A 115,343-nucleotide genomic window follows, 5' to 3' on the forward strand; every position below is an offset into this window, starting at 1 on the left:
GCGGCCGCACCCACACCCGCACTCGGCCCCACCCCGACGCCAAGACCCGCACCACCCGGCCCGGCACCCACACCCACGCCCGCACCCGGAACCCGCGCGCCGGCACCCGTGCCGCCCGGCCCGGCGGCCGCACCCACCCCGGCGCTGGCCTCGGCCCGCAGGGCCTTCGCGCAGAAGGCGCCGACCTGGTCACTGCCGCCAGCGGCAGTGACCAGCGCGTTCAGGTCCGGGGAACTGAGAGCCGCGCCGGCGTCGGCCGTGTAGGTATGGCACAGCGCGAGCAGGGACGCCGAGACGGACGCACCGGCGCTCGGCACTGAGACCCGCGGCGCGGTCACCTCGGCGGAGGGCGTAGCCACCGGGGACACAGCGGCGCTGCCACCTACACCGGGGACGGGCAGTACTCCTGTGCCGGCGGCGGCGGCGACGCCTCCGACGGCCGTGGCCGCGACCGCCACGGCGGCGACCTTCGCGGTCAGGAACTTCGCGAGCAACAACTTGGACATGGGCTCTCTCCGCGGCTGGGTGACGTGAGCGAGACGCGCCTCCCGGAAAGCGGCCACAGCCRCTTCCTCACCGTCGAGCTCGCCCTCGCGGGCCGGAGCGGCCACGGCGGCGAGCAGATCGGCAAGGGGATCCGCACCGGCCCCCGCATTGACCGGGCCGCCGCGAAGCATCCGCTCCGCGGCGCCCCGGCCGATCCGACGGGGTCGGTGTGTGCTCATCTCACGTCCTTCAGCGTCGAAGCCCTCACCGGTGTTACACCTGGCCGTGTTACACCTGGCCGTGTTGCACTTGGCCGGAGCCCATGGTCATCGCCGCGCGCCGCCACCCCGACCATGTTCACCTGGTTCACCTGCCTCCGGTCGACCAACCCCGGTGCCCCCACCATCACCGAGCTGTTCGGCAAGCCTGCGTAGCCCCCGGTGCGCCGCGGTGCGGACCGCGCCGGCGCGCTTGCCCAGAACCCGCCCCGCGGTCTTCGCGTCCAGCCCCATGACCACCCGCAGGAGCACCGCCTCCGCCTGGTCCAACGGCAGGCCCGCGATCAGGCGCATGGCGGCCTCGGTGGACATCGCCTCCAACGCCTCGCCGGCGGTGTCATCGGGCGCGGCCATCTCCGTCATCACCGTCTCGACCGGTACGTCACCGCGCGGGCGGCGAGATCGCCGGCGCAGCTGGTCGAGCGCGCGATGACGCGCGATCGTGGCTACCCAGCCGCGAAACCCGTCGAAGTCCCCACGGAACGACGGCAGGTCCCGGGCTATCTGCAGCCATGCCTCGGACGCGACATCCTCGGCCTCGTCACCGACGAGTACCCGCAGGTACCGCAACAGACCCGGCTGGATCGTCCGGTAGAGCAGCCTGAAGGCCGCCTCGTCACCGCGGCGTGCCCCGCTCACCGCCGAGGAAAGATCCGACTCCTCGACGGACGGTTCCTTGACGGACGGCTCCTTGGGGGACGGCTCCCCAACGGACGGCCTGCCGMCCCCGGCGCGGGTTTGGTGGCCGGCCGCCGGCGCCGGCACCAGMGCCGCCGGGCCGCCAGGCGCGGAGGCCGGCCCCGCCGAGGCCGGCCTCACCGAGGAAGATGATCGTCGCGGGATGCCCTCAGTGGCGACCGCATCTGCGCTCAGCTCCGCGCTCTCGCTCACCGCGCAGATGATGCGACCTCGCCCGGAACGGCCGGACATGGGGGGCTTGCTCATAGCACAGCGACAACGCACTGGCACGGTCAGACTCAGCCGCGCCCCGAGGATAACGTTCGGGTTCCGCGGCATTCCGCCCGGGCGCCGTCGGATTGATCTATGGTTGATGCGCCAGCTGGATGACCTGGTCGGGGGCATCTGGCCGCTTATGTCGGGCACGGGGGGCAGGGCGAGAGCTGTGGCTCGTTCATCGACGTCGCGGACGTCGCGGTTGGTTCTGGGATCCGCCGGTGCGCGGGTTCTCGTCGTCGGCACGGGCGGGCTCGGTGGGCCCGGCGTCGACCGGGCGGGCGAGGTCGGCGCCGTGGTAGCGCGGGCCGTGGCCGCGGTCGGCGGCGTGTTCGTGGAGCGCTGCGGGCTGGCCGAGGAAAGCCTGCGCACGGTCGTCGACCCGGCGACCCCGCTCGATCTCGGCGAGGCTCTCGCGGCGGCCGTCGAGCAGGCCACCGAGGCTCTCCTCGTCTACTACGCCGGCATCGTCCTCGTCGACGCCGACGGGATGATCCATCTGGCGACGGCCGTGTCGGACAGCCGTCCCCATCGCCTGGCCTACACGGCCCTGCCGTTGTCGTCGGTCCTGGCGACGATGGCGACGAGCCGGGCCGCCACCCGGCTCATCGCCGTCGACGGTCTGTGGGTGCGGACCACGGTCGCCAACTCCACCGTCCCGCCGGTGCCACCTCGCGTTCCCGGTCTTCGCGAGGATGTTCCCGGTCCTCGTGAAGATGCGGGGGGCGGCGTCAACGCGGCCGGCGACGGCGTGGAGCTGCTCGTGCTGACCTCGCCGCTGGCCGCGCACACCGGGCCGGCCGCGGATGACGGACCGCCGCTGTCCGCCGGCCTGGTCCGGCTCCTCGTCAACGGCGACCCGGACGGCCCGGTCGAGCTGAGCGTCGGGCAGGTGACCCGGCGGCTCGCCCAACGTCTCACCGCGGCCGGGAACGCAGTGCTGCATTCCGCCGCCGCCTGGTCGGATGGGGTGATCCTCGCCGGCAACGCCGCGCACACCCCGCCGATCGCCGACCTGGAGCCGGCGCCGACCACCGTGCTCACCGACGGCCCCGGCCCGGTGGTGACTCCAACCCCGCGACAGCCGGCGGGGCTTCCCAGCGCACCGGACGGCGGGGGGACCACCGGTGAGGCCGCCTGCCCCTATCCCGGTCTCGCCTCGTTCGACGCCGGCACGCAGCGCTGGTTCTTCGGGCGGGAGCGAGCGACGGCCGAGGCGCTGTCGCGGCTGGAGGAACGGCTGGACGGCGCGGGTCCGCTGGTGCTCGTCGGTGCCTCCGGCTCGGGAAAGTCGTCGCTGCTGGGCGCCGGGCTGCTCCCGGCGCTCGCCCGGGGCGCAGTGGCGGGCGCCCGCGGTTGGCCGCAGGTCCTGATGACACCCACGGATCACCCGGCCCGCGAGCTGGCCCGCACGGTGGCGCAGGCGGCCGGGCTGTCCGTGCTCGCGGCGGCACGGCTCGACGTCGTCTCGCAACCCGCCCGTTTCGTCGGGGCGCTGTCGGATCTGCTCGCCCTGGGTCCGGCCGCCGCCGGCGGCGGGACCACCCCGCCGACCCGGCGGGTGGTGATCGTCGTCGACCAGTTCGAGGAGACGTTCACCCTGTGCGCGGATGAGGAGGAGCGCGGCGCGTTCATCCGCGCGCTGGTCGCCGCGTGCCGCGGGGACGGGGCCACCCGTCCACCGGCGGTCGTCGTCATCGGCGTCCGCGCCGACTTCTATGGCTGGTGCGCGGCCTATCCGGAGCTGGTGGACGCGCTCCAGACGGGGCAGGTCGTGGTCGGGCCGATGACCGCGGCGGAGGTGCGCGACGCCATCGTGAAGCCGGCCGAGGCGGTAGGGCTCACGGTGGAGCCGGGCCTGGTCGATCTGATGCTGCACGACATCGGCGCCGACGAGCACGGCGTCGTCGCCGACCCCGGATCGTTGCCCCTGCTCGCGCACGCGCTGCGCGCCACCTGGCGGGAACGCGAGAACGGCACTCTGACGGTGGCCGGTTACCTGCGGGCCGGGGGTCTACGGGGGGCCATCGCCCGGACGGCGGAGGAGACCTTCGGCACGCTGGACGCGGCCGGCCAGGATGCGGCCTGGCAGATCCTGCTACAGATGATCCAGTTCGGGGATGGGACGGACGACACCCGCCGCCGCGTCTCACGCACCGAGCTGCTGTCCACGTCGGCGTCAGCCCAGAACTCGGCGTCAGCCCAGAACGTCTCCGCCGTCCTCGACGCGCTGGTCGCCGCCCGACTCGTCACCGTGGACGCCGACACCGTCGAGATCTCCCACGAGGCGCTGCTGCGCTCGTGGCCGCGGCTGCGCGAGTGGATCGAGGTCGATCGTGCCGCGGCGGTGACCCGACAGCGGCTCACCGACGCCGCGGCCACCTGGGACGACGGCGGGCGGGACCCGTCCTACCTGTTCGCCGGCAGTCGGCTGGCGACCGTCCGGGAGTGGGCGCAGGCCGGGCAGCGGCAGACGGCACTGAGCCCGGTCGCGCGGGACTTTCTGGCGGCCTCCCTCGCGGCCGAGCAGGCGGCGCGGCGGGCCGAGGTCCGGCGGACCAGGCGGCTGCACCAGCTCGTCGCCGCTCTCACGGTGCTGACCCTGATCGCCGGTGGAGCGATGGCGTTCGCCTTCCGGCAACGGGCCCAGATCGCCGGCGAGCGGGACCGGGCGCTGTCGGTGGCGATCGGCCGGCAGGCCGACCAGCTACGCAGGTCCGACCCGCTGGCCGCCGCCCAGCTCGGCGCCGTCGCCTACCGCCTGGCGCCGACGGCGGAGGCGCGCAGCGCCGTGCTGTCGACGTTCGCGAGCGACTACGGCTTCGCCACCCGTCACCTCGGCACGCAGACCCGTCCGATCGGCGCGGTCGCCTACAGCCGGGACGGCAGGCTGGTGGCGACGGCGAGCGACGACTGGACKGTCGCCCTGTGGTCCGCGTCAGACCCCACCCGCCGCACCCCGCTCAGCACGATCAGGGGCCACCGGCTGGCGGTGAAATCCGTGGCGTTCAGCCCGGACGGCCGGTTCGTCGCCACCGGGAGCGACGACCGGACGGTCCGGCTGTGGACCATCACCGATCCCACTCACCCGGTGCTCGCGGCGACGTTACCCGGCGCCTCCGACTCGATCCACGGGCTGGCCTTCCGCTCCGACAGCCGGGTCCTTGCCACCGGCGGGTACGGATCACAGGTGCGGCTGTGGGACGTCTCCGACGTGAGCGCGATCCGGCCGGCCGGCGCGATCACCGCCCACACCGCGAACGTCCGTGCCGTCGCGTTCAGTCCCGACGGCACCGAGCTGCTGACCGGTGGCGACGACGGCCGGGCCCTGCTGTGGGACGTGCGGGACCTCGCCGCCCCGGCGGAGCTGAGCGAGCTGAAGGGCGAGGCGGGCCCGAATGTCGTGCTCAGCGCGAACACGGCCGTCCGTGCGGTCGCCATCAGCCCGGACGGGAAGACGGCGGTGACCGGCAGCGACGACACCACCGCGCGGGTCTTCGATCTCACCGACCCGCGACGGCCGACCACCCTCCAGGTCATCGACGAGGTGCGATCGGTCGAGGCGGTGGCGGTCAACGTGGACGGCCTCGTGGCCGTGGGGGTGAACAGCGCGGTCGAGATCTACGATCCGTCCCGCCATTTCGACGCCATCGCGGTCCTGCCGCACGCGTCGAAGCCGTGGGCGTTGGCCTTCAGCCCGGACGGGCGAACCCTCGCCTCCGGTGCCGACGACCGCACCCTGCGCCTGTGGGACGTGCCGGGGCCGGTGCTGGTCGGGCACCACCGCTTCCTGTGGTCGACGGCGGTCCATCCGAACGGGCGGGTCCTAGCCACCGGGGACTACGGGCAGACCGTCCGGCTGTGGGATGCGCATGACCCCGATCGGCCGCTACCGGCCGCCACGTTGACCGGATTCAACGCCGCGGTCGGCAGCGTCCGGTTCACCCCGAACGGCAGGGTCCTCATCGCCGGCAGCCTCGACTACGCCACCGACTTCGACGGCATGGTCACGCTGTGGGACGTCGCCGACATCCACCGTCCCAGGCTGCTGTCCACCATCCATCCCGGCATCGGCGGGATCAAGGACCTGGAGGTCAGCCCGGACGGCCGGACCCTCGCGCTGGCCGGCACGAGCGCCCGGCTGGCCCTGGTGGACATCTCCGCCCCGGCCACGCCCCGGGGGCGGTCCGTCCTCGCAGGGCACCGCTACGACGTCGCCACCGTCAGTTTCAGCCCGGACGGGCGCACCCTGGCGTCCGGAAGCAGCGACCGGACCATCCGGTTGTGGGACATCACGAYACCGGACCGACCGGCGGGCATCAGCACGATCACGGGCTTCACCAGCGCCCTGATCACCATCGCCTTCAGCCGGGACGGAAGGACCCTCGCCGTCGGCAGCTTCGACACGAAGGTCGCCCTGTGGGACGTCACGGACCGCCGGGCCCCCYGCGCGCTGCCCTCGATCATCGGGTTGGGGGCCGGCGTCAACTCCATCGAATTCAGCTCCGACGGCCGGCTCATGGCGGCGGGCGTCGGCGGCGCGAACGGCGTGGTGCGGCTGTGGGACATGTCCGATCCGGCCGACCCGGTGCCGTACGCCACCTTCAGCGGCCGCTACAACGGCTTCGCTGCGGTCGCCTTCGCCCCGGACACCGCCTTCATCGTCGGAGCGCCCTACCAGGTGATCGGATTCGTCTGGGACCTCGACCCGGCGAGCGTCGTCACGCGGCTGTGCGCGCGGGCCGGCGACCCGCTCACCCGCGAGGAATGGAAACAGTACCTGCCGGGCCTCGACTACGATCCGCCGTGCGGCTGACCGGACCGGAGCCGGAACGGTTCATCACCGACCGGGTGGCCGAGGCGCTCCCCGCCTATGAGGTGACCGCCATGCTCGGGCACGGCGGTCACGCCGTCGTCCTCGCGGGTCGCCACCGCCGGCTCGGTCGAACCGTTGCGATCAAGGTCCTGTCGACCAGCGCGGCGGACGGCGGCGCCCACGGTCGGTTCCTGGCGGAGGCGCGCCTGCTGGCCGGACTCGACCATCCCCACGTAGTCCGCATCTACGACTACGTCGAATCCGGGGACCTGTGCCTGCTCGTCATGGAACGACTGGCGGGCGRCACCGTGCGGGCCCGCGCGGCGAACGGGCTGACCGTCGACGTCGTCTGCGCGATCGGGTTGGCGACCGCCGCCGCGCTGGAATGCGCGCACGCGGGCGGGATCCTGCACCGCGACATCAAACCGGACAACATTCTCTTCAGCGCCGACGGCCTGCTGAAGGTCACCGACTTCGGGATCGCCAAGCTCATCGGCGCTTCCGGCGCGGCCCCGAGCACGCTCGTCGGTACCCCCGTCTACATGGCGCCGGAACAGTTCGACGGCCGGCCGCCGGGACCGGCGTGCGACCTGTACGCACTCGGGATCGTCCTCTACGAACTGCTCAGCGGCCGCCCACCGTTCGTCCGGGCGCTATCGATGGCGCAGCTGATGGACCATCATCTGCGCGTCGCGCCGCAACCACTGGACGCCGCGCCGCCGGCAATCGCCGCGGTGGTGGACCGGGCGCTGCGCAAGGAGCCCGGTGCACGCCCGCCGTCGGCCCGCGCGTTCGCCCTGGATCTCGCCGCCGCGACGGCCCATGCGCTCGGTGCGGGCTGGCTCACCCGCTGCCCGCTGCCGCTGCGGCTCGACGACGATGTGCGCGACGCGGCGCGCGGCAGTCCACCAGCCCGCACACCACCAGCCCGCACACCACCAGCCCGCACACCGCCGGACACTCCGCCGTCAGCCGTCCCGCCACCAGCCACCGCCTCACCACGCCGATGGTCAGCCGGCGTGATCCGGCGCCGGTCCCTGAACCGGACCGCGCGGCGCGACCTCCGCCCGGCCGACATCACGTCCGCGCCGTTGCGGGTGGACTACCCGTACAGCGTGGTCGCCGCGCCGGATGGTGCGGTATACGTGTCCCAACGGCTACGCCACCGGGTGCTCCGGATCGAACGCGACGGCCGGACGGTTCACGTGGCCGGCTCCGGCAAGAGCGGCCCGCACGGTGACGGGGGGCCGGCCGTCAACGCCGAGCTGGACAACCCGTGCGGGCTGGCCCTGGGCCCCGACGGTTCCCTGTTCATCGCGGACAGCTTCAATAATCGGATCCGCCGGGTCGCGCCGGACGGTCGGATCGTCACCGTCGCCGGCTCCGGCCGTCACGGCCCGCCGGCCGGCCCCGCCGCCCGGCACGCCGCCTCGCTCAACCTGGCGCATCCGCACGGCGTCTACGTCGACGCGGCGGGCCTGGTGTACGTCGCGAACACCGGCGGCCACCAGGTGATCCGGATCGACCCGGATCTGCGGGCGGCACCGCTGGCGGGGGCGGGTGTCCCCGGCCTGTCCGGAGATCACRGACCCGCCCAGTTCGCCCAGCTCCGGCGCCCGCACGACGTCACGGCCCCGCCCGGACGGAATGTCTACCTCGCCGACACCGACAATCACCTGCTGCGGGCTGTCGACGCCGACGGGATCATCTCCACGGCCGCCGGGATGTTCTACGGCGCGTCCCCCGACGACGGAGCCCCGGCCCGGATCGCGGACGTCGGTCGACCCCACTCGCTGGCGCCCACCCCCTCGGGCGGTCTGCTGGTCACCGACCCCGATCGGGGACGGGTCCGCCTCGTCACCCACGATCGACTCGTCCGCATCTTCGCGGATGCCCGAACAGGTCTGCGGCGGCCGCTCGGTGTCACCGTCCACAGCGACGGCACCGCCTTCGTCGTCGACACCGCCCAGCACCTCATCCACCGTCTCCCGGTCGCATAGACCGGTCACCCGGCAAAGCATGGAAGACCCGGACGATGGTCAGTCCCCGGCACCATCAGCGGCGTCGGCACCATCAGCGGGGTCGGCACCATCAGCGGGGTCGGCACCATCAGCGGGGTCGGCACCATCAGCGGGGTCGGCACCATCAGCGGCGTCGGCATTCGTGCGTCCGGCGGCCCGGTGGGCGTTGGCGAGGTTTCCCTGCGAGGTCAGGGTGTCGCGGTGATCCGGTCCGAGGACACGCCGCTGGTCGGCCAGTACCCGCTCGTACAGGTCGATCGCCTCCGCGAGGCGCCCCGCGGCCGCAACGGCGCAGGCCAGGTTGTTCCAGGTGATCAGGATGTGTGGATGGTCGGCGCCGAGAACACCGCGGGCATCGGAGAGAACCCGCTCGTACAGATCGATCGCCTCGGGCAGACGTCCGAGCGCCTGGTAGGCGTCGGCGAGATTGCTGCGGGAGAGCAGGGTGTCGGGATGGTTGTCGCCGAGAACGCCTTCCCGGCCGGTCAGTACCTGCTCGTACAGGTCGAGGGCCTCAGTCGTCCGTCCGCTGGCCTGATAGGAGCTGGCGAGATTGTTGCGCACGAGGAAGGTCGTGAGATGCTCCTGGCCGAGAACCCGGACGACGTCGACGAGAACCTCTTCGTGCAGCCTGATCGCCTCCGCCAAGCGCCCCGCCGTCTGGTATGCGTTGGCCAGGTTGCTCCGGGCCAGCAGGGTGTCGCGATGGTCCGGGCCACGGATCCGTCCAGCGTCGTCGACAACCTGCTCGAGCAGTTCGACGGCCTCCGCGATGCGTCCGGCGGCCCAATAGGMGCTGGCGAGATTGTTACGGCTGATCCCCAGATTGGGATCATCGGATTCGAGGATGCGGCTGGCCCGCGCCAGGATCCGCTCGTACAACCCGATGGCCTCGGAAATGCGTCCGGCCTTCTGYAGGGCGAGGGCGAGGTTGTTCCGGAGAACCAGGGTGTTGGGGTGGTCGGTTCCCACGACCTGCTCGGTTCGAGCCAGCACCCAGGTGTGCAGGTCCACGGCRGCGGCGAGCTGTCCGGTTTCCTGGAGATAGAGCGCCGCCAGATTGCCCAGCCCCAGCATGCCCGCCGCGTTCGCGTCCGCCGGGGACGGCTCGGCTTCGATCTGGGCCTGAAGGTGTGGGAGCAGCGCGGCCCAGCGCGGCCAGGCCGCCGGATTACCCTGGATCGCGGTGGGCAGGGCCCTGATCATCAACCAGCCGACGGTGGCCCGGAACTCCAGGTGCCGCGACGTCGGAACCCGGTCCCGCAGCACCGCCTGCACCAGCCGATGCAAGGTGATGGTTYCCTGTTCGACCTTGCCCAGCCCGAGAGCACGGAGGCGGGCGACCAYGTCCCCCCAGCGCAGCGGGGAGGAACAGGCCGCGCTCAGCGCCGACCAGAGCGTCCCCTCCCCGTTGCTCTCCCCCAGCTCCCCGTTGCTCTCCCCCAGCTCCCCGTTGCTCTCCCCCAGCACCACCAGCGCGGGAAACAGGTCGAGCGGGATGGGCTCCGGACCGAAGAATCCGGCCAGCTGCAGCAGCTCGACGACGGYCGGTTCGTCCGGTCCGATCTCGTCCAGGGCCAGGTTCCACGCCGCGGCGACAATGAACGGATAGCGGTCCGGTTTTCCGCGGGTAAGGAGTTCCCGAGTCTCCACGCGCAACGCAGCCAGGTAGTCCGAAACGGTCATGCCGCTGGCGGCGAGCCAGGCTCCGGCCTGTTCCGCCGCCAGCGGCAGGTCCCCGACCGCGGCCGCGAGCCGCTCAGCCTCGGCGTCCTCCAGCGCGGCTCGGTGCCTCCTCAGCAGATCGATCGTGTCCCTCCGGGGCAGCACCGCGACCTCGGTTGCGGTAGCCCGACCGGCCCAGTCGGGGTTGCGCGAGGTAATCACGAGATGTCCGAACTCGGCGGTCTCCGCGGCCTGCAGAAGCCTGGACAGGTAGGGGTTGGTGGCGGTAGCACCGGCGTTGTTGCCCATGACGGCATTGCCAATAACGGCATTGCCAATAACGGCATTGTCGACGACCAACAGCCACCGGCGATGAGGTCGACCGGCGCGCAACGCCTCGGCCGCCGCGGCGGCCGCTGCCTCGTCCCCCTCCACGTGGGCGAGTCCCAGCTGGGCCGCGAGGGCGGCGAGGCCGGCGACGACCTCCGTCATCTTGTCGCCGCGGATCCACCAGACCAGGTCGTAGGCGTGGCTGTACCGGTAGGCGAACTCCACGACGAGCTCCGTCTTGCCGACCCCGCCCAGGCCATGCACCACCTGGGCCCGCACCCCCGGCACAGGGGAACCGGGGCCGGGCACGGCCCGGTCGAAGCCCGTCAGTCGCGCGCGCAGCTCGGCGAGTTCGGATGCACGCCCGACAAAGCGGGGGTTACGCACCAGTTCCGGCGGCAGCCCCCACACGAGCGGGGKCCGACCCGGATACCGCGCTGCCCGTTCGGACTCGTCCGCCGCCGCGGGCACGTCGCGGGTGTCACGGGTGTCGCGGGTGGGGAGCGGCGTGGGATTGACCGACCGCACCTGCCCTGTCACGGCGGCACGTATCCCGTCCAGCAGCCGGGCGCGAGCGGCTGCGGCGGCGCCCGGCCCGGCCAGGTCGGTCAGGTCGGTCAGGTCGATCCAGGTGAGGCTGCCGAGCAGGCCGAGCGTGCCGGGCTCGCACGGCTCGACCTGCACCGGAATCAGCCGGCGTCCCCGCCCGCCCATGTCCGCCGCCCAGATCGCCTGCCACTGCGCCGCCGCGCCGACCGAGGCGAGATAGGCCGGGGTCAGCACCGCCAGGAGCCGGCCTGCGGTGGTCAGTCCCGCCTGGACGAGCGCAGGCCAGTTCGACCCGGGGACGAAGTCCCATGCCTCGAGCAGCACGCGGCGGCCAGCCCTCTCCAGGGTGTCCGCGATCCACTCCGCCCACGCCTGGTCGACGCCGGCGTAGGAGACGAAGAAGTCCACCGTCTTCCCGGCGTCGTGGGTGGTATCCGTGCCAGCCGGGTTCATCGGCTGGCCACCCGGACGCCCCGCCAGTCGAGAGGTGAAGGCCGGGATCAGGCGTTGGGCGGCAGGTCGGTGCCGGCACCGCGCTGACGTAGCGCGACCCGCTCCAGGCCCGCGCCCATGGCCAGCGCCGCCTCGGCGTCGGTGTTGAGGCCTTCCACCGTGAATCCCGCCTCGGCGATCATCTTCAGGTCCTGGTGGCCCTCCTGACCCTCACTGGTCAGGTAGTCACCAAGGAAGATKGAGTTCACCACCGAGAGGGCGAGGGGCTGCATCGAGCCGAGATGAATCTCCCGGCCGCCCGAGAGCCGCACCTCGGCCGTGGGGTTGACGAACCGGACCATGGCGAGAATGCGCAGGCACTGCCGGGGGTTGAGGTTCCACTCCGCCCCCAGGGGCGTGCCCTCGAATGGCATGAGGAAGTTGACCGGGATGGAGTCCGGGGCGARCTCGCGCAGCGCGAAGGCGACGTCGACGAGGTCCTCGTCGCTCTCCCCCATGCCGGCGATGATACCCGAGCAGGGTGAGAGGCCGGCGTGCCTGGCTTCCTGCACCGTGTCGACCCGGTCGTTGTAGGTGTGCGTCGTGCAGATGTCTGCGTACTTCTCACCGGCCGTGTTCAGGTTGTGGTTGTAGGCGTCCGCACCGGCCGCCCGCAGCTGTGCGGCCTGCCCGTCGGACAGCAGGCCGAGGCACGCGCACACCTCCACGTCCGGATGCGCGGTCTTGATCGCGCCGATCGTGTCCGCCACGCGGTCGACGTCCCGGTCCGTCGGCCCGCGGCCGCTCGCGACCAGGCACACCCGGCGGGCACCGCCCGAGATGCCGGCGCCGGCCGTCGCGGCGGCCTCCTCGGGCTTGAGCCAGGTGTACTTCAGGATTCCCGTGTTCGAACCGAGCCGCTGCGAGCAATAGGAACAGTCCTCCGGACAGAGTCCGCTCTTGAGGTTCACCAGAAAGTTCAGCTTGACACGCCTGCCGAAGTACCTCCGCCGGAGCCGGTAGGCGGCGGCGACGACGTCCAAGAGATCGTCGTCGTCACTGCGCAGGACGGCCAGGGCCTCGTCCCGGGTCGGAGCCTGACCACTCACCCCCTTGCTGACAAGGCTGTTCAGAGTGGCTGACAGGTCCATGTCCGTCATCCTCGATCCTCTGCTGGCACGGCGGGCACTGGCGGGCGGCGGAAACCTGCGGGTGATCGTCCTTCCRCCGCGTCCACACTCTCATCGTTGCCTTGATCGGAACCAGCGATCGCCCACGTCGGGGCGGGGGTACGGCCGGGGTTGCCCGGACGTGGAYGTGGCCAACCGGCGCCGGCGGGSAGGAAGGGGAGGATGGGTATGTGGCGACTGGATCCCGGGTGGAGGAGAACGACGCGTGCGTGTCGGGCGACAGCGTCGCCGGCGCCCACCCCACACCGACCGAACCAGCGACTGGACCTTCGAGTGGAAACTGGACCTTCGACCGGAAAGTGAGGCCCACGAGTGAGCCCGCAAGGATCCGACTCCGACGTCGTGACGGTGCCGCGTGACGCGGCGTCACCACAGACGGTGTCGCGTGACACCGCGTCGGTCCCGCCCRCCGACGAGGTCGTGCTCCTCGACGCCGAACGCCGCCCCTGCGGGACGGCGCCGCGGATCGCCGTGCACGGCCTCGACACCCCCCTGCACCTGGCGTTCTCGTCCTACCTTTTCGACCCGTCCGGCAGGCTGCTCGTCACCCGCCGGGCGCTCGACAAGCGGACCTGGCCGGGGGTGTGGACGAACAGCTGCTGTGGGCATCCCCGCCCAGGCGAGGATCTGGCGCGGGCCGTCGAGCGCCGGGTAGGCCAGGAACTCCGCCTGGAGTTGACCGACCTGCACTGCGCGCTGCCGGACTTCGCCTACCGCGCCACCGCCGCCGACGGTCTCGTGGAGAACGAGGTCTGCCCGGTCTACGTGGCGCGGGCGCTCGGGGACCCGGATCCGGACCCGGCCGAGGTGGTCGAGTGGCGCTGGGTCGAGTGGGACGACTACCGCCGGGTGGCCGCCGCCGCGCCCTGGGCGCTAAGCCCCTGGTCGGTCGACCAGATGGCGGCGTTCAGCGCGGCGGCCCATCCGCTGACCGCCGCGCTCTCCCTCGTCTCCGGCGGAACCCACRCCTGAGCCGGCCATCCGGCGAGCCGACCCTCCGTCCTGTTCCGGAGGGCATCCTGTTCCGGAGGGGTTGCCGTGCCGGCGCTGACGCCCGGGGCCACCGAACCGCGGATGGTCCCGGACGCCGCGCGACCGTCCGCCGCCGGCCCCGACCCGGGGGTCCGTGGCGACGACGACACCGCGACGCGGGTGGCAGGAGCACGGCGTCAGTCCACGGCACCCCGCCGCGTCACGGCATCCCGGACATGGTCGATGACCGAGGCGATCGGACCTACCGTCCACTGCTTGGCGGTCGAACCGGCGGCTGACGGGTGCGGATGGGTGGGAGCGAACTTCTCCGCCGTCCGAAGCCGACGGCCCATGCTTTCCAGCTGCCTGGCGTCGCGGGCCGCGTGCACCCGGGGGAACTCCTCGTTTTCCTCATGCTCGGCATGGTCGACAACGGCCCGTTCGAAGTCCGCCAGCTTCGCATCGAACTCGGCGCTACCGACATCCATCTTCTCCAGCGCCAGCAGCACGCGGGTGGCCTCGTCCTCCTCGTGGTTGCGCGCCTCGGCCACCCGGCTGTCGATCTTCTTCGTAACCGGCCGCACGACCATCTCCTCGGCGGTCTCGTGCGCGGCGAGCAACGCCCGCAGCTCGTCGAACGCCCGGCGCTTGTGCTCGCCCGCCGCCGACTTCACGTCCGCGAACAGCTCGCGGATGCGGGCGTGCTGTTCGAGCAGGACTCCCACGACGTCGTCGTGGGAGAACTGCGCCGCTCGGCCGCCGTCGAACCCAGCGTCATTGATCGGCATGATGTCCTCCTCATCACGGTCCGCCCATCGAGACCTCGATGTCGGCGTGCCCCGAGACGGCACTCGAAATCGCGCGGCATCGAGGACGCCCGACCGGCGGGGCCCAACCGGCACGTTGGGCTCGTCAACCTGCCCCGGCCGGATCGGGGTACCGAGAGTGCCCCGATCCGGCCGGGGCAGCTCGCCGCCTACCGACGTCCCCAATCAGGGCCAGTACGAAGTAGCCACCTAAACGGCCCCATGAGTAGCTCATAATTCCTAGTAACCCGTCGGCGCGATGACGGTGAGTTGATGCCTGGGAGCACCTGCGCCGTCCGGTCACGCCGCACCGGTCACGCCGACCGGCGCGTACGACGGAATAACGCCGATACCCTCCCAAAGACACGTATAGTGATAATTCCTGGCGTCCAGGCTTGAGTCGAAGCTTGAACCGAAGGCGACCGGCCGAGGCATGCCCCTCGCATCGCGGGATTCGGCCGGCGCCGTTGCCGGGAGGCAATGGCTCCCTCGGTCGGCAGGACCGGCTCGATACGATGCGCCTCGGGTCGATCATCCGACCAGCCGTGCCGGGCGGACGGATACCCCTTTTCGGCCATAGCCACAGGTCCCGCAATGGCCACAGGTCCCGCAATCTCCAGGCCTTTGGCCCCGCCGGGGCCGCTGGGCCKCTGGGCCGCTGGGCCGCCGCATCCGGCGGATGATCGGACCAGGCCGCGGTTGCGGGCCCGGGACGGGCACTCGGGCCGAGGCCCTGACCAGGAGAAGCGGTCAGCGTCTACGGCGTGTCGTGAGAAGTCCGCAACCGGTCCGGATCTGCCGCGGACGGGCCGGCGCGGCAGGTCTGGACCGGGTGGGACGCCACGCGCCGTCTCCGTCCCCGTCGCCGTGACGTTTCCGGCCCACCGCAGGGGGTGAAGAAATACCCGCACGCCGCACTCGAGGGAGACGACGGCGCTCCCACCCGGGTTCCCCGGAAATTGGCTATGTTCCGCGGCGCGAACGAATATCACCGAAGGAATTTTGCGCGCGGACTCCGCGAACGCTCCGACCGCCAGCCGGACCAGATTTCGACCCGATATCACCACGGTCGGGACACGGGCGCCGATCGGCGCTTGATCCACCGGCGGACTGGATCAACCAGCGGAAAAGGAGGACGGTACTCCTGTCCGCCGCGTACCGACAGTTCGTCCGGGACACCGGGAAAACGATCGAGAAAACGCCTGGCCGCCCTTTACAGTGCGTGGTCGCCGGGCYRGGCCGAGGACTAGAGSAGGCCGGTCTGCCCGGACCAGATCTGATTGGTTCCGCAAAGTGCTTGCCGCCCGTGGGATCGATGCGGGAGGCTTCCCATGCGCGGCGAGACGACGCGCGTTCCGTTCGAGACAAGCGCAGGTCTCCTGTTGACTCGACGCCATGGGGGGGGTTACACCAACGGAGCGCCCATAGATGTCATCGCTACTCAGGGAAGGCGGGACTCACCCAGCGCAGCATCGGAACTTCGACGTCCCGCATTTCGTGTCGGTTCGATGTACCTGCGGTCGGCGGCCAGCCGCCGGGATCCGTCACGCCCGCACATTCCTATGACCGTGCACAGGCCGCGCCTTCTACATGTGCGTCGGGTCAATAGAAACCGCACTCCGGGAAAACCCCCATACCCCCAGTGTAAACCCCCACTCCCAGTGGGAAAACTGCCCCTGCGAAAACCAGAGATAGGTGGAGTCTGTCATGACCGAACCCGTGCAGGCCGGTACGGATGCCGGCGGCGAAGAGCCCCGGCTGAGTCTGAGCACGGCGGCCGCGCGCAATCTCGCGRCGACCACCAAGTCCGTTCCGCAGATGCAGGAGATCACCTCCCGGTGGCTGCTGCGGATACTGCCATGGGTCCAGGCGTCCGGCGGCGTGTACCGGGTCAACCGCCGTCTGACCTACGTACTCGGGGACGGACTCCTCACGTTCACCACCACCGGATCCGAGGTCCGGGTCGTTCCGCGCGAACTCGGCGAGCTGCCCGCCCTGCGGGGCTTCGACGGCGAGGTGCTCGATGCGCTCGCGGACCGCTTCGCCCAACGGGAATTCGCTGCCGGAGACGTGCTGGTGGAGAGCGGTCAGGCCGCCGACCAGGTGTTCCTGATCGCGCACGGTAAGGTCGGCAGGTTCGGCCTCGGAGAGTACGGCGACGAGCGGGAACTCGGCGTACTCGCCGACGGCGAGTACTTCGGTGACGAGGCGCTGGTCGAGGAGGACCTGACCTGGGAGTTCACGGCCCGCGCACTCACCGGTACGACGGCCCTCGTCCTGTCGCGCCAGCAGTTCTCCGAACTCGCCGACTCCTCCGACGAGCTGCGGCGTCACCTCGACGAGTACCGGACCCGGCTCCAGCCCCCGAGCAACCGCCTGGGCGAAGCGGAGATCGCGATCGCCGCCGGGCACACCGGGGAACCGGACCTGCCGGGGACGTTCGTCGACTACGAACTGGCCCCCCGCGAGTACGAGCTCAGCGTCGCCCAGACCGTGCTACGCATCCACAGCCGGGTGGCGGACCTCTACAACGAACCGCACAACCAGCTGGAGCACCAGATCCGGCTCACCGTCGAGGCCCTGCGCGAACGCCAGGAGCACGAACTGGTGAACAACCCCGACTTCGGGCTGCTGCACAACGCCGACCTCCGTCAGCGTATTCACACCCGGAGCGGTCCGCCTACCCCGGATGATCTCGACGACCTGCTGAGCCGCCGACGCAGCACACATTTCCTGCTCGCCCACCCGCGGACCATCGCCGCGTTCGGCCGGGAATGCACCGCCCGTGGCATCTACCCGGCCACCGTCCTCCTCCACGACCAGCACGTGCCGGCCTGGCGTGGCGTTCCCCTGCTCCCGTTGAACAAGATTCCGATCAGCGGGACCGGTACCACGTCCATCCTCGCGCTGCGCACCGGTGAGGAGAACCAGGGGGTGATCGGCCTGCACCACGCCGGCCTGCCGGACGAATACGAGCCCGGCCTGTCCGTGAGATTCGCGGGTATCAGCGACAAGGCCATCATCTCGTACCTGGTGACCACGTACTACTCCGCGGCGGTGCTCGTCCCCGACGCGCTCGGTATCCTGGAGAACGTCGAGATCGGTCGGTGACACCCGGCCGCGCGAGCCGCTGGGACCACCCGGAACCCGCGGAATTACGCGGAATTACGCGGAATTACGCGAGATCACATGAGATCACGCTGGGTTCCGGAAGGGTTCCGCGGGGCTCCGCGGCATCCCGGCCCGATCTCTCCCGGCCGCCCCGAACGTTCACTTCTCCGCTGCCACCTCGGCAGACCCGGTGCACCTTCCCCGGGGCCGGTTCCCCGGGGAAGGTGCACCGGTGCCGGATACGGATAAGGATCCGTATCCGGCCGACTTTCGGGGTCGGCCGTCCAGCCCGTGACCGAGAAGGGTTCACCAGCGGGTCATGCAGCCTTTCACGCTACCGGAGTTCTACGTGCCCTATCCGGCACGGCTCAATCCGAACCTGGAACAGGCCCGCGTGCACAGCAGGGCTTGGGCCGACGAGATGGAGATGATCGACTCTCCGCAGCACGGAACCGCGATCTGGACCGAGGCCGACTTCGACGCACACGACTACGCCCTGCTCTGTGCATACACCCATCCGGACTCCGTCAGCCGAAAACTCGATCTGGTCACCGACTGGTATGTCTGGGTTTTCTACTTCGACGACCACTTCCTGGAGCTGTACAAGCGGTCCCACGACATGGCCGGCGCCCGGGCCTACCTCGACCGCCTGCCCGCCTTCATGCCCGTCGACGGTGAGATCACCGAGACGCCGACCAACCCGGTGGAACGCGGACTCGCCGACCTGTGGACCCGGACCGTCCCGGAGCGTTCCGCCGACTGGCGGCGGCGGTTCGCGGTCAGCACCAAGAACCTGCTGGACGAGTCCCTGTGGGAACTAGCCAACATCAACGCCGGCAGGCTCGCCAACCCGATCGAATACGTCGAGATGCGGCGCAAGGTCGGCGGCGCGCCCTGGTCGGCGAACCTCGTCGAGCACGCCGCCGACGCCGAGGTGCCRGCCCAGGTCGCGGCGACCCGGCCGCTGCAGGTACTGCGGGACACCTTCGCCGACGCCGTGCATCTGCGCAACGACCTGTTCTCCTACCAGCGCGAGGTCGAAGAGGAGGGCGAGCTCAGCAACGGCGTGCTCGTCATCGAACGTTTCCTCGGCTGTGGAACCCAGGAGGCCGCCGACACGGTCAACGACCTGCTCACCTCGCGGCTGCACCAGTTCGAGCACACCGCGGTCACCGAACTGCCGGCGGTCCTCGAGGAGCACGGTGTCGACCCGGGGARCCGGCTGGAGGTCCTGGCGTACGTGAAGGGTCTGCAGGACTGGCAGTCAGGGGGCCACGAATGGCACCTGCRCTCGAGCCGGTACATGAACCGGGCCGTGGCGCCTGAGAGCGGCGAGCTCAGCGGACTCCTCGGACTCACCGGTCTCGGTACCTCGGCGGCCCGGATTGTGCCGTCCCTCGTCAYCACCACACCGCGCCGGATCCGCTCCTTCACGCACATCCCGCACCAGATCGTCGGGCCGCTGCGCCATCCCGACTTCTGCATGCCCTTCTCGACCGGGCAGAGCCCACATCTGGACGCCTCCCGCCGGGAAAACATCATCTGGGCCCGGGCGGTAGGGATGCTGGACCCGATTCCGGGCATCTGGGACGAACACAAACTGCGGGCGTTCGACTTCGCGCTGTGCTCGGCCGGAATCCATCCGGACGCGACCCTGCCGGAACTGARTCTGACGACGGACTGGCTCACCTGGGGGACCTACGCCGACGACTACTACCCGGTAATCTTCGGCCGCACCCGGGACATCCTCGGGGCCAAGGTGTGCAACGCCCGGCTGTCGGAGTTCATGCCGCTGGACTCCCCCGTCACCGCGGTGCCGGCCAACGCGTTGGAACGCGGTCTGGCCGACCTGTGGACGCGCACCACCGAGACCATGGCGCCAGGCGCGCGCGAGACGTTCCGCGGCACCGTCGAGGTTATGATCGACAGCTGGCTGTGGGAGCTGGCAAACCAGGCCCAGAATCGCATTCCCGACCCGATCGACTACATTGAGATGCGCCGGGCGACCTTCGGTTCGGATCTGACGATGAGCCTGGCCCGGCTGGCCCGGCTGGCCCAGGAACAGACCGTGCCACCCGAGATCTACCGCACCCGGCCGATCCAGGCCTTGGAGAACGCGGCCGCGGACTACGCCTGTCTCCTCAACGACGTCTTCTCCTATCAGAAGGAGATCCAGTTCGAGGGTGAGATCCACAACTGTGTCCTCGTCGTCGAGAACTTCCTCGACTGCGACCGGGAGCGTGCCCTCGCGGTGGTCAACGATCTGATGACCTCCCGGATACGCCAGTTCGAGCACATCGTGGCGCACGAGCTTCCGGCGCTGTTCGACAGCTTCGCCCTGGACGCGTCGGCGCGGCAGGCGCTGCTGGGCTACGCGCGGGAACTCCAGAACTGGCTGGCCGGGATCCTCCGCTGGCATGAGGGCACGCATCGGTACGAGGAGTCCGAACTGCGGTACCACCCAGCGGCGGGAGTACGGCCCTTCGGCGGCCCCACGGGCCTGGGCACCTCGTCCGCCCACGTCCGCCCACGTCCGGCCGCGGCGGCCGGCGCGGCCGGCGATAGTGAAATGTAGTCAGCTCGCATGCCTGGTTGGCGGTCGGACCGGCTGGCGGCCGACGGGGAACACGACGGTCGGGAACATCGTGTCGGGCAGACGCAGCAACTCGGCGAGGGCCTGGTCGTCGAAGGCCGTCACGGCGCATCCGGCCAGCCCGAGTGCGGCCGCGACCAGGTAGAGGTTCTGCACGGCGATTCCCGCGTCGAGGTGCAGGGTGCGGTAATGGCGTGCCGGGTACTTCACGAGAGTCGTGTCGAGCCGGGCGACTACGACGACCGCCATGGGCGCCCGTTCGGCGAACTCGGGTTGGACCAGCACCGAACGCAACGCCGCCGTCGGCTCGCCGGACCGCAACGTCTGCAGGCAGTGGTCCTCGGCGTCGTACCGGAACACGCCGCCGGGCAGCTGCGCACCGCGCGCAATGACGAGATAGATGGACAGTGAATGCAGGCCACCTGCCGACGGCGCCATCCACATCCGGTGCTGACTGCCGTCGGGCAGTCGGACATCCCGCTGCGGACCCACCGCCCAGCGTAGGAGCGAGGAGACATTCTCGGCGGTCGGCGCCTCGGCATCGAACCGGTACCAGGACCTGCGTGCCGCGAGCACCTGGCCGAACTCGACCGGCAGGTCCGCGCGCGGTGCCGGCAGCGGAATCCGGCAGGTGGCGGCGCGCAGTCCGTCGAGCATCACCTGCCGGGTCGGCGGACCATTGAGGACCTGTTGGACCCGCCGGATACGCTCCAGCGCGGTGACGTCCTCGGCCACACTCGTCCCTTCGGTTACGTCGCTAATGCGCTAATGCGGCAGCGGGAGGTCGCGCCGGGTGGTGCCCGCCGCGGCGAGTTGCCTGGYCAGCCGGGCGCCGCCGAGGAACGGAAGGCCGACAGAGGTGTTCGAGYACAGGCCGGGGGCCAAGGTGTGCACGACCCGCATGCCGGTGGGGCGCACGTCTTCGGTGGTGACGTCGACCGATGTCACCGGGTGGCCGGCGTCGGCGAGCGTGCGCGCGAGCACCGTCGGGTCGTCGACTCCGGCGTGCCGGGCGTCCCGGTCGAGGGTCTCCCAGCCGATCGTGCCGGTGAGGGCCTCGGCGAGTTCGGCCTCCAGCCGGTCCTGCAGGCGAGAGTCGAGGAAGAGCTGGAGGTGGGTGCAGTACTCGACGACGTCCGCCAGGTCGTCTCGGCAGTCGTCGAGGTACCGTCGGTMAGCTCGCCACGGCTTGAGGGGGCTGTGCGGGTTGCGTGCGGCGCGCATGTAGGGGCCGTCGGGGTCGTCGAGGTCGGCGACGAACATCTGCAGCTGGAAGGCTTCGGCAAGGGCCTTGCGCAGCGCCGGCGTGGTGGTGGTCCGGCACGCTGCTCCCATGGTCAGGTAGCCGGTCGCCGTGTCGTGCACCAGGGCGCCGACGACGACGAGGCCGAACTMGTTCGGGAATTCGACGAACCGGGTCGTCATGCTTCCGTACGCGCCCATGGCAAGCTGCGCGATCCAGGGGGGCGGGGTGATGGCCCGCAGCGGCCGGCGGCCGTGCCAGGCCATGGTCAGCGTGTCACGTTCGATCATCTGGCAGATCGCCGACCATTGCGCCGAGYGCTGGTCCATACCGGCGGCCAGGCCGGCGCTGAGGACCGGGCTGAGGTAGGGGAACCCGCGGGCCTGGGCCTGGTGGGCGTAGGACACCCAGACGAGCTGCGCGGGTACCCAGACGGGGGTGCCAGCAAGCAGGTCGGTGCCGGACGTCCATTCCAGCTCGAGATCCTCGCGGTACTCGGTGAACGGGAAGTAGGGCCCGGCGTACTGGGCGGGTGAGTACAGCACTACCGAGCGCGGGTCAAGCACGGTGGCGCGGTCCGCCGTGAGCTCTTTGTGGGTGGCGCGGCGCAGTCCGGCGGGGACGAGGTTCCCGCAGTAGCGTTCGAYGGCCTCGCCGACGGCGGGCCCGAGGGCGGCGTCGTCGTCGAGCAGGGCGTAGCCGGCTCCGGCGAAGTCACTGGCCCAGGCGGAGAACCTGGTGGTGTCGGAGAGAACGGCGGTGTACATGGTGAATTCGGGCGGCAGGGTGGCGGGAATGGCGTTGCGTTCGATCCGGCGGATGATCCCGGTTCGGGGGGCGAGGATCGCGGCGAGGTCCATGGGTGCTCCTCAGACGTGCGGGATCGGGTACGGATAAAGGGCGTCTTCGGTGATCTTTCCGGCAGCCAGGCCCAGCTGGGCGGGTACGTCGTAGAGCCRCTCGCCGCCGAGGAACGGGAAGGCCGCGGGCGGGTTGCCGTAGAGCCCGGGGACGATGACCCGCACGACGGTGAGGCCGGCCGCCCGCACGTCCGGGGTGGTGACGTCCACTGACACGGCGGACAGGCCCTGCGTCGCGAGCATGTCGAGGTAGCGTCGATGGGCTGTGCCCCCGTTGGCGTCCCCGTCGGCCCGGGGGATGTCGGCGAGCCGGGTGGTGCGGGTGTCGTCGCGGAGCCGGTCGAGGGGCCGGCCCTGCATTCGTGGATCCAGATAGAGCTGGGCGACCGCGGGCAGATCGACGAGGTCGCGGAAATCCGGCCGGATGTCATCCGCGTACCGCCGGTCGGCGCGGTAGGGCAGGTACGTGTGCGGGGGTATCTCGCCGCGGGCGACGGCTCGCCAGTGCGCGCTGTCACCGTCCGCGAGCTCGGCGGTCAGTTCCAGCATGGCGAAGGCTTCGACGAGCGCCTTCGTCGCCGCTTCCCGCGGGTCCGCCCGGCATGCCGTGCCGTACGCGATCAGCCCCCGTCCCGGTTCTTCAAGGAAGGCGGCGAGCACCGGAACCGGGAACTGGCTTGGCACCTGGAACAACCGGATGGTGCGACCGGTGCCCTCTCCGTGGGCGATGTCGTGCCGGTCGAGGAGCTCAGCCGCATCGGCGACGGCCCAGCCGGCGGCGCCGCTGGCCCACCAGATGGTGTTCGCGTCGCGTTCGAAGAGCTCTTCCAACGCAAAACGCTCGGCGTGCTCACGGTTCTCGCCAGTGGCGATGCCGGCGTACAGCATGGCGTGGGTGGCCACCTCGTCGGCGTGCGCGCCGCGGAAGTAGTTCAGGTAGGCCATCGACGCGGGCACCAGCACCGGACCCCCGGCGTACAGGTCGCGGCCGGGCACCCAGGCCACCGGTGTCTGGCGGGTGAAGGGCCGGAAGGGGAACCCGCGGGCGCGGTACTGCCGGTCGGAATAGAGCGCCAGGGTCGCCGGGTCGAGAGCCGGCCGCCCGGCCCTGGCGAGATCGTCGTAGCAGGCGATCTCCAGGGCGTCGGGAACGGCGTTGCCGCAGTACCGTTCCACGGCCTCCCCGACCGCGGCACGGCGCGCCCGGTCGTGATCGCCCAGGGCGGCACCGAAGCCAAACCGCTCGGCCGACCAGGTGGCGAACGCACGGGTGTCGGCGGCACGGGCGCTCCAGCCGACCCAGCAACGCGGCATGGCGGGGCTCGGCTGGTAGGGAACGATCTGGGTGAGGACGCCGAGTCGGCGGTCGACGAGACGCCGTTCGGCCGGCGCGGGGGTGGTTGATCTCACGGGTGCTCCAGCACGGGCAGGTCGACCCGGCAGCCGCGGGTTGGACCGGTGTGGATGGTCTGGGTGGCGATCCGGGTGGCGCTGGTGGTGTACCGGTCCTGGCCGGTGTTGGGGGTGCGGGCCAGCCGCGGGAAGTCGCTGCTGGTGACCTGCAGCTCCAGYCGGCTGCCGGGGTGGAGCAGCAGGGCCGTGGCGCCGAGCGGGATCGACACCGTGGCCGCGCCGGGCCCGACGGCAGCGGCGCCGCTGGTGACCTCCAAGGCCCGGCCGTCACCGAGCCGCTCCACCAGCCGGACTATCCAGTCGGTGCCGGGGCCCGTGGTGTCTGCGGCCATCGTGACGGTGGGTGCGCCGACGATGGCAGTCGGCGTCGTCAGTGGCGGGGTCCGGAATGCCACGGCGTCGGCGCGGGCGTCCAGGGGGGCACGGTCGCAGTCCCGCGGGAGGCTGGGGAAGGGGTCGAGCGGGTCGTAGGTGAACCGGTGCTCGGCGGGCCGCTCGGGCGGGTTCGGCAGGAGTGACCCGTCAGCGCTGGCCTGCAGGCCCAGGGTGGCGGTGGACGCCGGCCACCGATCCAGCCAGCGTCCGCCCTCGACGAGGAACACCTTGGTGATCGACGCATCCCGGCCGGCCAGCACGTCAAAGATCCACGCGACCTGGAGGCGTCCCAGCGGCAGTTGCGAGGCGGGCCCGTGCTCCCGCCCACCCGCCGAGCTGGAAGCGGGGGTCGACAGCTCGTGCCCCCACGGCCCGATCACCAGGCCCCGGGCGGGCCTGTTCGGAGCGCGGTCGCGGCCCGCGGTTTCCCACTGCCACAGCGTCTGTGGCAGGAAGAGATCGTACCAGCCGCCGATGTGCAGGGACGGCAGCGAGCAGCGGGCCAGTTCCTGCGTGCTGATGCCCTCCCCGAGGTCGTCGCCAGTACGGTCATGCGGTGCCGGGCTGTCGCCGGTCGTCAACGGAGCCGGGGCTGACAGAGCCGGGGCTGACAGAGCCGGGGCTATGGCGCTCCACCAGCGTGGCACCCGTGCCCAGAGGTGCCGRCCGAGGTCAGCTACCGGCAGGTGCCGCAGCAGGTCCGGCTCACAGCCCAGCATCTGCGCGGACAGCCCGTTCCTGCTGGTGCGGCTCTCGGCGTGCTCGGCCCACCAGCCGGCGTACTCGGCCAGCCGCAGGATYCCCGACGGGTCCACGTTGGCGGGCCGCAGACCCGCGGCGGGTACCTCGCTGATCACTGCGCGCACGAGCTCGGGAACGGTGACGGCGGCTGCCCACGCGGTGAACGAGCCGTAGGAGGCTCCGGCGAGGATCACGTTCCCATCGCACCAGGGCTGGCGGTGGACCCATTCGACCAACGCCCGGCCATCGGCGCGCTCCCCTTGATACGGGGTCCAGGTTCCGCCCGACCCATAGCGCCCCCGCACGTCCTGGGCAACGTAGGCCAGTCCGTTCCGCGCCCACCCGACGCCGTTTGCCAGCAGCGAACCGCGACCGTACGGGGTGCGAGTGACCACCGCCGGGGCGGGTAGCCGGTCGGGACGGTAGACGTCGGTCGCCAGCAGGACGCCGTCCGCCGCCGGTACGGCCTGGTTCGCGTCGATGGCGTGCATGCCCCGGCGCCTAGACCGGGTTGACCGCGAGGTTGGGAAGAGGAAGCACCGGATGCCGGCTGATCGACGCCGTGGTCGGATCGACGACGAGCTGGTGCCCCTCGCTGGGCACGGTGCTTCCCGCCRCCAGCGCCCGCAGGTCGGCGGCGAGCAGCCCCGCCAGCACCGCGGTGGCTGCCGGGGTGAACGGTGCCGGCGGCTTGACCGCGTCGGAATCGAGGTAAGCCCAGTGGGCGATCAGCTCGTCGGGGAGAGCGGCCGCGGCGAGCCGACGTCCTCTGGTGTCCCGGTAGCACGCCGTACGGCCCGGCATCGACAGGGGTCCCACGACGAACGTGTCGCCCTCGGCGTAGCAGCCGTGCCATGGCGTGTGGTGCGCCGCGCACCACTGATCGAGCCGGCACCAGTGCGAGTCCGGCAGCCACCGGGCGCAGCTGACGACGGCGTCCGAGCCGGCTACCGCGGCCTCGTCCGCCGGGCCCACGGTGCACTCGACGTCATCGATGATGTCGCCCAGGAGTTCGGTGAGCTTCCCGACGACCGGACTGTCGCCGTCGAGGTGCACCTTCCAGCCAGCCGGAACGGTCCCCGCACGCCCCGGGCCGACGAACACGCCGCGATCGGTGAGCGCGGCGGTCATGCGCTCGACGGCGGGTCGGTCCGCATCGGGCAGGGGCAGCTGGGTGGCCCCGGCCGCGACGTTCCGCACGAGGGCGAGCAGGCGGTCCTCGCCGCCAATTCGGACGAAGACGTCCCCGGGGGCGCTGTAACGCCAACTCCCGTCGGCGGCCCGGTAGAGATGGTGGCCAGGAGAGAACACGTCGGCTTTCCTCATCGGGTGTGTCGCGGTCGTGATGGGCTGGTCGTGATGGGCTGGTCGTGATGGGCTGGTTGCGGCCGGCAGGGGTCATGGCCGGCACGGGTCGCGCGCGGGCCGGGATGAACCCGGTAGAGACCGTGACCRTCGAGGACGTCCGAGAAACTGACGGCACCGACGGTCACGGCTTGCACTGGCTCACCAAGGTGCGCTCGGCGCCTTCAGTGAACCGGCGGCACTACTCCTCGTCGTCCCACGCGAACGGGCTCTGGACGAGCGCGTGCGTGGTCGGGTCCTGCGGGGCAGCGAGGACCGGCGCCTCGGCCAGCTCCTCGAACGAGATCTCCGCCATGCTTCACCTCCTTCGCAATAAAACGGTTTTCGTTTTCAAAAGGAACGCTAGCACGAGCGACGTGGGGATGGGCTGATATCCACACATCCGCCGGGCGGCTCGTTCGGGGGCTCATTCGGCGGCTGTCACCGCCCGGACCGCGGCGTCCGGCCCACCGGGCCCGGCCTGCGGCGGGTTGGCCGGTGCCTCGTCGGCCCTGATCAGGTCCTGAAGCCTGCCGGTGTGGCCGAGGCCTGCCATCAGGCCCGCTACCAGCGCCAGGCCGACGCCGGCCGAGGCGGTCAGCAGAGCGGCCCGGGTGCCCCAGGCATCGGCGAGGATGCCGGCGAGCACGGCACCCAGCGGCGTTCCGCCCCAGGCGATCATCCTCGCGGTGGTGTTGACCCGGGCCTGCAGGCGTAGGGGGGTGACGGCTTGCCGGACGACGATGCCGTTTAGGATGACCAGGGAGGTGCTGGCCTGCCAGAGCAGCAGGATGCCCATCCCTGGCAGCCACGCCGTGTTCAGAGACCAGCCGATCAGGGCGAGCGTGCTGGCTCCGAGCGCACCGAGTGTGATCGTTCCGGTGGGGACGTGTCGGTGCACGCGGCTGAGCAGCTGGCTGACGATCAGCGTTCCGAGCGCGGCGGCGACGTAGAGGAGACCGATCCGCGGGTCGTCGTCGGGAAGGCCGAACTGCCGTACCGCGACGACGACGACCAGGCCGGTGACCGCGCCCCCGGACAGGCTGCTGCCGGCCCCGAGCAGGGTCAGAGTCCGGATGAGGCGATGCCCCCGGATGTAACCCAGGCCCTCGGCGATGTCGCGACGGGTCCGGCTCACCCGGCTGCCAGCCGGCCCGCTCCGGTCGGCCCTGCTCCGGTCGGCTGCGGCCGGCACGGCCCAGCGCGCCCGGGAGAGCAGGATGGCACCGACCAGGTAGCTGAGCGCATCGAGGGCGAGCACACTGGCTGCGCCCACCGTGGCCGCGGCCACCCCGCCGACGGCCGGCCCGACCAGGTTGACAACGGTGCTCACCGACACCATCGCCCCGGTCGCCGCGGCCACCGCGTCCCGTCCCACGATCGCCGGGACTGCGCCGAAGCTGGCCGCATCGAAGAACACGAAGACCGATGCGACAAGCACCGCGGAGATCAGCAGATGGGGTGTGGTGAGGACACCCGCCCAGTTGGCCACGGGGATGCTGGCCATCGTCAGGCCGCTGAGGCAACTGGTGACCACCATCGTGCGCCGGTGATCCCAGCGGTCGACCAGGGCACCAGCGGGCAGTCCGAGCACGAGGTAGGGCACCGCTTCGAGACCGACCAGCACGCCCGCGAGCGTGCCGCTCCCGGTGCGCTGGAAAAGCAGCACCGGGAGCGCGACGAGCGTCATCGCCGAACCCGCCCAGGAGACAGCCCGGCTCGCCAGGAAAAGCCGGAAGGCGGGTACCGTACTCATCTCAGGTTGTTACTCATCTCAGGTCGTCCCACATTCCACATTTTTGGGTCTGCGGCTCAGGCKTGCAGCGCGGCGGCCAGCTTTGTCACGCCTTCCACGCCGGCGAGGTTGGCCGAGTCCGACTGCGGGAGGAAGAACACACGGTTGTTGCGGACTGCCGCCACGGTCGGGAGCCGGGAGGTGAGGAACTTGCGGGCCTCGGCCTCGGTTTCGCTGCCGCTGAGCAGATAGACGAGGGTGCCGGGATTCTTGCTGATGAGGTCCTCCACCGACAGCTCACTGAAGTATTTGCCCTTGGGCAGGGTGCCCGCGTAGATGTTCCGCGCCCCGGCGAGCCGCGCGATGTCGGTGTAGACGCCGTCGTAGGTGTAGACGGTTCCCTGGTAGGTGGCGACCACCGCGACCGGGACGGGGTCCCTGCCCTGGATCTTCGTCGCGACCTGGCGGAGCCGTTCGTTGATGTCGGCCTGGACCTGCCTGGCCCGGCCCGGAATGCCGAAGATCATGCCGAGCGCGGTCAGGTCGGTATCRACGTCACGGACCGTCGCCTTGGTGGCGTCGTCGGTGCAGAACCCGCTGAGAATCATCACCTGGGTGCCCTGGGCGGCCAGCTCGGCGATCGTGGGGAGCTGCCGGCCGTCAAACAGATAGCTGCCATCCGCCCAGATCAGGTCGGGCCGGGCGGCGAGCAGCRCCTCCCGGGTCGGTGCGCCGGTACCGAGGGCGGGTAGCTTCGCCTCCACACTGGCGTACTTCGCCGCCGGTGTGCCGCTGCTGGTGTTGTACTGGCCAACAATCCGGTCCRTCAGGCCCAGTTCGATGAGGAGCTCGGTACTGGTGGTCCACCCGGAGACGACCCGCGCCGGGGCCTCGTCGAAGTGCAGGGTCCGGCCGCAGTTCGCCACCTCAACGGGATAGCGGGTACCGGCCGGGGCCGACCGGGCATCGGCCGCGCTCGCACTGCCCGCGCCGGTGGTCGAACCGGACCCGCAGCCGGTGAGACCGGCGGTAACAACGAGCAGGGCAGCGACCRCGACGCCGGCGCCGAGTTTCTTCATCGGGTTCTGTCTCCTTCCATTGCTTCATCGGGTCATTGCTTTATCGGGATTTCCGCGCCAGCTACCACCGGGGCCGGCTCGTCTGTTCCGGGCAGGCTGGAAGAAGGCAGGCTGGGGAAGGGAAGACTGGAGAAAGCGAGCTGGAGGCGGCCGGTCACCGGGTGGACGCTCCGGTCGGCGCGCACCCCGAACACGCGGCCGATGAGGTCGGCGGTCAGGACGTCCTCCGGTTTGCCCGAACAGATCACCGCGCCGTCGTGCAGGACATAGAGCCGGTCACAGAAGGCCGTCGCGAGGTTGAGGTCATGTAACGCGGCGAGCACGGTGATCCCGAGTGAGCGCACCAACTCCAGCAGGCTCAGCTGGGTGCTGATATCCAGATGGTTGGTCGGCTCGTCCAGGATCAGCACCGACGGTGCCTGCACGAGGGCGCGCGCCAGCAGGACCCGCTGCTTCTCGCCGCCGGACAGCGACGCGAACGCCCGCCCGGCGTGCGCGGCCATGCCCACGGTGTCGAGCGCGGCCGAGATGATCTCATGATCCCCGGTCGAGGTCGGGCTCCACGCGCTCTGGTGGGGGGTCCGCCCGGTCGCGACCACCTCAAGGACGGTGAAGTCAAAGCCATCGGGGCTTTCCTGCGCCAGGGCCGCGACCCGCCGCGCCGACTGGCGCGGGGTGAGGTCCCTGACCAGGTCAGTTCCGTCGAGCAGCACCGCGCCGGACGTCGGCCGCACCACCCGGTAGACCGTCTTCAGCACGGTCGACTTCCCGCTGCCGTTCGGACCGACCAGGCCGACGAAGGCGCCGGGGGGACAGCCGACCGTCAGGTCGCGCACGATCTGTACCCCGTCGGCGACGACACCCAGACCTTCCAGGCGAAGGCCCGTCACGAGGCACCACTCGCCCGTCCCGACCGGCGCAGCAGCACGAGGAAGAAGGGCACCCCGGCGACCGCGGTGATAATGCTCAACGGCAGCTCCAACGGCCGGGCCACGACCCGGCCGAGGAGATCGGCCAGCACGAGGAACGTTCCGCCCAGCAGCGCCGTTACCGGGAGCAGCCGCCGGTGGTCCGACCCGATAAGCATCCGCACGCAGTGCGGCGCAATGAGGCCGACGAACGCGACACCGCCGGCGACGGAGATGACGGACGCTGTCAGAGCGGCGGTGACGATCAGCAGCTGGGTCCGCAGCCGGCTGACCGGGATCCCCAGCGAGGCGGCGGCCTCATCACCGAGCAGCAAGGCATTCAACGACCGGGCCTGCGCCAGCAGCCACAGCGTCGCGGCCACGACGATGCACGCGGGCAGCCCCAGTGTGTCCCACTCGGCCCCCGACACCGTTCCCAGCAGCCAGAACAGCACCGCGGCGAGTTGGTTCGAGCCGACCCGCAACTGCAGGTAGCTGGTGCCAGCCTGGAACAGATAGGTCAGCGCCACCCCCGCGAGCAGCAGCCGTTGCGGGTCCAGGTAACCGCGCCTACGCCCTAACGCGATCACGAGAGCCAGGGTGAGAACGGCACCGATGAACGCCGCCCCCGACACCCCCACHGCCGCGGCAAGCCCCGACGACKAGACCCCTCCCAGGGTGAGGACAGCGACCGCGGCGACGGAGGCACCCGAGGACACGCCCAGCACATACGGATCGGCGAGGGGGTTACGCACCACCGCCTGCAGCACGGCTCCGGCCACGGCCAGGCCCGCACCCACCACGAACGCCAGCAACACCCGCGGMGTCCGCACCTGCCAGATAATCTGATCGTTGATCATCGAGGACTGAGCACCGTTGCCGGTCAGATGAGCCACGACGCTGGACCACACCTCACCGGGAGGCACCGATACCGAACCCACGCCGATCGCTGCCCCAACAACGATCGGTGTCGCCAGCACCAGGGCGAGCAGAGTGATCAAGAATCTGCCGCGCGCGCCGCGCGCCGTGCGCGGCAGCACGGCGCAGGCAGTGACCGCGGGCATCCCGCGGGCGGGTCGAAGCGCCGCCACCGCCCGCAGCCGTACCGCGTCCGCGGCACCCACGGATGGCGTCGGCGTGGCACGTACCGACGTAGGTTGATCGATGGACAGCGGATGCCCCCGTTGACTCAAACGAAACGAAAACGATTTTCGTTTCGTTTGGGCAAGCTAACAGCCCTGCGCGGGCTCCGTCAACGGTTCTGTAGGGGGCAGGAGAGGATACCCGCTCGTCGTGGTCGGGTGGTCACCATCATCCGGCGACTACTCGACCGGGATCATTCCTCCGCTCTGCCGCTGCCACAGCCGGTGGTAGCGCCCCCGCCGCTCGAGCAGCTCGCGATGGGACCCCTGCTCCACGACGCGGCCGTCGTCGAGGACGACGATGCGGTCCATGTGCAGCAGGGTCGACAGYCGGTGCGCGACGGCGATCACCGTCTTGTCTCGCCACAGGTTCTCGAGTGYGTTCTGGACGAGTACCTCGCTCTCGCTGTCCAGCGCGCTCGTCGCCTCGTCCAGAATGAGGATGGGTTTGTCGTCCAGGAAGGCGCGGGCAATGGCGATCCGCTGCCGTTGCCCGGTCGAGAGTTTGATGCCACGTTCCCCGACGACGGTGTCGTAACCGTCGGGCGCCCGCGAGATGAAGCTGTGCGCGTGGGCCCGCAGCGCCGCCGCCTCCACCTGCGCCTGGGTCACCGGGCCCGYGGTCCCGTAGACGATGTTGTCCYGGATGGACCGGTGGAAGAGGGTGGTGTCCTGCGGAACGTAGGAGATACCCCGAGCGAGCTGGCGGTTGGACACCGGAACACCGTCCACGGCGACCATGCCCGGTGGGAGCGGGTAGTAGCCTAGCAACAGCTTGATGAACGTCGTCTTGCCGCTTCCGCTGCGACCCACGATGCCGATCTTTTCGCCCCGCTCKATGGCCAGGTCGATGCCCGCGAGCACGAGGTTCCGGTCGTTCTCGGGATAGGCGAACGACAGGCCCTGGAACTGCAGCCGACCGGAAACCGCGGGAAGAACCGCAGGACGGCCTGAACCGGCTGAATTATCCGGACTGGCCGAATTATCCGGACCGGCTGACAGGATGTTCCGACCGGCGAAGAGGTAGTGGTAGGCCTCCTCGATGCGGGCGAGTCGGAGATTGAGCTGCGCAATCTCCCACACCGTCCCCCAGATAAAGTCGGAGAAGAGGACCAGCGCGGAGAGAAAGGTCGTGAACTGGGCCAGGCTCATCTCACCGTGGAGGAATAGATACAGGTTGAGGACGATCGACACCGGCCAGACGAGGTACCGGACCACGAGGCTCATCGAGGTCCAGAACACAATGCTCCAGAAGGACGAGCGATACGCGGCGGCGATGACCTGGCGACGACGCCGGCGGACCCGCTCGTACTCGGCCTCCTCCTGGAGGAACGACTTCACGCTCACGAAGTTCGAGATGACGTCGATCACGTAACCGTCCATCTCCGAGACCTCGTCCGCGAGCCGCTTCTCCGCGCGGGCCGAACGACGGACGGTGTGCCTGCCAACAAGAAGCATGATCGCGACGGAACCCAGGAAGGTCAGGCCCGAGTAAAGGTTAACCGAAAACATGATCATTAGGATCGCCGGAACCTTGACCAGCTGTTCGACGTACGTGAAGCACGCCGTCTCGAGGATCTCTCGGAACTCGCGGCCGAGCGTRCTCACATAGCTGCTGATCTTTCCGGTGAACTTGCCGACGAAGTATGGATATCGCTCGTTTATGACATTTCCAAAGAGAATGTTCTCGTATTCGTAGCCCCGGTGGTTGAGTAGCCGGAGATACAGCACCTCGGCACCACGCCAGGTCAGGTCATGGCCGATGTTGCACGCGAGAAGGACGCCGGCGTACAGGTACGCGTCGTGGGTCTGTACCGGGGCGCTGGCGAGAGCCTGCACGAGAAGGCCGATGAGGACCGGTATCACGGCGAGCAGGCTGTTGGACAGGACGAAGACACCGACGACCAGGAGAGCCGGCCCCTTGAAGGTCGCGACGAAACGCAGATAGGAACGCAGGGCGGCATGCCGCTCCACCCGGCGGGAAACGAGGTTGTCCACGGCGGTGCCGACATCGTCCAGGCCGGTGCCGTTTTGACCGGCGCCACGGGAACCGATGCCAGGCGACCGTATCTCCTGATGCGGAACCCCGCCGGCCACGCTGTCCATGCCGAGATGATGACAGGCRACCGGCCGGGCCCGCACCTTGTTTTTGACCAGGGGAACGGCCGCGTCCGCACCGAAGCTCACGAGGGCCTGGCCGTCACATGCGCCGGCCCGATGTACTGTGCTCTGGCACGAGACGTGTCGGACGCGCAGAACGTCCGATCCAGTGGTGCGCCGCTACCGAGGTGTAACCGACAGGAGAAATGCTGACGGTGGCCCGGTGCGTGGCCGTCGGATATCCCGAGGGAAAGGGACGTCGAGTGGCTCGCCGCCGTTACTTCCACCTGCTGAGCGCGCTTGCCATCGCCGGACTGGCGGTCGCCTGTTCCGGCGCTGGTGGCACGGAGTCCGGCGCGGGACGCTCCCCGGCGCTCGCGCGGGAGCTGGCGGAGGCCGCGGTCGCCGCCCCGGACGCCTCTCGCCTCCCGATCCTGTTCGTGCACGGCAGCCTTGGGTCGGGCAGCCTCTTCGAGACACCGGCGCAACGATTCACCGCAAACGGCTATCCCGTCGACTACGTCGAGGCCTTCGACTACGATGCGTCGTCCTCGGCCAACTCCGTCGAGGAGGTCCTTCCGGACCTCGATGCGAAGATCGCTAGTATCCTCAAGGCAACCGGGGCGAAGAAGCTCGATCTGGTGGCACATCTCGAGGGCGCCGCGCTAAGCGAGCGGTACCTGACCAGCTCATCCGACCGGGCGAACCGGGTCGCGCACTACGTCACCGTCGGAGGCTCGCTCGCGGGTAGACCCCCGGCCGGAGTGCCCACCCTGGCGGTCTGGGGCGAGAACGATCCGACCCGGCGCGTCGAGGGGGCCGTCAACGTGCGGTTCGTCGACCAGGACCGCGCCCAGCTCCTGACCTCGACGGCCACCTTCAGGGAGATGTACCGGTTTCTCACCGGAACCACTCCGCACACGACCGACGTGGTGCCGAAGCAGGGCCCGATCGAGATCTCCGGCCGGGCCCTGCGCTATCCGATGAATGTCGGTGTGCGGGACGCCAGGCTGGAGGTTCACCGGGTCGACCCACGGACGGGTCGGCGGGGGGCGAACAGCCTCAAAGGTTATTTCCACCTCTCCGGCGACGGATCCTGGGGTCCGTTCCGAGGTGACGGYGCCTCCACCTACGAGTTCGTGATCGTACGCGGCGGGGAACCCGACCACCACTTCTACTACCAGCCGTTCCGCCGCGACGATCACCTCGTACGTCTGCTGACGAGCCAGYCGGGCCAGGAGATCGGCGGCGGGATGGAGACCGGTCCCGGGCACACCGATCTGGTCGTCGAACGCCCGCTCGAATGGTGGGGGGACCAGGGGAACGCCGACGACGTCCTCAGCATCGACGGGAAGAACGTGCTGAACGCCGCCGACGCGCCCCGGTCCAAACTGGCCCTGGGCGTCTACCTGTTCGACCGGAATTCCGACGGCGTCACCCACCTCACAATGCCGATTCCGGCGTATTTCGGGATCGGCTTCATCACCGGCGTAGATGTGTTCATCCCGGCGGGTGAGCGCTCRGTCGAAGTCGCGATGACGCCGCGGGGAAAGACAGCCCACCGGAGCGTTCTCCAGGTGCCCGCCTGGCCGTCGGACCGGCATCGCGTCACTCTGCACTTCACCGGCGAGGGCTGAACGGAGGCCGAGGGTGGCCCTGCTTGGGCAGGGCAGGGCCACCTGTCCATAGCCCCCCGACGGAGGTCTTGGGCGTCGCGCCCGGCCGCGGCTCGGCATCACRCCGGCCCCGCCCGGCGGAGGTCGCGGCTCGACGCGGGGCGGGACCGGCCTGCCACCAAGACTGACGCAGGCGACCGGGATCCGGAAACGTCAGTCAGGCATGCCTTTCTCGTATGGGCCACGAGTCTCGGAAACTTGACCCCCCACATCTGGTTGATCAGTTGTGGTTGGGTCGCTCCCTGACTACCGCTGGACCCCGTTGACCGAACTACCCGGCCGTCTCGGCGGTCGCATCCGCACGGCCTTGGCCGAGGATGTCCCGGCGCGAAACGCCGAAGATCGCGAATAGATGGCCGAAAGCGAAGATATTGGGAGGCGAACCGGTTTACGGCCGCCAAACCGTGCCTAACCCTCCACAGTTGTCCGCCGCGACGGGCCGTCGGACATCGAGGAGCGAGGCGGCATCGGTGGGCATCAGGCCCGGATCGCGCCGCTAGGGCAGCCCGGATCGCCACGGGACGAAGACCTAGTTCCTTGGGTGGAACGAGCTCYTTCCAGGCGGCGGGTGCGCCTCCTGTCACCCCGGCCGGCGGCGACAGCACGCCACCAGCAGCCGTCGCTGTCCGCAAGGAGTCAGACACGACATCCGCCTTACCACAAAAACCCGGAAAGATCGKGGAAACCGCCGATCCCGCGCTGTCGGATACCCGACAGTCGAGCATTCAGCCGGACATCTGTGCCCGTTTGACATGGCGTCGTTATCCTGATGTGTCGACTGACGGAGGACTGATCGCCCGATTTCACTCCGGCCTTCACCGACCGTACCGACATGGAAGGCCGTTTCGATGTCGTACGAATCTGGACCTTACCGGGTATCGCCCAGGCTGCTGGCCCGGGAGGACTTCCGGGCGGCGTGCGCGACGCGGGACTTCCGCACGGTGTTCCGGCTGATGAAGAAGTACGACGGTGCCAGCCAGAATCGCATCGCATCTCCGGTGGAAGGGCTCAGCCAGAGCAGGGTCAGCCGGATCATGCAGGGCGAGGACCACATCGCCCGGCTCTCCCTGATCGAACGCATCACCGACGCGCTGCGCATCCCGGGCAGTTATTTCCACCTGGCCGCACGGCCGTGGGAGGCGGCACGGGACGTGCGCGAGCCGCCCGGGCCGCCAACGGTTCCGGCCGGATCCGGCCCGACGCCGGTAGCCCACGTCGCGACCCCCTCCGTCGACCCGGCCCCGGCCCCCGGCCCCGTCGTCGCCGAGAGCCCGGGCCGGCTCCCCCCCGGACCGGGGGGCCTGGTCGTCGAGGAGGACCGGGCCGAACTCCGCTACGACGACAGCATGTACGTCGCCCACCAGCGAAGACGTCTTCTCAACGCCGGCAGCGAACCGGTAACCCGGTATCTGATGCGGATATCGGTCGACCGGTTCCCGGGAGATCCGGAACGCTCCGCGCGGTTGTACCGATCCGATCCGCTGCGCTGGGAGGACCTCCAGCTCAGCGCGCACTGTGGCGGCGAGCAGATGGCCTGGCAGGTCAAGACCGACTGGGACGCGCTCAAGGAGGTCTGGCTGCTCTTCGAGAACAGCCGAGGACGATTTCCGCTCTATCCCGGCGAATCGGCGTGGATCAACTACAGCTACCAGGTAAGCAGGGAGAAGTGGGGGCCGTGGTTCCAGCGTGCCGTGCGGGTACCGACGAGTTTCCTCTCGGTGCGGCTGGACTTTCCGGCCGAGCTGGATCCCGTGGTCTGGGGCATGGAGACGTCGATGACCGCCGATGCCTTCCCGTTGCGGACCGCAGTCGCCCGCACCGACTCCGGCGACCGGCGGATCTTCACCTGGTCGACCACCGAGCCGCCGCTGCACGCCCGCTACCGRCTGGAATGGAACTTCCGGGCCACCGTGCCGGAACGTGATCCGGCCACGGAGACCGGAACACGTCCCAGCGATCAGATGGCGGCCGTCGGCATCGTGCAGGAGGGTGAGGCGATCCTGCGGCAGCCGGCCCGCCCGTTCGCTCTGCCCAACGAGGCCGAAGACGCGCGCCGGGTCGTCGCCGAACTGTCCTCCGCCCTCGAACGGGTGTCCGCCCTGCACACCTTCGGCAAGGGCCTGGGCATCGCCGCGCCGCAGGTCGGCATCAACCGCGCCGCGGCGATCGTGCGTACCGCGGGCGGCGACACGCTCACGCTGCTCAACCCCAGCGTCATCGAGACCTCCCGAGAGACCGACGAGCAGTACGAGGGCTGCCTGAGCTTCTTCGACGTCCGTGGCCTCGTCCCCCGGCCGCTGGAGCTGCACGTCGAACACACCGATATCGATGGCAACCGGCACATCACCGTCTATCGGCAGGGGCTGGCGCGGCTCGTCGCTCACGAGATCGATCACCTGCACGGTCAGCTCTACACGGATCGGATGCGGGCCGGAACCACACCGATCCCGGTGGAGCAGTACCGGGGTACCGGCTMGGCCTGGTCCTACAACCGCTGACCAACCCGAACGCACCCGCCCCGCGGGCGGCACGTCGGCATGCCGACGTGCCCACGTGCCGACGTGCCGACGGCGCAGCGCCGGGACCGGGTGTCCGACACGGACTGTTAGATCCGACATATGACATGGTTCCCTCGTGCCGTATAGTCCGGAAAGCAGGCGATAGGTGCGGGTCCGCCGGAACGTCGACACAGATTTTTTCGGAACCTGGTTAGAGACTGCCGGCAGCGGGTAGTGGAGGCTCGATCGCCACGCGGCGGAACAGATTCCCCACGCATCGCKTATTGTTTACCGTCAGCGTGACGACCCAGCCACGAACTGGGGATTTTCAGCCCACTGAACAACCTCTAGGATCGGGCGCGCACGCGGGCGCGAAACACCATTAAAAAGATCGGGACAAGTAAGTGGGGTGCACTGTGTGCATCCTCACGTACTCTTGTTTTTCCCGGGTCACTCTCAGCTATGTTCGTTGCCGTGCCGTCACCTGATGGCATGCGTCGGGCGGCACGCCGAATCCTGCCCCCGCTCGACGAGAATCAAACCTTTGGCAGGAGCGGGGGAACCAATTCCGGGCGCCGATAAAAGACGTCCTCGGGGTGAAGCCGCGATGCGCGGCCGGGCATTCCCAGCCCGAACCCGACAGCTCACCTCGCAKGCGTGGGGAAGGGCAACTCAATGTCCAACGCTCGTTCGCTCGCTCGTGGTCTCAACCGCATCAGGCTCGGTTCCCGGGCCTTGATCGCCGCCACCACTCTCGCGGCCTCGATCGGCGGTGGCCTCGCGCTGTCCCAACCGGCCAGCGCGTCGACGAACGCCGACCACTTCCTCTCCAAGGTGATCCCTTGTGAGTCCGGGGGGAACCCCCGCGCGGTCAACTCCATCGGCGCCGGCGGGTTGTTCCAGTTTCTGCCCAGCACCTGGCACGGGGTCGGCGGCAAGGGTCTGCCGCAGCACGCCAGCGTCGCCGAGCAGTGGCAGCGCGCCCGCATCCTGTACGCCCAGCAGGGGACGAGCCCCTGGTACGCCTCGAAGCCGTGCTGGGGTCACAAGATCTGAGCTGCCCGACTTCCCGCGCCAGCCTTCACCGTCCGCGCCCGGCCGGTACTGATCGGCGCGCGGTCAGCAGCCCCGTGTCCCGTCCGGGACACGGGGCTGCGCGCTACGTTTCCCGGTCACGGTTTCCCGGTCACGGCGACGTCGGCCAGCTCAACTTCCGCGGCCCCGCCCGGCGGAGACCCGGCGGACCCACCGATCGGCCGGCTCAGCCGATCCGACGGCGGCGGGCGATCTCGGCCAGCGTGATCCCGGCGGCCAMCCCCGCGTTGAGGGACTCCACCGCACCCGCCATGGGGATCCGGACCCTCACGTCGCAGCGCTGCTCGACCAGCCTGGACAACCCGCGTCCCTCGGAACCGATCACCAGGACGAGGGGGTYGGTCGCCATCGTGAGCTCGTCGATGCTCACTTCACTGTCCGCGGCCAGACCGACAACGAACTGGCCGCCCGCCGCGTAGGAGACGAGCGTGCGGGCGAGGTTGGTGGCGCGCGCCACCGGCAGCCGGGCGGCAGCCCCCGCCGAGGTCTTCCAGGCCGCGGCGGTCACGCCGGCGGCCCTACGCTCCGGAACGACGACGCCGTGGGCACCGAAGGCGGCGGCCGAGCGCACCACGGCCCCGAGGTTGCGAGGATCGGTGACCCCGTCCAACGCCACCAGCAGACCCGGAGGGGACGAGCGCGCGCGGGCGAGGAGATCATCCGGATGGGCATACCGGAACGGCGGTACCACGAGGGCGAGACCCTGATGCGGAGCGGTGCCACACATCCGGTCGAGATCCGTGCGGCCGACGTCGGCCACGGCGATCCCGGCCCGCCCGGCGAGCCGGCGGGCGTCGGCGAGCCGCTCGTCGAAGTCCAGCCCGCCGGCGATGAAAAGGGTCGACGACGGTACCCCGGCCCGCAGCGCCTCGACCACCGCGTTGCGCCCGACCACCAGCTCGTCGCCCTCGGTCCGCCGTGGGCGCCCGGCCCCCGCGGAACCCCCCACGGCGCTCGGCCCGGTGGTGGCCGCAGCTGCGACGGCGCGGCCACCATCCCCGCGCCGGCCGGCGGCCGCTCGACCCCGCTCGGCTCCGGCCGAGGCGGAACGGGCCGCCGCAGCCGCCGCCGCACGACGCTGGGCGGGATGGCCGGGGCGCAGCTGCGCGGGCGGAGTGGCCCCACGGCCCTCCAGCGCCTTGCGGCCGTGACCGCCGCTGCCCGTGGAGGCCCCCTTGCGGTGGGAACCGGCCTTGGCGGCCCGACCGCCCTGACCGCCGCGGGCGATCCCGCTGTCCCGGCGAGCGGCGCCGGCCATCAGGACCACCGACCAGTACACGCCCGGGGAATGACCATGTGACCACGGTATACGGCGGACGACACCGGCGTGTCGGGGCGCGCTCGGCGAGAGCTCGGCGGGARCTCGGCGGAGGAGCTCTGCCATGGGCATACCTCGACATGGCCGTTTCCGGGGACCCGGCGCCCTATCCTGAGGGCCGGCAGGCCCACGGCCCGACCTGATGTGGTCCGGCCGCTCCTCACCGGCGTCAGGAGGGTCAGGTGCGCATCGTTCTTCCACCCGCCGCCGGGTGGTCGCGGGCCGAAGACCGSTGGTKCCCCATGGCGAAGGCGGGGAGCCACCTGATCAACATCGACGATCTCGATGCCAGTCTCACCATGCTCGGCGGAGTGGAGGCCTACGGTACCGCGCTCGTCACGGCTGCCGGGCCGCGCGGCACGCCGTCGCGGGCGTTCGGCGGGTGTGCTCCCCGACCTGGCGGTGTCACCGCCGCGGCGGTGACATTCCTGGAGAATGCCCGGCATAGAACGTTGAGCGCCACCTCCCGGCCCGGCGGCCCAGGCGGACCCGGGGAGACGACGTGACGACGCGAGCGGAGGTGCGGGTCATGAGCGGCGGCCGCGTGACCACGCCGATCGGCAGGCCCGGGGTTCCCCGGGATGCGGGGGCCCTGCCACCATCCACCCCCGGCCTTTACGCTCTTTTAGGGTCGCCCGCCGACGATGGCGGGCGCGTCGGATCAGGTCGCCGGCACGGCGATTTACACCCTCGACGTGCCGTGGGGGAAGCTGGGAGAATACATCTCCATGAATGTGTGATGACCAGCTCGACGAGTGCGACCACTTCGGTCGATCATCGGGCGCGCGCCGTCGGTGTCCCGAGACGGCCACGGCGAGCATCGACGACCCGATCGTCAGGGGCAGGAGGCACCCAGCACATGGCTCTGCGCACACCGCCCGCATGYGTTCTCCCGGCTGTTTCCGGCCGCGTCCGATTTCTCCCGGCGGCATGACGGTGGACCTCAACCCGCATGACGACGCCCCCACGGTCGCCTACCAGATCACCGGGAGCGGGCCGTTCGAACTCGACGACGACCTGGGTCGCTGCCCGGTGTGCGCGGCACCGGTGTATGCCGACGACCGGTACTGCGAGGTCTGTGGTCACGGGCTGGAGGGTCCGCACCCCGGCCACGGCGACGCCGACCACAGCGAGGTCGACCTCGGCCAGCTCGCCGGCGTGTGCGACCGCGGCGTCCGGCACACCACCAACGAGGACGCCATGGGCCTGGCCGTCGTGTACGGCACGCTGATCGCGGTGGTGTGTGACGGCGTATCGACCACTCCGGGCTCCGGGCAGGCCTCGGCCGCCGCGGCGGCCGCGGCCATGGCCGTCCTCGCGGATGCGGTGCGTGCCCACGGCCCGGGGCGCCCCGTCCACCACGGCACCCGCCCGTCGCGCGGCGTCAGCCGGGCCGAGGAGATGCTCGACATCCTCGAACCGTCGTATGCCGACTACAAGAAGCCGCGAACATCGCCCCGCGCGGTTGTCGGCGGGTTCTCCCCGGAGGACGCCGAGGCCGCGCTGCACGCCGCCGTCGACGCGGCCCAGGCGACCATCGCCCAACTCAGCGCGGCCGAGGGGCGGATGGCGCCGTCGTGCACGTTCGCCGCGGCCATCGTCACCCCGCCGACCCCGGACGGGCCGGGCATGGTCACAGTCGGCTGGGTCGGCGACAGCCGGGTCTACCTGCTCGGTCCGCGCTGGTGCGAGCGGCTGACCGCCGACGACACCTGGGCGGCCGAGGCCGCGCGCGCGGGGCTCATCCCGGCCAACGAGGCCGAGACGCACCGGCGGGCGCACACCCTCACCCGCTGGCTGGGCGGCGACGTCGAGGACGTCGCGCCGCACACCGAGATGTTCCCGATCGAGGCGCCGGCCACGGTACTGGTTTGCAGCGACGGGCTGTGGAACTACGCGTCCCGGCCAGACGTGATGGCCGCGCTCGTCAACCAGCTCCCACCCCACTGCGAGGCCATCGACGTCGCCCGCCACCTCGTCGACTTCGCCATCAACTCCGGGGGACACGACAACATCACGGTGGTGGCCGCCCGGGTGGAGGACTGATGAGCGCCTTCGCCGCGGAGGTCTACCAGAACGAGTACCTTCCGGTACCGTACCGGCGCGTGGGGAATCGAGTCGCGCGACTACCATTTGAATGTCCAGGTGCCCGCCCGCGCGCTGGGAACCGAGGCGCTGGCGGCGCGGGTCAGCCTCGTCGTCGACGGCCGGGTGACGTCAAAGGCGCTGGTCCGAGCGGTTTGGACGGACGATGAGACCCAGTGGAGCCGGATCAACGACCCGGTCGCCCACTACACCGACCAGGCGGAACTCGCGGCCGCGGTGCYACGGGGTCTGGAGGCGCGTCGGGCCGACGACGAGGCGACTGCGACACTGTTGCTCGGACGCGGCGCTCAGCTGGCGCTCGCCTCCGGCAACGGAGACACCTACCGCCTCCTACAGAAGGTGGTTCACGTCGACAATGCCACAACAGGTACGGTTCGGTTGAAGAAGAACGTCAAGAAGATCGATGAGATCGATGAGATGGTCCTTGACACACGGTCGACGAGGACCCTCCGGGTGAACCGGTGATCAGGTGAGGGCACGATGCCCTACGGGGCACCTGTCTCACGACCCGACTACTGCGATCGGTGCGGAATTGGGATCATGAGTGGTCAGGAGAGGTACGAATACCGTCCGGAGGACGGCGGGCGAGCTCCCTACGGAGCAGATGCCCCCGGCCGCTCGGCTGACGGGAACCGCCGGCGTGGGCCAGCCGAGCAGACCGGCCCGGATGCGGACGGTCCAGATGGCTACGACCCGTTGGGCATCCGCCGTTCGCCAGCCGACCTGCCCGGGGTGACGGACCCGCCGCGCGGCGGCGACCCGCGCGGCGGCGACGCGTATGGCGGGTATGGCCGCGACGGCTACCCCGACCAGTCCCGGGGGGGCCGCGGTTATCAGGAGGACCCCTACGGCCCGCCCGGTGGCTATGATCGTGCCCCCTACCCACGCGGGCGTGACGAGCGGCCGGCCCCCGACGACCGGATCGACCACGGGCGCGATCCCTACGGCCGGGACTGGGGCACGCCGGAGAACCGTGGCGGTTACCCCGTCGGCCGCGACAGCCGCGAGGAGCGCGTCCCGGGCGGCTACCCCGACCTCGATCCCCGCGATCCCCGCGATCCCTACGACCGCGACCCCTACAGCCGCGGCCATGACGACCGGGCCGACCGCGGCGGCTACCCCACCGGCCGCGACAGCCGCGAGGAGCGCGTCCCGGGCGGCTACCCCGACCTCGATCCCCGCGATCCCCGCGATCCCTACGACCGCGACCCCTACAGCCGCGGCCATGACGACCGGGCCGACCGCGGCGGCTACCCCACCGGCCGCGACAGCCGGACGCCGGGTGGATATCCGGATCCGCGGGGCGACCTTGATCGCGAGTCGGACACGCACCGCCGGAGCCGGCGCGACGCCGAGTACGGCTACGGTGCGGACCCGCTGGGCATGGACGCCTCCGCCCCGCCCGCGCCAGCCGGCGACCGGGTCACCCAGAGCCGGGGCGGCAACCCGCGGCACACAACCGACCCGCGGCACACGACCGACCCGCGGCACGCTCGGCCCGGCGCCGACCCGCGGCTGAGTGATCCGCGACTGAGTGATCCGCGGCTGAGTGATCCGCGGCTGGGCGATCCGCGACTGGGCGATCCGCGACTGGGCGATCCGCGACTGGGCGATCCGGAACTCGGCGGCACCCGCGGCGGCCACGTCGACCCCCGTGACGCGGTCCTCGACGACCCGCGGGCCGGCGCCGGGCGTGGTGCCGGATGGGACCGGGACCGCGCGTCGGCGGGCAGCACCGTCTGGGAGGCCATCGTCGAGGCGGAGCGCGAGTACTACGACAGCGGCGACGACCACCGGGTCCCGTTCCCGACCTTCTACCCTCGTCGGGTCTTCGCCCTGGCCGGCTCTCAGATGCTCGTGGGACGGCGCAGCGAGTCCCGTGGCATCCATCCCGACATCGACCTGTCCGGAGCGCCGGAGGACCCAGGGATCTCCCGCAGCCACGCCCTGTTCGAACTGCTGCCCGACGGCGGTTACGCGGTCCGCGACCCGGGCTCCACCAACGGCACCCGACTGAACGACGAACCGGACCCCATCGAGCCCGGCCAGCCCGTTCCGCTTCGTGACGGGGACCGGGTCTACCTGGGCGCCTGGACGCGCATCACATTGCGCGCCCGCTGATCTACCAGGTCGCCTGCCGCTGTCCGGGGCGGCAGGCGACCCGCCGATCGGATCAGGCCAGATGCCAGCGCTGGCCCTCTGGAGTGTCCTCCACGATCAGGCCGGCGGCTGCCAGTCTCGACCGGATGGCGTCGGCTTCCGCGTAGTCCCGTCGGGCCCGGGCCGCGGACCTCAGATCCAGCACGACCTGCATCGCGCCGTCCAGCGCCGGCCTGAACTCGGCACCTGCGGTGGGCCACTGCTCATGCGGGTCGAGACCGAAGATGTTCAGCATCCGGCGGGTCACGTCCACCCACCCGGCCAGCTCCCGGCTGTGGGCCTTCGACAGCACCTGGTTTCCCTGACTCACCGCGCCGAACAGGGCCGCCAGCGCACGCCCGACGGCGAGATCATCGTCCATGGYGATGGTGAAATCGGACCAGGCCCGCCGCGGAGTGAGCCTCGACTCACCACCCGGCCCGGGAACCGGCACCGGCCGGGCTCCGGCCACCGTCGGCTGCGCCCCTGCCACCGACGAGACGACCTCGTCGGCCGYCAGTGCCGCCGCCTCCCCGGGCCCGCCGAGGATGTCCAACGCGTTGCGGACAAAGGTCTCCACCCGGTCGTGGGCCGCGGTGGATTCCGCCAGTGCCTCGGCGCTGTACTCGAGCGTGGACCGGTAGTGCGCGGAAAGCAGGTGATAACGCAGAACCTGCGGACGGACCGCGTCGAGGGCGTCGGCCACCAGGACGGAATTTCCCAACGACTTCGACATCTTCGTCCCGCCGGTCGTCAGCAGGCCGACGTGCATCCAGTAGCGCGCCATCTCGCCGCTACTGGGCTCGCCACCACCGGGCTCGCCACCACCGGGGCCGGGYGAATCGGCCGAAGCCGCGTTCGACGCCGGGCGGGCCGTGGCGGCGCAGACCGTCTGGGCCCGTTCGTTCTCGTGGTGCGGGAAAACCAGGTCGAGTCCGCCGCCGTGGATGTCGAAGACCGGGCCGAGGTATTTTCCGGCCATCGCAGAGCATTCCAGATGCCAGCCCGGCCGGCCGTCACCCCAGGGGGACGACCAGAACGGTTCACCGGGCCTGGCTGCCTTCCACAACGCGAAGTCGCGGGGGTCGGCCTTGCCGGGCTCGGCTTCCACGGACGGTTGCATCGCGTCGGGTCGCTGGTGGGACAGTGCTCCGTAGTCGGCGAACGCACCCACCCGGAACCAGACCGAACCGCCGCTGGCGTACGCGTAGCCCCCCTCCACGAGGGCCGACACCAGCGCGATCATCTCGGGGATGTGACCGGTGGCGCGCGGCTGGATCGTCGGGGGCAGGATCCCGAGAATGCGGTAGGCGTCGTCGAACGCGCGGGTCTGCCGGGTGGCGAGCTCCCAGACCGAGGTGCCGTCCCGATCCGCGTTGATGATGATTTTGTCGTCGATGTCGGTGACGTTCTGCACGAAGGTCACCGAACGGCCGGACTGCACCAGCCACCGGCGCAGCAGGTCGAAGGGCAGCGCCGTGCGGATGTGGCCCACGTGCGGGGCCGCCTGCACGGTGGGCCCACACACGTAGACGCCCACGTGACCGGGGCGTAGCGGCTCGAATGGMCGCACACGCCGCCTGCGCGTGTCGTAGAGGTGGAGACCCATCTGTCAAGGGTACGGYCCCCGCTCGATCGACGGGACCCAAGGGGAGGGTCAGCCGACCGTCAGTACCCGGTCCGCCACGACCCGGACGACCACCCTGACCTCATCCGGATCATCCCACCGGTACACGTCTCCGGTGTACTTCACCGACAGCCGGTCGATCAGTTCCCGGCCGCCCTCCTCGGTCAGGGTCGCGGTCCCGCGGACCTCGACGTAACCGTAGGGATCGCCCTGGTCGAGGAACATCAGTCCGACCCGCGGATCCCTTGCGATGTCGCGTTCCTTCGCACGTCCCCGCACCGTGGACAGCAGCAGTTCGTCCTCGTCGCGGTCCACCCACAGCACGGTCATCCGCGGCGAGCCGTCGGGCTGGATCGTCGCCAGAACGACGTAGGTCCGGGCGTCGGCAAGGGCCCTCACCGGCTCGGGAAGGCGGTCAGCCATCAGACTCCTCGGGGAGGGGCCAGGGTCGGCCCACCCTCTCATCTCCGCGCCGGCACGCAGTCAGTCGATGACAAAACGGCATATCACCGCCTGACGGGCCCGCCGTCAGGCGCGGATGACGAGCGCGGTCGCGATGGCGGCCAAGCCTTCGCCCCGCCCGGTGAGGCCGAGTCCGTCGGTGGTGGTGGCCGACAGGCTCACCGATGCGCCCAAGGCCACGGACATCGCCTTCTGCGCATCCTCGCGACGCCCGGCCATCCTGGGCCGGTTCCCGATGACCTGGACCGAGACGTTGCCGATCGCCCAACCGGCGGCACCGAGAAGCCGAGCCGTCTCAGCCAGCAGGACCGCGCCCGACGCACCCGCGTACTCCGGTCGGTCCGTGCCGAACACCCGACCCAGATCACCGAGGCACGAGGCGGTGAGAAGTGCGTCACAGGCCGCGTGTGCGGCGACGTCCCCGTCGGAGTGTCCGGCGAGCCCGGTCTCCCCCGGCCATTCCAGGCAGGCCACCCAGCACGGCCGGCCGGCGGCGAACGGATGCACATCGACCCCGACRCCGACCCGGGGCAGGATCACCGTGTTCACCAAGCTGGACGCGGGGGCCTGCCGGCTGATGGGCGCGGCGTCCACGACAGGCTCGTCCCACCGCGGGCCGCCGGTCATCCGCCACTCCGGGCGTCCGTGGACCGGGCACCCGCGAACTGAGGCTCCTCGGACCGGGCGTCCGCGGACCGGGCACCCGCGAACTGAGGCTCCGCGGACCGGGCCTCCGCGGACCGGGCGTCGTCCGCGRGGTCGCAGCGGGCGAGTAGCGCCTCGGCGAGCACGAGATCCGCCGGTCGAGTCACCTTGAATGCCTCCTGCGCGCCGGGAATGGTCGTCACCGGCACTCCCAGAGYCTCCACCAGGCCCGCATCGTCGGTCACAGCGATGTCCTCGAGCGCATACGCGGCGCTCAGCACGTCGCGGCGGAATCCCTGCGGGGTCTGCACGGCTCGCAAACCGTCCCGCGGCGGGGTACGCACCACCCGCCCGTCGGCGTCCACCTCCTTGACCGTGTCGGCCAGCGGCACGACGGGAATCACCGCGGGATGTCCGTCGAGCACCGCAGCCGCCACCGCGTCGACCAGCTCGGGGGGCGTCAGCGGCCGGGCGGCGTCGTGGACCAGTACCACGGAGACGTCGTCGTCCACGGCTCGCAGGGCGCGGCGGACCGAATCCACCCGCTCGGCGCCTCCGGCGATCACATACACGTCCCCGCCAAGCAACTGGGCCACGGCATCGACCAGCGTCGGTGGCGCCGCGACGACAATCTGCGTCACCAGCCTGGAGCGACGCAACGATTCCACCGTGCGCACCAGCATGGGCCTGCCCCCGAGGGCTCGCAGCGCCTTGGGAGTACCYCCCCCCAGCCGCTCACCCCGGCCGGCAGCCGGCACGATCGCCGCCACCCGGGGGCTCGCCACCGGCAACCGGTGACCTTCGCCCACCACAGGACCTCCCGTGTGCCATCCGCCACGAGGGCCTGGCCGATCCAGCCGGCTCGGCGCGAGCCGCCGGTGGGCGCAACACCGCCCACCACCGTCTCGACGCCCACTCAGCCGGAACCTGAGTCGRCAACGCGCTCGGGACGGCGGTCTCCCGGAAAGAGAATGCCTTTCCGGATTATCATGCCGTGCCGAATAGATCGCCTGTCGGCCGGACGAATTACGCCTGCGCCAACGAGCCTACGATCATCCGGCGAGAACCTCGTCGAGCATGGCCTCCGCCTTGTCCTCGTTGGTGCCCTCGGCGAGCGCAAGCTCGCTGACGAGGATTTGCCGGGCCTTGCTCAACATTCGCTTCTCGCCCGCGGAAAGACCGCGTTCGCGATCGCGTCGCCACAGGTCACGGACGACTTCAGCCACCTTGTTCACATCGCCGGAGGCGAGCTTCTCAAGATTTGCCTTGTACCGTCGTGACCAGTTGGTGGGCTCCTCGGTGTGCGGGGCGCGGAGCACCTCGAACACCCGTTCCAGCCCGTCCTGCCCGACGACGTCACGCACCCCGACCATGCCGACGTTGTCGGCCGGAACTCGGACAGTCAGATCGCCCTGAGCGACCTTCAGCACGAGATAGAGTTTTTCCTCGCCCTTGATGACGCGAGTTTCAATCGCGTCAATCAGAGCAGCACCATGATGYGGGTAAACAACGGTCTCGCCGACTTGGAACGCCATKTGTCACGTGCCCCTTCCGCCTCTACMAGCGTAACACGCACGCATCGCCGCAGGTCAGACGCACGCTGCAGGTACTCAAGACCAGCAACGCCAGGGTGAGGGACCCGGCGCCGCCTTCCGGCCACCCGCTCCGGAGGACGGACACCCAGGGACTACAGATCCGCCCAGCCACCCGTCAGATCGCCGCGCACCGACATCGAAGATGTCCTACCAGGTAAAATGGGTGACGATCCGGCGGATGTTGGCTGTACGTTGAGCGCGGGCCGCATGGCGAACCCCCGGCGCGGGCCGGCACGGGGTCCCGCCCGGGCCCCGGCCCACCCGATCCACCCGACCGGTCCCGCCGCGGCACACCGGACACATCGCGACACATCGCTATGTAACGGTCATCTCGTCATGAAAATGGGCTATCGCCACGGAACGGACGGCGCTCGCCGGGTCGCCCGACAGGTCGTGACTCCCCCCACGCCGTGATGCTGCCCACGTCCGGGGTCGCTCGGACCGATCGCCCAGGCCAGCCGGCCCGGATAGGGCGCCGAAATCCGGCCCGAGCGTGCTCCTGGGCCGGATCCGCGGGTCTCGTACCGCCCACAGCCGCCGCACGTGATGCCGGGGGATGGCTAGTGTTAGCCCCGCACGGGTGAGTCGGGAGACGGACCGTCTTAGACCGAATCATCCGGGCACCGGGGGTGACCCCTCCGCACCGGTTACGACGGCCGGCGGTGGAGGCGGCGCCACCGGTGGTCGCTCCCCGGGGCGACCGTCAACCAGCACCGGTGCGCACCCGAGGCACCGGTCTCGCGCAGGAGGAGCCACCGAGCTGTGAGCCGCCGTCTGGGTGCCCGTTTCACGTCAGCCACACCCGCCGTCGGCGGGGCGTCCGCCGCCCCGGAGTCGGGCCACGACGCCGGCCGACAGTCCACCTTCAGGCGGCGCATCGCCTCCCACCGGATCGGTGTCGCGCTCCTGGCCTCGGTGGTCGGGTCCGCTGGCCTGGCAAGCTGCGCTTCCGGCAACGACGCGGTGACAAACCTCGCCCGGACCACGACCAACAGCGTCTCGAGCGCCGTCGGCAGCATCACGCTACGCAATGTCTATGTGGCAGGCCCGCTGTCCCGGGGAGACTCCGCACAGATCGTCTCGGCGTTCTTCAACGCGGGCACCGAGCCTGACACCATCATCGGTGTGTCCTCCCCCCTGGCGGCGGGCGGCAGGGTCCCGAGCCCCGCCGAGCTGCCACCCGGTTCCGGAAAGATCTTCATTGCCGACGGCTCCGCGCCGACCCTGCAGAACGTCCAGCAGAACCTGTTGATCGGGTCCCAGGTGCCCGTCACCATCACCTTCGCCAAGGCCGGCAGCATCACCCTGGACGTCCCGGTAGAGCAGCCCGCGCCCGGCGCCTCGGCGGCTCCGGGCGCGGTCACCGGGACGCCGCGGGCAGGGCAGTCCGCCTCGCCGTCGGCCGGCGCCACGCCGGCCTCGACGGTCGGCACGACCTCGTCGACTGCCGCTTCCCGGGTCACGTCGGCCCCCGCCGCGAGCCCTGCGGCCGGCGCCACCACCGCGGGCTGACCCGCCGCTGGGCTGACCCGCCCAGCGGGATCCGGCCGGGGTATCCCCATTCGCGGGTACCCGACGCCCGGGAACCCATTCCGCGCGCCGCTGTCGCCGACATGTCGGACCAGCGGACTAACGTTGCGTCCATGGCATCCACTCGCCCGTCGGCCGGCGGTCGCCCGTCGAGTCGTGCGGCCTCAGGCGGGTTCCGGTGTAACAGCTGCGGCTCGGAGTCCGTGCGGTGGGCGGGACGATGCTCGCGCTGCCAGGAGTGGGGCACGCTGGAGGCCCAGGCCCCCGCCCCACGCCGGGGGGCCGGCCTGGTCGCGGGGGGTCGTTCCGCCTCGTCCGCCGCAGTGACGGCACCGGCTCTGCCGGTCATGTCCGTTGACGTGACCGCGACGCGGCGTCGTCCGACCGGGATCGACGAACTCGACCGCGTGCTGGGCGGCGGCCTCGTTCCCGGCGCCGTGATCCTGCTCGCCGGGGAACCGGGGGTCGGCAAGTCCACCCTATTACTGGAGGTCGCGGCCCGCAGCGCCGCCGCYGGTGCCCGCGCCCTGGTCGTCACCGGGGAGGAATCCGCGGCGCAGGTCAGGCTGCGGGCGGGTCGGACGGGTGCGCTGCACGAGGACCTGTGGATCGCCGCCGAGACGGACCTCGGCGCCGTCCTGCGTCACGTCGAGGAGGTCTCACCGGCCCTGCTGGTGGTCGATTCGGTGCAGACCATCTCCGCGGCCGGGGTGGACGGAGCCGCGGGCGGGGTCACCCAGGTCCGTGAGGTCACCGCGGCCCTRATCCGGACGGCCAAGGCGCTGGRACTCGTGACGGTGCTTGTCGGCCATGTCACGAAGGATGGCCTGGTCGCCGGACCACGCCTCCTGGAACATCTGGTCGACGTGGTGCTGCACTTCGAGGGCGAGCGGCACTCCGCACTGCGCCTGGTCCGCGCGGGCAAGAATCGGTACGGACCAGCCGACGAGGTCGGCTGTTTCGAGATGGACGATTCCGGTATCCATGGCATCGCCGACCCGAGCGGGCTGTTCCTGTCCCGGTCCAGCGGCGCGGGGCTGGAGGCGGTGCCGGGAACCTGTKTCACCGTAACGGTTGAGGGCCGACGGCCACTCGTCGCCGAGGTTCAGGCCCTGGTGGCGGAAACCTCGGCGCAGATCCCCCGGCGCGCCGTGTCCGGGCTCGATCCGGCCCGGGTGGCGATGATTCTCGCCGTGGTCGAGCGCCGGGCGAAGGTGCGCTTCGGCCGGGCCGACGTGTACGCCGCGACCGTCGGCGGGGTTCGGTTGGCCGAGCCCGCGGCGGACCTCGCGACGGCCTTGGCGATCGTCAGCGCGGCCAGGGACCGTCCGTTGCCGGCCGATCTCGTCGCCATCGGCGAGGTCGGCCTGGCCGGGGAGGTCCGCGCGGTGGGCTCGGTACGCCAACGGCTCGCCGCCGCGGCCCGGCTCGGCTTTCGCCGGGCGCTCGTTCCGGCGGACCCCGGCCCGGCTCCGGACGGCATGAAAGTCACCGAGGTACCCGACCTGATCGGCGCGATCAGCAAAATGCATGAAACATAGAAAGTGTGTATTTTTCTAACCATATCGGTACTTCACGATGAGGTGGACCCCACCGGCTCCCGTCGCCCCGATAGCATCACGACAGTGGTAATGGGAGACGGTGGGGGAAGCCAAGGAGCTGAGGGAGCCTGATGGCAGGACCACCCGGAGACGACATCTTCCGGGCGACACTGGCCGCGGTCGCGCCCGGAACCCCCTTTCGCGACGGCCTGGAACGCATCCTGCGCGGGCACACCGGCGCACTGATCGTCCTCGGCCACGACAAGGTCGTCGAGGGTCTGTGCACCGGCGGCTTCGAGCTCGACGTGGAGTTCTCGGCGACCCGGCTGCGCGAGCTGGCCAAGATGGACGGCGCGATCGTGCTGTCGTCCGACCTGCAGCGCATCGTCCGCGCGGCGGTGCATCTGGTGCCGGATCCGACGGTGCCGACAGAGGAGTCCGGCACGCGGCACCGAACCGCCGAGCGGGTCGCCAAGCAGGCCGAGTTCCCCGTCATCTCGGTCAGCCAGTCGATGCACATCATCGCGCTGTACGTCGCCGGGCGGCGGTACGTGCTGGACGACTCGGCCGCCATCCTGTCCCGGGCGAACCAGGCCCTGGCTACCCTCGAGCGTTACAAGCTGCGGCTAGACGAGGTCGCGGGCACCCTGTCCGCGCTGGAGATCGAGGACCTCGTCACGGTCCGCGACGCGATCTCGGTGAGCCAGCGGCTKGAGATGGTGCGCCGCATAGCCGACGAGATCGAAGGCTACGTCGTCGAACTCGGCACCGACGGCCGGCTGCTGTCCCTGCAGCTCGAGGAGCTGATGGCCGGGGTCGAGACCGAGCGTGAACTCACCGTCCGCGACTATCTGCCGATCGGGTCGAAGGCGGGGACGCCCGCGCAGGTCCTGGGTGAGCTGTCCGCGATGTCTCCGACCGACCTGCTCGATCTCACCGTCCTCGCCCGGGTGATCGGATTCTCCGGCGGGGCGGACATCCTGGACCGGCAGATCAGTCCACGCGGCTACCGCATGCTGGCGAAGGTGCCCCGGCTGCCACGGATGGTGGTCGACCGGCTCGTCGACCATTTCGGCACCCTGCAGAAACTGCTCGCCGCCGGGGTCGACGATCTGCAGGCCGTTGACGGCGTCGGGGAGACCCGCGCCCGAGCGGTCCGCGAGGGCCTCTCCCGGCTCGCCGAGTCAAGYATTCTCGAACGCTACGTATAGTAACGCTACACACGGTAATGCTACGTGTGGTAGCCGAAGGCGACGGGAGGCCGCCTGCCGCCTCCGGCCGGCCTGGTCGCCTGGCACGATGGCGGGAATGACCAGCCCAGCCAGCACAGCCAGCACAGCCGGCCCAGCCAGCCCAGCCGGAATCAGCAGCGCGTCCGGACCACTGGCCGATCTCGTCCTGGACTGGTTCGCCGTCTGTGGCCGAGACCTACCGTGGCGCCGTCCCCTGACGAGCCCCTGGGCAATCATGGTCAGCGAGGTGATGCTGCAGCAGACCCCGGTCAGCCGGGTGCTGCCGGTCTGGGAGGCGTGGCTGGACCGGTGGCCGACGCCCGCCGCGCTCGCCGCCGAGCCGGCCGGGGAGGCCGTCCGGGCGTGGGGCCGGTTGGGCTACCCCCGGCGCGCCCTGCGGCTGCACCAGGCGGCGACCGTCGTCGTCGAACGGCACGATGGCGAGATCCCCCAACACCTCGACGATCTCCTCGCGCTRCCCGGCATCGGGACGTACACCGCGCGGGCGGTTGCCGCCTTCGCCTTCCGCCAGCGTCATCCGGTCGTAGACGTCAACGTGCGCCGGCTGTTCGCCCGGGCCGTCGAGGGAAGAGCCGACCCGCCGGCCACGGTCAGCCGCCGCGACCTGGTCGAGATCGCGGAGCTGCTGCCGCCGGACACCGAGACGGCCGCCCGGGCCAGCGCCGCGTTCATGGAGCTCGGCGCGCTGGTCTGCGTTGCCCGGGCGCCTCGCTGCGCCGCCTGCCCCCTGCTGGGACGGTGTGCGTGGGTGTCCGCGGGCAGCCCGCCGAGCGCGGGACCCGCACGCCGGCCCCAGGGGTACGCCGGCACCGACCGCCAGGTCCGCGGCCGGCTGCTCGCCGTCCTGCGTGACGCCAGTCCGGCGGTGGGTCAGGAGATCCTTGACCAGGTCTGGGACGATCCGGTGCAGCGGACCCGCGCCCTCGCCGGGCTGATCGACGACGGTCTCGTGGTACGGGTGGCGCCGGGCGTCTACGCGCTGCCCAGCTGACGTCCCTGCGGAAGGGCTCAACCCGGATCGGGAACGGCGCGGAAGCGGTAGCCGACCCCGCGGATGCTCTCGATGACCGTCGGCTGGCCGGYCGTCTCGCCCAGCCGCCGCCRCAGCCGCCGCACGTGCACGGCGAGCGTGTTCGTCTCCGTCTGCGCCGAACCCCAGACCTCCCGCAGCAGCGTCTCGCGCGGGACGACCCGGCCCGCCTGTTCCAGGAGCAGCGCGAGCAGCCGGAACTCCCGCGGCGGGACCGGTACCACGGCCCCGTCGAGGCGGACCTCGTGTGCCGCGCGGTCCAGCTGCACCCGTCCGCCGCGCAGCACCTCCGGCTCGCGCATCCGAGGCGGATACGTTCCGGCCCGTCCGATTCCGATGAACCCCACCATCGCGAGGACCTYGGGAACCCGGTACGGCTTGCCGACGCAGGCGCTGGCCCCCGCGTCGAGTCCGGCGGCGGCTCGCGGCCGGTCATCGGGGCCGACCGCGAGGAGAATCGGCACGTCGTCGTGACCGGGCACGCTACGCAMCGTCCGCACGACGGTCACCCCGTCCACCACGGGCAGCCGGGCACTGATCAGCAGCGCGGCCGGATGTCGCAGACCGATCTCCAACAGGGCCAGCGCCCCGTCGGCCACCACGCTGACCTCGACACCGTTCTCGACGAAGGCGTCGAGCATGCCGTCGTCGACGTCCTCGTCCGCGATCAACAGCGCCGGGCAGCTCCCCGGCCCGGTGCCCGTCGTCCGTCTCCGCGGCCCACCGGACGGGCCGCGGTACCGACGTCCGTCGGCTGACGGGTCTACCGCCGCGACCGCCGGGCCTACCGAAACCGCCGGGTCCTCGTCTGCCGAGCCACGGTCTTGCCCCCCCGGTTGACCGGCCCCACGCGGTACCGGGAGCATCCGCGCGTCCTGTCCGCCAATCCCGCCGGCCGTCAGCCGAACCGTCCGGAGATGTAGTCCTCGGTCCGCTTTTCCTTGGGGTTGCTGAAGATCTGCGAGGTCTTGTCGTACTCGACGAGGCGGCCGGGGTCGCCGGTCTTCTCCAACGAGAAGAAGGCGGTCGAGTCGCTGACCCGCGACGCCTGCTGCATGTTGTGGGTGACGATGACGATGGTGAAGCTCGACTTCAACTTCGCGATCAGATCCTCGATCGCAAGAGTGGAGATCGGGTCGAGCGCGGAGCACGGCTCGTCCATCAGCAGGACCTGCGGCTCCACCGCGATCGCCCGGGCAATGCAGAGCCGCTGCTGCTGCCCGCCGGACAGGCCCGCGCCCGGCCGGCCCAGCCGGTCCTTGACCTCCTCCCAGAGGTTCGCGCCCCGCAGTGACTCCTCGACCCGCTCGTCGAGGAGCGCCTTCTTGCGGACCCCGTTCAGCTTGAGCCCGGCGATGACGTTCTCGTAGATGGACATGGTCGGGAACGGGTTCGGTCGCTGGAAGACCATCCCGACGGTGCGGCGGACGGCCACCGGGTCCATCCCGGGCCCGTACAGATCCTCACCGTCGAGGAGTACCTGCCCCTCGACCCGGGCCCCCGGAAGCACCTCGTGCATCCGGTTGAGCGTGCGCAGCACCGTCGACTTTCCGCATCCGGACGGCCCGATGAATGCGGTGACGTTCTTCGGCTCGATGGTCAGGTTCACGTCGGCTACGGCTTTGAACTTCCCATAGTACGCYGTCAGCCCGGAAACGTCGATGCGGGTGGCCATGGCTACCTCGACTCACGATCTTCCTGGATGCTGTTTCAGATGATCGGATCAGATGGGATGGGATGGGATGGGATGGGATAGGACGTGAGAATGGAATAGGGCGTGATCTGTGCCATGCCGCCGTCCCGAGCCAGGGTCATCACAGCCGCGAGCGTCCGGCGATCAGACGAGCGATGAAGTTGAGCAGCATGATGATGACGATGAGTACCAGGGCGGCGGCCCAGGCCCGGTCCACCGCCGCCTGCTGCGGCTGGCCGGCCTGCGAGTAGATGTACAGCGGCAGTGCGGACTGCTCCCCGGAGAACGGGTTGGCGTTGATGAGGTTCGTGCCGAAGACGGTCAGCAGCAGCGGCGCGGTCTCGCCGGCAACGCGGGCGACCGCGAGCATGACGCCGGTCACGATCCCGGGCAACGCGGTGGGGACGACCACCTTGAGGATGGTCCGCCAACGCGCCACCCCGAGGGCGTAGCTGGCCTCCCGCAGCTCGTCCGGAACGAGCTTCAGCATTTCCTCGGCGGAGCGCACCACGATCGGAATCATGAGCACCGTGAGGGCCAGGGCACCCGCGAATCCGGAGAAGCCCTGGTGAAGGGCGAGGATCCAGAACGCCAGGATGAACAGACCCGCGATGATCGAGGGAAGACCGGTGAGCACGTCGACAAAGAAACTGATCACCCGGCTGACCCGGCCGCGGCCATATTCCACCAGGTAGATGGCCACCAGCAGACCGAACGGCACGGCCAGCAGGCTCRCCAACGCGACCTGCTCCACTGTGCCGATGATCGCGTGGTAGATGCCACCGCCGACGTCACGGGCACCGATGCCGTTCATCGAGTGAGTGAAGAATCCGGGGCGCAGCCGCCTCGCACCCTTCTCGATCACATTCACGAGCACCGCGAGCAGGGGGATGACCGCTAGCAGGAAGGCGGCGTAGACCAGGTTCGTCGCGAACCGGTCCCGGGCCCGGCGGGCGCCCTCGACCAGCGTCGAGGCCACGGTCATCGCGAGGATGAAGAAGACGGCGACCAGCAGGAGGAACTGGATCCTGCTGGAGATCGAGGTCACCAGATAGATCAGGACCGTCAGGACGACGGCACCGGCAGCGGCGGCGAGCGGTACCCAGCGGGGCAGGACCCGGCCCCGCAGCTGCAGCCGGTCCTCACCGCCCGCGACGGCGCTGCCGGGAACGGTCGCGGTTTTCATGCGGCACTCCCCAAGAACTCACGCCGCCGCGCGATGATGGCGCGAGCGATGATGTTGACCAGCATGGTGACGATGAAGAGCACGAGACCGGACGCGATAAGCGCACCGCGGCCGATGTCGTTGGCCTCGCCCCATCCGTTCGCCACGTTCGCGGCGATGGTGTTACCGGCCGGCGCGAGGATCTGCCAGGAGATGTTGAAYGACGCCGGCAGGACCAGGGCAACCGCGATGGTCTCGCCCATCGCCCGCCCGAGGCCCAGCATCGAGGCGCTGATGACGCCCGGCTTGCCGTAGGGCAGGACGGCGGTTCTGATCATCTCCCAGCGGGTCGCGCCCAGCRCCATCGCCGCCTCCCGATGCGCACTGGGCACCTGCAGGAACACCTCGCGGGACAGCGCGGCGACGATCGGCAGAATCATGATCGCGAGGACGACACTGGCAACGAAGATCGACCGACCGACCCCGCGATCGGTCTCGAACAGCGGAATCCACCCGAAGTAGTCGGTCAGCCAGCTCTGGATGCCCTTCATGTGCGGCGCGAGCACGAGCAGTCCCCACAGGCCGTAGACGACGCTCGGCACGGCCGCCAGCAGATCGACGATGTAGCCGAGGGCGGAGGCCATCCGGCGCGGCGCGTACACCGTGATGAACAGAGCGATACCCACCGCGACCGGAACAGCGATAATCATTGCGATGGCAGCGGTGATCATCGTGCCGAACAGCAGTGCGGCGATGCCGAAAACCGGCGGCGTGGCGTTGGGGAACCACTCCTCCGTGGTGAAGAAGTTCCCGGTATTGGCGCCGAGGGCATCGGTGGCGCGCAATACCAGGAAGGCCGCGATCGCGGCGATCAGTACCAGCAGCCCGACCCCGGCCGTGCGGGTGGCATTCTTGAAGATCAGGTCAGCGACGCCGACCTTGGCCTTGCCTGTCGAGGTGTCCRCCAGCCCGCCGGCCGGCCGGTCACCTCCCGATGGGGCCGTCGCCGAAGCGGCACCCCGAGACTCGGCGTCCGCCGAGCTGTCCGGCTCCGTCGTCATGGGTCCTCTTCCCCTGGTGCTCCGAACTCGACTTCCCGCTCGTGAAATGCCCTGGCCGTCACCGTCTTGGCTGGTCTGGTGCTGCTGGTCTGGTGCTGCTGGTCTGGTCTGAATGCGCTGGCCGTTCCCGGCTGCTCTCACCGTCGTCGTCAACGAACGACGGGCCCGCGATGGRGCTGTTCACCCCACCGCGGGCACCGGCTAGTCCGATCGGAGCTGCGTCAGATCGACGTCAGGACAGCTTGTCAACCACCGYGCGGACCCGAGTCGCTACCGAGTCCGGCAGCGGCGCGTAACCAAGGTCGGCGATCGAGGACTGGCCCGCGTCCGACGCGGTGTAAGTCAGGAAGGACTTGACCAGCTTGGCCTGGTCGGCCGGGAGACCCGTGGTGCAGGCGATCTCGTAGGTGACCAAGTAGATCGGGTAGGCCCCMTTGGTCGCCGCGGTGTAGTCGAAGGTGAGCTTCAGATCGTCACCGCTGGCAACCTTCGCGGTGCTCAGGCCGAGGGAGGCACCATCCGTGCTCGCCTTGACGTACTCTCCGGCACCGTTCTTGACCGCGACCGTGGACAGCCCGGCGTTCTCCGCGTAGGAGAGCTCCGTATAACCGATCGAGTTCTCGGTGGACTTCACGGTCGCAGTCACCCCGTCGCTGCCCTTGGCACCCTGGCCGCCCGGGGCCTTCCAGTCCGAGCCGGAGTCGAAGGTCCAAGCGGCGCCGGCCGCGCCCTTCAGGAACTTGGTGAAGTTGTCGGTGGTGCCGGAACCGTCGGACCGGTGMACCGAGGCAATCGGCGCGTCAGGCAGAGTAACCCCGCTGTTCTCCGCGGTGATCGCCGGGTCGTTCCACTTGGTGATGGCGCCGGAGAAGATCTTSGCTATCGTCGGGGCAGACAGCTGGAGCTTGTCGACACCCGAGAGGTGGTATATAAGCGCCACCGGGCCGACCACCATCGGCAGGTCGACAGCCGTACCGGGGGTACAGCGCTTGTCCGCGTCGGTCTTCTGCTGGTCCTTCAGCGCCGAGTCGGAACCGGCGAAGGAAACCTGCTTGGCGACGAACTGCTGCCGACCGGTCGAGGACCCCGTCGACTGATAGTTGATCTTTGCTCCGTCGCAGGCGTTCTGGTACGCCTTGACCCATTCGTCCATCGCGTTCTTCTGCGCGGAGGAACCCGATCCGGTAATGGAGCCCTTCTCGCAGGCGATCGCGCTCGCCCCGTTCGACGGCTTCGCCGCGGTGCCGCCGGAGTCACTGTTGTCGTCGGTGCCACACGCCGCCACAGTGAGCAGTGCCACCATTGCAGCCCCGATGGCGGCCTGACGCTTGCCTCGGTTCACGAGCAGCCCTTCGTTCTCGCGCGCTACGGCGCCGAATCGTCCGCCCCCTGGACTGGGGCGCCGACGAGAATCGAAGCCACCTCGAATGAACGCAAGGTGAACGTCCGCGAACGCGGACCCATCACCAACCGGAACACATCCATATCACCGGCTTCGCGGTTGGTTAGCCAGCCAATGGCCAATCCGATCATGACTGTGCGCATCAAATGATCGGCAGATAGTCACTCTCGCCCATCGTCCCGAACATCACGCCACGCCCGGAACACCGTGGACAAGTGACCCTCGGTCACGGACGGGAGCGTTACGAGAACGGATGGAAGCGGACAAGAACGGACGGGAGCCTAATGAGAACGGACAGGAACAGGCGAGAGTCCGACAGGAAGAACGCCGAGCCGCCCGGAACTTGATCATTCACGGTCATCGAGCGGCATCGTCGCTGTCAACCTTCCGACGCAGCAAGCATCGAAAGTTCACCGACGCGCGTCATGTCCGGCCCGGGGGGCCGCGCCCTGCGACGCAGTGGGACGGAGCCGGCGAAGCGGCCAACCCGCGCGCCGCGCTACGCAGCTGATCAGGACCTTCGTCCTCTGTTACCAGACGTCCACTCTGAGCACAGATCGCCGGTAGCCAACCCCGCGTTCTCGTGCTTTGCTGTAAAGCAACATCGATGTGGCTGACAGCATCAACGGCGTAGCCGAAGCAACGGCGTAGCCGAAGAGCACCACGACCCGTCCGTTCCACCCGACCAGTCCACCCGACCAGCGCATCCGCCTGCGCCCGCCCACCGGGAGCCGTCCCGCCCGGCGATGAAGCGCGCCACGGCCAGCCACCGCCGCGTGGCGGGACGACGATGTCCCGTCACGCGGCGGATCGGCGGGGTCCGGCAAGCCGCAGACCGCATGGCGCGGGGCCCGCGGGTACCGCCGCGTCCGGTTGGCCGGACGACCCGGGGCCGGCGCTGCGCACCCCGTGCCGGCGGCACCAACCAGACGCGGCACGACATGCGACACGACAACGGAGGACGACCAGAACATGAACACCGTCGATAACGACGATCTTCTACCAGAACCCCGTCCGGTCATCGGGGGACGGCCACGGTCACTGGCCGAGGTGGTCACCGTCAACGATGGCTTACTCGTCCAACACGAGCTGCTCCTCGCCCCGGGAGCCACCGCTGCCGACCTGACCACCGCGATGATCCTCGTCCCCCCCACGGCCGCGCTGGTCAGCCATCACGGCGACGTGGACGTCTCACTGGTATTCCAGGAGGTTTCGCGGGATGCTCGGCGCGGGGTCGACGGGCAGCCAGTCGGACGCGGCGGCGATCCGGGCCGGACCTGAACCGTCCACTCTGGCGACCGTCCCCTCAGCGACCGTCCACTCTGGCGACGGGCCGTCAGCCGAGACGACCGCGACCGGCGCGAGGCGCCCGCCGGGGCGGCGGACCCAACAGGTGCCGGTCCCCGGGGCCACGAGCCGTGGTCGAGGCAATATCGTGGCGGGGTGGCTGTACTCACCTCCCGCTCGACCGACTTTCCGCGCTGGTATCAGGACGTGCTCGCCAAGGCCGAGCTGGCCGACAACGGCCCCGTCCGCGGGACGATGGTCATCCGACCGTACGGCTACGCGATCTGGGAACGCATGCAGGCCGAGGTGGACTCCCGAATCAAGGCCGCCGGGGCCGTCAATGCCTACTTCCCCCTGTTCATCCCCGAAAGCTACCTGCGCCGGGAGGCCGAGCACGTCGAGGGCTTCAGCCCGGAGCTGGCGGTGGTCACCATCGGTGGCGGCAAGGAGCTGGAGGAGCCMGTAGTCGTCCGGCCCACCAGCGAGACCGTGATCGGCGAATACCTGGCGAAGTGGACCCAGAGCTACCGTGACCTGCCCCTGCTGCTCAACCAGTGGGCGAACGTGGTCCGGTGGGAGCTGCGTCCCCGGCTGTTCCTGCGCAGCAGCGAGTTCCTCTGGCAGGAGGGCCACACCGCGCACGCCGACGAGGCCGATRCCGCGGCCTACGCCCGTCGGATCGCGCTCGAGGTCTACCGCGACTTTATGACGCAGGTGCTGGCGGTCCCGGTGTTCGTCGGAGTGAAGACGCGCCGGGAACGGTTCGCCGGCGCGACCAACACCATGACCTGCGAGGGCATGATGGGCGACGGCAAGGCTCTGCAGATGGCGACCAGTCACGAGCTCGGCCAGAACTTCGCCCGTGCCTTCGACATCGACTTCCTCGGCGCCGACGGAGCCCGGCATCTGGCGTGGACGACGTCGTGGGGCTGCTCGACCCGGATGGTCGGCGGGCTGATCATGGCACATGGCGACGACAACGGCCTGCGTGTCCCGCCCCGGTTGGCGCCGACGCAGGTCGTGGTCCTGCCGGTGCGCGACGAGGAGACCGTCGTCGCGAAGGCCCGCCAGATCGCCGCCGCCCTGACCGACGCCGGTCTTCGGGTGCAGGTCGACGCCCGTCCCGGGTTGTCCTTCGGCCGGCGGGTCACCGACGCGGAGATCAAGGGCATCCCGGTACGGGTTGAGGTGGGTCCGCGGGACCTGGCCGCGGGCAACGTCACCCTGGTGCGCCGGGACACCTCCGAGAAGGTGCCGGTGCCGCTGGCCGAGGTCGCCACGCGGGTGCCGGTGCTGCTGGGCGAGGTGCAGGCCGACCTGTACGCCGAGGCGCTGGCCCTACGCGAGAGCCGGACGACGGACGTCGCCACCGTTGCCGAGRCCGCCCGGGCCGCCCAGGCCGGCTTCGCCCGGATCCCCTGGCGCCTTGTCGGCGAGGAGGGCGAGGCCGAGCTCGCCGAGGAGGCGCTCACCGTGCGGTGCATCCAGACACCGGACGGCGGGATCCCCGAGGCCGGCAGCGACGCCGACGACCTCGTCTGCCTGATCGCCCGCTCCTACTGACGTCCAAGATCCCTGGCGTGGTAGCCGTCCGGGGCAGAGACGATCAGCCGCGCAGACGGGGACCGGTCGGCGGCGACCGTGGAAACCCAGGTCGGTCGTATCTTCACGAACGTATCTTCACGAAGCTTGAATGATGGGACCGGGTTAGGGGTCGTCGTCTTCGTCCACGAAACGTGGCGTAATGCGTACCGCGGTGAGTCCGCCGCCGCGCGGACAAACCGCGCCYGTCCTTCGAGAAGCGGGTTCGATCTCCCTCGACGTGCCCCTCAGAGGCAGATCGGGACCGACGTCGAGATCGATTGTATGGCCGGCGCCTCGGGATCAGGCCGTCGATTCGGCGGGGCTGGCCAGCACCTCGTTCCCGAACTCTTCGGACTTCTCCGGCGAGGAGGAGATAACCGTCCCCCGGTGCTCACCACGGCAGATCGCCGTCATCGCGCCCCGCTGTTCGATATCGAAGATATGCAGCKGCATACCGAAGTCACGGGCCAGGATGAAGGCCGACTGATCCATCACCCGGAGCCMGCGGCTGATCACCTCGTCATAACTGAGGTGCGAGAAGAGCCTGGCCCCTGGATTGATCTTCGGATCGCTGTCGTAGACGCCGTCCACGCCGTCCTTGGCGGYCAGCACCGCGTCGGCATTGAGCTCCAGCGCCCGCTGCACCGCCGGGTAGTCGGTGGTGAGGAAGGGCTGGCCATTGCCGCAGGCGAGGATGACCGTCGCCCCCTTCTCCAGCAGGTGCACCGCCCGCAGCCGGATGTAGGGCTCGGCCACCGCTGGAACGGGCACCGCCGTCATCACCCGCAGATTGTCCTCACCCAGCGCGGTGAGCTTCCCCCGGAGCAGCAGACTGTTGATGACCGTACTCAGCATGCCGATATTGTCGGCTTCGACCCGGTCAATACCCCACCGGTCCGACTGGTTACCACGGAAGAGGTTCCCGCCGCCGACGACGATCGCCACCTCCACGCCGGACTGGCGGACCGCGATGATTTCTCGGGCGAGGTGCTCCAGCGCGTTGGAATCGAAGCCGAATTCGGCGGAACCGGCGATCGCGCGACCGCTCAGTTTGACGACCACTCGGCGGTATCTCGTCACTGTCTCCCGCTTCCCCTTTTCCATGGTGCGATCTTAACGTAGGCGGGCAATGATCGATCATGAGCCCATGACCCCTCGGGTACACGGTAGAGCACCCGGCTCCCGGGCACGTCGCACGACGGGCGCGCCCGAGAGATTCCGCCGACGGCGGACCGTACCCRCAGCACCTTTCGCCGGCCGGGCACCGACGACCGCCGTCGCGATCCACCGTTATCCGACTCCGGGCAGCCGGAGGTCGGGCCCGGCGGTGCGTGGACGCCGGCGGCGGGGACCAGGCGGCGGGGACGAGGCGGCGGCGATGGATCAGCATCCCGCGCCCGGCCGGCACCATCAACATCGCCCAAGGACTACGCCGCCACTCCCGCCGACCCGAACGACCGCTCCACGCGATCACGAATCTGGATTACCGACAGACAACTTTGCCGGAGCCCGGCAGGAGAATACTGGATATGCTCGAGCCGAGGCCGTCGACGGTGAGTGGCGCGACGGATCCGATACCGCAGAGGAGCACTGTTGCGATGTTCTTACCCGGAAGGCCGTCGTTATTACGGTCGACTGCACTGATCTCTATCCTGATTAGCCTGATCGGACTGGTTGCGTGCACCGCTTCGGAGGATTCCACCGGACGCACCGGAACAGCTGCCTGCGCCACACCGGGYATAACTGAGACCGAGATCAAGGCCGGYGTTCTTTTCCCTGACACCGGGCCGTTCGCGCACAGTATGCGCGCGTTCCGGGCCGGAATCGATGCACGTTTCGGCGAAGCCAACGCCGCAGGCGGCGTCAACGGGCGGAAGATTGTCTACAGCTGGCGGGATGATGTCTCCGACCCCCAGTTGAACCTCGCCGCGGCCCGCGAGCTCGTCCAGAAGGAAGAGGTCTTCGGCATCATAGAAGGACTGGGTGCGGTCTCCGGCTCAGCCCAGTACCTCGCGGATCTGAACGTGCCGATCGTCGGACTGGGAGCCGAACCCGTCTGGGCCGCGCACGAGAACATGGTCTCGTGGCATCACTATACAGTCCCGGCCGGGTCGTCCACCGTCTGGGGGGATTTCATTCGCGGTGAGGGGGGAACCCGGAGCGCCATGGTCGACGTAGCGTTGAACGCTGCCGTGCACGACTATCATCGGCAGCTCGTTGACAGCCTGCAAGCGGCCGGTGTCAGCGTGGACATAAACTTCGAGGTGACCGCGGAGACGACCAGCTTCRAGGCGTTGGCCAGGCAAATGAAGGCGGCTAACATCGACACCCTTACCGGCGTCATCACCCCGGACGTCCTCACTCAGATCCTCCCCGCGGCCCGTGCCGCCGGCGTGAACCTCAAGACGGTGCTCCTCTCGCTCGGCTACGATCGGGCCCTGCTGACCGATCTCGGCCCGGCCCTGGCCGGCAYCAACATCTACATCAGMTTCGTCCCGTTCGAGCTKAACACCCCCGCGCATCAGCGGCTGCTCGCCGCGATGACCCGCTACTCTCCGCAGACMCAGCCGCCGGAGCAGGAAAGCGCGGTCTTCGGTTGGTTGTCCGCCGATCTGTTCCTGCACGGCCTGCAAGCCGCCGGCGCCTGCCCGACCCACCAGTCGTTCCTACAGGGTCTGCACTCCGTGCACGACTACGACGGCACTGGCCTGCTCCCCAAGCCGGTTGATCTCGCGAAAAACCGCGGCCAACTCGGCAACTGCTATTATTTCATGCGCATCAGYGGCGACGGCAGTCATTTCGTACCGCTGCAGTCCACGGCCCGTTGCGGTAATTTGATCAACTGAACAATGCGCCTTCCGTGGGGAGCCTTTCGGCCTTCGCCTCGATCAGACCGCCGAATCCTAGCCGCGCAACGCGGCAGGGCGGCGATCGACCGAAGACGGCAGGCCGATCGGTGCCCTGCCAGCGCCCGGCTGCCGGCTCGGTGCCCGCGGCCGAGGAAGATACGCGGGTAAGGGAGAGCGGCCGTGGGGTGGACGGGCAACCGGGTAGGACGTTCAGGAACGGCCGACCCCCTGGGCGGCAAAAACCCCGCCTCCCTGCTGGGGAGACGGGGCTGCAACGCGTCATCTGGTCGGGGTGGCGGGATTCGAACCCACGACCTCTTCGTCCCGAACGAAGCGCGCTACCAAGCTGCGCCACACCCCGCGACCGAGATGAAGCATACCCGACGGCTCAGTGGTCCGACGGGGTGGGGTCGCCGGCCGGCACCAGGGTGAGCAGGGTCGCCTCCGGYCGGCAGCCGAGGCGCAGCGGCGCGAACGGGGACGTGCCCAGCCCGGACGACACGTGCAGCCAGGACGACCGCCCGTCGACCTCGTGACGGGACAGCCCGCGAACCCGGGCCCGGTCCAGCCCGCAGTTGGTCACGAGCGCCCCGACCCGGGGCAGCCGGATCTGACCCCCGTGCGTGTGCCCCGAAAGGGTGAGCCCCACCCCGTCCGCTGTGAACGCGTCGAGGACCCGCGGTTCCGGGGTGTGCGACAGTCCCAACGCGAGCTCAACGCCGGGCTCCGGGGGGCCGGTCACGACCGCGAGCTGGTCGCGGCGCAGCCGGGCGTCGTCCACGCCACGCAGGTCGATCCGGCGACCGCCGACCTCGATGACCGCCCGCACGTTGGTCAGCTCGGTCCACCCGCTGGCGGCGGCGAGACCACCGGCGAAAGYCGCCCAGTCCAGCGGAGCGCCCCTGGGATGGGCCTCGTCGCCCCGCCGGAGGTAGCGGTGCGGGCTCTTCAGGGTCGGGACGAAGTAGTCGTTGTTCCCCGGTACGAAGACCCCGGGAAACGAGTAGAGCGGCTCCAGCGCGGCSAGCAGGGGATCCCGGGCATCGGCCGCAGACAGCACGTCACCGGTCAGGGCGACCAGGTCGGGGACGAGCCGGGCCAGGTCCCCCAACCAGGCGAGCTTGCCGTACTGACGGGGGGTGACGTGCAGGTCGGAGATGTGCAGCACGCGCAGGGGGCGCGCGCCGGCCAACAGCACCGGGATCCGCACCCTCCGCAGGGTGTACGCCGTGCGCTCGTACAACCCGCCGTAGGCCGACACGAGCGCCCCCACCGCCGCGACACCCACGAGAGTCCTCGCCGCTGTGTGACGTGCGTTCATCGTCCCAGTCTCACCCACCGCGGGCGGGGACCTGCCGCCACCCGGCCCGGTTCCGCGCGCCGCGCCGCGCACCACCGGGCGCCGCGCACCACCGGGCGCCCCGCCGACGGAACCGGCGTGACCACCCTGCCCGCAGACCATAGGCTCCGGTGGTTATGAGCACCCTCAAGGAACGTCTGCGCGCCGATTTGACCGTCGCGATGAAGTCCCGTGACGAGCTGCGGACGTCCACTCTGCGGCTGGCCCTGGCCGCGGTGAAGGATGCGGAGGTGGCCGGCAGCTCCGCGCGGGTCCTCGACGACCCGGAGGTCTCGAAGGTCCTGACCCGCGAGGTGAAGAAGCGCCRGGAGGCGGCCGACGCCTACGCCGCGGCCGGTCGCGGCGACCAGGCGGACCGAGAGCGGGCCGAGGGCGAGGTGCTCGAGGAGTACCTGCCGAAGCAGCTCGGCGACGACGAACTGGCCACGATCATCGACCAGGTACTCGCGGGTCTGGATGTCAGCGGTCCACGAGCGATCGGTCCCGCCATGAAGTCCGTGCAGGCCGCGGTCGGCGGCCGGGCCGACGGCGGCCGGGTCGCCGCACTCGTGAAGGCCCGGTTGGCGGGCGGCTGAACGAGCCGCGTGGCCCGCTCAGCGCCGCCGGCGCCCGCCCTGGCCCCGGCCATCCGTCCCGTCCAACGGCCCCGAGCCGCCTGAAGCGTTCAGCTGCCGACGCAGATCCGTGCCCGGCTGGCCGCCCCCGGCCGGTTGGCCGTCATTCGGCTGGGCGAGCGCTCCGAAGCCGGGTAGCGTCGATCCACCCGGCAGGACGGCCGTGCCGGTCAGCCCCCCGGAGATCTGCAGGGTGACCTCGGTGTTGAGCGAGACCTCGCTGCCCGGGGCGGGCGACATCGCCACGACGGTGCCGGGGGGCGCCGGATGCGGGACCGGCTGCGACCTGACATGGAAGCCCAGCTGGACGAGCGTCTGCTCGGCGACCTGCTGCGGCTGCCCGACCACGTCCGGCAGTGCCTTCGTCGGCACCTCGGGTTGGGTGTCGTCCGGGGTCGGCAGCGGTTCGACCGGTAGCCCGAGACCGGCGATCGTCCGGATCATCGTGCGGGACCACACCTGGGCGGGATATCCGCCACCGAAGACGTTGCGACCCTTCACATTAATCAGGGGATGCGACGTCGGTCCGCGCGGGTCCGCGAGGGTCACCGCCGCGGCGAGCTGGGGGATGTAACCCGCGAAGGAGGCGGTGCTGAACCCCTCCGCGGTGCCGGTCTTGCCGGCGGCCGGCCGGCCGATCTGCCCGTTCCCGCTGGCCGTCCCGTGGTTGATAACCCCCTGCAGCACGGCGCTGACCTTGTCCGCAATCTTCGGGTCGAGCGCCTGCTGGCAGGGAGCGCCGGTGTCGAAGGGAAGCGGCCGGTCCGTCCYGCCCACCCGCTGGGTGATCGCGAGCACGGCCCGCGCGTCGCACTTCCTGCCCCGCGCGGCCAACGTCGCGTAGGCGGTCGCCAGATCGAGGGTGCTGATCTCGTTGGATCCGAGGATGGAGGAGCCGTCGACCCGGGTGATCCCGTCCACCCCCCTGCATTCGGGATCGTTGTTGTTGTGCTGCCGGATCCGGCACGAGGTGACGCCCATACGGCGGGCCACCTCGGCCGTCTTCAGCACGCCCAGCTTCTCGGCGAGCTGGATGTAGTAGGTGTTGACCGATGACCAGGTTGCGGTCGTCAACGAGTAGAAACCGTCCTCGCTGGGATCGGCGTTTCCGYAGCAGTTCTTGCCCTGGGGATCCGGGTTCGGGAAGACGTTCGAGTGGTAGCAGAGGGGGGCGTGYAGCGTCGTGGAAAGCGGTAGTCCCGATTCGAGCGCGGAGATCAGAGTGAACACCTTGTAGGTCGATCCCGGGGAGAACGAGTCCTCGTCGACGGGATAAATCTCCTTGGTGTGGACGAAGTCCGTGGACAGGGCGGCGGGCTGTCCGTCCGCCGTCGGTCCGTAGACCCGGTTGATCGCCAGGGCGAGCACCTGGCCGGTGTTCGGCTGCACCATCGCGACGCTCGCCGCCACCCGGTTCCCGATCGGGATGACCTCGGTCGCGGYCGACTGCGCCGCCTGTTGCGCCACCGGGTCCAGCGTCGTTCTGATCGTGAGGCCGCCCTCGAACAGTAGTCTGCGCGCGTCCTCCTCCGTCGGGGCGAAGGATCTGTCGTTCAGCAGCCGCTGGCGCACGAGGGCGCAGAAGARCGGCGCGGTCGAGTCGGCGCAGGGATCGGCCGAGTGGGGCTGCCGGTTGAGCACCACCTCGCCATCGTGCGCCTGATGAAAGGCCGCCGCGTCGATGTGATGAAGTTCGAACATGCGGTCGAGGACTACGTTGCGCCGTTCCCGTGCCGCCTGCGGATGTATCGCCGGGTTGAAGGCGTTCGGGTTTTTCACCAGGYCGGCCAGCAGCGCGGCCTGCGGCAGGGTGAGCTTGTCGACGTCGACGTTGAAGTAGTGCCGCGCGGCTACCTGGACCCCGTACGCACCATCGCCGAAGTAGGCGATGTTGAGATAACGCTCGAGAATCTCGTCCTTGCTCAGATGGGCTTCGAGGTACAGCGCATAACGCGCCTCCCGAAGCTTGCGCTGGACGGTCTGCTCGGTCGCGGCCTTCTTCGCCTCAGCCGTCGTCGCGGACATCAGAAGAACGTTCTTGACGTACTGCTGGGTCAGGGTCGAGCCGCCCTGGGTGACCTCGCCGTTCTCCCGGTTGGTGAGATACGCCCGGACGAGACCCTTGTAATCCAGCCCGTCGTGCTCGTAGAACCGGGAATCCTCGATGTCGATGATCGCCTGACGCATCACCGGCGGAACCCGGCCCAAGGACACGACCTCACGGTCCTGCTCCCCGCGCAGCACGGCGAGGACGTTCCCCCGCGCGTCGAGGACGCGCGACGCCTGGGCCAGCGGGGGGACCGTCAGGTTGGCCGGCAGGTCGAGGAAGTCGTCCGCGCCGCCCTTGACGGTCAGTCCGGCCGCTYCCACCACCGGCAGGGCCAGCATGCCGACGAGCACCCCCGCCACCACGCTGATCACGCCGGCGCCGAGCAGCCGCGTGGCCACGAACCCCAGCCGGCGGGCCGATGATGCGATGGGACGAGGCTCAGGCCGGTCGACGTCGCCGAAGCGGAGTTCGTCAGGCCCGTACGGGCGCCCCGGTACACGGTCGCGGGCGGAATCCTCGAACCGCCCACGACCGGGCGTGGGGTGCCCAGGGGGCGCGGTCATCCAGGGACCTCCGTCCAGCCAGGCTGGGACACCCGTCGGAGCATACGGGCCAACATTTGATCAACAAGCGCCACCCCCGCCGCCCCGATTTCCACGAACGCCACAAGGCGGCGGCCCATCGCAGCCGATAATGCCGTGAGCTGGGACGCCGCAGTTCCAGCCCCGGCCGGCGACCCTGCCGGTCCCGGGCGCGCCCCGGACGACCGTGACAACCTCCACACCCGCTGCCCCGCCGCCCACGCTCCATACCTCCACTTTCGGGCGTCATCTCAATTCCGGCCCCACATTAGGGCAATCTCGTCAAAACGGAAACGAAGCGATGAAAAACCTACATTATCTCTGAGTCGATACCTCATTGTCACGCAACAGACATACGGAGGTCACAGACCGCACTACCATGGCGATCCGGATCAATGGCCCGGACTAGTCATTTGGACAACCACCCGTGTGGGGTMTGTGCCGTGGCCACGCCACTCCGTACGGTTTCGGGTCAACGCCACGTCACCACCCGCACGGGCCCCCTGACCCGGACTCGAGAAGAAAGGCAGGTGGCATGACCAGAAGCCTGACCTCCACCGTCAGCACGCCACGCCGTGCCAACACGACCCATCTCGTGGGTTCCGCCGTCGACGGCGACTGGACGGCTCACGCCGCCTGTCGCGACCTCGACCCGGATGAGCTGTTCGTCCAGGGCGCCGCCCAGAACCGGGTGAAGACCCGGTGCTTCGGCTGCGCTGTCCGCACCGAGTGCCTCGCGGACGCTCTCGACAACCACGTCGAGTTCGGCGTCTGGGGGGGCATGACCGAACGGGAACGTCGCGCGCTGCTACGTCGCCGCCCAGACGTCACGTCCTGGCGGAAGCTGCTCACGGACGCCCAGGCCGACCACAGATCGGCCTCCGCCGGCTGATTCAGCGGTGGTCCGACCAGTCCCCAAGGCCGATCGGATCCTTCGCCGGCTATCCCCCGCCCGAGGACAACGTCGTCCCGGTCCGGGATCACGCACATCCGCTGTCGACCGCGTTCTCTCACCCGGATGAACCGGGCTCGCCGATCAAGCTGATCAAGCGGTCCGATCCAGCCGTTCGTCACGCGCGAGCGCATCGCCGATCTCCCGCAGTCCGACGAGATCGTGCACGTCTTCCGACAACGCCTCCACCTCCACTATCGGGGTGTCGGGGTGGGCGCTGGTGAACCGCTCCCGCAGCCGCGCCTCCCGGCTCGCCAACCGGACCCGATCGGCGTGGATGCGCAGCACCGCGGCGGCAAGCGGATGCTCCCCGTGCTCCTCGAGGTTCTCGGCGGCGGCAAGGCTGCGCTCGATGTTGAGCGCCTCGGCATCGCTGTGGTGCATCCGGTTCACGACCAGTCCGGCGAGGGGCATCCCCTCCGCATCGAGCCGATCGACGAAGTAGGACGCCTCCCGTAGCGCCGCGGCCTCGGGTGCGGCGACCACGATGAACGAGGTGCCGGGATCGCCGAGCAGGCGGTAGGTCTCCTCCGCCCGCGCCCGGAAGCCACCGAACATCGTCTCCAGCGCCGCCACGAACTGGCTGACGTCGGTCAGCAGCTGGGCGCCGAGCACCTTGGTGAGGACTCGGGTGAACACGCCGAGGCCGGCGCCGAGCACCTTCACGTACGCCCGCCCGCCGGCCTTCGCCGGCGCGAGCAACAGTCGTAGCAGCCTTCCATCGAGGAAGGCCCCGAGCCTCGTCGGAGCATCGAGGAAGTCCAGCGCCGACCGGGTCGGGGGCGTATCGACCACGATCAGATCCCACGTGCCGGTGGCGTCGAGCTGGCCGAGCTTCTCCATCGCCATGTACTCCTGGGTGCCGGCGAAGGAGGACGACAGCGACYGGTAGAAGGGGTTGGCAAGGAGGGCCTCGGCCCGCTCGGAGGTGCTGTGYGCCAGGACGATCTCGTCGAACGTCCGCTTCATGTCCAGCATCATCGCGTCGAGACGACCACCGGCGGCACCGTCGACCCCGGCCACCTCGCGTGGGGTGTTGTCGAGCGCGGTCAGGCCCAGGGCCTGGGCGAGTCGCCGCGCCGGGTCGATCGTCAGGACGACGACGTTGCGCCCGCGCTCGGCCGCCCGCAGCGCGAGCGCCGCGGCCATGGTCGTCTTGCCGACCCCACCCGAGCCACAGCAGACCACGATCCGTTCCGTGTCGAGCATCGCGTCGACGTCGAGCAGTGGCACGCCGGCCGGATGCGGACGCGTCCGGCGCGCTCCCGGCCCGCCGCGACGCGCCGCCGACTGCCGGACGCTCCCCGCTGCCGGCCTTCGCCGCCCGGCGGACGGTGCCCCGGGTTCCCGCCGTGGTGCACCGGGTGACGGGCGCGCGGGGCTCATGCCACCATCTGCTGCGCCCGCAGCATCTCCGCGAACCGGTAGACGGTGCCGAGGTCGACGCCATCCGCGACCAGCGGCACCTCATACACGGGACGACCCAGCCCGGCAATCTCCGCACGCTCAGCCGCCTCCAGCGCGACGCGATCGGCGTGCTGGGCCGCCTCCCAGGCCAGCGCCTCGACCAGCTCAGGGGTGGGCTCCATCCCAGCCTCCTTGATCCCGGCGGCAATCTCCTCCCGGTCCAGCTCCCCGCGCCGGGCCAGACGGGACTCCTTCGCGCGCAGCAGGGGTGGGCGGGTCATGTTGACCACCACACCGCCGAGCGGCAGGCCGGCGCGGGTCAGCTCGGCCACGCCGTCCACCGTCTCCTGCACCGGCATCTCCTCGAGGAGGGTGACCAGATGCACGGCGGCCCGATCGGGCGCCAGCACGGCCATCACGCTGTCGGCCTGGGCCCGGATCGGCCCGACCTTGGMCAGCCCCGCCACCTCCGCGGTGACATTGAGAAACCGGGTGATCCGGCCGGTGGGCGGCGCGTCGAGYACCACCGCGTCGTAGGCCAGCCCTCCCGGGCGGGTGGCGTCGGGCCGGTTGACCGCCTCCTTGACCTTGCCGGTGAGCAGCACGTCGCGAACCCCGGGAGCGATGGTCGTGGCGAAGTCCACCGCGCCGATCCTGTCCAGGGCCCTCCCGGCCCGCCGCAGGTTGTAGAACATCTCCAGATACTCCAGCAGGGCCTCATCCGCGTCGATCGCCAACGCGAACACCTCCCCGCCGCCGGGGGCGCTGGCCACCTTGCGCTCCCGGTAGGGCAACGGAGGGGTGTCGAACAGCTGCGCGATCTGCTGCCGACCCTCGACCTCGGTGAGCAGGACTCGACGACCACCGCTCGCAAGCGCCACGGCCAGCGCGCCGGCCACGGTCGTCTTGCCGGTCCCGCCCTTGCCGGTGACGATGTGCAACCGCCGGTCCCACGGACCGGCCACCTCGCCGCTCGCTTCCTTGATCACGGTGTTCTCGCTGTCGATCACAGCGTTCTCGCTGTCGGTCACGGTGTTCTCGCCGTTCACAAGCTTGACCGTACCCGCGTGCACGGTCCCCACCACGGTGGTGAGCCGGGAGAAAACCCGCGGCGCACCGCGGGGCGAGCCAAGGTAGGGGATGTGGGGAGAGGTGACCGGAACGATGCGGCGGCGAAGGCTCGGGCCCGGTGACACGGGTGTCCGGAACCGTCGGCGCGATGCTCTAAGGTCCGGTGTCATGCAGACGAAGTGGGAGTACGTGACGGCGCCGGTACTGATCCACGCCACCAAGCAGATTCTCGACAACTGGGGTGAGGACGGCTGGGAGCTGGTCCAGATCGTTCCCGGTCCCAACCCCGAGAGCCTCGTCGCCTACTTCAAGCGTCCCAGGAGTCAGTCCTGACATGGCCGCACCGAGCGAACGCCTGGCGGCGCTGGGCCTGACGCTGCCGCCGGTCCCGACCCCGGCCGGCGCCTACCTCCCCGCGGTCCGGGCGGGCAGCCTGATCTGGACGGCCGGTCAGCTTCCGCTGGTGGACGGCCGGCTGGCCCGAACCGGCCTGGTGGGCGCGGGCGCCGAGGTAACCGTCGAGCAGGCCGCGGAGCTCGCCCGGACGGCCGCGCTCAACGCGCTGGCGGCGGCGTCGTCGGTGGCCGGCGGACTCGACGGGATCACCCGGATCATCAAGGTGGTTGGATTCGTCGCGAGCGCCCCCGGCTTCACTGGCCAGCCAACGGTCGTCAACGGGGCGAGTGAGCTGCTCGCAGCGGTCTTCGGCGAGGCCGGTCAGCATGCCCGCTCGGCCGTCGGCGTCTCGGCGCTGCCGCTGGGCGCACCGGTCGAGATCGAACTGGTGCTCGGGGGGTAGGCCAGTCCCGCCGGTGCCGGCCTCGGGGTTGCGGCGGCGCGCCGCGGCCAACAGGACAAACAAACCCCGCCTCGCCACCAACGGCTCTAGCATCTGGGCAATGGTCGACCACAAGGCTGCCCTGATCGCTCGGCTGCGCTGGTCCYCGGCCGACGGAGGCCGCCGCGACGGGGTGACGGCGCGCCATCCGTCCGCGCCGCCCGCAGCGGTGCGCGACGCCTCGAYGGTCGTGCTGCTGCGCGACGCGCCGGGTAACCAGGGGATCGAGGCCTACCTGCTGCGCCGGGCGGCGACCATGGCATTCGCCGGTGGGATGTACGCATTCCCAGGTGGACGAGTAGATCCGGCCGATATGGGGCCAGACGTGCCCTGGGCGGGCCCATCGGTCGCCGAGGTCATGCACGCGCTCGACGCCGATCCCGCACTCGCCCGCGCGCTCGTCTGTGCGGCCGTACGGGAGACCTTCGAGGAGTGCGGGATCCTGCTGGCCGGCGCGGTGGCGGGCGAGGACGGCAGGCTCGGCGGCGGCCCGGAGGCGCTCAGCGATCAGGTCCGGGCCGCCGAGCGCCTCGCACTGGAACGGCACGAGCTCGGCCTGAGCGCCCTGCTCCGCAAATACTCCCTCGTGCTGCGGGCCGATCTCCTCGCGCCCTGGGCCAGATGGGTGACGCCCGAGATCGAGCCGCAACGGTACGACACCAGGTTCTTCGTCGCGGCACTTCCCACCGGCCAGCATCCCGGCCAACCCTCCAGCGAGGCGGACCGGATGCAGTGGATACGCCCTGCGGACGCCCTCGAACGCCATAGGGCCGGGACCATGGACATGCTGCCACCCACCGCGTTCACCCTCGCCGAACTATCCGAATACGCCGACGTCGCGGCGGTGCTGGCCGCCGCCCAYGCCCGCGACCTGTCGCCGATCATGCCGAGGATTCTGGTCAGCGGCGGCGAAGCACGCCTCCTGCTGCCGCATGACGAGGCGTACGACGACCCGGGAAACCATGACGACCTGCGGGATGCGGGCCCCGCCGACCCGGCGTGGCAATAGCCATGGCCGTGCCCCGACAGATCACTCCCCTGGCCGCCGTGCTTCTCGCTCCGAATCCGGGCCCGATGACGCTCGACGGCACCAACACCTGGATCCTGCGCGCCGCCGGCGAGGAGGGGTGTGTGGTCGTGGACCCCGGCCCGGACCACGCCGGACATCTGGCGACGGTCGCGGCGGCCGGCCGCGTCGATCTGATTCTGCTGACCCACGGCCATGTCGACCACAGTGCCGGCGCGGCCACGTTGCACGATCTCACCGGCGCCCCGGTCCGGGCGCTCGACCCCGTCTTCCGGCTGGGATCGGAGGGGCTCACGGCCGGCGATGTGATCGCCACGGCCGGCGTCGAGCTCCGGGTCCTCCCCACCCCGGGGCACACCGCCGACTCGTTGTCGTTCCTTCTACTCGGGGAAGACAAGCCGCTCGGGGAAGACAAGCACTCCGCGGATTGCCGGGACCGGGCGGAGTCGGGCCCGACCTCCGGCGACCTCCCGCCCGGTCCGGCGGTGCTGACCGGAGACACGATTCTCGGGCGTGGCAGTACCGTGGTCGCTCACCCGGACGGCCGTCTCGGTGACTACCTGGACAGCCTGCGGCTGCTGYGGGAACTCGGCGAGACCACCGTGCTGCCCGGCCACGGCCCCGAACTGCCCGCGGCTGGCCGCGCGGCCGAGCGCTATCTGGCTCACCGCCACAACCGGCTCGACCAGGTGCGGCGTGCTCTGGTGGACGCCGGGGTCGACGCCGCGGAGGCGGACGCGGCCGACGTGGTCCGCCGGGTCTACGCGGACGTCGACCGCGCCCTGTGGTTCGCGGCGGAACTGTCGGTCCGCGCCCAGCTGACCTATCTGCGGGAGCATCCCGACGGCGCCTGATCAGCCCAGTCGACCAGCCGATGGCGAGCGGCACGTCCGTGGCAGCGGTAGCCGGACGGCCGCCTCACGCCACCGAGAGGTTCCGGGAGGCCACTAAGAGATACCGGGCCGATATCACGCAGCGGTATCGCAGCAGCATCGACGCGGCTGCGGTCGGTCATCCGACAAGACGGGATTCGAGGAAGGAGACCCAGGCCACTAAACTCTGGCACGGAGGGAACCGCCCGTGCGCAGGATGACGATTTCGACCAGCCGAAAACCGGGCGACCGGTCCGGCCCCCTACCCACCGGCCACCCGGACGGGAGGCCCCAGCCATGGTGATCACAGCTCCGCACACGGRCCCGCTACGGTGCCCCCGGTGCAGCTCGGCGGCCGTTCCGGGCGGACGATTCTGCTACCACTGCGGCTTGGAGTTCACCTCGGTCGAGAGTCCCGCGGTGGATGCTTCCGAGCGCCGGGTCGTCACCGTTCTGTTCGGTGATCTGTCCGACTTCACCGCCTGGGCGGAGGATCGCGATYCGGAACGCGTCGGGGAGATGACCGATCGGGTCCTCGCCGCCCTCGCCCACGAGATCGACGAGGTCGGCGGCCGCGTCGACAACCTTACCGGTGACGGCATCATGGCCGTCWTCGGGGCTCCCACCGCCCATGAGGACGACCCTGAACGTGCCGTTCGGGCCGCCGCCGCGATGCAGGAGACCGTTCGTCGGCTGGTGCTCACCTCCACGGGGGGTGACGATGACGGCCGGCTCGGCCTGCGGGTGGGCGTCAACACCGGCGAGGTCCTCGCGGGGGTGCAGGCCGCGCTCTCCTACACCGTGATCGGCGATACCGTGAACACCGCCGCCCGATTGTCGGCCGCGGCCACGATCGGCACCGTCTACGCCGGTCGGGAGACCGCGCTCGCCACCCGGTCCGTGGCCACCTGGCGAGAGCTGCCCGACCTGGTCCTCAAGGGCAAGCGGGAGCCCGTCCCAGCCTATGAGCTGGTGAGCCTGCGCCCGTCGAACGTCGCCCGCCCSGGACTCGCCGACGACGCCATGTTCCTCGGCCGGGACGCCGAGCTCGCCTCGCTGACCGATCTGTTCGACCTGGTCGTCGCCAACCAGTCACCCGAGGTGGCACTGATCACCGGGGAGGCCGGGATCGGCAAGACCCGCTTGGCCATCGAGCTCGCCTGTCGGGCGGAGCGGACCCCCGGCACGACGGTGCTCTGGGGACGGACGGTCCGGCACGGTGACGGCCGCGGGCTGGCGCCCCTGGTCGACGTCGTTCGCAACGCGTGCGGGGTGACCGACGGTGACTCTCTCGACCGGGTGGCCAACCGCGTCCGGCGAACTGTGGCGGGGCTRGCGCATCCGCACAGCGGTGCCCGGCTGCCACCCGGCATCGCCGACCGGCTGCTGCTGCTGCTCGGCGTTCCGCTCGACCGGCGGCCCGCCGTCGCCACCGCGGCGGCTCCGGGGGATCCGGCAGCCCGGGCCTCGCACATCGCGGAGGCCGAACAGCGGTCCGTCGACGCGACGGTGGACGCGGTCGCCCTGCTCCTCGGCGCGCTCGCGTCCTCCGGGGCCATCCTGGTCATGATCGACGATCTGGAATGGGCGACCAGCCAGCTCAGCGACGCGATGAGCCGGCTGGCCTCGGCGTTGTCCGGGCCGATTCTGCTTGTGCTGCTGGACCGGACGGGTCCACGGCTCGCCGGACTGCCCCACATCCATCGCATCGCCCTGCGACCGCTGAGCCTCGAGGCCTCCAGCCGCCTGTTGCAGGATCATCTCGGCGGGGTGCAGCTGGAGCCCCGCGGCCGGGCCGATCTGCTCTCCCGGGTGCATGGCAACCCCTTCTTCCTGGTGGAGCTGCTCAACCTGCTGATCGACCGCGGAATGCTGCACCAGTCGGCCGAGACGACCAATGGGGAGTGGCCGGGCTGGGTCCTCGAGGGCTCCCTGACGGAGGCGACTCTTCCCGCCGGGGTGCAGTCGGTGTTGGCCGCCCGCATCGACGATCTCGACCCGGTGGCCAAGGCGGTACTGCGCGCGGCGGCGGTGCTCGGCCCGCGGTTTCCCGCCGAGGCGCTGCCGGTGGTCGACGAACGGCCCGCCGAGGAGGTCACCCGCGCGCTGCGGGTACTGACCGAGCGCCAGCTCGTCCGGCCGCCCCGGGCGACGGAGACGAGGTGGCGGTTCGTCCATCCCATGGCCCGCGACGCCGCCTACGCCGGGCTACCCAAGGTCGAGCGGGCCCGTCGGCATGCCACGGCGGCGCGCTGGGGGGTGACAGCGATGGTCGGCAGCTCGCGGGCCGTCTCCACCTTCGTTGCGAACCACGCCCTGCGGGCCTATGACCTGGCCGCATCGATGAACCTTCCCATCACCGATCCAGCCTGGTCATCCCGGATGTCCGGGTTCCACGCACATGTCCGGCTGGCGCGCGAGGCGCTAGCCCGAGACGATCATCGAGCTGCCGCCGACCTGCTGGCCAACGCGCGCCGTCTGGGCCGCGGCATCATCGACACGAACGAGGACAACGTCGTGCGGGTGCTGCACGCCGAGGCCCTGGTCGCGCTGCGCCAGCTCGATGAGGCCGAACGCACGCTACGCCCCGCGCTACGCGCCGACGCACCCGTCCGGCGGGCCGCCGCCTTCTCCGTGCTCGGCGAGCTGCGCCAGAAGCAGGGACGCGCCGAGGAGGCGGCGCAGTGCCTGCTCACCGCCCTGGAATCGGCCCAACAGGCCGGTGACGACCGTGCGGAGGCCGCCGCGTTGCGCCGGCTGGGCATGCTCGAATACAACGCTGGCCGTATCGACGCGGCGGAGGAGCGCTACCGCGAGGCCCTCGCGATCGCCCGCCAGGTCGACGATCCCCGCGGGGTCGGTTGGGCGTTGCAGCACCTGGCCTGGAGCRCCACCACCCGGGGGGACTATCCCCGCGCCGAGCGGACGCTGCGCGAGGCGTCCGCGGTGTTCGACCGGCTCGAGGACACCGGCGGCCTCGGCTGGTGCCGGGGCACGGAGGCGCTGGTGCTGCTGCTGTCCGGGCAGCTCACCCGGGCCCGCAAACTCACCCGCGAACTGATCGAGCTAGCCAGTTCCGTGGGCGAGCAGTGGGGGATGGCCGTCTGCCTCACCATCGACGCGATAGCGGCCGCCGAGCTGGGCGACATCGCCACCGCCGAGACCCACGCGGAGCGGGCCGCTGAGCTGTTCACCAGCATCGGCGACGCGTGGGGAACAATGCTGACCCTGGTCGCCCGTGGGCTGGCGGCCCGTGGCACCGGCGAATCGGCCCGCGGGGCGGAGTACCTGGAACAGGCGTGTGCCGAGGCGGCCGCCCGCGGGCACGTCGTCGTCGGCGCGCTGGCCCGGGTGCTGCTCGGGCTGACCTGGCTCGACGCCGGCGAAGTGGACAAGGCTGGGCAGGCCGCCGAGATCGCGCAGGCGGACCTCGCGCAGCTGGAGCTGCGCCCGCATGCCCAGCTCGGGGCAAAGGTACTGGTCGCGCAGATCGCCCGGGCCCGCGGGCGGCTCGATGAGGCGACCGAGCTGTTGCGGGAGGMGTTGTCGGCAAGCGAACCGGCAACCCTGATGTTCCCCCGCCGGCAGGCGTACGCCCATCTCGCCGGCATCCTGTTGGATGCCGGGCAGCCCACCCAGGCTCTCACCGTGGCCCGGCGCGCGGTCAACGTGGATGCCGAGGACGTACGCGCCCAGGTGCTCGGTTACCGCGCGCTCGGCACCGCGCTGGTGGCCAACGGCGATCTGGAAGGCGGTCGTGCCGCCTATCTGCGGGCGCTGGCGGCCGCGACCGCCACGGGGGCTGTCAGCGAGGCGCCGCAGACCCGCAGGCTGCTGGCGAGACTGCCGGTCAGCGGGGCCGCCGACGGCGCGACCATCACTCCCGCGGGCCTGGCCGGGACGGCCGGATGAACCGCTGGAGCGGTCACCTCCCGTGGCCGGGCCTTGCGCGCGTCAACCGGCGCTCGAGGCCCCGGCGGGACCTCGAGCCGGTCGCCGGTCGCCGGTCGCCGGTCTCAGCGTGCGCGGCGGGAGAGGCGTTCGCGATCGAGCAGCACGACCGCGCGGGAGTCCAGGCGCAGCCAGCCCCGGGTGGCGAAGTCGGCGAGCGCCTTGTTCACCGTCTCCCGGGACGCGCCCACCAGCTGGGCCAGTTCCTCCTGCGTGAGTCCGTGCTCGACACGGACACCGGCGGCCTCGTTGCCGGGCTGTGCCGGCTCGCCGAAGCGTTCCGCCAAGTCGAGGAGGGCTTTCGCCACTCGCCCCGGCACATCCGTGAACACCATGTCGGCAACGTTGTCGTTGGTACGCCGCAACCGGCGGGCCAGCTCCCGCAGGAGCATCGCGCCCGCCTCCGGGCGTGATCGCAGCCAGGGACGCAACGCGGTATGTTCCAGCAACAGCAACGATGCATCCGTGACTGCCGTAGCGGTAGCCGTGCGTGGGCCGGGGTCGAACAACGACAGCTCCCCGAACAAGTCTCCGGGACCCATCACGGACAGCAGGTTCTCCCGGCCGTCGGCCGACTGACGTCCTATCTTCACCTTTCCRGACAGGACGATGAAGACCCGGTCCCCGACATCTCCTTCACGGAACAGCACGTCCCCACGGGTGACATCCTGCCGATCAAGATGGTCGGAGAGGGCCATTCGGTCCTGCTCGGACAGCCCTACGAACAGTGGTACACGGGCAAGCAGATCCTCCACGGTCCTGAGCATGCCAGGACTATCGGCAGAGAGCACGGCCAGGGACCCCCAGATGGCCCCGACAGGCCGATCGACAGGGCTCCGACGGGCCGATCGACACGGCCCGACCCGGACCCGACGGGCCGATCGACACGGCCTAGCCCCGCGCGGTCAGGCGGCTCGATGCTTGCCCGGCGGCGGTCGGCGCAGGCGCCGCCGGTAGCGCTCCAACGCGGCGGGGAGGCCCTGATTGACGAAGGTGCTGACCTCGTCCGGCCGGGCGTTGTCGAGGAAGCCCTCGAGGCCCTTACCGGTGTCGGCGGCATTCAACGGACGTTCCACCCGTTCCATCGCCAGCAGAAGGCCGAGAAGCAGCAGGGGAAAGGTGACCGCGGCAATGACAAACATGACCTCTCCATGGTGGCCGACCGGCGACCATCGCATGCGACCGGGGGTGGGTGTGTCGCGCATTGGCCACCTGGCCGGGGCCCGTTCGGACCACCCGGCCGCGGCGCCGGACGGGCGGATCGACCGGCAGATACGCTGCCAGACATGCCCGCAACCGTCGACGCCGCGGCCGAGACCCCGCTCGCGAAGACCCGGCGGGCTCRCCGGATAGTGCGTCTGCTGGGCGATATCCATCCCGACGCCCGCATCGCGTTGCACTTCGACAACGCTCTCGAACTGCTGGTTGCCACCGTCTTGTCGGCCCAGTGCACCGACAAGAAGGTCAACGAGGTCACTCCCGGAGTGTTCGCCCGTTATCGGACCGCAGCTGGCTATGCGGGCGCGGACCGCGCCGAACTCGAGGACATGCTGCGGCCGACCGGGTTCTTCCGTGCCAAGGCGAACTCGCTGATCGGCATCGGCGCGGCCCTGACCGAACGCTTCGACGGTGAGGTTCCACGGTCGCTGGCGGCCCTGGTGACCTTGCCGGGCGTCGGTCGCAAGACGGCGAACGTCGTGCTCGGGCATGCGTTCGACATGCCCGGAATCACCGTCGACACCCACGTCGGGCGGCTGTCCCGCCGCTTTGGGCTGACCACTCAGACCGACCCCGTCAAGGTCGAGTCGGACCTGGCGGCGCTCATCGAACAGCGGGACTGGACCATCGCCTCCGATCGCATGATCTTTCATGGGCGACGGATCTGTCACTCGCGCCGCCCGGCCTGCGGCGCCTGCGGGCTGGCCCGGCTGTGCCCGTCCTTCGGGCTCGGCCCCACCGAGCCTGCCGAGGCGGCCCGGCTGGTCCGGGGAACACGCAGCGACGTCGAAACCCTGCGATGACCGAGCTGCCAGCCAACGCCGACGGCGCCTTCGACACCGACGGGACTACCGTCCCCCCGCCCCCGGCCTGGCTGCGCGCTCTGGCGGAGAAGGCCGGGCAGGCCCTCGTGACCAGCCGGACCCATCCGGGTCATGCAGGCGCGGATGCTCGACCGGCCGCCGTACTCATCCTGTTCGGCGATGATGGCCCGGAGGGGCCGGACATCCTCCTGCTCGAACGGGCGRCCGAGCTGCGCAGCCATGCCAGCCAGCCCGCGTTCCCCGGTGGCGCCACCGACGCGACAGACGAGTCGCGGGTGCACACGGCGCTACGCGAAGCCGAGGAGGAGGTAGGGCTCGACCCCGCGGGGGTCGAGGTGCTCGCYGTCGCATCCCCGCTCTACCTGCACGCCAGTCGTTATCTCGTGACCCCGGTGATCGGCTGGTGGCATACTCCGTGCGCGGTCGTACCCGTCGATCCCGCCGAGACGTCGTCGGTCGCCCGGGTGCCACTCGCGGAGCTGGCCGACCCGGCCAACCGGGTCATGCTGCGCCACCGCACCGGCCTCGCCGGACCCGCCTTCCGGGTCCGCGGCATGCTGGTGTGGGGCTTCACCGCGGGCATCCTCGATGTTCTTCTCCGTCTCGGCGAGTGGGAACGGCCGTGGAACGACACCGAGCTCATCGACTACCCGGTCGCGCGGGCCACGACCAGCGGGACCCCGGTCGTGCCCGCACAGACGACCAGCCCACCGGCACCGTCCCACCCACCGGCACCGTCCCACCCACCGGCACCGTCCCACCCACCGGCACCGTCCCACCCACCGGCACCGTCCCACCCACCGGCACCGTCCCACCCACCGCTACAGTCCGGTCCACTGGACAAGTCCCCGCCACTGGACAAGTCCAGCCCGCCGGCGGCACCGGCATCGCCCTGCGACGAGAGGCACAGCTGATGACCAGCACCGCGGACCGTGACCATGCGGGACCGCGACCGTCCATCCACTCCTCCCGGCAGGGGCGGTCACGACGGCCGGATGGTATCYAGCACCCGCCCGCTCGGGTGGCCTGGATGGACCGGACGGGCTGGACCAGGCGGACAACCCGRCTGGGCCGGCTCACGGTAGCCCTCGGGCTGGCACTCGGTCTGTTCCTGGGCGCCGCGGGTTGCGGAGGCTCGGGCAAGGACGGCACGTCGACGGGGCCCTCCCTCACTCCCACCGAGGGAGCGGGCGGCCTGCAGATCTTCGCCGTCACGGGCCTGCCGAACCTGCACTTCTCCGCGATGGAACTGGTGGCCAGGCCGGGGCGGATCCGCGTCGACTTCTCGGTCGCGCCGCAGTCCCCGCCGCACAACTTCGTCATTCCGCGGATTCCCGAGGCACACACGCGCATCGTCTCCGCGGGAGAGTCACAGAGCATCACCTTCTCYGTGACGGAACCGGGTAGCTACCCGGTGGTCTGCACTCTGCATCCCAACATGACAGCCACACTGAAGATCCTCTGAGTCGAACCGACGCCCGCCGTGCTCAACGTCCTGGACATCGTTCTTCTCCTGCTCGTCGTACTCTTCGCGATCTCCGGGTACCGGCAGGGCTTCCTGGTGGGCGCGCTGTCGTTCGTCGGCTTCCTCGGCGGTGGTGTGCTCGGTGCCAAGGTTGCGAAGCCCTTCGCCGAACTGATCGGCCAGGAGAGCCACGGCGCCATGGTCGGTCTCCTGGCCGTGCTCGGTCTCGCCCTGGTCGGGCAGGTCGCGGGCACCGCGATCGGGGTCGCCAGCCGGGACCGGGTGACCTGGCGCCCCGGCAGGGCCGTCGATGCCGCCGCGGGTGCGGTGCTCTCCGGCTTATCGGTGCTTCTTGTCGCCTGGCTGCTGGCGACGGCCGTCGATCGATCGCCCTTCGAGTCCCTCGCCCACTCGGTCCGGGAATCGCGGATCCTCGCCACCGTGGACGCCGGGATGCCCAACGAGGTCCRCAGTGCATTCGCCGACCTGCGCCAACTGGCTGACGACAACGGCTTCCCCGAGGTCTTCGCCGGGCTCGGCGGCGGGCGCATCGTCGCTGCCGATCCGCCCGATCCCGCTTCCACCCGGACTGCCGGGGTCCGCAACGCGGCGGCGAGCATCGTGAAGATCCGTGGCGTCGCCAGCTCCTGCGACAAACGGGTCGAGGGATCCGGGTTCGTCATCGCCCCGCAGCGCGTGATGACCAACGCGCACGTCGTAGCCGGAGTGCACCGTCCGGTGGTCGTGCTGGCCTCGCGCACCCTGCCTGCCGAGGTCGTCCTGTTCGACCCCGACCGGGACGTCGCCGTGCTCCGCGTGCCGGACCTGCAACGGCCGCCGCTGCGGTTCCGGACAAACCCACCGGCCGCGGCCGAAGACGCCGCAGTGATCGCCGGTTATCCCCAGGACGGGCCATACACCACTGTGGCGGCGCGCGTCCGCAACCATCAGACCGCCCAGGCCCCGGACATCTACTCGCACGGCCTCGTCCTGYGCGACATCTACGCGGTCCGTGGACGGGTGTTGCCGGGAAACTCCGGTGGACCCCTGTTGTCCGAAAGCGGAGACGTCCTGGGCGTCGTGTTCGCCGCGGCCGTCAACGACAGCGACACCGGTTACGCCCTGAGCGCCGCCGAAGTGGCCAGGCCTGCCGCCGCCGGGGTGATCGCCACGGCGGAGGTGAGCACTCAGGGGTGCGACTGACCTCCCGTACTCCCGCACCGGTGGCCGGGCGACGCTCAGGGACGAAGCCAGCCGAGCAGTTCGGCGTTGACGAGGTCGGGGGCCTCCTCATGCGGGAAGTGCCCGATCTCACCGAGCAGACGCCAGGTGTAGGGGCCGCTGACGTAACGCCCGGAGCCCTGGGCGGTGGACGGCAGGAAACAACGGTCMATTTCCCCGTGTATCTGCAGGGTCTCCATCCGCAGCGACCGACGGAGGACACTACCGAAACGCGCCCCATCGGGCCGGAATAACGACCGGAAGATCCACCGGTGGTACTCCAGGGAGCTGTGCGCCACCCCGGGAACGCGCATCGCCGATCGATATCGCCGCTCGGCCTCGGCATCCGGATACCCAGGTCCTCCCCAGCCGCGTAGCAGCGTTGCGACGTGGGYGGCGTCCTCGGCCACCAGGACCCGTTCGGGCCGCCACGGCAGCTGAAAACCGAGCATGTACCGGCTGGCGACACCCTGACCACGAGGATCCGCCGCGATCTGGTGCCGCAGCCGCAACGGATGGGGCATGGCCAGGATCGCGAGTCGACGCACCACCATCGGATGACGGACCGCAGTGGTCCAGCCAAGCAGCCCACCCCAGTCGTGGCCCACGACCGCGGCGTCCGGTTCCCCTAATGCTCTGACCAGACCGGCCACGTCATCRGAGAGGGTGAAGGCGTCATAGCCCCGAGGCGGCTTGTCACTCGCTCCGTAGCCGCGCAGGTCCGGCGCGACGACGCGGTAGCCCGCCGCCGCCAGCGCGGTGAGTTGGTGACGCCAGGCCCACCAGAACTGCGGGAAGCCATGCAGCAGCAGGACGAGCGGGCCGCTCCCCAACTCCGCCACGTGCAGCCGGGTACCGTTGGCAGACACGTCACGGTGCCGCCACGGCCCGTCGACCAGGACGGTGGCGGGCTCGGGAACGRTGTCCTCCATCGCCTGCCAGGATGGCAGACCAGCCCCCGGCCCCGGACCGGCGGTGCTCGTGACGAGCCGGTCGTGGGGTCCGCCGCCGGCCCTCGAACGTCCGCCGCCGGCTCCCTCGCCAGCCCCTGTGCCGACCGCGCCTGCAGCTTGGGTACCGGCGAACACCGAACAGGACGTCAGTGCCCGCGCTGGCCCGGGTGGGCGGCCRCACCCGCCGACTCGACCGCGTCTCCCGGTCCGACCGGACCCGCCGACCTGGCTGGGGCGGTCGTCGGATTACGTAGCCAGGTGATGTCGTCGCGCACGGTCTGGATGGTCCGCTCGGGCGGGGAGAGCTTGCGCAACCGCGCCATCGCGAACAGGGCCAGCAGCCCCGCGACGACGAGGTAGAGACCGGCCGTCAGCAGATAGGACCAGAAACGCTCGATGCCGGCCCAGGTGAACAGCTCTCCCAGAAAGATCGTGACGGCGATCAGAGCGCAGAACCCGAGGCCTGCCGCCACCGCCAGAAAACCGATTCCGAGCGCAGCCGACACCGCCTGCTGGGCAAGCTCGGCCTTGGCCAGGTTGATCTCCTGACGAACCAACAACGAGACATCGCGAGTGGCCAGAGCCACCAGCTCACCCAGCGTCGGCTCACGGCCGTCCCGAGCCTTCCCGGCTGCGATCGACACTTCTGGTCCTCCCTCTGGCGGCGACCCGCCCGTGCTGGACGGCGGGACAGTTCGCGCTACCGCCCTGATCCGACATGCACCCTGATCCGACATGCACCCTGATCCGACATGCACCCTGATCCGACAGGGTCCGAACCGGCGGCGGACCGGGAGGCCCCACCGGAGGCCATCCGCCCCGGCCCCCTCCGGTCCATACCGTCAATACCCTCCCGGCCGACCGTCCCCCCATCATGACGCGGTCCGCCGCCCCGGTCCCGCTACGCAGTCTCCCCCRCGCGGAGCCGCCTGGGGGCCCAACGACGCGGCTCAGACCTGTGACTCCTCCTACGGGTCTCACCGTCTTCCCGCTTGGCCCGGCCCGCCTGGCCTGGACGGTCCGACCCCGCACGGCCCAGCCCGCATGGCCCAGCCCGCATGGCGCGGACGGGTAGCGTGCGAGCTGTGAGTCTCCGCCCGTCTGGAACAATCCTCGCCGCCGATCCACTCGCCCGTGTTGCCGCTCTGCCCGGGGTGCGTGAAGCCGCGGACAGCGCCCGATCCGCGGTGGACACGCTTCTGCGCCACCGCGTTCTGCGCCGCCAGAGCGCCGAGGTGACCGCGGAGGCATCGTTGCGGGCCGCCCGCGCCTGCGCCGCCCTCGAGGGATACGAGATCAGCCTGGACGAGTTGCGGGCGCACCTGGCCCGGTCCGGGCCCGAAGGCGTGCTCCCCGGCCCGGAGGAAACGGACGCGTCGAAGGCCGGAGCGGTCACCGACCGCGGTACACGGAACGACGCCGCCATGACCGGATCCGGCCATCCGTTACCTGTCGTCCTCGSCACGGTTCGGCTCTACGCCGAACTGGGCATCCTGGTTCCGGCCTGGGAGCGGGCACCGCGACAGGCCCTGGCCCGCATGCACGTGCTGCTGGGCCGGGGTTTCGTCCCGGACGACGAGCTCGGTCGTCCGCGGGCCGATGCCGGCACCCGGGCGATCCTCGACCCGTTGCGGTTGGGCCCGCCTCCCCACTCGGTGGAGACCTCGGTTCGGCTGGATGGCCTGACCGGACTCCTCGTCGCGCCCACGAGCGCGCCGGCGATCGTGGTGGCCGCCGTGGTGCACGGGGAGCTGCTGGCCCTACGACCGTTCGGCGCCCTCGACGGGGTCATCGCCCGGGCCGCCGCCCGTCTGGTCCTGATCGGCCGRGGCCTCGATCCCAAGGCACTCACRGCGACCGACGTCGGACATCTCGAGATGGGACAGAACCCGGCGAGCATCCTGCGGGTGGACCGCGCGGGGGACGCCCACGCCGGAGAGGCCTACGCCGGAGAGGCCTACGCCGGGGACGCCTACGCCGGGTACCGCGAGGCCGCCGCGGCCTATGTCGGTGGCGGCGCCGACGGCGTGGCCATCTGGGTACGGCACTGCGCGAAGGCCCTGGAACTCGCCGCGCGGGAGTCCCTCGCCGTCTGCGAGGCGCTCGCCCGAACCTGATCCACACTTACGGAGCGATTGACGCACCTGACGGATCCGCTGCAGGGATGGACCACAACGAACCTGCCCGTATGAACCACTCGGTGCGGACCCCTGCGTGGGCTGCCGCCCCCTCCTGCCACGTGGGCGRCAGCCACGCGTTCCCGGCCTGCGGCCTCGGCAGGTCTCGGCAGGTCGAAACCTCCATCAGAACATCTTCAGGCCCTGTGGAGGGCGGTCATCCACAGGGCCTGTCCCGGCGCATGGTGAGACCACGTCTTCCCCGACCCCGATGGGAACGAGGCCGCCATGTCCCCTGCTCCGCCCCTGCTGACCGCCGCGGAGAACCACGGTCCGGTCGTACGCCCGCTCATCGTCACCGCCATTCCCGACCTGCTCGACGATCTGTTGCGGCTTGCGGCGGCCGCCGGTGTGTCGATGACGGTCGCCGCCGAGATGAGCGCGGTGCGCCGCAACTGGACGTCGGCTCCCCTGGTCATCGTCGGAATGGACGAGGTCGAGCCGTGCATCGCGGCCACGCTGCCCGATCGAYGGCATGTAGTCCTGGTCGGGGGACACGTCGACGACGGCCGGGTGTGGGACGCCTCCGTGCGCATCGGCGCCGATCACGTGGTCTTCCTTCCCGAAGCCGAGCCCTGGCTGGTCGACCTCCTCAGCGATCTCGACGGCCTCGATCGGCATCGTTCGGTGACGCTGGGCATCATCGGCGGCCGCGGCGGGACGGGAGCCTCCACCTTGGCCGTCTCGCTGGCCCTGGCCGGGCTGAGGCACGACCTGCGCACGATGCTGATCGACGCGGATCCGCACGGTGGCGGGCTCGCCCCCGCCTTCACCCGCCTCGTGCCGTCCATGTCCGGTGCCTTCCCTGGCGGGGAGACCTCCAGTCTGGCGCCGCTGTTTCCCACGCGCCACGACCAGCATGACCAGATGGACGGGAGCGGCCCGGTCGGACCGATCGCCTGGTCCGACCGGCTGCCCCGCCGGGGTGACCTCTCCGTGGTGTCCTGGGATCCCGCCGTCAGCCCAGCCGTTCCCCCGGCGACGATGGCCACCCTGCTCGCGACCGCTCGTTGCACGTCCGACCTGGTGATCCTGGATCTCCCCGGCCGAGGGAATCCGGCGGCCACCGCAGTCGACGCGGGCACCACCGTGGCCCTGCGGACCTGCCAGACGGTGCTGATCGTCACGCCCGCGGACCTGCCGTCGATCGTGGCGGCCGAACGTGTCTGCTCGGCCGCCATCCGCCGGTCCGCCGATGTGCGCGCCGTCGTCCGGCTRCACCCGTCCGACCGCCTCACCCCGGAGGCAATCGCCACGATGCTCGGCGTGCCACTGGCCGGGGTGATCAGCAGCCGACGGCACCGTTCGGTTCCCACTCGCGACCGCTACGGCGGCTCAGCCGACAGGAACACCATCGATCGCCTCAGCGAGGAGCTGCTGACCCGCCTCTGCGTTCTCGGGCCACGGGTGTGGCCCGATCCGGAGGCCTGGTCATGACCGGGCTCGGCGAGCGACGCAGGTCCCCATTCCCCGCCACAGGTCACACGGCCTCACCGGCTGCCCGAGCGGCCGCGAGGCCCGCGGTCTCCACACGATCTTCACCGCCGTCCGCAATTCCATCGGAACCGCTCGAACCGTCAGAACCGCTCGAACCGTCAGAACCGGTGACCGCACCCGCGGAGCCGCCCGGAGCCGGCCMGCTGGATCCCCTCCTCGCTGATCCGCACGTCACCGATGTCCTGGTCAACGGGCCCGGTGAGGTCTGGGTGGAACGCCGGGGCCGGCTCATCCGTACCTCGGTCGCGTTCGCGGACGAGGAAGCGGTGCGGCGCCTGGCCGTTCGTCTCGCCGCGACGGCCGGGCGGCGCCTGGACGCCGCGATGCCCTTCGCTGACGTGCAACTGCGCGACGGAACCCGGTTGCACGCGGTTCTGGCACCGATCGCGGTGCAGGGTACGTGCCTGTCGCTGCGACGGACCCGGCGTCGCCCCTTCACCTTCGACGAACTCRTGCTCGCCGGAACAATGAGCCCGGCGGTGGCGGGCGTGCTGCACGCGGTCCTGAGCGCCCGACTTGCGATCGTGGTGACCGGGGGCACCGGCTCGGGCAAGAGCACACTGCTTGCCGCACTACTGGGAGCGGTGCGCCCCGACGAACGGATCGTGCTGGTGGAGGACACCGCCGAGCTCGTCATGGACCGTCCGGGGATGGTGCGGCTCGAGGCCCGCCCGCCGAACATCGAGGGCGCTGGCGAGGTGACCCAGCGCGATCTGGTCCGCCAGGCGCTGCGCATGCGCCCGGATCGGCTGGTGCTCGGCGAKGTCCGCGGCCCCGAGGTGCTCGATCTCCTCGTCRCCCTCAACACCGGTCACGAGGGCGGGCTGAGCACCGTGYACGCCAACGACACCAGTGCGCTGCCCACCCGCCTGGAGGCTCTCGCCGCCCTTGCCGGGCTGTCCCGCCCCGCGGTCCACAGCCATATCGCGGCAGCGCTCCACACCGCCGTTCATCTTTGCCGGGAGGCCGACGGCCGCCGTCGGGTCTGCGCGATCGGGGTGTTCCGCCAGACGGACAGCGGACTGGTTCAGGTCGTGCCGGCCCTGGTCGTTCCTGCCGCACCTTCCCGGAACGGGCCAGCCCTGCGCGCCTGCGACCCGACGCCGGCGGAGGGCCTGCCGATCCTGCGTGACCTGCTGGACGTGCGCGGTGTCTCGCTTCCAGCCCTGGTTGACGCCGGGTCGCAGGTGCGGAGGCGAGCATGACCGTACTCGAGCGCGTGGGGACCGTCCCGGCAACCATCGCAGTCACCCGGCCGAGGACCGGAACCATGATCGGTTCAGGAATCGGCCTGGTCCTCGGTGCCGTCCTGCTCACGCTGACCTCCGGACCGGTGGCTGCGGGCGTCATGGCCGTGCTGCTCTGCTGTCTCGCCCGGGCGCGACGGCGGTCACTGGAGCGGCGCAGGCAGGTGGCGGTCCGYCAGTCCGCGGAAGACCTCCTCGCCGCGTTCGCGGCCGAGCTCGACGCCGGCGCACCCCAGCTCGAGGCCCTACGCCGGGCGGCGGGCGGCATCGACGAACTCGTTGCGGCACCGGCGGGACGATCGGCGTGGCTGCCCATCGACCAGCTCGGTGCCGCGCTCGACCGGACGGAGGAGCCCGGTGCGTTGTTGTGCCGCAGTGAGGCGTCATCACTGCGGCAGCTCGGAGTCGCCTACCAGGTCTGCGCGGCCGTCGGCGCAAGGCTGGCGCCCGTCGCGACGATGCTCGCGGCGGTCGCCCGCGCCGACGCGGTGCGGGCGGGCGAGCTGACCTCGGCACTGGCCGGGCCCCGGTCATCCGGACGGCTGGTGGCCTCGCTTCCGCTGGCCGGAATCGTCCTGGGGTCGCTCGCGGGAGCAGCGCCGATTGCGGTGCTGCTGGGCACGCCGGCGGGGATCGGATGCCTGCTCGTGGGCGGGCTCGCCGACCTGGTCGGAGTCCGCTGGCTTCGCCGCTTGGCGGACGGCGTGGAGCGACGGGGAGAGCCGGTGGCCGTGGATGCAACGGGCCTCGCGCCCCCGACCTCCGCCGTGGCGGGGCACAACCGGTTCCTCGCCGACTTTCCCCTGGCCCTGGACCTGATCGCGGCGTGTCTACGCAGCGGGGAAACCATTATGTCGGCGGCGCGGGCCGTCGGCGCCGCCACCGGTGGCGTGTTGGGCGCGGAACTGTGCTCCGTGGGCGATGCACTCGCGGCGGGCGCCACGGTGGGCGCCGCATGCGAGCGACTGGTGGCCGCGAGTCATGCTCCCCGACTCACCGACCGGTTGCCCGGATGGGCTCGCCGCGGCCGCGTGACGCCGCCGTCCCGGCGGGCCAGGATGGTGCGGGCAGCGATCATGGCGCTCGATCGCGCGGAGATGTCCGGGGCGAAGCTCGCCGCCACTCTCACCCGACTGGCCGATCGTGCCAGGGACGAAGCCCACGCGGAGAGCATCGCCGCGGCTCGTCGGGCAGGTGTCCTGGCGGTCGCGCCCCTGGGCCTGTGCTTCCTTCCCGCCTTTCTCCTGCTCGGAGTGGTCCCCATGGTCCTCGGATCCGTCCCCGCGCTGTTGCCGGCCTGAAGTCCCGATCATCCAGCTGCCACCGCGGCGCCAAGCGCCCAGGTCTGACCCATCGCTCGATCCCGATCCTCCCCCGTCCCGGAGGTAGTTCTCATGTTCCTGGCAGCCCGCTCCTCGTGCCGACGCCTGTCGCGATGGCCGGTGTCCCGGCGGCTTCTCAGCGTGTGGCGCCCGGCCGTCCAGGCCCGCGACCACGGCATGTCCACCGCCGAGTACGCGGTCGGCACGCTTGCGGCCGTGGCGTTCGCCGGCGTCCTCTACGCGGTGGTATCGAGCTCCGCGACCCGGTCGCTGGTCTCCTCGGTGGTGCAGCGCGCGCTGACCGTGGCGTTCTGAGCGCGGCCGTGATGCCTGTGCGCTCCTCCCAGCGGCCGCCGCGGCCGGTGACCCACCGACGTGGGAGATCCGTCCGCGGGTCGGACCGCGGCCAGGCCACCGCCGAGCTCGCGATTGGCCTGCCCTCACTGTTCGTCGTCTTCTTCCTGGCTGCCTGGATGCTCGGTGCCGTCGCGGCCCAGACCCGATGCGCCGACGCGGCACGCATCGGCGCCCGCCTGGCCGCCAGGGGGGAGCCGGATTCGGCCGTGCACACCATGGTGATCCAGGCGGCACCCGTCGGCTCCACCGTGACGCTGCACCGCGGCGCGGGTCGGCTCGAGGTACAGGTGTCGGTGCACGTCGGTGGCATCGGCGTCAGCCGGCTGGTTCCCGGCATCGAGGTGGCGGCGCGGGCCGTCACCCCCGTCGAGGCGACGGTCGATCTTCCGTCCGATGCCCCCACCGGATGCCCGGCCCGGATGGTGCCGTGAGCGGGGCGCGCCGGCTGAGGACGCTGCCGACCGTCAAGCCGGGGGTAGCGCCGTCCGTCGCGGCCCCCGATGCGGGGTCCGCGACGGTATGGCTGCTGGCCGTCCTGTTCGCGCTGCTCTCGCTGGTGAGCGTCGCGTTCACCGTGACGGTGATCAGCGCGGTCCGGCAGCGGGCCGCTGGAGCGGCGGATCTCGCCGCCCTCGCGGCCGCTGCGATGCCGCCCGCCGACCAGCGGACGGTGTGCGCGCGGGCCGACGAGGTCAGCGCAGCCAACGGGGCGCGGCTGGCAGCCTGCCGGGTCGACGGCAACGCCGTCGAGGTGACGGTCCTCGCGCGCCTACCGGCGGTACTCGGCCCGCTCCCGGAGCTGTCCGCCCGCGCCCGTGCCGGGCCGTGGGGAGGAGCGGAGGGTGTCTACTTCCCGGTCGGCGTGGACGACCCGGTTCCGGAACGGACGCCCTCGCGAGGTTGGGCGGCGCCGCTCGCCGCATCACCGCCACTGTCACGGCGCCGCAGATCAGCGACGCGGGCGACGATCCGGTCGCCCCGGTGGGGATGGGTGATGATCTGGCCCGAGGACGCCGCGGTGGGGACGGCCGCGGGCATCGGAGCGGCCGCCGGGCGCGCCTCGGGCGGGGCCGTCCGGGTTCGCGCCCCGCCGGTGGCGGCTTCGACGGACCGGGGGCCGCCGGTGGCGGGCGCGGGCGGAGCGGCCGGCGCGGCCGGCGCGGAACGCACCAGCGCCTCCATCTCCCGGGCGCGCTGGCGTTCCATCCGGTGGCGGCGGCGATCCCGCGCGAGGCCCTGCAGGAAGAGCTGCACGCCGGCCGCTACCAGCACTCCCGTGGCCAGGCCGAGGACGAACAGGCCCCAGGTGTCGAACGAGAGTATCTGTCCCATGATCAGGACTTCGGTGTGACCGCTGTTCTCCAACACGAGATCCGCGGTGAGAACTCCAGCCACCAGCAACAGCACGACACCGACGGTTACCACCGAGACCTCCAGAACCATGGACGTTGGTATAAACGACGGAGAAAAGCCGATCTGGTCGACATACCCGGGTCCGGTCGCGGGGRAACCACGCCGCGGCGAAGTGGTCACGGGGCTAGCCGATCATGGCGGTCACCGCGGCGAGGAGCCGCCAGGCAGCCGCCTTGTCGAGCGGCTCATTGCCATTTCCGCATTTGGGCGACTGGACGCACGACGGGCACCCCGCCGGGCACTCACACGCTTCGATCGCGTCCCGGGTCGCAGCCAGCCAGGCACCGATTCGGAGGAATCCCCGTTCAGCGAAACCCGCCCCGCCGGCGTGTCCGTCGTAGACGAAGACGCTGGTGCGTTCGGTGTCCGGATGGAGCGCGGTCGAGACACCGCCGATATCCCAACGGTCACAGGTCGCGAACAGCGGGAGCAGACCGATCGCCGCGTGTTCGGCGGCGTGGACGGCACCGGGGACATCCGCAGGCTCGATCGCGGCTCGGGCAAGCAGGTCGTCGGACAGCGTGTACCAGACGGCCCGGGTCCGCAGCTGACGCGGCGGCAGATCGAGAGGCTCCTGCCCGAGTACCTCGCCCGTYGCGATCAGCCGCCGCTGGTATCCGACGACCTGGCTGGTGACCTCGACCACGCCGAGGTGCACCTCCACGTCGGGCAGCACCCGGGATCGCGACGACTCCACCACCCTGATGTCGGTGTGGTCACGCGCGGTGGTCGTCCATTCCGGCGCCGACTCGCATACGAACGCGACGGATTCCTCGAGGTCGAGGTCCTCGACCACGAAGCTCGATCCCTGGTGGAGATAGACCGCGCCAGCGTGCACCGTCGTGTGCGAGGTCGCGGCGTCCACGGTGCCCAGAAGCCGACCGGTCCGCRCTTCGACGATGCGAACCGGTGGTCCTCCCGCCCCTCGGATGTCCACATCCGGCCGGGCCCGTTGCGTCCAGAACCAGCCCGTGGGCCGGCGGCGCAGCCGGCCTCGGCGGACCAGGTCGTTGACGGCGAACGCAGCGGTCGGTCCGAACAACGCCAGATCCGCCTCGGTCAGCGCCAGCTCGGCCGCGGCGCACTCCAGGTGCGGAGCGAGCACGTAGGGATTGTCGGGGTCGAAGACGCTGGCCTCCACCGGCCGTCCGAAGACGGCTTCGGGATGATGCACCAGGTAGGTGTCAAGCGGATCGTCCCGGGCGACCAGCACGGCCAGCGATCGCCGGCCATCCCGCCCGGCGCGTCCGGCCTGCTGCCAGAGCGAGGCGAGCGTGCCGGGAAAACCGGCGGTGACGGTGGCGTCCAGCCCGCTGATGTCCACCCCGAGCTCGAGTGCCGACGTCGCGGCCGCCCCGAGCAGGGCGCCCGAGCGGAGATCCTCCTCCAGGGCCCGTCGCTCCTCCGGCAGGTAGCCGGCCCGATACGCCGCCACCCGGTCGGCGAGGTCTGCGGCGATCCGACCGAGTTCGCGGCGGGCGGTCACCGCCACCACCTCGGCGGCCCGTCGCGAGCGGACAAAGACCAGGGTGCGCACACCGTCCGCGACGAGGTCCGTCAGCAGGTCCGCGGACTCGGCGGTCACCGACCGGCGGACGGGGGCGCCGTTCTCGCCCGGGCCGGGCGCGGAGGTCGGGTCCTCCCGGTCCGGCGAGCTCTGCCCGGTCGTGAGCAGCGGAGGTTCGTAGAGCACGAAGTCCAGTGGCCCCCGCGGAGATCCGTCAACGTCGACCACCTCGACCTCCACGCCGGTGAGCCGTGCGGCCGAGACCCCGGGATCGGCGACGGTCGCGGACGCGAGCAGGAACACCGGATCGGTCCCGTAGCGCGCGCAGATCCGCCGCAGCCGGCGGATCACCGCGGCCACGTGTGCGCCGAACACCCCTCGGTAGCCGTGGCACTCGTCGACGACGACGTAACGCAGGYCGCGCAGGAACTGGGTCCACCGCCGGTGGAAGGGCAGGATGCCACGGTGGAGCATGTCGGGGTTGGTCAGGACCAGGCCGGCATGCGCCCGGACCCAGTCCCGTTCGGCCGCCGGCGTGTCCCCGTCGAACGCGGCGGCCCGGATACCGGTGAGCCGCAGCGACCGCACGGCTCTGAGCTGGTCGTGGGCCAGCGCCTTCGTGGGCGCCAGGTAGAGTGCCCGGGCACCGGGCTCGGCGAGCAGCCGGGACAGCACCGGCATCAGATAGCCAAGCGACTTACCCGAGGCCGTGCCGGTCGCCAGCACCACGCTGCGCCCGGCGTATGCGGCCTCGGCGGCAGCCGCCTGGTGGCTCCAGGGGCTCGCGATCCCGGCGGCCGTCCACCGTCCCCGCAGGACCGGATCGATCCAGTCCGGCCATGGCGCCGGGCAGCCGTCCCGAGCCGGGACACGCTCGATGTGCGTCATGCACCGCGCTCGTCGCACGTCGCGGCGCAGCCCGGCAAGGACCGTGTCCGCGCCGTCGACATCCACCGGCGAGCCCACGACGATCGAGGATATGCGTCTCGACGCGGTCACGGCGCCCCTCAGCCGGACGAACCCCCCGAACATCGCCCTCTCGGGCCCCCGGGCCCCCGGGCCGGGGATCATCTCGGCGTGGCTACGGACAGCGAGGCCGATGACAAGACGACAGGCGGACCACGGAGTGTCCCCGCGGGACCAGCTGCGCCGAAACCGCCGATGCAGTCGGTCGACCCCCACACGAGCGCCAAGATCGGGGATACATTTCATCAGACGTCATCARCCGGCGATGCCGCAACACCGGACCCGCGATCTGTGTCGCGGCACACCGGATTGATCCTCCTCGTGGGAGGGTAATGGCGCCGTGATGTCGGTCGCCCGAAGCACGGGACGGCCGGAGGCACACAAGGAGGATCCGTGGACCTGTCCCTCACGACACGCCAGGAAGGCAACCACACGGTCGTGGTGGTGGGCGGCGAGATCGACGTCTACACCGCGCCGAAGCTTCGCGAGCAGCTCATCGATCTCGTGTCCGGGGGGTCATACCACCTCGTCGTCGACATGGAAGGCGTCGAGTTCCTCGATTCGACGGGCCTCGGGGTCCTCGTCGGCGGGCTCAAGCGGGTGCGTGCGCACGAGGGTTCGCTGCGTCTGGTCTGCACTCAGGAGCGCATCCTGAAGATTTTCCGGATCACCGGCCTGACCAAGGTCTTCCCCATCCACTCCTCCATCGAGGAAGCCCTTGCCGCCAGCGACTGAGCCGGACATCACTCTTTCGCGAAAGGCAGGCCCGCCGTATGCCCACCGTTGAGCTGCGGTTCGCTGCACTGAACGGGCACGTTCGTACCGCCAGGATGATCGCGACGGCGGTCAGCCGGCGCGCGGGAGTTCCGGTCAGCGCGGCCGACGAGATCAAACTTGCGGTGACGGAGGCATGCACCCGAGCGGTGCGCGTCAACCGCAGGCATGCGCCGCAGGCCCCGGTGCATGTCGCGCTCACCGATGGCGCCGATTCCTTCACCATCACGGTGGCCGACTGCGGCCGGACCGGAGACGAGGTCGCCCCCGGTCCGGACGGTGGCCTCGTCACCGCGACCACCCTGCTCGAACTCGGATCCGAGTCGACTCAGCCGCCGGGTTGGGCGGAACCRGCGGACGACGATCCCTCGGCGGACAACTCTGGTTTCCCACCGGGGCTCGGACTCGCCCTCATCGAGGGACTCGTCGACGAGATCGAGATCAGGCGTGGCCCCGACGGCGTGGGTACGGTTGTCGCGATGACCTGGCACACCGGCGCCACATCGGACCCCTGCGAATCCGCGGTGTAGGACCTCTCCGGTCTCCCTGCCTGGGCCCGGCGACTGTTCCAGCCTCCGACCGTGCCGCCATGTGCCCCGCGCCAGGTTCCGAAGGTGGGGCACATGGAACCTGACATGGAGGTGGAGCCACGGCGCCAGTCTGYCATGTCAGTAACAGCACGAGCGATCTTTTTATGCCGAATATTCCTGAATCGATCCGTTTCCGGATTATCGCCGGGGCGGTGAGAGGTACCCGAGAGCACGCGACCCGGGCCGCCGCTGCTGAAAAACGAGCGCACGTCACAGACGTGTGGATAGACTCCGCCGCATCTCATGGACGGCTGATCCAACCATCCGTGATTCCCTTGGTGCTCCCCGTGAGACCGGTCAGATGCTTGGAAATGGGAAGAACCGACCGATCTCGCCCAAAGCGCCGCCGGATGCGGCGCGTGGCCGTGACCGTCTCGATGCCGTGGCGACCGCCGAAAGGGCGCCCGAGAGCACCGGCACCCTCACGGAGGGCGCACAGAGCAGACCGGGAGGAGCCATGTCCTCGATCCAAGCCCTACAGGCCGAGGGCTCTGGAATTGACCTTAGCGGCAGAGCCCTCGGCCTGGTCGCCGGTGTGGCGATAGTCGCAGCCCTCGCATTGCTTGTTGCCGGTTATCTGGTTCGTGAGGTATTGGCGGCGAGTCCAGGCACCCCGAGGATGGTGGAGGTCGGCCGGGCGGTCCAGGAGGGCGCCGCCGCCTATCTCAGACGGCAGTTCACCACACTCGCGGGATTCGTCGTCGTCATCCCCTTCGTACTGCTGCTCCTGCCAGCCGAGAACACTGGAGCGAAGATCGGTCGGTCGATCTTCTTCGTGGTCGGTGCGATCTTCTCCGCGTTGGTCGGATTCGTCGGGATGTCGCTGGCGACCCGGGCCAACACCCGCACTGCCGCCGCCGCCATGACCCGAGGGGAACGAGCCGCCGTCCGCATCGCCTTCCGCACCGGGGGGGTGGTGGGGATGTTCACCGTCGGTCTCGGACTCCTGGGGGCGGCGGCCGTGGTCCTCGTCTTCCGGGACACCGCCCCCCAGGTCCTGGAGGGATTCGGATTCGGCGCCGCTCTGCTCGCGATGTTCATGCGAGTAGGCGGAGGGATCTTCACCAAGGCCGCCGATGTCGGGGCGGACCTGGTCGGCAAGGTGGAACAGGGGATTCCCGAGGATGATCCCCGCAACGCCGCGACGATCGCCGACAACGTCGGCGACAACGTCGGCGACTGCGCCGGCATGGCCGCCGACCTGTTCGAATCCTATGCGGTGACGCTCGTCGCGGCGCTGATTCTCGGGGTCGAGGCGTTCGGCGAACGCGGCCTGGTGTTCCCCCTGCTCATCCCGGCGGTCGGGGTTGTGACCGCGGTCATCGGAATCTTCGCGGTGTCGCCGCGGGCCGGTGACCGCACCGGAATGTCCGCCATCAACCGGGGTTTCTTCATCTCCGCGGTGGTGTCCGCGATCGGCGTCGTCGCCGTCTCACTGCTCTACCTCCCGACGAGCTTCGCCGATTTCCCCGGGATGCAGGGAAGCACCCAGTCCGGTAATCCACGAGTGATCGCGATCGGCGCGGTCCTGATCGGGATCGTGCTCGCCGCCGCCATTCAGCTGCTAACCGGGTATTTCACCGAGACCGGCCGCCGGCCGGTGCGGGACATCGCAAAGGCGTCGCTCACCGGACCAGCCACCAACATCCTCGCCGGAATCGGGGTGGGTCTGGAGTCGGCGGTCTATTCTTCGCTGCTCATCGGTGCCGCGATCTTTGGCGCCTACCTGCTCGGCTCCGGCAGCGTCACGATCGCGCTGTTCGCGGTGGCGCTGGCGGGGACCGGTCTGCTGACGACGGTKGGTGTCATCGTCTCGATGGACACCTTCGGGCCGGTGAGCGATAACGCACAGGGCATCGCCGAGATGTCCGGCGACATGGACGAGGCGGGTGCGGCCATCCTCACCTCGCTCGACGCCGTCGGCAACACCACCAAGGCGATCACGAAGGGCATCGCGATCGCCACCGCGGTGCTCGCCGCCTCGGCGCTGTTCGGCTCGTTCACCGACACCGTCACGACGGCTCTCCGCGACGCCGGAGCGCTGCCCGAGGCGGGTCGGGGCATCGTTGGCGGCCTGAACATCGCCTACCCCGACGCGCTGGTCGGGCTCACCATAGGTGCGTCCGTGGTCTTCCTGTTCTCCGGGCTCGCGATCAATGCGGTGGGCCGCGCGGCCGGGCGGGTCGTCCTGGAGGTACGCAACCAGTTCCGGTCCAGGCCTGGAATMATGACCGGCGACGAGAAGCCGGATTACAGTGCGGTCGTCGACATCTGCACCCGCGATTCGCTCCGCGAACTGATTACACCGGGAACGCTGGCGGTTCTCGCCCCAATCGCGGTCGGTTTCGGCCTGGGATACCCGCCACTCGGTGCGTTCCTCGGCGGCGCCATCGCCGGCGGCGTGCTGATGGCCGTGTTCCTCGCGAACTCCGGCGGGGCCTGGGATAACGCGAAGAAGATGGTCGAGGACGGCCACCACGGCGGAAAAGGCTCGGAGGTCCACGCGGCCACGGTGATCGGCGATACCGTGGGAGATCCATTCAAGGACACCGCCGGCCCTTCGATCAACCCGCTGCTCAAGGTGATGAATCTGGTCAGCCTGCTGATCGCTCCGACGGTCGTAAAGTACTCGGTGGGCGCGGACGAGAACACGGGGCTGCGCATCGGTGTCGCCCTCGCCRCCCTCGCCGCCATCGCAGCCGTGATCATCATCTCCAGACGACGGAGCTCAATGATCAACGATGTGCCCGATATGACACAACCGACACCGGCTCCCAGCGAGAAGATCAACGCCTGACCCACATCGCTCCGCCACCGCCGACCCCCGCGGCTCGCACGAGGCCACGCGGGTCGGCGGCGCTGTTTCACACCGATGGAACCTCGAGAACCGATGGAACCTCGGAATCGGGATCGGGTACCGCCCGTGGGCCGGGTGATGCGCCAGCGGACCATCCGTGCCACCCACGTCGGATCGGGGAAGCAGTGGGTGAGCGTCGGGCTACGGTCGCCATACCCGGACGGGAGGATCCGCGAGACGGAATGGCGGCGTACGGTGCTGCGAGGCACCGCTCTCACTCCGACGGCCGCCGCCCGCACGACCACCGTCCGCCGGACACCCGCGCCGCCCCCGCCAGATCCAGTAACGCGCTCCGCCTCCGCAACATCCGCCATGTTCGAGACCTACGCTCCGTAGAAGCAACCTACGCTTTCGCCCCACAGAGCACTAAAACGAGCACGTCGCACCGAGGAGAGAAGTGCCAGCGCGCACGAAGACGACGACACGGGCGACCGCGCGGTCATCCGCACCGGTCGCCGAGCCCACCGAGGCCGGGCTCCCGCCGGAGACCGGCTCGAGCGAGGCATCGGCCGACGTACCCGCCGGCGCCACCAGCCGGACGGCGAACGGGCGAACGGAGGCTGGCCATTCGGCGAACGGCTCAGGCGGAGCCACCGGCGCCCACGGCAGCCGCGCCACCGGCTCCGGCCCGGGCAACCGCCTGGTGATCGTGGAATCGCCGGCGAAGGCGAAGACGATCGCCGGCTATCTCGGTCCGGGGTGGCAGGTCGAATCCAGTATCGGGCACATCCGTGACCTCCCGCGCAGTGCCGCCGATGTCCCGGCCGCGCACAAGGGCAAGCCGTGGGCTCGGCTCGGCGTCGACGTCGACAACGACTTCGAACCGCTCTACATCGTGACRCCGGACAAGAAACCGCAGGTCAGCAAGCTCAAGGCGCTCGTGAAAGACGCCAGCGAGCTCTACCTCGCGACGGACGAGGACCGCGAGGGCGAGGCCATCGCCTGGCATCTGCTCCAGACACTGAAGCCGACGGTGCCGGTCAAGCGGATKGTGTTCCAYGAGATCACCCCCCAGGCGATCCAGCGGGCCGTCGACAATCCGCGCGATATCGACAAGAACCTGGTCAACGCTCAGGAAACGCGTCGCATCCTGGACCGTCTCTACGGCTACGAGGTCTCTCCCGTGCTGTGGAAGAAGGTCATGCCGAGGCTGTCGGCGGGCCGGGTCCAGAGCGTGGCGACCCGCATCCTGGTGGAGCGGGAACGTGCCCGGATGCGGTTCCACTCGGCGGAGTACTGGAACATCGAGGGCCTGTTCGGGGCGACCGTCGCCCGCCAGGCGTGGTCGGGCGCGGACGGCACACCGGGATCCGGGCCGGATGGACCCGGCGCCGGGTCCATCCGCGGCGACGGGGTCGAGAAGACCCCGCTCCCKGCAACCCTGATCGCCCTGAACGGCAACCGGATCGCGACGGGTCGTGACTTCTCCCCGACGGGGCAGCTCGTCTCCTCCGGGGTGACGCGGCTGGACGAGGCCACCGCCCGGTCGCTGGCCGAGCGGCTCGCCGACGCCGCATTCACGGTGCGCTCGGTGGAGACCAAGCCCTACCGCCGTTCGCCGTACCCACCGTTCATGACCTCGACGTTGCAGCAGGAGGCCGGCCGCAAACTGCGCTTCTCCAGCCAGCGCACGATGCAGGTGGCGCAGCGGCTGTACGAGAACGGCTACATCACCTACATGCGGACGGACTCGACGAACCTGTCCAAGACCGCCCTGACCGCGGCCCGCGCGCAGGCGGCGAGCCTGTACGGGCCGGAGTACGTGCCGGCACGCCCCCGCACGTACGCCAAGAAGGTCAAGAACGCGCAGGAGGCCCACGAGGCCATCCGACCCGCCGGGGACCACTTCCGGACCCCGGGTGAGGTTCGTGGCGAGCTCGACGTCGACTCCTACCGGCTCTACGAGCTGATCTGGCAGCGGACGGTGGCCAGCCAGATGGCGGACGCCCGCGGCACGAGCGCCACGATCCGGCTCGGCGCGACCTCGTCCGCTGGGGAGGACGCCGAGTTCTCGGCATCGGGGAAGGTCATCACCTTTCCCGGTTTCCTGCGCGCCTACGTCGAGGGCGCCGACGATCCAGACGCGGAACTGGAGGACCGGGAGCGGCGGCTGCCGGACGTACGGCAGGGCGACCCACTGACCACCCGCTCGCTGACCCCCCGCGGGCACACCACCAGTCCGCCGGCGCGCTTCACCGAGGCCAGCCTGGTCAAGACGCTCGAGGAGCTCGGGATCGGTCGGCCGTCCACCTACGCCTCGATCATCGGCACCATCCAGGACCGCGGCTACGTGTGGAAGAAGGGCTCGGCCCTGGTGCCGAGCTTCGTCGCGTTCGCCGTCGTCGGCCTGTTGGAGGACCACTTCACCCGGCTGGTCGACTACCGGTTCACCGCGACGATGGAGGACGACCTCGACGACATCGCCGCCGGCACGGCCGCCTCGACCGACTGGCTGACCCGCTTCTACTTCGGAACCGGCGACGGCACCGACCCGGCCGCCGACGGACTGAAGCACCTGGTCAATGAGCGGCTCGGAGAGATCGACGCCCGCGAGGTGAACTCGATCCCCCTCGGCGAGACCGACGACGGCACCCTGCTGGTCGTCCGGGTGGGCCGCTACGGCCCCTACGTCCAGCACGGGGAGCGCCGTGCCAGCGTGCCGGACGATCTCGCACCGGACGAACTCACCGTCGACAAAGCGCTGGGGCTGCTGGCCGCGCCCAGTGGCGACCGGATGCTGGGAATCGACCCGGCGTCGGGGGCGACCATCACGGCGAAGGCGGGTCGCTTCGGCCCCTACGTCACCACCGACACTGACCCGCCGCGCACGTCCAGTCTGCTGCGTGGCATGTCGTTGGAGACGCTGACCCTCGACGACGCCGTGCGGTTGCTCACCCTTCCGCGCATTCTGGGTGCGGGGGATGACGGGGAGGAGGTCACCGCCCAGAATGGCCGCTATGGCCCATACGTGAAGAAGGGTGCCGAAAGTCGGTCGTTRGAATCTGAGGATCAGTTGTTCACCGTGACCCTGGACGAGGCCTTGGCGCTGCTCTCCCAGCCCAAGGCCCGCGGTCGGCGCCAGGCCGCGCAGAGCCCGCCGCTGCGCGAGCTCGGGACCGACCCGGCCAGCGGCAAACCGATGGTGGTGCGGGAGGGCCGGTTCGGCCCCTACGTCACCGACGGTGAGACCAACRCCAGTCTGCGCAAGGGCGACACGGTCGAAACGATCACCGATGAGCGTGCCGCGGAGCTGCTGGCAGACCGTCGGGCCCGCGGACCGGCCACCGCGAAGCGTCCTGCCCGGGGCACCGCGAAAGCCGGCACCGCCAAGACCGGCCCGAAAACCACCAAGGCCAAGCCGGGTACGGCGAAGTCCGGCACCGCGAAGTCCGGCACCGCGAAGTCCGGCACCGCGAAGTCCGGCACCGCGAAGACCGGCACCGCGAAGACCGGCACCGCGAAGACCGGCACCACCAGGTCCAAGACCGCCCGGACGGTGACGGACGACGGCGGCGGCTCCGATGGCTCCGATGACTCCGGTAGCTCGTCGTCCAGTGGCACCCGCCGGACGGACTGATGGCGCTGCCGATCGGTAGGAGCCCTGGAGAACCTGGAGAAGCGGACGCGCCCCGGGTGGTTTCCGAGGTTACGGCGTTCACCATCGGCGACACGGAGACCACATCTGGTAACGCAGAGTCGTCCAATGTGACCGGCAGGTCCACCACCCCGGTCGAGACGTCCGGAGGAGACCCTGTGGCCACCGACCATGCAGCCGGATCTCGGGACGCCGGGCGGCGCCCACCCTGGCCCGTCCGGCGACCGCGGGTCCGCCGCTCGCCGAGCAGGCATCCGGTGACGACGGTTCCCTCGCCGCCAATGCCGTCCACCATCGCCGCCGGAGGCGACAGCGACATCCGGGCCGTCCTGCGGATCCCCGCGTTCCGCCGGATGTGGATTCAGCTCAGCCTGTCCAGCCTGGGTGACTGGATGGGTCTGCTGGCAACCACCGCACTGGTGACCCAGCTCCAGGAGAGCTTCTCCGGGCAGGCGTACGCCATCGGCTCGCTGCTGATCGTCCGGTTGATGCCGGCCCTGATCCTGGGCCCACTCGCCGGTGCCCTCGCCGACAGGCTGGACCGCCGGCTGACCATGGTCGTGACGGACGTCATGCGGTTCGGGCTGTTCATGTCGATCCCGATCATCGGGACGCTCAAGTGGCTGCTCATCGCATCGTTCCTGGTGGAGGCGGTCACCCTGGTGTGGGCGCCGGCGAAGGACGCGAGCGTCCCGCACCTGGTGCCCAAGGAGCGGCTCGCGRCCGCCAACACCCTCAGTCTGATCATGACCTACGGCACGGCCCCGATCGCCGCGACGATCTTCACGATGCTTGCGACGATCTCACGGACGCTCGGCTCCAGCGTGTCGTTCTTCCATGACTCCTCGGTCGACCTCGCGTTGTACTTCAACGCGGCGACGTTCCTCGGCTCGGCAATCGTGATCTGGGGACTGAAGGGCATCGGACGGGCCGCGCGGCCGGAGACCGGCCCCGAGCCCGGGTTCTTGGCCTCCATCACCGAGGGATGGCGCTACGTCGGCCAGGACAAACTGGTCCGCGGACTCGTCGTGGGCATCCTGGGCGGGTTCGCCGGCGCCGGCTGCGTCATCGCCCTCGGCCGGCTCTACGTCGAGATCCTGGGCGGCGGCGACTCCGCGTACGGGGTGCTCTTCGGCGCGGTGTTCGTCGGCCTCGCCGCCGGCATGGCCGCCGGTCCCAAGCTGCTCGGCGACTACAGTCGGACCCGCCTGTTCGGCGTCTGCGTGACCGGGGCGGGTATCACCCTGGTGATCGTCGCGATCATCCCGAACCTGGTCATCGCCTGCATCCTCGTGGTCGCGGTGGGGGCGTTCGCCGGCGTGGCCTGGGTGACCGGATACACCCTGCTCCAGGCCGAGGTCTCCGACGAGCTGCGGGGGCGCACCTTCGCCCTGGTGCAGTCGCTGGTCCGCATCGACCTGCTGCTCGTGCTCGCCGCCGCGCCCGGCCTGGTTGGCCTCATCGGCTCGCACAGGATCCATCTGTGGGGCGACATCAACGTCCGCGCGGACGGCGTCACCGCGGTCCTGCTCGCCGGCGGTCTGCTCGCCGTCGCGGTCGGCCTGTTCTCCTATCGGCAGATGGACGACCCGACCGGAGCCGCGGTCTGGCCCGAGCTGTGGAACGCGCTGCGCGGCCGGCGGCCGGCGGCCACACGTCCCCGCCGCACCGGCCTGTTCATCGCGATCGAGGGCATCGATGGCGCCGGCAAGAGCACACAGGTGGAGCTGCTACGAACGTGGCTCGCCTCCTCCGGCCGGGAGGTGGTGGTGACCTCCGAATCCGGCGGCACCGCACTGGGAACGGGCCTGCGAGAACTGCTCCTCGACCCGACGGTACGGCTGCACCCCCGGACCGAGGCGCTGCTGACCGCGGCGGACCGCGCCGAACACGTCGCGCAGGTGATCGAACCCGCGCTGGCCCGGGGAGCGATCGTCATCACCGATCGTTACGTCGACTCGTTCATCGCCTTCCAGAGCGTGAGCCAGGCCCTCAGCACCGACGAGCTGTCCGTCCTCACCCAGTGGGCGACGCACGCGCTGCTTCCCGACGTCACGGTCCTGTTGGATCTGCCGGCCGAGATCGTCCTGCGCCGCGCGCGGATGACCGCGTATCCTGATCCGCCGCCGGGGCCGCCGGGGCCGCCGGACGGCCCGGCCGAGGCGGACGACGCCGGGAAGTTGACCTTCCAGGGCCGGGTACGCGACACGTTCCGTCGGCTGGCGCAGAAGGAGCCCGATCGTTACCTTCCGCTAGACGCGACGCGGTCACCGGAGGAGATCCACGCCGAGATCCGCTCGTTCATGGCCAGCCGCATCGATCGGCCAGCCGTCCTGCTCGGTGTGCTCTGACCGACGCGCTCCGGACCGGCGTGGCTCGGGGATGATGGCCCGGTGACGGTCTGGGAGACGCTTGTCGGGCAGGACGCGGTGGTCGCGGCGCTGAGCGCCGCGGCGTCCGCCGCGAGTGCCGGGCTCGCGAGTGGAGGCGGCGCGCCGGCTGCCGCCCGTGCCGGGATGACGCACTCGTGGCTGTTCACCGGACCCGCCGGGGCAGGTCACCAGGACGCGGCGCGCGCCTTCGCCGCAAGCCTCACCTGCGAGAACGAGCCGCCGGGCTGCGGCGAGTGCACCGGCTGCCACACCGTGCTCACCGACACGGCCACCGATCTGCGAACCGTGCAACCGGAGGGGCTCTCGCTCGGTGTGAAGGACGTGCGCGCGCTGGTACGCGACGCCGCCAGCGCCCCGACGGCCGGCCGCTGGCGCATCCTGCTGATCACCGATGCGGACCGGCTCACCGAGGCCGCGGCGAACGCCCTGCTGAAGGYCCTCGAGGAGCCGGCGGATCGGGCGGTGTTCCTGCTCTGCGCCCCCTCCGTGGAGGACGTGCTGCCCACCATCCGTTCCCGCTGCCGGACGGTCGCGCTACGGCTGCCCTCGGCCACGGACGTCCGCGACGCGCTGGTTCGCGAGGGAGTCAACGAGCAGGTCGCCGAGACGGCGGCGCGGGCTTCCCAGGGTCATCTGGCCCTGGCGCGCCGGCTCGCCTCGGATGAGCGGGTCCGGGCCAACCGGGCGGCGGTGTTGCGTATCCCGGCCCGGCTCGGCCGGGTCGGTGACTGCCTGGCCGCGGCGGCCGATCTGGTGAGCGCGGCGAACGCCGACGCGGAGGCCGCGAATGCGGAACGCGACGAGGTRGAGACCGAGGCGCTGAAAACCGCGCTCGGCGTCGGTGCCACGGCGGTCGGCGGGAAGTCCAGGTCCGCGCGGGCCCCGAAGGCGGGGGCCAAGGGCCGGACGATGGTGGTGCGGGGTGCCGCGGGGGCGCTCAAGGAGCTGGAGCGGACCCAGAAGAGCCGAGGTCGCCGCACCGTCCTCGATGCGCTGGATCGGGCCCTGGTGGACCTCGCGGGGCTGTACCGGGATGTCCTGGTCCWACAGCTCGGCGCCGGTGTCGACGCGATTCATCCTGATCACTGCGTCGAGGCCGCCGGATACGCCGCGGCCTGCACTCCGGAACAGACACTGCGCCGGCTGGAGGCTGTCCTCGCGACCCGGGCGTCACTGGCCAGAAATCCCGGCCTCGTCCCACTGCTCGCGGTGGAGTCGCTCACCCTCGCGCTGCGCGACACCTGACAACCGGCGACCGGCGACCGGCGGTGGGGACGAACCGGCGTAATGGCCTGTCTGGGCGGAAGGCCGGGCATATCCTGATCGCGACGCGGACATGCCCTTCGACCAGGTCCGCCCGGGCGGGACCCGGCGGGCGCAGGGAGGTGACCGGTCGGATGCCGATGATGTGCGCGGTGGCGTTCTCCCCACGGGGCAAGCTCTACTATGCCGATCCTGGTTCCTGCAGCCCCCGGGTCGGCGACCGGGTGCTCGTCCCCACCGAGGAGGGCCCCGAGGTCGCCACCTGCATGTGGGCGCCCCAGTGGGTCAGCGACGACATCGGCGACCTGCCGGTGCTCGTCGGGATGGCCGACGCGTCCGACATCCAGCGCGAGCAGGTCTCCCGGCGCCGACGCGCCCGGGCGCGTGTCGCGGCCCGCCGCCTGGCCCGTGAGCATGACCTGCCGATGAAGATCGTCGGTGTTGACCACGTGATGGCCACCGGCGGCTACACGGTCTACTTCAGCGCGGAAGGCCGCGTCGACTTCCGTGAACTGGTGCGGGATCTCAACCGGACGCTGGTGGCGCGGGTCCAGCTGCGGCAACTGTCCGCCCGCGACAGCGCCCGGGTCCAGGGCGGGATCGGTTCCTGCGGCCGCGACCTGTGCTGCGCCACTTTTCTCAACGACTTTGAGCCGGTGAGCCTGCGGATGGCCAAGGAGCAGAACCTCGCCCTCAATCCGATGCGCATCAGCGGGGCATGCGGCCGGCTGATGTGCTGCCTGCGTTACGAACATCCCCTCTACGAGGAGTTCGCCGAAGCCGTGCCCGCGGTCGGAGACCGGGCGACGACCCCACACGGTGCGGGCCGGGTCGTGCGGCACGATGTTCCGCGTCAGCAGGTGGTCGTGGTTCTCGACGGCGGGGGCCGGACCTCGTGCGACCGCGCGGATGTCTGCGCCTCCCGGCGGGTCCACGACACCGCCCACCCCGGTGGCTTGGCGGGATGCTCCCCCCCGGGCAGCACCTCTACAGCCGGCGGGGAAACGACGACAGGAGGGGAAACGACGACAGGAGGGGAAACGATGGCCCTGCGGGAAGGACGTCACGGGTCGAAGCGGTAGCCCATCCCGCGCAGGGTCGTGACCAGCCGGCGCTGCGGTGGACGACCCTCGACCTTGGTTCGTACCCGCCGGACGTGCTCGGTGACGGTGGCGGGGTCCTGGAACCGCGTGCCCCACACCTGCTCGAGGAGTTCCTCCCGGCTGAAGACCCGCCGAGGATGCCGGGCGAGGAAGGCCAGCAGCTCGTACTCGCGCGCGGTCAGATCGATGCGCTCCCCGGCGACGGCGACCTCGCGGGCCCGCAGGTCGATGGAGACGTCTCCGTAGACGAGCGGGTCGCTGCCGTCCCCGGTGCGCTGCGGCGGCGGTTCCGCCGGCCGTCGGCGAAGCCGGGCGCGCACCCTGGCCACCAGTTCTCGCAGCGAGTAGGGCTTCACGACGTAGTCGTCCGCGCCCAACTCGAGGCCGACCACCCGGTCGACCTCCTCGGCCCGCCCGGTGAGCATGATCACCGGAACCTCGCTGGTCTGGCGGAGGCGGCTCAGGACGGCGAAGCCGTCCATCCTGGGCATCGCGACATCCAGCACCACCAGATCGATCTCGGTGGTCTGGAAGAGCCGAAGAGCGGCCTCGCCGTCCGCGGCCTCCAGCACCCGATAACCGAATCTCTCCAGGCTGCGCGCAAGTGCTATGCGAGATGCCTCATCGTCCTCAGCGACGAGGAGCGAGGCTCCTCGCGTCGTCGCTGCTGGTGCAGCGTCTCCGGCCCCGGTCATGGTGCGAAACCCTACGCATCCTCATCGGAACCACTGCGACCGGGGGTGGCGATTTACGGTGTTGCAGCACCCAAAACTAACTAAATGTGACATAAAGAAGATAATTTGCCGACTCAGGGCCATTTTGACGACATAGCACATCCCTCGCCATGACAGCCTGAGACGGAGGCATTCCAGACCGTGCCCGCCACTGGTGGCATCACCGTGGACGGCTGGGATCCGGGGCGACGGCGGGCATCTCGGCCCGCGAACAGCCACCGAACCACCGCCGGGTCGAGCCCGCCCACGCATCTGGCATACTCGACCCGGGCCAGTGCGGTCCTGGCCGTTCGCCGGAGTAGCTCAGTGGCAGAGCAATCGCCTCGTAAGCGATAGGTCGCGGGTTCAATCCCCGCCTCCGRCTCACTCCCCGATTCCGCTCGCACGATCATTACGCGCCAGGTAACCGTCATAGCCGGCACGTCCGGCCCGGCGGCGGGCCGGCTCCCGCCCCGGGCCCATCCCGTGGGTTCCTGAACCTGTCCCACCCCGCTTGGGACGTGGGACAGGTCGTCACGGATACCACAAGCCGGACGGAGGGATCAGGCCGACCTGGGTTCGGCCTCCTGGTCGTGCCCGTCCGCCTCCGCGGCCTCCGCCTCGCGCAGCCGCTTGATGGACGCCAGGATCTCCCGCTCAGCCTCCTTGCGGTCCACCCAGGATGCGCCCTCCACCGACTTACCGGGCTCGAGGTCCTTGTAGACCTCGAAGAAGTGCTGGATCTCCAACCGGTCGAACTCCGGCAGGTGCCGCAGATCCCRCAGGTGCTCCTGCCGGACGTCGGCCACCGGCACGCAGAGAACCTTGTCGTCCGGCCCCTTCTCGTCGGTCATCTCGAACATGCCGATCGTCCGGCACCGCACCAGGCAGCCCGGGAACRTCGGCTCCTCCAGCAGGACGAGGGCGTCCAGCGGATCACCGTCGCGCCCGAGGGTTCCCTCGATGAACCCGTAGTCCGACGGGTAGTGGGTGGAGGTGAACAGCATCCGGTCAAGCCGGATACGGCCGGTGTGGTGATCCATCTCGTACTTGTTGCRCTGCCCCTTGGGGATCTYGATGGTCACATCGAACTCAAGGTCCACTCCGCTCCCTGTCTCCTTCGTCTTCGCCCGGTCCGCACCGGAGCGATCGCCGTTTGTCACATGGTGCTCGTTCGAGCCGTACCGTGCTCGTGGCGCAGTACGTCGTGCTCGTGCCGTACGTCGTGCTCGTGGCGCAGTACGTCGTGCTCGTGCCGTACGTCGTGCTCTGCCAGGCGGTGGACGTGCTCCGCCCGGGGCGCGGGCCACCCACCCCAGTGACCACAACGAGGCGTCACACCCACGACGGCGCACCTAGTGTCGCGGACGCYGCCTCCCACCCGAACCACTCCCACCCGAACCGCACCGGCACCACCACGTTTCCACCGCCGGATCTCCCGGGCACCGAAACCATGCTGGGCACCGGCGACACGCCCGGTGGGGCCTTCTTCGTACCAGTGCCGCCCGCCGACACGACACCTCCGGTGTCCCGTCGCACCCCCGGTGTCCCGTCGCGGCGGGACACCGCCGGGCAGGCCGGCGGCGACGGATCCGGGTTCACCCGCCGCGCCGTCGCCGACCGCCCGCTGGTTGCGTAGTGTCGGTGAGTGACGTCAGCCGCACCGGTCGCCCGGGTAGGGGGGCTCACCGCCCTGGCCGGCGCGCTGCTCGCCGGGTCCCTGTCCGTCGGTCCCACCACCGGATCAGCCGCGGAACTCGCCGGCAGCGGGTCCGACCGCGCGGGCGCTGCGGTGCTCGGCGGTCTCGATTCGGCCGCGCCGATCCCGCAGCCCGCGGCGGTGGCGGCCCGCCTCGCCGGCCCGCTGGGTGATCCCGTTCTGGCGCGGCCCGCGGCCTTCGTCATAGACGCACAGTCGGGTCGGGTGCTCCTCGACGTCCGGTCCCGCATCCCCGTGGCACCGGCCTCCACGTTGAAAACCGCGGTCGCCACGGCCGCGTTGACCACCTTCCCCGACGACCGGCTGCGGACCACCGTGGTCTACAGCCCGCCCGCGGGCGGGAACGCCCGCACATCAGGCGGAACACTGTGGCTCGTCGGCGGCGGAGATCCGACCCTGACCGCCTCCACCGCGCCCGGCGGCTATCCGGCTCTGGCCCGGCTGAGCGATCTCGCCGCTCAGGTCCGGGCCGCGGGTATCACCTCGGCGGCTCGGGTGATCGGCGATGGAGGGCTGTTCGTCGGTCCGGACCGGGCACCGGGATGGCGCGACAACTACGTGACCGACGGGGACGTCGCCCCGGTCTCGGCGCTGGAGGTCGACGCCGGACGGTCGGCACCGGAAGCCGTCGGACCGCGCAGCCCCACCCCGGCCGCCGCCGCGACCACGGCCTTCGCCGCGGCGCTCATGACCGCCGGAGTATCCGTCGGATCGGTGGCCAYCGGCCCGGCGGACCCGGCCGCACAACGGGTCGCGGCGGTCTACAGCCCGCCGGTGCGGGTCTTGGTCGAACGCATGCTCACCCAGTCAGACAACGATCTCGCCGAGAGCCTGGGACGGCTCGTCGCCCATCGGAGGGGCCTGCCCGCCTCGTTCACCGGCGCCACCCGCGCGGTGAGGGACGTCCTCGCCGAGGCGGGCCTCCCCGTCGCAGGGATGGCACTGGCCGACGTGAGCGGCCTGTCCATCGCAAACCTGATCATGCCCATGACCCTTGTGGCCATCCTGCGCGCCGCCGTCCTCCCCGGTCGGCCGGCGCTGCGCACCATTCTCACGGGGCTGCCGGTAGCCGGGTTCTCCGGTACGCTAGGTGACCGCTACACCACTGGCGACACCGCCATCGGAGCGGGTGACGTCCGGGCGAAGACCGGCACTCTGCACAACGTCAGCAGCCTCGCGGGCCAGCTCGTCGACGCGGACGGCAGGCTGCTCCTCTTCGCGTTCCTCTCGCCCGCCGAGGAGGCGGGCAGCACCAAGGCCGCCCTCGACCGGGCAGCCGCGGCGCTCACCGGCTGCGGATGCACCCCGGCCCGGTCGACGACCGTGGCGATCCCACCGGCAGCATCGCGCCCACCGACCTGAGCAGGACCGTCGGCGCCCCGGCGCGTCCCATCCCGTTCTCGGCACGGTTCATGATCGGACCCAGACGACGGGCGAGCCCGGTACGCTCGGATTCGTGGACGCCGAGCTGGTCGACTGGGAACTCGCCGTGACGACGGCGAGGAAACTGGTTCGCCCCGGCCCGCAGATCTCGCGGGAGCAGGCCGGCGAGGTCGTCTCGGAGCTGCGGCGACTGGCCGTCGAGGCCGAGCGGCACGTCGAGGACTACACCCGGCTCACTCCCGCCGGGCCGGCCACCCCCATCACCGTGGTGGACCGGCTGGAGTGGGTCCGCTCCAACGTCGCCGGTCTGCGGGTGCTGACCTCCCCGTTGCTGGGCAAACTGTCCGAACAGCAGCGCGGCAACCTCGCCGCGGCGGTCGGTCGGCGGGTCACCGGGGTCCAGATCGGCACAGCCTTGGCCTATCTGGCCGGCAAGGTGCTGGGCCAGTACGAGGTCTTCCTCCCGCCGGAGGAGTACCAGGCCGGGAGGGACGATCCGGGTCCGCCCGACGTGCCGGGGTCGGTCGGGCGCCTCAGCCTGGTCGCGCCGAACATCGCGCACRCCGAGGCGGCCATGGGGGTCGTGCCGCGAGACTTCCGGATGTGGGTATGCCTGCACGAGCAGACCCATCGCAGTCAGTTCACCGCCGTGCCGTGGCTGCGGACCCACCTGGAGTCCGAGATCACCGCGTTCATTGAGGCCACGGACCTCGATCCGGACGTCCTCGCGGACCGCGTCCGCTCGGCGATGAGCGCGCTGCGCGGGGCGGTGTTCGACCGGGAGGCCGACAGCCCGAGCGTCGTGGAGGCGCTGCAGACCCCGGCCCAGCGAGCGGTTCTCGACCGCCTCCAGGCCATCATGACGTTGTTGGAGGGCCACGCCGACCAGGTGATGGACGCGGTGGGGCCGAAGATCGTACCCACCGTCGCCGACATCCGGACGAAGTTCGAGGGTCGCCGCGGCGGGGGATCGCCGATCGACCGGTTCGTCCGCCGGCTCCTCGGTCTCGATCTCAAGCTGCAGCAGTACCGCCAGGGCGGGGCGTTCGTGCGTGCGGTGGTCGCGCAGGCCGGGGTGACGGGTTTCAACACCGTCTGGGAGTCACCGGCGGCGCTGCCGACCCGCGCCGAGCTGGTCGATCCCACCGCCTGGATGCAACGGGTCCTGGGCAGCCGCCCGCCGATCTCGGCGTGAGCACCATGGTCGTCGGGGCCGCGGGGGTCGTCGGGGCCGCCGACTCCCCGGGCTGTTCCACATCCGCCTTCCGGCCGACGCTGTGACCCCACCGATCGCCGGTGAGGACCACACCGGCCATGCCGGCGACGTCCGACCGGGCGATCCGGCTCCGCRCACGGTTCTCTCGTCGAGATCTCCCACTCCCGCGGTCGCGGCAGTCAGGCTGGCGGTTCGCCGCGCGGTCACCGACCTGCCACCCGGCGGACTAGTGCTGGTCGCCTGCTCCGGCGGCCCGGACTCCCTGGCGCTCGCCGCGGCCCTCGCGTTCGTCGCCCCCCGCCGCGCCCTGCGGGCCGGCATGGTCACGGTCGATCATGGCTGGGACACCGGCTCGACCGAACGGGCGGAGCGCGTCGCCCGCCAGGGTCGGGCCCTCGGCCTGGATCCGGTGGAGGTCCTGACCGAGCACACCGCTCGCTCCGAGGGGATCGCCCGACAGGCACGGCGGGCCGCGATCGCGGCGGCCGCCGACCGGCTCGGCGCCCGGGCGGTGCTTCTCGGCCACACGCTGGACGACCAGGCCGAGACGGTGCTGCTGAGGCTCGCGCGGGGCGCGGGCGCCCGCTCCCTCGGGGGGATGTCGGCTGACGACGGCCTGCTTAGCCGGCCACTGCTCGGGATCCGCCGCGCGGACACCAGGGCCGCTTGCCTCGCCGAGGGGCTCGAGGTGTGGGATGACCCGACGAACCGGGACCCAGCGTTCACCCGGTCCCGGGTGCGTCACACGGTCCTGCCAGTGATGGAGACGGAGCTCGGCCCGGGCATCGCCGAGTCGCTGGCGCGCAGTGCCGATCTGCTGCGGGCCGACGCGGACGCCTTGGACGCCATGGCCRCCGAGGTCTACGGCAAGGTCGTCAGGGCTCGTGGCCGGYCGTGYACCGGCGAGGTCGCCTTCGACGTCGCCGCGCTGGCCGGGCTCACCGCGGCGGTCCGCGGTCGGCTGCTGCGCCGGGCGGCCATCGACGTCGGAGCGTCGGCCTCCGCGCTGCGCGCGGAGCACATCTGGGCGGTGGAGGAGCTGGTGACGCGGTGGCGCGGGCAGAAGCCGGTACCGCTTCCCACCGGCGTGCTTGCCCGGCGATGGGAGAACAGGGTCACGCTGACCGGGCCGGTGGTTCCTCCACCGCCGCCAGCCGGCCCCGCCGCCCGACGGTCGGATGCCGCCCGACGGTCGGATGCCGTCACCGCGCCACACATCAAGGAGGACGACCAGGTGAGTCAGACCGCGACGACGACCCCCGACACCGGAGGCGCCCATGACGGCCCCCGGCACAGCCCGCATCCCGACATCGCCGAGGTCCTGGTCAGCTCGGACGAGATCGCCGCGAAGATCGTTGAGCTCGCGGCCAGGGTGGACGCCGACTACGCCGGCCGGGRGATCCTGCTCGTGGGCGTGCTCAAGGGCGCCGTCATGRTCATGGYGGACCTGTCCCGCGCGCTGACGGTCCCGCTGACCATGGAGTTCATGGCGGTCTCCTCGTACGGGTCGTCAACCTCCTCGTCTGGGGTGGTGCGCATCCTCAAGGATCTGGACCGGTCGATCGAGGGCCGGGACGTCCTGGTGGTCGAGGACATCATCGACTCCGGGCTGACCCTGTCCTGGCTGCTGAAGAACCTGCGCTCACGCGGCCCCGCCTCGCTTGAGGTCCTGGCGCTCTTCCGTAAGCCCGAGGCTGTCACCGTGGATGTGGATGTCCGATATGTCGGCTTCGATCTTCCCGGCGCGTTCGTCGTCGGGTACGGCCTTGACTACTCGGAGTACTATCGAACCCTGCCGTTTGTCGGGACCCTCACGCCCGCGGCGATCGAGAGGGGCGCCCCGGCCTGAGCCCRCTGGCCTTCCGCCCGCTCGGATACGCCCTCGGTCACCGCATCCGCCACGAGCGAAACACCGAACACCATCAGACCGCCACGATCGGAACAGCGCGGGCCGCCGATCCGTTGGTCGGATGTACGCGCGGTGAGATGCGCGCACCGGCGGTACCCTCGGCACAAGGGAATCCCGATCGAGGGCAGCACACACGTCAGGAGGGTGGAGCGCTCGTGTCCGGTGCTCCAGACAGATGACTCCAAGAAGAATCTTCCGCGGCTGGGTGCCACTGCTGCTCCTGGTCCTGTTCGTGATC

87 protein-coding genes, 2 tRNA genes, 2 pseudogenes and 1 riboswitch (1 of these 92 running past the window's edge) are annotated in these 115,343 nt (G+C 70.5%); of the genes and pseudogenes, 50 read left to right on the forward strand and 41 right to left on the reverse strand.

The features are described 5' to 3' along the window. Both Manayef4_RS00070 and Manayef4_RS00075 read right to left on the reverse strand, forming a co-directional pair. Positions 1-725, reverse strand: a 725-nt coding sequence (locus tag Manayef4_RS00070) for a hypothetical protein (protein WP_070130313.1), incomplete at its 3' end; no start/stop codon positions are given. 87 nt (positions 726-812) lie between these two features. Next, positions 813-1,403, reverse strand: coding sequence for an RNA polymerase sigma factor (locus Manayef4_RS00075; protein WP_035734204.1), 591 nt, complete (start codon positions 1,401-1,403; stop codon positions 813-815). 517 nt (positions 1,404-1,920) lie between these two features. Between Manayef4_RS00075 and Manayef4_RS00080 the strand changes: the two genes are divergently transcribed. Further along, positions 1,921-6,534, forward strand: a complete 4,614-nt coding sequence (locus Manayef4_RS00080) for an AAA family ATPase (protein WP_083282199.1) — start codon at positions 1,921-1,923, stop codon at positions 6,532-6,534. After that, entirely contained in the window at positions 6,525-8,534 is a 2,010-nt protein-coding gene (locus Manayef4_RS00085; protein WP_070130212.1) for a serine/threonine-protein kinase, read from the forward strand. The genes Manayef4_RS00080 and Manayef4_RS00085 overlap by 10 nt, the downstream gene beginning before the upstream one ends. A 39-nt stretch (positions 8,535-8,573) precedes the next feature. Here the strand turns inward: Manayef4_RS00085 and fxsT are convergent, their stop codons facing one another. Next, positions 8,574-11,552: an FxSxx-COOH system tetratricopeptide repeat protein gene (fxsT, locus tag Manayef4_RS00090; protein WP_070130213.1), complete on the reverse strand. Its 2,979-nt coding sequence runs from the start codon at positions 11,550-11,552 to the stop codon at positions 8,574-8,576. 47 nt (positions 11,553-11,599) lie between these two features. Next, positions 11,600-12,682 (reverse strand): biotin synthase BioB, encoded by a 1,083-nt coding sequence (bioB, locus tag Manayef4_RS00095; protein WP_070130315.1) that lies wholly within the window; start codon positions 12,680-12,682, stop codon positions 11,600-11,602. A gap of 417 nt (positions 12,683-13,099) precedes the next feature. Between bioB and idi the strand changes: the two genes are divergently transcribed. Then, a complete protein-coding gene (gene idi, locus Manayef4_RS00100) occupies positions 13,100-13,693 on the forward strand; it encodes an isopentenyl-diphosphate Delta-isomerase (RefSeq protein ID WP_083282218.1) in 594 nt (197 codons plus the stop codon). 197 nt (positions 13,694-13,890) lie between these two features. Here the strand turns inward: idi and Manayef4_RS00105 are convergent, their stop codons facing one another. Next, positions 13,891-14,481 (reverse strand): hemerythrin domain-containing protein, encoded by a 591-nt coding sequence (locus Manayef4_RS00105; protein ID WP_011438583.1) that lies wholly within the window; start codon positions 14,479-14,481, stop codon positions 13,891-13,893. A gap of 1,725 nt (positions 14,482-16,206) precedes the next feature. On the opposite strand from Manayef4_RS00105, the gene Manayef4_RS00110 reads away from it, so the two are divergent. Continuing rightward, on the forward strand, positions 16,207-17,610 hold the full coding sequence (locus tag Manayef4_RS00110; RefSeq protein WP_070130214.1) for a family 2B encapsulin nanocompartment shell protein: 1,404 nt from the start codon (positions 16,207-16,209) through the stop codon (positions 17,608-17,610). Positions 17,611-17,929: 319 nt separating this feature from the next. After that, positions 17,930-20,185, forward strand: a complete 2,256-nt coding sequence (locus Manayef4_RS00115; RefSeq protein ID WP_070130215.1) for a family 2 encapsulin nanocompartment cargo protein terpene cyclase — start codon at positions 17,930-17,932, stop codon at positions 20,183-20,185. On the opposite strand, the gene Manayef4_RS00120 is transcribed toward Manayef4_RS00115, so the two are convergent. The 11 genes from Manayef4_RS00120 to Manayef4_RS00165 all read right to left on the reverse strand — a co-directional run bounded on the left by Manayef4_RS00120 (position 20,186) and on the right by Manayef4_RS00165 (position 33,149). Then, positions 20,186-20,938, reverse strand: a complete 753-nt coding sequence (locus Manayef4_RS00120; protein ID WP_011438587.1) for a SagB family peptide dehydrogenase — start codon at positions 20,936-20,938, stop codon at positions 20,186-20,188. A gap of 30 nt (positions 20,939-20,968) precedes the next feature. Beyond that, complete coding sequence (locus Manayef4_RS00125) at positions 20,969-22,306, reverse strand: YcaO-like family protein (protein ID WP_070130216.1); 1,338 nt, start codon at positions 22,304-22,306, stop codon at positions 20,969-20,971. Between the two features lie 9 nt (positions 22,307-22,315). Further along, complete coding sequence (locus Manayef4_RS00130; RefSeq protein ID WP_070130217.1) at positions 22,316-23,716, reverse strand: YcaO-like family protein; 1,401 nt, start codon at positions 23,714-23,716, stop codon at positions 22,316-22,318. Continuing rightward, on the reverse strand, positions 23,713-25,326 hold the full coding sequence (locus Manayef4_RS00135; protein ID WP_011438590.1) for a CocE/NonD family hydrolase: 1,614 nt from the start codon (positions 25,324-25,326) through the stop codon (positions 23,713-23,715). Before Manayef4_RS00135 ends, Manayef4_RS00130 begins: the two co-directional genes overlap by 4 nt. A 10-nt stretch (positions 25,327-25,336) precedes the next feature. Next, a complete protein-coding gene (locus Manayef4_RS00140) occupies positions 25,337-26,146 on the reverse strand; it encodes a TOMM precursor leader peptide-binding protein (protein WP_070130317.1) in 810 nt (269 codons plus the stop codon). Positions 26,147-26,381: 235 nt separating this feature from the next. Continuing rightward, positions 26,382-26,495, reverse strand: coding sequence for a streptamidine-related RiPP repeat protein (locus Manayef4_RS25550; protein ID WP_023840694.1), 114 nt, complete (start codon positions 26,493-26,495; stop codon positions 26,382-26,384). A gap of 111 nt (positions 26,496-26,606) precedes the next feature. Further along, on the reverse strand, positions 26,607-27,935 hold the full coding sequence (locus tag Manayef4_RS00145; protein ID WP_083282201.1) for an MFS transporter: 1,329 nt from the start codon (positions 27,933-27,935) through the stop codon (positions 26,607-26,609). A gap of 56 nt (positions 27,936-27,991) precedes the next feature. After that, a complete protein-coding gene (locus Manayef4_RS00150) occupies positions 27,992-28,993 on the reverse strand; it encodes an ABC transporter substrate-binding protein (protein WP_070130218.1) in 1,002 nt (333 codons plus the stop codon). Between the two features lie 32 nt (positions 28,994-29,025). Then, a complete protein-coding gene (locus Manayef4_RS00155) occupies positions 29,026-29,883 on the reverse strand; it encodes an ABC transporter ATP-binding protein (protein ID WP_011438595.1) in 858 nt (285 codons plus the stop codon). Continuing rightward, positions 29,880-31,025, reverse strand: coding sequence for an iron ABC transporter permease (locus Manayef4_RS00160; protein ID WP_083282202.1), 1,146 nt, complete (start codon positions 31,023-31,025; stop codon positions 29,880-29,882). Before Manayef4_RS00160 ends, Manayef4_RS00155 begins: the two co-directional genes overlap by 4 nt. Positions 31,026-31,223: 198 nt before the next feature. Next, positions 31,224-33,149: an ABC transporter ATP-binding protein gene (locus tag Manayef4_RS00165; protein WP_070130319.1), complete on the reverse strand. Its 1,926-nt coding sequence runs from the start codon at positions 33,147-33,149 to the stop codon at positions 31,224-31,226. A gap of 257 nt (positions 33,150-33,406) precedes the next feature. Here Manayef4_RS00165 and Manayef4_RS00170 point away from each other — a divergent pair, with 257 nt between their 5' ends. The 3 genes from Manayef4_RS00170 (at position 33,407) to Manayef4_RS00180 (ending at position 38,373) form a co-directional block, all read left to right on the forward strand. Continuing rightward, a complete protein-coding gene (locus Manayef4_RS00170; RefSeq protein ID WP_070130219.1) occupies positions 33,407-34,780 on the forward strand; it encodes a lipase in 1,374 nt (457 codons plus the stop codon). 887 nt (positions 34,781-35,667) lie between these two features. After that, positions 35,668-37,317, forward strand: coding sequence for a peptide deformylase (locus Manayef4_RS00175; RefSeq protein ID WP_070130220.1), 1,650 nt, complete (start codon positions 35,668-35,670; stop codon positions 37,315-37,317). A 497-nt stretch (positions 37,318-37,814) separates the two neighbouring features. Further along, positions 37,815-37,990: riboswitch (cyclic di-AMP (ydaO/yuaA leader) on the forward strand. 2 nt (positions 37,991-37,992) lie between these two features. Further along, positions 37,993-38,373 (forward strand): transglycosylase family protein, encoded by a 381-nt coding sequence (locus Manayef4_RS00180; RefSeq protein WP_011438600.1) that lies wholly within the window; start codon positions 37,993-37,995, stop codon positions 38,371-38,373. Between the two features lie 205 nt (positions 38,374-38,578). Here the strand turns inward: Manayef4_RS00180 and rlmB are convergent, their stop codons facing one another. Further along, on the reverse strand, positions 38,579-39,670 hold the full coding sequence (rlmB, locus tag Manayef4_RS00185; RefSeq protein ID WP_070130320.1) for a 23S rRNA (guanosine(2251)-2'-O)-methyltransferase RlmB: 1,092 nt from the start codon (positions 39,668-39,670) through the stop codon (positions 38,579-38,581). A gap of 302 nt (positions 39,671-39,972) precedes the next feature. Here rlmB and Manayef4_RS00190 point away from each other — a divergent pair, with 302 nt between their 5' ends. From Manayef4_RS00190 to Manayef4_RS00205, 4 genes and pseudogenes are all read left to right on the forward strand, one after another. Next, positions 39,973-40,236 (forward strand): hypothetical protein, encoded by a 264-nt coding sequence (locus Manayef4_RS00190; RefSeq protein WP_043591396.1) that lies wholly within the window; start codon positions 39,973-39,975, stop codon positions 40,234-40,236. Positions 40,237-40,660: 424 nt separating this feature from the next. After that, complete coding sequence (locus Manayef4_RS00195) at positions 40,661-41,776, forward strand: PP2C family serine/threonine-protein phosphatase (RefSeq protein WP_023840700.1); 1,116 nt, start codon at positions 40,661-40,663, stop codon at positions 41,774-41,776. A 45-nt stretch (positions 41,777-41,821) separates the two neighbouring features. Next, a pseudogene (locus Manayef4_RS00200) lies at positions 41,822-42,301 on the forward strand (hypothetical protein); the annotation flags it as partial. Positions 42,302-42,376: 75 nt separating this feature from the next. Then, the gene (locus Manayef4_RS00205; protein WP_254665384.1) at positions 42,377-43,957 is read left to right on the forward strand and encodes an FHA domain-containing protein; all 1,581 of its coding nucleotides are present in this window, start codon (positions 42,377-42,379) and stop codon (positions 43,955-43,957) included. A gap of 52 nt (positions 43,958-44,009) precedes the next feature. Here the strand turns inward: Manayef4_RS00205 and Manayef4_RS00210 are convergent, their stop codons facing one another. The 5 genes from Manayef4_RS00210 to Manayef4_RS00230 all read right to left on the reverse strand — a co-directional run bounded on the left by Manayef4_RS00210 (position 44,010) and on the right by Manayef4_RS00230 (position 48,244). After that, positions 44,010-45,584, reverse strand: a complete 1,575-nt coding sequence (locus Manayef4_RS00210) for a cysteine--tRNA ligase (RefSeq protein WP_070130223.1) — start codon at positions 45,582-45,584, stop codon at positions 44,010-44,012. 48 nt (positions 45,585-45,632) lie between these two features. Further along, on the reverse strand, positions 45,633-46,025 hold the full coding sequence (locus tag Manayef4_RS00215; protein WP_011438607.1) for a PPOX class F420-dependent oxidoreductase: 393 nt from the start codon (positions 46,023-46,025) through the stop codon (positions 45,633-45,635). Positions 46,026-46,130: 105 nt separating this feature from the next. Next, positions 46,131-46,613 carry a 2-C-methyl-D-erythritol 2,4-cyclodiphosphate synthase gene (ispF, locus tag Manayef4_RS00220; protein WP_035729408.1) on the reverse strand — a complete coding sequence of 161 codons (483 nt, stop codon included), beginning with the start codon at positions 46,611-46,613 and terminating at the stop codon, positions 46,131-46,133. Between the two features lie 74 nt (positions 46,614-46,687). Next, positions 46,688-47,494, reverse strand: coding sequence for a 2-C-methyl-D-erythritol 4-phosphate cytidylyltransferase (ispD, locus tag Manayef4_RS00225; RefSeq protein ID WP_349257415.1), 807 nt, complete (start codon positions 47,492-47,494; stop codon positions 46,688-46,690). Between the two features lie 267 nt (positions 47,495-47,761). Beyond that, complete coding sequence (locus Manayef4_RS00230; protein WP_006545253.1) at positions 47,762-48,244, reverse strand: CarD family transcriptional regulator; 483 nt, start codon at positions 48,242-48,244, stop codon at positions 47,762-47,764. 822 nt (positions 48,245-49,066) lie between these two features. Here Manayef4_RS00230 and Manayef4_RS00235 point away from each other — a divergent pair. The 4 genes from Manayef4_RS00235 (at position 49,067) to Manayef4_RS00250 (ending at position 53,619) form a co-directional block, all read left to right on the forward strand. Further along, positions 49,067-49,816 (forward strand): hypothetical protein, encoded by a 750-nt coding sequence (locus Manayef4_RS00235; RefSeq protein ID WP_011438611.1) that lies wholly within the window; start codon positions 49,067-49,069, stop codon positions 49,814-49,816. A 101-nt stretch (positions 49,817-49,917) separates the two neighbouring features. After that, a complete protein-coding gene (gene radA / locus Manayef4_RS00240; RefSeq protein WP_070130224.1) occupies positions 49,918-51,375 on the forward strand; it encodes a DNA repair protein RadA in 1,458 nt (485 codons plus the stop codon). A gap of 131 nt (positions 51,376-51,506) precedes the next feature. After that, the gene (gene disA / locus Manayef4_RS00245; protein WP_070130225.1) at positions 51,507-52,586 is read left to right on the forward strand and encodes a DNA integrity scanning diadenylate cyclase DisA; all 1,080 of its coding nucleotides are present in this window, start codon (positions 51,507-51,509) and stop codon (positions 52,584-52,586) included. An 88-nt stretch (positions 52,587-52,674) separates the two neighbouring features. Next, a complete protein-coding gene (locus Manayef4_RS00250; protein ID WP_035729203.1) occupies positions 52,675-53,619 on the forward strand; it encodes an A/G-specific adenine glycosylase in 945 nt (314 codons plus the stop codon). Positions 53,620-53,636: 17 nt separating this feature from the next. Here the strand turns inward: Manayef4_RS00250 and Manayef4_RS00255 are convergent, their stop codons facing one another. The 5 genes from Manayef4_RS00255 to pstS all read right to left on the reverse strand — a co-directional run bounded on the left by Manayef4_RS00255 (position 53,637) and on the right by pstS (position 58,919). Further along, a complete protein-coding gene (locus tag Manayef4_RS00255) occupies positions 53,637-54,329 on the reverse strand; it encodes a response regulator transcription factor (protein WP_349257414.1) in 693 nt (230 codons plus the stop codon). Positions 54,330-54,556: 227 nt separating this feature from the next. Continuing rightward, on the reverse strand, positions 54,557-55,333 hold the full coding sequence (gene pstB, locus Manayef4_RS00260) for a phosphate ABC transporter ATP-binding protein PstB (protein ID WP_011438616.1): 777 nt from the start codon (positions 55,331-55,333) through the stop codon (positions 54,557-54,559). 139 nt (positions 55,334-55,472) lie between these two features. Continuing rightward, the gene (gene pstA / locus Manayef4_RS00265) at positions 55,473-56,537 is read right to left on the reverse strand and encodes a phosphate ABC transporter permease PstA (protein ID WP_070130226.1); all 1,065 of its coding nucleotides are present in this window, start codon (positions 56,535-56,537) and stop codon (positions 55,473-55,475) included. Then, a complete protein-coding gene (pstC, locus tag Manayef4_RS00270) occupies positions 56,534-57,577 on the reverse strand; it encodes a phosphate ABC transporter permease subunit PstC (protein WP_070130227.1) in 1,044 nt (347 codons plus the stop codon). Before pstC ends, pstA begins: the two co-directional genes overlap by 4 nt. Positions 57,578-57,809: 232 nt before the next feature. Beyond that, positions 57,810-58,919 carry a phosphate ABC transporter substrate-binding protein PstS gene (gene pstS, locus Manayef4_RS00275; protein WP_139139937.1) on the reverse strand — a complete coding sequence of 370 codons (1,110 nt, stop codon included), beginning with the start codon at positions 58,917-58,919 and terminating at the stop codon, positions 57,810-57,812. Positions 58,920-59,951: 1,032 nt separating this feature from the next. On the opposite strand from pstS, the gene Manayef4_RS00280 reads away from it, so the two are divergent. After that, positions 59,952-60,260 (forward strand): hypothetical protein, encoded by a 309-nt coding sequence (locus tag Manayef4_RS00280; RefSeq protein WP_023840709.1) that lies wholly within the window; start codon positions 59,952-59,954, stop codon positions 60,258-60,260. A gap of 162 nt (positions 60,261-60,422) precedes the next feature. Further along, entirely contained in the window at positions 60,423-61,829 is a 1,407-nt protein-coding gene (proS, locus tag Manayef4_RS00285; RefSeq protein ID WP_070130229.1) for a proline--tRNA ligase, read from the forward strand. 321 nt (positions 61,830-62,150) lie between these two features. On the opposite strand, the gene pyrH is transcribed toward proS, so the two are convergent. Further along, on the reverse strand, positions 62,151-62,954 hold the full coding sequence (pyrH, locus tag Manayef4_RS00290; protein ID WP_070130230.1) for a UMP kinase: 804 nt from the start codon (positions 62,952-62,954) through the stop codon (positions 62,151-62,153). A 449-nt stretch (positions 62,955-63,403) separates the two neighbouring features. Here pyrH and Manayef4_RS00295 point away from each other — a divergent pair, with 449 nt between their 5' ends. After that, positions 63,404-64,696 carry an ABC transporter substrate-binding protein gene (locus tag Manayef4_RS00295; protein ID WP_254665385.1) on the forward strand — a complete coding sequence of 431 codons (1,293 nt, stop codon included), beginning with the start codon at positions 63,404-63,406 and terminating at the stop codon, positions 64,694-64,696. Positions 64,697-64,983: 287 nt separating this feature from the next. Here the strand turns inward: Manayef4_RS00295 and Manayef4_RS00300 are convergent. Beyond that, positions 64,984-65,060, reverse strand: a tRNA-Pro gene (locus Manayef4_RS00300). Between the two features lie 27 nt (positions 65,061-65,087). Then, on the reverse strand, positions 65,088-66,020 hold the full coding sequence (locus Manayef4_RS00305; RefSeq protein ID WP_070130323.1) for a metallophosphoesterase: 933 nt from the start codon (positions 66,018-66,020) through the stop codon (positions 65,088-65,090). Positions 66,021-66,175: 155 nt separating this feature from the next. Here Manayef4_RS00305 and Manayef4_RS00310 point away from each other — a divergent pair, with 155 nt between their 5' ends. Continuing rightward, complete coding sequence (locus Manayef4_RS00310; protein WP_070130232.1) at positions 66,176-66,634, forward strand: GatB/YqeY domain-containing protein; 459 nt, start codon at positions 66,176-66,178, stop codon at positions 66,632-66,634. A gap of 18 nt (positions 66,635-66,652) precedes the next feature. Here Manayef4_RS00310 and Manayef4_RS00315 read toward each other — a convergent pair whose 3' ends face one another. Continuing rightward, entirely contained in the window at positions 66,653-69,286 is a 2,634-nt protein-coding gene (locus Manayef4_RS00315; RefSeq protein WP_070130233.1) for a penicillin-binding protein, read from the reverse strand. Between the two features lie 553 nt (positions 69,287-69,839). On the opposite strand from Manayef4_RS00315, the gene Manayef4_RS00320 reads away from it, so the two are divergent. Then, positions 69,840-70,196 carry a WhiB family transcriptional regulator gene (locus Manayef4_RS00320; protein ID WP_011438632.1) on the forward strand — a complete coding sequence of 119 codons (357 nt, stop codon included), beginning with the start codon at positions 69,840-69,842 and terminating at the stop codon, positions 70,194-70,196. A 153-nt stretch (positions 70,197-70,349) separates the two neighbouring features. On the opposite strand, the gene Manayef4_RS00325 is transcribed toward Manayef4_RS00320, so the two are convergent. After that, positions 70,350-71,642, reverse strand: a complete 1,293-nt coding sequence (locus tag Manayef4_RS00325; protein ID WP_083282205.1) for an ArsA family ATPase — start codon at positions 71,640-71,642, stop codon at positions 70,350-70,352. After that, positions 71,639-72,652: an ArsA-related P-loop ATPase gene (locus Manayef4_RS00330; protein ID WP_175443284.1), complete on the reverse strand. Its 1,014-nt coding sequence runs from the start codon at positions 72,650-72,652 to the stop codon at positions 71,639-71,641. Before Manayef4_RS00330 ends, Manayef4_RS00325 begins: the two co-directional genes overlap by 4 nt. Before the next feature lie 250 nt (positions 72,653-72,902). Between Manayef4_RS00330 and Manayef4_RS23685 the strand changes: the two genes are divergently transcribed. The 5 genes from Manayef4_RS23685 to Manayef4_RS00350 all read left to right on the forward strand — a co-directional run bounded on the left by Manayef4_RS23685 (position 72,903) and on the right by Manayef4_RS00350 (position 79,383). After that, positions 72,903-73,067 (forward strand): DUF4177 domain-containing protein, encoded by a 165-nt coding sequence (locus Manayef4_RS23685; RefSeq protein ID WP_023840716.1) that lies wholly within the window; start codon positions 72,903-72,905, stop codon positions 73,065-73,067. Between the two features lies 1 nt (position 73,068). Continuing rightward, positions 73,069-73,533, forward strand: coding sequence for a RidA family protein (locus tag Manayef4_RS00335; protein ID WP_011438636.1), 465 nt, complete (start codon positions 73,069-73,071; stop codon positions 73,531-73,533). 100 nt (positions 73,534-73,633) lie between these two features. After that, positions 73,634-74,581: an NUDIX hydrolase gene (locus Manayef4_RS00340; protein WP_070130234.1), complete on the forward strand. Its 948-nt coding sequence runs from the start codon at positions 73,634-73,636 to the stop codon at positions 74,579-74,581. 2 nt (positions 74,582-74,583) lie between these two features. Next, positions 74,584-75,453: an MBL fold metallo-hydrolase gene (locus tag Manayef4_RS00345; protein ID WP_070130235.1), complete on the forward strand. Its 870-nt coding sequence runs from the start codon at positions 74,584-74,586 to the stop codon at positions 75,451-75,453. A gap of 315 nt (positions 75,454-75,768) precedes the next feature. After that, positions 75,769-79,383, forward strand: coding sequence for a tetratricopeptide repeat protein (locus Manayef4_RS00350; RefSeq protein WP_070130236.1), 3,615 nt, complete (start codon positions 75,769-75,771; stop codon positions 79,381-79,383). Positions 79,384-79,487: 104 nt separating this feature from the next. Here the strand turns inward: Manayef4_RS00350 and Manayef4_RS00355 are convergent, their stop codons facing one another. Then, positions 79,488-80,177, reverse strand: a complete 690-nt coding sequence (locus Manayef4_RS00355) for a Crp/Fnr family transcriptional regulator (RefSeq protein ID WP_035729396.1) — start codon at positions 80,175-80,177, stop codon at positions 79,488-79,490. A 150-nt stretch (positions 80,178-80,327) separates the two neighbouring features. Further along, complete coding sequence (locus Manayef4_RS00360; RefSeq protein WP_023840719.1) at positions 80,328-80,564, reverse strand: hypothetical protein; 237 nt, start codon at positions 80,562-80,564, stop codon at positions 80,328-80,330. 144 nt (positions 80,565-80,708) lie between these two features. On the opposite strand from Manayef4_RS00360, the gene nth reads away from it, so the two are divergent. The 4 genes from nth to Manayef4_RS00380 all read left to right on the forward strand — a co-directional run bounded on the left by nth (position 80,709) and on the right by Manayef4_RS00380 (position 84,132). Further along, positions 80,709-81,443: an endonuclease III gene (gene nth / locus Manayef4_RS00365; RefSeq protein ID WP_070130237.1), complete on the forward strand. Its 735-nt coding sequence runs from the start codon at positions 80,709-80,711 to the stop codon at positions 81,441-81,443. Next, entirely contained in the window at positions 81,440-82,378 is a 939-nt protein-coding gene (locus Manayef4_RS00370) for a CoA pyrophosphatase (RefSeq protein WP_070130238.1), read from the forward strand. The genes nth and Manayef4_RS00370 overlap by 4 nt, the downstream gene beginning before the upstream one ends. 116 nt (positions 82,379-82,494) lie before the next feature. Continuing rightward, entirely contained in the window at positions 82,495-82,929 is a 435-nt protein-coding gene (locus Manayef4_RS00375; RefSeq protein ID WP_011438645.1) for a hypothetical protein, read from the forward strand. Between the two features lie 18 nt (positions 82,930-82,947). Beyond that, positions 82,948-84,132 carry a MarP family serine protease gene (locus Manayef4_RS00380; RefSeq protein ID WP_070130239.1) on the forward strand — a complete coding sequence of 395 codons (1,185 nt, stop codon included), beginning with the start codon at positions 82,948-82,950 and terminating at the stop codon, positions 84,130-84,132. A 35-nt stretch (positions 84,133-84,167) separates the two neighbouring features. Here Manayef4_RS00380 and Manayef4_RS00385 read toward each other — a convergent pair whose 3' ends face one another. Together Manayef4_RS00385 and Manayef4_RS00390 are read right to left on the reverse strand one after the other, a co-directional pair. Continuing rightward, complete coding sequence (locus tag Manayef4_RS00385; RefSeq protein ID WP_070130240.1) at positions 84,168-85,082, reverse strand: alpha/beta hydrolase; 915 nt, start codon at positions 85,080-85,082, stop codon at positions 84,168-84,170. 167 nt (positions 85,083-85,249) lie between these two features. After that, positions 85,250-85,747, reverse strand: a complete 498-nt coding sequence (locus Manayef4_RS00390; protein WP_254665386.1) for a phage holin family protein — start codon at positions 85,745-85,747, stop codon at positions 85,250-85,252. Between the two features lie 441 nt (positions 85,748-86,188). On the opposite strand from Manayef4_RS00390, the gene Manayef4_RS00395 reads away from it, so the two are divergent. The 7 genes and pseudogenes from Manayef4_RS00395 to Manayef4_RS25555 form a co-directional block, all read left to right on the forward strand. After that, positions 86,189-87,220, forward strand: a complete 1,032-nt coding sequence (locus tag Manayef4_RS00395) for a hypothetical protein (protein ID WP_139139938.1) — start codon at positions 86,189-86,191, stop codon at positions 87,218-87,220. 288 nt (positions 87,221-87,508) lie between these two features. Beyond that, positions 87,509-88,717, forward strand: coding sequence for a septum site-determining protein Ssd (ssd, locus tag Manayef4_RS00400; RefSeq protein WP_070130242.1), 1,209 nt, complete (start codon positions 87,509-87,511; stop codon positions 88,715-88,717). Next, on the forward strand, positions 88,714-89,982 hold the full coding sequence (locus Manayef4_RS00405; protein WP_070130327.1) for a TadA family conjugal transfer-associated ATPase: 1,269 nt from the start codon (positions 88,714-88,716) through the stop codon (positions 89,980-89,982). Before ssd ends, Manayef4_RS00405 begins: the two co-directional genes overlap by 4 nt. A gap of 65 nt (positions 89,983-90,047) precedes the next feature. Continuing rightward, positions 90,048-91,325, forward strand: coding sequence for a type II secretion system F family protein (locus Manayef4_RS00410; RefSeq protein WP_236701450.1), 1,278 nt, complete (start codon positions 90,048-90,050; stop codon positions 91,323-91,325). A 93-nt stretch (positions 91,326-91,418) separates the two neighbouring features. Then, positions 91,419-91,661 carry a DUF4244 domain-containing protein gene (locus Manayef4_RS00415; RefSeq protein WP_023840725.1) on the forward strand — a complete coding sequence of 81 codons (243 nt, stop codon included), beginning with the start codon at positions 91,419-91,421 and terminating at the stop codon, positions 91,659-91,661. Between the two features lie 47 nt (positions 91,662-91,708). Further along, on the forward strand, positions 91,709-92,134 hold the full coding sequence (locus Manayef4_RS00420) for a TadE family protein (protein ID WP_035729185.1): 426 nt from the start codon (positions 91,709-91,711) through the stop codon (positions 92,132-92,134). Continuing rightward, positions 92,110-92,517, forward strand: a pseudogene (locus tag Manayef4_RS25555) (Rv3654c family TadE-like protein); the annotation flags it as partial. The gene Manayef4_RS00420 and the pseudogene Manayef4_RS25555, both read left to right, overlap by 25 nt. 32 nt (positions 92,518-92,549) lie before the next feature. Here Manayef4_RS25555 and Manayef4_RS25560 read toward each other — a convergent pair. Beyond that, positions 92,550-93,146: a hypothetical protein gene (locus tag Manayef4_RS25560; protein ID WP_035908651.1), complete on the reverse strand. Its 597-nt coding sequence runs from the start codon at positions 93,144-93,146 to the stop codon at positions 92,550-92,552. A gap of 94 nt (positions 93,147-93,240) precedes the next feature. Next, on the reverse strand, positions 93,241-95,511 hold the full coding sequence (locus Manayef4_RS00430; protein ID WP_349257416.1) for a DEAD/DEAH box helicase: 2,271 nt from the start codon (positions 95,509-95,511) through the stop codon (positions 93,241-93,243). A gap of 471 nt (positions 95,512-95,982) precedes the next feature. Here Manayef4_RS00430 and Manayef4_RS00435 point away from each other — a divergent pair, with 471 nt between their 5' ends. From Manayef4_RS00435 to ricT, 7 genes are all read left to right on the forward strand, one after another. Then, the gene (locus tag Manayef4_RS00435) at positions 95,983-96,324 is read left to right on the forward strand and encodes an STAS domain-containing protein (protein WP_011438656.1); all 342 of its coding nucleotides are present in this window, start codon (positions 95,983-95,985) and stop codon (positions 96,322-96,324) included. Positions 96,325-96,362: 38 nt separating this feature from the next. Further along, a complete protein-coding gene (locus Manayef4_RS00440) occupies positions 96,363-96,893 on the forward strand; it encodes an ATP-binding protein (protein WP_011438657.1) in 531 nt (176 codons plus the stop codon). Positions 96,894-97,410: 517 nt separating this feature from the next. After that, the gene (locus tag Manayef4_RS00445; protein WP_070130328.1) at positions 97,411-99,750 is read left to right on the forward strand and encodes a sodium-translocating pyrophosphatase; all 2,340 of its coding nucleotides are present in this window, start codon (positions 97,411-97,413) and stop codon (positions 99,748-99,750) included. Between the two features lie 457 nt (positions 99,751-100,207). Then, the gene (topA, locus tag Manayef4_RS00450) at positions 100,208-103,387 is read left to right on the forward strand and encodes a type I DNA topoisomerase (protein ID WP_070130244.1); all 3,180 of its coding nucleotides are present in this window, start codon (positions 100,208-100,210) and stop codon (positions 103,385-103,387) included. 299 nt (positions 103,388-103,686) lie between these two features. Beyond that, positions 103,687-105,756 (forward strand): dTMP kinase, encoded by a 2,070-nt coding sequence (gene tmk / locus Manayef4_RS00455; protein WP_349257417.1) that lies wholly within the window; start codon positions 103,687-103,689, stop codon positions 105,754-105,756. Between the two features lie 42 nt (positions 105,757-105,798). Continuing rightward, positions 105,799-107,043, forward strand: coding sequence for a DNA polymerase III subunit delta' (locus Manayef4_RS00460; protein ID WP_070130245.1), 1,245 nt, complete (start codon positions 105,799-105,801; stop codon positions 107,041-107,043). Between the two features lie 152 nt (positions 107,044-107,195). Further along, positions 107,196-108,143: a regulatory iron-sulfur-containing complex subunit RicT gene (gene ricT / locus Manayef4_RS00465; RefSeq protein ID WP_070130246.1), complete on the forward strand. Its 948-nt coding sequence runs from the start codon at positions 107,196-107,198 to the stop codon at positions 108,141-108,143. Here ricT and Manayef4_RS00470 read toward each other — a convergent pair. Then, a complete protein-coding gene (locus tag Manayef4_RS00470) occupies positions 108,125-108,859 on the reverse strand; it encodes a response regulator transcription factor (RefSeq protein WP_011438663.1) in 735 nt (244 codons plus the stop codon). The genes ricT and Manayef4_RS00470 overlap by 19 nt on opposite strands. 331 nt (positions 108,860-109,190) lie before the next feature. Here Manayef4_RS00470 and Manayef4_RS00475 point away from each other — a divergent pair. Continuing rightward, positions 109,191-109,262 (forward strand) — tRNA-Thr (locus Manayef4_RS00475). Between the two features lie 178 nt (positions 109,263-109,440). Here the strand turns inward: Manayef4_RS00475 and Manayef4_RS00480 are convergent. Beyond that, positions 109,441-109,980, reverse strand: coding sequence for an inorganic diphosphatase (locus tag Manayef4_RS00480; protein WP_070130247.1), 540 nt, complete (start codon positions 109,978-109,980; stop codon positions 109,441-109,443). 83 nt (positions 109,981-110,063) lie between these two features. Between Manayef4_RS00480 and Manayef4_RS23695 the strand changes: the two genes are divergently transcribed. From Manayef4_RS23695 to ftsH, 5 genes are all read left to right on the forward strand, one after another. Then, positions 110,064-110,516 (forward strand): hypothetical protein, encoded by a 453-nt coding sequence (locus Manayef4_RS23695; protein ID WP_023840733.1) that lies wholly within the window; start codon positions 110,064-110,066, stop codon positions 110,514-110,516. 9 nt (positions 110,517-110,525) lie between these two features. Then, on the forward strand, positions 110,526-111,959 hold the full coding sequence (gene dacB, locus Manayef4_RS00490) for a D-alanyl-D-alanine carboxypeptidase/D-alanyl-D-alanine-endopeptidase (protein ID WP_070130248.1): 1,434 nt from the start codon (positions 110,526-110,528) through the stop codon (positions 111,957-111,959). Positions 111,960-112,053: 94 nt separating this feature from the next. Then, positions 112,054-113,175 carry a zinc-dependent metalloprotease gene (locus Manayef4_RS00495; RefSeq protein WP_070130249.1) on the forward strand — a complete coding sequence of 374 codons (1,122 nt, stop codon included), beginning with the start codon at positions 112,054-112,056 and terminating at the stop codon, positions 113,173-113,175. A gap of 82 nt (positions 113,176-113,257) precedes the next feature. Then, a complete protein-coding gene (gene hpt, locus Manayef4_RS00500; protein WP_070130250.1) occupies positions 113,258-115,045 on the forward strand; it encodes a hypoxanthine phosphoribosyltransferase in 1,788 nt (595 codons plus the stop codon). Between the two features lie 235 nt (positions 115,046-115,280). Beyond that, positions 115,281-115,343 carry the 5' portion of an ATP-dependent zinc metalloprotease FtsH gene (gene ftsH / locus Manayef4_RS00505; RefSeq protein WP_070130251.1) on the forward strand. It continues 2,199 nt past the right edge of the window, so 63 of the gene's 2,262 nt are visible here — the first part of the coding sequence; it begins with the start codon at positions 115,281-115,283; its stop codon lies off the right edge, out of view.

Origin of the sequence: Frankia sp. CgMI4, assembly GCF_001756285.1 — a bacterium.
GTDB classification, from domain to species: Bacteria; Actinomycetota; Actinomycetes; order Frankiales; family Frankiaceae; genus Frankia; species Frankia casuarinae.

Bases quoted from the DNA above. Each gene is read 5' to 3' on its own strand.
- Manayef4_RS00105 (WP_011438583.1), bottom strand. From the start codon at position 14,481: ATGCCGATCAATGACGCTGGGTTCGACGGCGGCCGAGCGGCGCAGTTC.
- Manayef4_RS25550 (WP_023840694.1), bottom strand. From the start codon at position 26,495: ATGGCGGAGATCTCGTTCGAGGAGCTGGCCGAGGCGCCGGTCCTCGCT.
- Manayef4_RS00145 (WP_083282201.1), bottom strand. From the start codon at position 27,935: ATGAGTACGGTACCCGCCTTCCGGCTTTTCCTGGCGAGCCGGGCTGTC.
- Manayef4_RS00180 (WP_011438600.1), top strand. From the start codon at position 37,993: ATGTCCAACGCTCGTTCGCTCGCTCGTGGTCTCAACCGCATCAGGCTC.
- Manayef4_RS00190 (WP_043591396.1), top strand. From the start codon at position 39,973: ATGGCGAAGGCGGGGAGCCACCTGATCAACATCGACGATCTCGATGCC.
- Manayef4_RS00195 (WP_023840700.1), top strand. From the start codon at position 40,661: ATGACGGTGGACCTCAACCCGCATGACGACGCCCCCACGGTCGCCTAC.
- Manayef4_RS00205 (WP_254665384.1), top strand. From the start codon at position 42,377: ATGAGTGGTCAGGAGAGGTACGAATACCGTCCGGAGGACGGCGGGCGA.
- Manayef4_RS00215 (WP_011438607.1), bottom strand. From the start codon at position 46,025: ATGGCTGACCGCCTTCCCGAGCCGGTGAGGGCCCTTGCCGACGCCCGG.
- Manayef4_RS00280 (WP_023840709.1), top strand. From the start codon at position 59,952: ATGAACACCGTCGATAACGACGATCTTCTACCAGAACCCCGTCCGGTC.
- Manayef4_RS00320 (WP_011438632.1), top strand. From the start codon at position 69,840: ATGACCAGAAGCCTGACCTCCACCGTCAGCACGCCACGCCGTGCCAAC.
- Manayef4_RS23685 (WP_023840716.1), top strand. From the start codon at position 72,903: ATGCAGACGAAGTGGGAGTACGTGACGGCGCCGGTACTGATCCACGCC.
- Manayef4_RS00335 (WP_011438636.1), top strand. From the start codon at position 73,069: ATGGCCGCACCGAGCGAACGCCTGGCGGCGCTGGGCCTGACGCTGCCG.
- Manayef4_RS00360 (WP_023840719.1), bottom strand. From the start codon at position 80,564: ATGTTTGTCATTGCCGCGGTCACCTTTCCCCTGCTGCTTCTCGGCCTT.
- Manayef4_RS00415 (WP_023840725.1), top strand. From the start codon at position 91,419: ATGTTCCTGGCAGCCCGCTCCTCGTGCCGACGCCTGTCGCGATGGCCG.
- Manayef4_RS25560 (WP_035908651.1), bottom strand. From the start codon at position 93,146: ATGGTTCTGGAGGTCTCGGTGGTAACCGTCGGTGTCGTGCTGTTGCTG.
- ricT (WP_070130246.1), top strand. From the start codon at position 107,196: ATGCCGATGATGTGCGCGGTGGCGTTCTCCCCACGGGGCAAGCTCTAC.
- Manayef4_RS00470 (WP_011438663.1), bottom strand. From the start codon at position 108,859: ATGACCGGGGCCGGAGACGCTGCACCAGCAGCGACGACGCGAGGAGCC.